The 115,343-nt window shown below is 50.9% G+C and carries 100 protein-coding genes, 1 tRNA gene and 1 riboswitch (2 of these 102 only partly in view); of the genes, 44 read left to right on the forward strand and 57 right to left on the reverse strand.

Features of this window, described 5'->3' with window-relative positions; all coding sequences use genetic code 11:
• A protein-coding gene (locus CRO74_RS24405; protein WP_097129767.1) for a sugar phosphate isomerase/epimerase family protein crosses the window boundary here: on the forward strand, window positions 1–318 show its 3' portion. Its footprint begins 627 nt before the window's first position; 318 of the gene's 945 nt are visible here — the last part of the coding sequence; the start codon falls outside the window, past its left edge; the stop codon is at window positions 316–318.
• Here the strand turns inward: CRO74_RS24405 and CRO74_RS24410 are convergent.
• Complete coding sequence (locus CRO74_RS24410) at window positions 315–1,088, reverse strand: SDR family oxidoreductase (protein WP_097129769.1); 774 nt, start codon at window positions 1,086–1,088, stop codon at window positions 315–317. The two genes, CRO74_RS24405 and CRO74_RS24410, sit on opposite strands and share 4 nt — an antisense overlap.
• A 49-nt stretch (window positions 1,089–1,137) precedes the next feature.
• Between CRO74_RS24410 and CRO74_RS24415 the strand changes: the two genes are divergently transcribed.
• The 8 genes from CRO74_RS24415 (at window position 1,138) to CRO74_RS24450 (ending at window position 11,598) form a co-directional block, all read left to right on the forward strand.
• The gene (locus tag CRO74_RS24415; RefSeq protein WP_097129770.1) at window positions 1,138–2,481 is read left to right on the forward strand and encodes a M16 family metallopeptidase; all 1,344 of its coding nucleotides are present in this window, start codon (window positions 1,138–1,140) and stop codon (window positions 2,479–2,481) included.
• Between the two features lie 217 nt (window positions 2,482–2,698).
• On the forward strand, window positions 2,699–4,075 hold the full coding sequence (locus tag CRO74_RS24420) for a M16 family metallopeptidase (protein ID WP_097129772.1): 1,377 nt from the start codon (window positions 2,699–2,701) through the stop codon (window positions 4,073–4,075).
• 91 nt (window positions 4,076–4,166) lie between these two features.
• Window positions 4,167–4,376: riboswitch (cobalamin riboswitch) on the forward strand.
• Window positions 4,377–4,439: 63 nt separating this feature from the next.
• On the forward strand, window positions 4,440–6,398 hold the full coding sequence (locus CRO74_RS24425) for a TonB-dependent receptor plug domain-containing protein (protein ID WP_179830292.1): 1,959 nt from the start codon (window positions 4,440–4,442) through the stop codon (window positions 6,396–6,398).
• Complete coding sequence (locus CRO74_RS24430) at window positions 6,395–7,450, forward strand: YncE family protein (protein WP_097129774.1); 1,056 nt, start codon at window positions 6,395–6,397, stop codon at window positions 7,448–7,450. Before CRO74_RS24425 ends, CRO74_RS24430 begins: the two co-directional genes overlap by 4 nt.
• Complete coding sequence (locus CRO74_RS24435; RefSeq protein WP_097129776.1) at window positions 7,447–8,181, forward strand: Dph6-related ATP pyrophosphatase; 735 nt, start codon at window positions 7,447–7,449, stop codon at window positions 8,179–8,181. Before CRO74_RS24430 ends, CRO74_RS24435 begins: the two co-directional genes overlap by 4 nt.
• 463 nt (window positions 8,182–8,644) lie before the next feature.
• Window positions 8,645–9,049, forward strand: a complete 405-nt coding sequence (locus CRO74_RS24440) for a hypothetical protein (protein ID WP_097129777.1) — start codon at window positions 8,645–8,647, stop codon at window positions 9,047–9,049.
• 29 nt (window positions 9,050–9,078) lie between these two features.
• Window positions 9,079–10,101 carry a nucleoside hydrolase gene (locus tag CRO74_RS24445; RefSeq protein WP_097129779.1) on the forward strand — a complete coding sequence of 341 codons (1,023 nt, stop codon included), beginning with the start codon at window positions 9,079–9,081 and terminating at the stop codon, window positions 10,099–10,101.
• Window positions 10,102–10,197: 96 nt separating this feature from the next.
• The gene (locus CRO74_RS24450) at window positions 10,198–11,598 is read left to right on the forward strand and encodes a chloride channel protein (RefSeq protein ID WP_097129781.1); all 1,401 of its coding nucleotides are present in this window, start codon (window positions 10,198–10,200) and stop codon (window positions 11,596–11,598) included.
• 21 nt (window positions 11,599–11,619) lie between these two features.
• On the opposite strand, the gene CRO74_RS24455 is transcribed toward CRO74_RS24450, so the two are convergent.
• On the reverse strand, window positions 11,620–11,772 hold the full coding sequence (locus CRO74_RS24455; RefSeq protein WP_179830293.1) for a hypothetical protein: 153 nt from the start codon (window positions 11,770–11,772) through the stop codon (window positions 11,620–11,622).
• A 252-nt stretch (window positions 11,773–12,024) separates the two neighbouring features.
• Here CRO74_RS24455 and CRO74_RS24460 point away from each other — a divergent pair, with 252 nt between their 5' ends.
• From CRO74_RS24460 to CRO74_RS24480, 5 genes are all read left to right on the forward strand, one after another.
• Window positions 12,025–12,555 carry a gluconate 2-dehydrogenase subunit 3 family protein gene (locus tag CRO74_RS24460; RefSeq protein WP_097129783.1) on the forward strand — a complete coding sequence of 177 codons (531 nt, stop codon included), beginning with the start codon at window positions 12,025–12,027 and terminating at the stop codon, window positions 12,553–12,555.
• A 233-nt stretch (window positions 12,556–12,788) separates the two neighbouring features.
• Window positions 12,789–14,501, forward strand: coding sequence for a GMC oxidoreductase (locus tag CRO74_RS24465; protein ID WP_097129786.1), 1,713 nt, complete (start codon window positions 12,789–12,791; stop codon window positions 14,499–14,501).
• A gap of 216 nt (window positions 14,502–14,717) precedes the next feature.
• Window positions 14,718–15,362 carry an outer membrane beta-barrel protein gene (locus CRO74_RS24470; protein ID WP_097129788.1) on the forward strand — a complete coding sequence of 215 codons (645 nt, stop codon included), beginning with the start codon at window positions 14,718–14,720 and terminating at the stop codon, window positions 15,360–15,362.
• Window positions 15,363–15,481: 119 nt separating this feature from the next.
• On the forward strand, window positions 15,482–18,604 hold the full coding sequence (locus tag CRO74_RS24475; protein ID WP_097129790.1) for a PVC-type heme-binding CxxCH protein: 3,123 nt from the start codon (window positions 15,482–15,484) through the stop codon (window positions 18,602–18,604).
• 117 nt (window positions 18,605–18,721) lie between these two features.
• A complete protein-coding gene (locus tag CRO74_RS24480) occupies window positions 18,722–19,690 on the forward strand; it encodes a hydroxypyruvate isomerase family protein (RefSeq protein ID WP_097129792.1) in 969 nt (322 codons plus the stop codon).
• A gap of 139 nt (window positions 19,691–19,829) precedes the next feature.
• On the opposite strand, the gene CRO74_RS24485 is transcribed toward CRO74_RS24480, so the two are convergent.
• The 3 genes from CRO74_RS24485 to pnuC form a co-directional block, all read right to left on the reverse strand.
• Window positions 19,830–20,132 (reverse strand): isoamylase early set domain-containing protein, encoded by a 303-nt coding sequence (locus CRO74_RS24485; protein WP_097129793.1) that lies wholly within the window; start codon window positions 20,130–20,132, stop codon window positions 19,830–19,832.
• A gap of 190 nt (window positions 20,133–20,322) precedes the next feature.
• Window positions 20,323–20,733 carry a lipocalin-like domain-containing protein gene (locus tag CRO74_RS24490; RefSeq protein ID WP_097129795.1) on the reverse strand — a complete coding sequence of 137 codons (411 nt, stop codon included), beginning with the start codon at window positions 20,731–20,733 and terminating at the stop codon, window positions 20,323–20,325.
• Between the two features lie 136 nt (window positions 20,734–20,869).
• Window positions 20,870–21,538, reverse strand: a complete 669-nt coding sequence (gene pnuC, locus CRO74_RS24495) for a nicotinamide riboside transporter PnuC (RefSeq protein ID WP_097129797.1) — start codon at window positions 21,536–21,538, stop codon at window positions 20,870–20,872.
• A gap of 78 nt (window positions 21,539–21,616) precedes the next feature.
• Between pnuC and CRO74_RS24500 the strand changes: the two genes are divergently transcribed.
• On the forward strand, window positions 21,617–22,810 hold the full coding sequence (locus CRO74_RS24500) for a Gfo/Idh/MocA family protein (RefSeq protein WP_097129799.1): 1,194 nt from the start codon (window positions 21,617–21,619) through the stop codon (window positions 22,808–22,810).
• Window positions 22,811–22,860: 50 nt separating this feature from the next.
• Here the strand turns inward: CRO74_RS24500 and CRO74_RS24505 are convergent, their stop codons facing one another.
• Window positions 22,861–23,328: a Uma2 family endonuclease gene (locus CRO74_RS24505; protein ID WP_097129801.1), complete on the reverse strand. Its 468-nt coding sequence runs from the start codon at window positions 23,326–23,328 to the stop codon at window positions 22,861–22,863.
• Between the two features lie 167 nt (window positions 23,329–23,495).
• On the opposite strand from CRO74_RS24505, the gene CRO74_RS24510 reads away from it, so the two are divergent.
• From CRO74_RS24510 to CRO74_RS24525, 4 genes are all read left to right on the forward strand, one after another.
• Entirely contained in the window at window positions 23,496–24,278 is a 783-nt protein-coding gene (locus CRO74_RS24510; RefSeq protein ID WP_097129802.1) for an SDR family NAD(P)-dependent oxidoreductase, read from the forward strand.
• A gap of 95 nt (window positions 24,279–24,373) precedes the next feature.
• A complete protein-coding gene (locus CRO74_RS24515) occupies window positions 24,374–24,769 on the forward strand; it encodes a GxxExxY protein (RefSeq protein ID WP_097129804.1) in 396 nt (131 codons plus the stop codon).
• A gap of 21 nt (window positions 24,770–24,790) precedes the next feature.
• Window positions 24,791–25,294: a GNAT family N-acetyltransferase gene (locus CRO74_RS24520; protein WP_097129806.1), complete on the forward strand. Its 504-nt coding sequence runs from the start codon at window positions 24,791–24,793 to the stop codon at window positions 25,292–25,294.
• 42 nt (window positions 25,295–25,336) lie between these two features.
• Entirely contained in the window at window positions 25,337–26,365 is a 1,029-nt protein-coding gene (locus CRO74_RS24525; RefSeq protein ID WP_097129811.1) for a methionine synthase, read from the forward strand.
• A gap of 121 nt (window positions 26,366–26,486) precedes the next feature.
• On the opposite strand, the gene CRO74_RS24530 is transcribed toward CRO74_RS24525, so the two are convergent.
• Both CRO74_RS24530 and CRO74_RS24535 read right to left on the reverse strand, forming a co-directional pair.
• Window positions 26,487–27,050 (reverse strand): acyl-CoA thioesterase, encoded by a 564-nt coding sequence (locus CRO74_RS24530; protein WP_097129813.1) that lies wholly within the window; start codon window positions 27,048–27,050, stop codon window positions 26,487–26,489.
• Between the two features lie 185 nt (window positions 27,051–27,235).
• Entirely contained in the window at window positions 27,236–27,562 is a 327-nt protein-coding gene (locus tag CRO74_RS24535; protein ID WP_097129814.1) for a HesB/IscA family protein, read from the reverse strand.
• A 148-nt stretch (window positions 27,563–27,710) separates the two neighbouring features.
• On the opposite strand from CRO74_RS24535, the gene mce reads away from it, so the two are divergent.
• The 4 genes from mce (at window position 27,711) to CRO74_RS24555 (ending at window position 31,541) form a co-directional block, all read left to right on the forward strand.
• Entirely contained in the window at window positions 27,711–28,118 is a 408-nt protein-coding gene (gene mce, locus CRO74_RS24540) for a methylmalonyl-CoA epimerase (protein WP_097129816.1), read from the forward strand.
• 13 nt (window positions 28,119–28,131) lie between these two features.
• Window positions 28,132–29,787, forward strand: coding sequence for a M1 family metallopeptidase (locus CRO74_RS24545; RefSeq protein WP_097129818.1), 1,656 nt, complete (start codon window positions 28,132–28,134; stop codon window positions 29,785–29,787).
• Between the two features lie 79 nt (window positions 29,788–29,866).
• Window positions 29,867–30,979, forward strand: coding sequence for an AAA family ATPase (locus CRO74_RS24550; RefSeq protein WP_097129819.1), 1,113 nt, complete (start codon window positions 29,867–29,869; stop codon window positions 30,977–30,979).
• A gap of 259 nt (window positions 30,980–31,238) precedes the next feature.
• Complete coding sequence (locus CRO74_RS24555; protein ID WP_097129823.1) at window positions 31,239–31,541, forward strand: hypothetical protein; 303 nt, start codon at window positions 31,239–31,241, stop codon at window positions 31,539–31,541.
• Between the two features lie 67 nt (window positions 31,542–31,608).
• Here the strand turns inward: CRO74_RS24555 and CRO74_RS24560 are convergent, their stop codons facing one another.
• Window positions 31,609–32,016, reverse strand: a complete 408-nt coding sequence (locus tag CRO74_RS24560) for a T9SS type A sorting domain-containing protein (RefSeq protein WP_097129824.1) — start codon at window positions 32,014–32,016, stop codon at window positions 31,609–31,611.
• Between the two features lie 244 nt (window positions 32,017–32,260).
• On the opposite strand from CRO74_RS24560, the gene CRO74_RS24565 reads away from it, so the two are divergent.
• The gene (locus CRO74_RS24565) at window positions 32,261–33,637 is read left to right on the forward strand and encodes a cystathionine beta-synthase (protein WP_097129826.1); all 1,377 of its coding nucleotides are present in this window, start codon (window positions 32,261–32,263) and stop codon (window positions 33,635–33,637) included.
• 98 nt (window positions 33,638–33,735) lie between these two features.
• On the opposite strand, the gene rsgA is transcribed toward CRO74_RS24565, so the two are convergent.
• Both rsgA and CRO74_RS24575 read right to left on the reverse strand, forming a co-directional pair.
• Window positions 33,736–34,665, reverse strand: coding sequence for a ribosome small subunit-dependent GTPase A (gene rsgA, locus CRO74_RS24570; RefSeq protein WP_097129827.1), 930 nt, complete (start codon window positions 34,663–34,665; stop codon window positions 33,736–33,738).
• 40 nt (window positions 34,666–34,705) lie between these two features.
• Window positions 34,706–35,953, reverse strand: coding sequence for a 3-deoxy-D-manno-octulosonic acid transferase (locus CRO74_RS24575; protein ID WP_097129829.1), 1,248 nt, complete (start codon window positions 35,951–35,953; stop codon window positions 34,706–34,708).
• Window positions 35,954–36,013: 60 nt separating this feature from the next.
• On the opposite strand from CRO74_RS24575, the gene CRO74_RS24580 reads away from it, so the two are divergent.
• Together CRO74_RS24580 and ytxJ are read left to right on the forward strand one after the other, a co-directional pair.
• Window positions 36,014–36,322 carry a phosphoribosylpyrophosphate synthetase gene (locus CRO74_RS24580; RefSeq protein ID WP_097129831.1) on the forward strand — a complete coding sequence of 103 codons (309 nt, stop codon included), beginning with the start codon at window positions 36,014–36,016 and terminating at the stop codon, window positions 36,320–36,322.
• A gap of 54 nt (window positions 36,323–36,376) precedes the next feature.
• Window positions 36,377–36,706, forward strand: coding sequence for a bacillithiol system redox-active protein YtxJ (gene ytxJ, locus CRO74_RS24585; protein ID WP_097129983.1), 330 nt, complete (start codon window positions 36,377–36,379; stop codon window positions 36,704–36,706).
• Window positions 36,707–36,823: 117 nt separating this feature from the next.
• Here the strand turns inward: ytxJ and folB are convergent, their stop codons facing one another.
• The 3 genes from folB to CRO74_RS24600 form a co-directional block, all read right to left on the reverse strand.
• Window positions 36,824–37,174 (reverse strand): dihydroneopterin aldolase, encoded by a 351-nt coding sequence (gene folB / locus CRO74_RS24590; protein WP_097129832.1) that lies wholly within the window; start codon window positions 37,172–37,174, stop codon window positions 36,824–36,826.
• An 83-nt stretch (window positions 37,175–37,257) separates the two neighbouring features.
• On the reverse strand, window positions 37,258–38,148 hold the full coding sequence (locus CRO74_RS24595) for a DivIVA domain-containing protein (RefSeq protein ID WP_097129834.1): 891 nt from the start codon (window positions 38,146–38,148) through the stop codon (window positions 37,258–37,260).
• A gap of 120 nt (window positions 38,149–38,268) precedes the next feature.
• Window positions 38,269–39,168: a WD40 repeat domain-containing protein gene (locus tag CRO74_RS24600; protein ID WP_097129836.1), complete on the reverse strand. Its 900-nt coding sequence runs from the start codon at window positions 39,166–39,168 to the stop codon at window positions 38,269–38,271.
• Window positions 39,169–39,239: 71 nt separating this feature from the next.
• Here CRO74_RS24600 and CRO74_RS24605 point away from each other — a divergent pair, with 71 nt between their 5' ends.
• Window positions 39,240–39,869: a 4'-phosphopantetheinyl transferase family protein gene (locus CRO74_RS24605; RefSeq protein WP_097129838.1), complete on the forward strand. Its 630-nt coding sequence runs from the start codon at window positions 39,240–39,242 to the stop codon at window positions 39,867–39,869.
• Window positions 39,870–39,951: 82 nt separating this feature from the next.
• Here the strand turns inward: CRO74_RS24605 and CRO74_RS24610 are convergent, their stop codons facing one another.
• Window positions 39,952–40,827: a transglutaminase-like domain-containing protein gene (locus tag CRO74_RS24610; RefSeq protein ID WP_097129839.1), complete on the reverse strand. Its 876-nt coding sequence runs from the start codon at window positions 40,825–40,827 to the stop codon at window positions 39,952–39,954.
• 130 nt (window positions 40,828–40,957) lie between these two features.
• On the opposite strand from CRO74_RS24610, the gene galE reads away from it, so the two are divergent.
• From galE to CRO74_RS24645, 7 genes are all read left to right on the forward strand, one after another.
• Window positions 40,958–41,992, forward strand: coding sequence for a UDP-glucose 4-epimerase GalE (gene galE, locus CRO74_RS24615; protein WP_097129841.1), 1,035 nt, complete (start codon window positions 40,958–40,960; stop codon window positions 41,990–41,992).
• 88 nt (window positions 41,993–42,080) lie between these two features.
• The gene (gene rfbB, locus CRO74_RS24620) at window positions 42,081–43,139 is read left to right on the forward strand and encodes a dTDP-glucose 4,6-dehydratase (protein WP_097129844.1); all 1,059 of its coding nucleotides are present in this window, start codon (window positions 42,081–42,083) and stop codon (window positions 43,137–43,139) included.
• Window positions 43,140–43,250: 111 nt separating this feature from the next.
• A complete protein-coding gene (gene rfbA, locus CRO74_RS24625) occupies window positions 43,251–44,111 on the forward strand; it encodes a glucose-1-phosphate thymidylyltransferase RfbA (protein WP_097129846.1) in 861 nt (286 codons plus the stop codon).
• Between the two features lie 406 nt (window positions 44,112–44,517).
• Window positions 44,518–44,922: a hypothetical protein gene (locus tag CRO74_RS24630; protein WP_097129848.1), complete on the forward strand. Its 405-nt coding sequence runs from the start codon at window positions 44,518–44,520 to the stop codon at window positions 44,920–44,922.
• Window positions 44,923–44,946: 24 nt separating this feature from the next.
• Window positions 44,947–45,624, forward strand: a complete 678-nt coding sequence (locus tag CRO74_RS24635; protein ID WP_097129850.1) for a hypothetical protein — start codon at window positions 44,947–44,949, stop codon at window positions 45,622–45,624.
• 154 nt (window positions 45,625–45,778) lie between these two features.
• Window positions 45,779–46,591, forward strand: coding sequence for a sensor histidine kinase (locus CRO74_RS24640; RefSeq protein WP_097129851.1), 813 nt, complete (start codon window positions 45,779–45,781; stop codon window positions 46,589–46,591).
• 64 nt (window positions 46,592–46,655) lie between these two features.
• Entirely contained in the window at window positions 46,656–47,315 is a 660-nt protein-coding gene (locus CRO74_RS24645) for a response regulator transcription factor (RefSeq protein WP_097129854.1), read from the forward strand.
• Window positions 47,316–47,432: 117 nt separating this feature from the next.
• Here the strand turns inward: CRO74_RS24645 and CRO74_RS24650 are convergent, their stop codons facing one another.
• Complete coding sequence (locus CRO74_RS24650) at window positions 47,433–48,221, reverse strand: SDR family oxidoreductase (protein WP_097129856.1); 789 nt, start codon at window positions 48,219–48,221, stop codon at window positions 47,433–47,435.
• A 144-nt stretch (window positions 48,222–48,365) separates the two neighbouring features.
• Here CRO74_RS24650 and CRO74_RS24655 point away from each other — a divergent pair, with 144 nt between their 5' ends.
• The 4 genes from CRO74_RS24655 (at window position 48,366) to CRO74_RS24670 (ending at window position 52,788) form a co-directional block, all read left to right on the forward strand.
• The gene (locus CRO74_RS24655) at window positions 48,366–48,947 is read left to right on the forward strand and encodes a LemA family protein (RefSeq protein ID WP_097129858.1); all 582 of its coding nucleotides are present in this window, start codon (window positions 48,366–48,368) and stop codon (window positions 48,945–48,947) included.
• Between the two features lie 76 nt (window positions 48,948–49,023).
• The gene (locus tag CRO74_RS24660; RefSeq protein ID WP_097129860.1) at window positions 49,024–49,458 is read left to right on the forward strand and encodes a TPM domain-containing protein; all 435 of its coding nucleotides are present in this window, start codon (window positions 49,024–49,026) and stop codon (window positions 49,456–49,458) included.
• A 7-nt stretch (window positions 49,459–49,465) separates the two neighbouring features.
• Complete coding sequence (locus CRO74_RS24665; protein WP_245877973.1) at window positions 49,466–50,314, forward strand: TPM domain-containing protein; 849 nt, start codon at window positions 49,466–49,468, stop codon at window positions 50,312–50,314.
• A 119-nt stretch (window positions 50,315–50,433) separates the two neighbouring features.
• Entirely contained in the window at window positions 50,434–52,788 is a 2,355-nt protein-coding gene (locus CRO74_RS24670) for a carbohydrate binding family 9 domain-containing protein (protein ID WP_097129864.1), read from the forward strand.
• A 128-nt stretch (window positions 52,789–52,916) separates the two neighbouring features.
• Here CRO74_RS24670 and lpcA read toward each other — a convergent pair whose 3' ends face one another.
• Window positions 52,917–53,489, reverse strand: a complete 573-nt coding sequence (lpcA, locus tag CRO74_RS24675) for a D-sedoheptulose 7-phosphate isomerase (protein ID WP_097129865.1) — start codon at window positions 53,487–53,489, stop codon at window positions 52,917–52,919.
• Between the two features lie 90 nt (window positions 53,490–53,579).
• The gene (locus CRO74_RS24680) at window positions 53,580–55,376 is read right to left on the reverse strand and encodes a hypothetical protein (RefSeq protein ID WP_097129866.1); all 1,797 of its coding nucleotides are present in this window, start codon (window positions 55,374–55,376) and stop codon (window positions 53,580–53,582) included.
• A 133-nt stretch (window positions 55,377–55,509) separates the two neighbouring features.
• Here CRO74_RS24680 and upp point away from each other — a divergent pair, with 133 nt between their 5' ends.
• Window positions 55,510–56,157, forward strand: a complete 648-nt coding sequence (gene upp / locus CRO74_RS24685; RefSeq protein WP_097129867.1) for a uracil phosphoribosyltransferase — start codon at window positions 55,510–55,512, stop codon at window positions 56,155–56,157.
• Between the two features lie 57 nt (window positions 56,158–56,214).
• Here the strand turns inward: upp and CRO74_RS24690 are convergent, their stop codons facing one another.
• From CRO74_RS24690 to cysM, 4 genes are all read right to left on the reverse strand, one after another.
• A complete protein-coding gene (locus CRO74_RS24690) occupies window positions 56,215–56,856 on the reverse strand; it encodes an outer membrane lipoprotein periplasmic chaperone LolA1 (RefSeq protein ID WP_097129868.1) in 642 nt (213 codons plus the stop codon).
• Window positions 56,857–56,982: 126 nt separating this feature from the next.
• Complete coding sequence (locus CRO74_RS24695; protein WP_097129870.1) at window positions 56,983–59,553, reverse strand: FtsK/SpoIIIE family DNA translocase; 2,571 nt, start codon at window positions 59,551–59,553, stop codon at window positions 56,983–56,985.
• 170 nt (window positions 59,554–59,723) lie between these two features.
• Window positions 59,724–60,791: a quinone-dependent dihydroorotate dehydrogenase gene (locus CRO74_RS24700; protein ID WP_097129872.1), complete on the reverse strand. Its 1,068-nt coding sequence runs from the start codon at window positions 60,789–60,791 to the stop codon at window positions 59,724–59,726.
• Between the two features lie 20 nt (window positions 60,792–60,811).
• Window positions 60,812–61,684, reverse strand: a complete 873-nt coding sequence (gene cysM / locus CRO74_RS24705) for a cysteine synthase CysM (RefSeq protein WP_097129874.1) — start codon at window positions 61,682–61,684, stop codon at window positions 60,812–60,814.
• A 275-nt stretch (window positions 61,685–61,959) separates the two neighbouring features.
• On the opposite strand from cysM, the gene CRO74_RS24710 reads away from it, so the two are divergent.
• A complete protein-coding gene (locus tag CRO74_RS24710) occupies window positions 61,960–62,397 on the forward strand; it encodes a LytR/AlgR family response regulator transcription factor (RefSeq protein WP_097129875.1) in 438 nt (145 codons plus the stop codon).
• Between the two features lie 130 nt (window positions 62,398–62,527).
• Here CRO74_RS24710 and CRO74_RS24715 read toward each other — a convergent pair whose 3' ends face one another.
• From CRO74_RS24715 to lipB, 13 genes are all read right to left on the reverse strand, one after another.
• Window positions 62,528–64,231 (reverse strand): AMP-binding protein, encoded by a 1,704-nt coding sequence (locus CRO74_RS24715; RefSeq protein ID WP_097129877.1) that lies wholly within the window; start codon window positions 64,229–64,231, stop codon window positions 62,528–62,530.
• Between the two features lie 485 nt (window positions 64,232–64,716).
• Entirely contained in the window at window positions 64,717–67,269 is a 2,553-nt protein-coding gene (locus CRO74_RS24720) for an FdhF/YdeP family oxidoreductase (protein WP_097129879.1), read from the reverse strand.
• 543 nt (window positions 67,270–67,812) lie between these two features.
• Window positions 67,813–67,947 (reverse strand): hypothetical protein, encoded by a 135-nt coding sequence (locus tag CRO74_RS32255; protein ID WP_262508248.1) that lies wholly within the window; start codon window positions 67,945–67,947, stop codon window positions 67,813–67,815.
• A gap of 904 nt (window positions 67,948–68,851) precedes the next feature.
• Window positions 68,852–70,348 (reverse strand): hypothetical protein, encoded by a 1,497-nt coding sequence (locus tag CRO74_RS24730; RefSeq protein ID WP_097129883.1) that lies wholly within the window; start codon window positions 70,346–70,348, stop codon window positions 68,852–68,854.
• A gap of 63 nt (window positions 70,349–70,411) precedes the next feature.
• The gene (locus tag CRO74_RS24735) at window positions 70,412–70,843 is read right to left on the reverse strand and encodes a hypothetical protein (protein WP_097129886.1); all 432 of its coding nucleotides are present in this window, start codon (window positions 70,841–70,843) and stop codon (window positions 70,412–70,414) included.
• A 222-nt stretch (window positions 70,844–71,065) separates the two neighbouring features.
• On the reverse strand, window positions 71,066–71,404 hold the full coding sequence (locus tag CRO74_RS24745; protein WP_097129889.1) for a helix-turn-helix domain-containing protein: 339 nt from the start codon (window positions 71,402–71,404) through the stop codon (window positions 71,066–71,068).
• An 83-nt stretch (window positions 71,405–71,487) separates the two neighbouring features.
• Window positions 71,488–72,372 (reverse strand): hypothetical protein, encoded by an 885-nt coding sequence (locus CRO74_RS24750; RefSeq protein ID WP_097129891.1) that lies wholly within the window; start codon window positions 72,370–72,372, stop codon window positions 71,488–71,490.
• A gap of 142 nt (window positions 72,373–72,514) precedes the next feature.
• On the reverse strand, window positions 72,515–73,816 hold the full coding sequence (locus tag CRO74_RS24755) for a site-specific integrase (protein ID WP_097129892.1): 1,302 nt from the start codon (window positions 73,814–73,816) through the stop codon (window positions 72,515–72,517).
• A gap of 183 nt (window positions 73,817–73,999) precedes the next feature.
• Window positions 74,000–74,071, reverse strand: a tRNA-Arg gene (locus tag CRO74_RS24760).
• A gap of 115 nt (window positions 74,072–74,186) precedes the next feature.
• Complete coding sequence (gene rnr, locus CRO74_RS24765; protein WP_097129895.1) at window positions 74,187–76,670, reverse strand: ribonuclease R; 2,484 nt, start codon at window positions 76,668–76,670, stop codon at window positions 74,187–74,189.
• A gap of 205 nt (window positions 76,671–76,875) precedes the next feature.
• Window positions 76,876–77,613: a 3'-5' exonuclease gene (locus CRO74_RS24770; RefSeq protein WP_097129897.1), complete on the reverse strand. Its 738-nt coding sequence runs from the start codon at window positions 77,611–77,613 to the stop codon at window positions 76,876–76,878.
• A 51-nt stretch (window positions 77,614–77,664) separates the two neighbouring features.
• Window positions 77,665–78,069, reverse strand: coding sequence for a hypothetical protein (locus tag CRO74_RS24775; RefSeq protein ID WP_097129899.1), 405 nt, complete (start codon window positions 78,067–78,069; stop codon window positions 77,665–77,667).
• Window positions 78,070–78,151: 82 nt separating this feature from the next.
• Entirely contained in the window at window positions 78,152–78,889 is a 738-nt protein-coding gene (gene lipB / locus CRO74_RS24780) for a lipoyl(octanoyl) transferase LipB (protein WP_097129986.1), read from the reverse strand.
• Between the two features lie 101 nt (window positions 78,890–78,990).
• Here lipB and CRO74_RS24785 point away from each other — a divergent pair, with 101 nt between their 5' ends.
• Complete coding sequence (locus tag CRO74_RS24785; protein ID WP_097129901.1) at window positions 78,991–79,344, forward strand: YraN family protein; 354 nt, start codon at window positions 78,991–78,993, stop codon at window positions 79,342–79,344.
• A gap of 79 nt (window positions 79,345–79,423) precedes the next feature.
• On the opposite strand, the gene CRO74_RS24790 is transcribed toward CRO74_RS24785, so the two are convergent.
• The 22 genes from CRO74_RS24790 to CRO74_RS24890 all read right to left on the reverse strand — a co-directional run bounded on the left by CRO74_RS24790 (window position 79,424) and on the right by CRO74_RS24890 (window position 111,209).
• The gene (locus tag CRO74_RS24790; RefSeq protein WP_097129903.1) at window positions 79,424–79,918 is read right to left on the reverse strand and encodes a hypothetical protein; all 495 of its coding nucleotides are present in this window, start codon (window positions 79,916–79,918) and stop codon (window positions 79,424–79,426) included.
• A gap of 42 nt (window positions 79,919–79,960) precedes the next feature.
• Window positions 79,961–81,112, reverse strand: a complete 1,152-nt coding sequence (locus tag CRO74_RS24795; RefSeq protein WP_097129905.1) for a hypothetical protein — start codon at window positions 81,110–81,112, stop codon at window positions 79,961–79,963.
• 23 nt (window positions 81,113–81,135) lie between these two features.
• On the reverse strand, window positions 81,136–81,282 hold the full coding sequence (locus CRO74_RS31710) for a hypothetical protein (protein WP_179830294.1): 147 nt from the start codon (window positions 81,280–81,282) through the stop codon (window positions 81,136–81,138).
• A 77-nt stretch (window positions 81,283–81,359) separates the two neighbouring features.
• Complete coding sequence (locus CRO74_RS24800) at window positions 81,360–82,922, reverse strand: SUMF1/EgtB/PvdO family nonheme iron enzyme (protein ID WP_097129907.1); 1,563 nt, start codon at window positions 82,920–82,922, stop codon at window positions 81,360–81,362.
• Between the two features lie 39 nt (window positions 82,923–82,961).
• Window positions 82,962–84,515, reverse strand: coding sequence for an SUMF1/EgtB/PvdO family nonheme iron enzyme (locus CRO74_RS24805; RefSeq protein WP_097129909.1), 1,554 nt, complete (start codon window positions 84,513–84,515; stop codon window positions 82,962–82,964).
• Window positions 84,516–84,520: 5 nt separating this feature from the next.
• A complete protein-coding gene (locus CRO74_RS24810; protein ID WP_097129911.1) occupies window positions 84,521–84,946 on the reverse strand; it encodes a hypothetical protein in 426 nt (141 codons plus the stop codon).
• Window positions 84,947–84,997: 51 nt separating this feature from the next.
• The gene (locus tag CRO74_RS24815) at window positions 84,998–85,459 is read right to left on the reverse strand and encodes a hypothetical protein (protein WP_097129913.1); all 462 of its coding nucleotides are present in this window, start codon (window positions 85,457–85,459) and stop codon (window positions 84,998–85,000) included.
• Window positions 85,443–90,755, reverse strand: coding sequence for a hypothetical protein (locus tag CRO74_RS24820; RefSeq protein ID WP_097129916.1), 5,313 nt, complete (start codon window positions 90,753–90,755; stop codon window positions 85,443–85,445). The genes CRO74_RS24815 and CRO74_RS24820 overlap by 17 nt, the downstream gene beginning before the upstream one ends.
• Window positions 90,756–90,767: 12 nt before the next feature.
• Window positions 90,768–91,772: a hypothetical protein gene (locus CRO74_RS24825; protein WP_097129918.1), complete on the reverse strand. Its 1,005-nt coding sequence runs from the start codon at window positions 91,770–91,772 to the stop codon at window positions 90,768–90,770.
• 2 nt (window positions 91,773–91,774) lie between these two features.
• Window positions 91,775–94,231, reverse strand: a complete 2,457-nt coding sequence (locus tag CRO74_RS24830) for an acetate and sugar kinases/Hsc70/actin family protein (protein WP_097129920.1) — start codon at window positions 94,229–94,231, stop codon at window positions 91,775–91,777.
• A gap of 10 nt (window positions 94,232–94,241) precedes the next feature.
• Window positions 94,242–95,744, reverse strand: a complete 1,503-nt coding sequence (locus CRO74_RS24835) for a hypothetical protein (RefSeq protein ID WP_097129922.1) — start codon at window positions 95,742–95,744, stop codon at window positions 94,242–94,244.
• 3 nt (window positions 95,745–95,747) lie between these two features.
• Window positions 95,748–96,692: a hypothetical protein gene (locus CRO74_RS24840; protein ID WP_097129925.1), complete on the reverse strand. Its 945-nt coding sequence runs from the start codon at window positions 96,690–96,692 to the stop codon at window positions 95,748–95,750.
• Window positions 96,689–97,255, reverse strand: coding sequence for an RNA polymerase sigma factor (locus CRO74_RS24845; protein ID WP_097129927.1), 567 nt, complete (start codon window positions 97,253–97,255; stop codon window positions 96,689–96,691). Before CRO74_RS24845 ends, CRO74_RS24840 begins: the two co-directional genes overlap by 4 nt.
• Before the next feature lie 5 nt (window positions 97,256–97,260).
• Window positions 97,261–99,372, reverse strand: coding sequence for a caspase family protein (locus tag CRO74_RS24850; RefSeq protein WP_097129928.1), 2,112 nt, complete (start codon window positions 99,370–99,372; stop codon window positions 97,261–97,263).
• Between the two features lie 29 nt (window positions 99,373–99,401).
• Window positions 99,402–101,198, reverse strand: coding sequence for a BamB-related PQQ repeat family beta-propellar protein (locus CRO74_RS24855; RefSeq protein WP_097129930.1), 1,797 nt, complete (start codon window positions 101,196–101,198; stop codon window positions 99,402–99,404).
• 28 nt (window positions 101,199–101,226) lie between these two features.
• The gene (locus CRO74_RS24860; RefSeq protein WP_097129932.1) at window positions 101,227–102,681 is read right to left on the reverse strand and encodes a C1 family peptidase; all 1,455 of its coding nucleotides are present in this window, start codon (window positions 102,679–102,681) and stop codon (window positions 101,227–101,229) included.
• A 104-nt stretch (window positions 102,682–102,785) separates the two neighbouring features.
• Window positions 102,786–104,330: an SUMF1/EgtB/PvdO family nonheme iron enzyme gene (locus CRO74_RS31375; RefSeq protein WP_144035974.1), complete on the reverse strand. Its 1,545-nt coding sequence runs from the start codon at window positions 104,328–104,330 to the stop codon at window positions 102,786–102,788.
• Between the two features lie 40 nt (window positions 104,331–104,370).
• Window positions 104,371–105,921 carry an SUMF1/EgtB/PvdO family nonheme iron enzyme gene (locus CRO74_RS24870; protein WP_097129934.1) on the reverse strand — a complete coding sequence of 517 codons (1,551 nt, stop codon included), beginning with the start codon at window positions 105,919–105,921 and terminating at the stop codon, window positions 104,371–104,373.
• Between the two features lie 13 nt (window positions 105,922–105,934).
• On the reverse strand, window positions 105,935–106,783 hold the full coding sequence (locus CRO74_RS24875) for a hypothetical protein (protein WP_097129936.1): 849 nt from the start codon (window positions 106,781–106,783) through the stop codon (window positions 105,935–105,937).
• A 2-nt stretch (window positions 106,784–106,785) separates the two neighbouring features.
• Window positions 106,786–107,400, reverse strand: a complete 615-nt coding sequence (locus CRO74_RS24880; RefSeq protein WP_097129938.1) for a M50 family metallopeptidase — start codon at window positions 107,398–107,400, stop codon at window positions 106,786–106,788.
• 161 nt (window positions 107,401–107,561) lie between these two features.
• Entirely contained in the window at window positions 107,562–108,254 is a 693-nt protein-coding gene (locus CRO74_RS24885) for a hypothetical protein (RefSeq protein WP_097129940.1), read from the reverse strand.
• Between the two features lie 120 nt (window positions 108,255–108,374).
• Window positions 108,375–111,209 (reverse strand): WD40 domain-containing protein, encoded by a 2,835-nt coding sequence (locus CRO74_RS24890; protein WP_179830295.1) that lies wholly within the window; start codon window positions 111,207–111,209, stop codon window positions 108,375–108,377.
• Window positions 111,210–111,922: 713 nt separating this feature from the next.
• On the opposite strand from CRO74_RS24890, the gene CRO74_RS24895 reads away from it, so the two are divergent.
• The 3 genes from CRO74_RS24895 to CRO74_RS24905 all read left to right on the forward strand — a co-directional run.
• Window positions 111,923–113,398 (forward strand): S41 family peptidase, encoded by a 1,476-nt coding sequence (locus CRO74_RS24895; protein ID WP_097129942.1) that lies wholly within the window; start codon window positions 111,923–111,925, stop codon window positions 113,396–113,398.
• A gap of 88 nt (window positions 113,399–113,486) precedes the next feature.
• A complete protein-coding gene (locus CRO74_RS24900; RefSeq protein WP_097129944.1) occupies window positions 113,487–114,977 on the forward strand; it encodes a nicotinate-nucleotide adenylyltransferase in 1,491 nt (496 codons plus the stop codon).
• Window positions 114,978–115,139: 162 nt separating this feature from the next.
• A protein-coding gene (locus CRO74_RS24905) for a hypothetical protein (RefSeq protein ID WP_097129946.1) crosses the window boundary here: on the forward strand, window positions 115,140–115,343 show its 5' portion. It continues 21 nt past the right edge of the window; 204 of the gene's 225 nt are visible here — the first part of the coding sequence; its start codon is at window positions 115,140–115,142; its stop codon lies beyond the right edge, outside the window.

A 115,343-nucleotide genomic window follows, 5' to 3' on the forward strand; every position in this document is an offset into this window, starting at 1 on the left:
CTGCTGGACATTTATCATCTGTACAAAGGCGGTTCAGGGAATACAATGCTCCCGCTGGTGGGGAAATCGGCCATTGAGGTATTTCACGTGAATGACTATACGGCCAACTTCACCCGTGAGAAGATCGTTGATGCTGACCGCGTTTTTCCAGGCGATGGCGTGGCACCGATTCGCGAGACGCTAAAACTCATCAAGCGAACCGACCAGCCTATTGTTCTCTCCCTGGAGGTTTTCAACAAAGAGTATTATGCGCAGGACGCCCTGACCGTTACCAAAACGGCCATGGCGAAAATGAAAGCAATGGTAGCCGGAGTTTAATACGCCCAGGCCATCAGACCACCATCCGCCGAGATCGTTTGCCCCGTCACGTAGCTTGATGCGGGCATACAGAGGAACGACACCACCGACGCCACTTCTACCGGTTCGCCGACGCGATTCATGGGCGTTCGTTTCAGAATACCCGCTAATTTCTCAGGATTGGTCAGTACGGGAGTTGCCAAAGGGGTATTGATGTACCAGGGCGCGACCGAATTGACCCGAATGCCATCCGCAGCCCATTCGACCGCCAGGTTCCGGGTAAGCTGGATCATGGCCGCTTTGGTCATGCCGTATAGCGAGCCGCTGCTGGTATGCGCCAACCCCGATACCGACGAAATCATGACAACTTTCCCACCCGAAGACGATTCTTTTAAGAGGGCATAAGCCGCCTGGGTAAGTTCATAGGCCGATCGCAGGTTCGTATTTAGCACATGGTCATACTCCGCCGGGCTGTACTCGGCGGTGGGTTTTCGAATGTTGGTGCCCGCATTATTGACCAGAATGTCCAGACTCCCCCAATTTGTCGTTACGGCTTCTATTACCTGAGCCGATGTGCCGGGTTGGCTCATGTCGACGGCCAGTCCATCCACAGTATGGCCCTGTTGCCGGTAATCGGTTAGTTGTTGCTGGAGAAGCGTATTGTCCCGCGCTACAATGAAAACAGAAGCGCCGAGGTCGAGGAATTGCCGCACGATGGCTTCGCCAATTCCTTTAGTTCCGCCCGTTACGAGGGCACGTTGGCCGTTAAGCGACCAGAGTGATTGGTTCATGAGCTAAAGGTCATTAATTTTAGCTTTTCACCAAACTAAAACTGCTCCCATGGACAAACGAATGAGGCTTCTGGCCGTACTGACGCTCGTTACAGGCGTTGTGCTGGCGCAGAATAAGCCTAAAGCCGAGGATGTACAAACGTTCACGCTGAAGAACGGCATGAAATTCATGGTTCTCGAAGATCACTCCATTCCCAACGCCAATTTTTACACGTTCTGGAAAGTTGGCTCCCGTAACGAAGTACATGGTATAACGGGCCTATCGCACTTTTTTGAACACATGATGTTCAACGGTGCCAAAAAGTACGGCCCTAAACAGTTCGACCGCGTGATGGAAGCCAATGGCGGATCGAACAATGCCTACACCACGCAAAATACGACGGTGTATACCGACTGGTTTCAAAGCGGTGCCCTTGAAACAATCTTCGATCTCGAAGCCGACCGGATTCGTGATTTGGCCATTGACCCCAAGATGGTCGACAGTGAGCGGGGCGTCGTTTTGTCGGAGCGGAGTACGGGGCTGGAAAACAGCAACTACCGGGTTATCAGCGAACTGGTACAGGCAACGGCCTTTGTCGAACATCCGTATATGTTTCCGGTGATTGGTTTCGAGTCGGACATTAAGAAATGGACGCAGGCCGATCTGGAACGGTATTTTAAAACGTATTACTCATCAAACAACGCCGTAGCCGTTGTGGTGGGTGATGTAACGGCCGCGCAGGTGAAGAAGCTGGCGGAGCAATACATCGAGCCTATTCCGGCCCAGAAACTCCCCGATAGTCTGCGAACCGTTGAGCCACCCCAGAACGGCGAACGACGTGTGACGACCTACAAGGACGTGGCCACACCGAATATTCTGATGGCTTACCATACCCCAGCCACAAGTCATCCGGATTACTACGCCCTCGATCTGCTAAGTGGTGTGTTAAGCTCGGGAAACTCATCACGACTGGTGAAATCGCTGGTGCTCGACTCAACCATCGCATCGCGGGCCTTTACCAGCTTTGGCGAATCATTCGACCCGAGTCTATTCTCAATCTACGCCATTGCCGCCAGTGGTATTTCGGCCGAAAAACTGGAACAGTCCGTGCTGCATCAGATTGACAAAGTAATCAACGAGGGCATTACGGATGCGGAACTGCAAAAGCTGAAGAATCAGAAACTGATGGAGTTTTACCGAACAATGGAGTCAATCAACGGGAAAGCTAATTCGCTGGGTACCTACGAACTGTTTTTCGGTGATTATAAAAAACTCTACGAGGCCCCGGCTCTCTACGAAAAGGTGACCAAAGAAGACGTTCAGCGGGTAGCTAAAACATATCTGACCAACCGAAATCGGACCGTTGGTTATCTCCTGCCGGAACCCAAAGCTAACCCGGTCAAGAACAATTAAACAACTCAATTTTCGGTCGCATAGCGACTAGATGTTTGTAGAAACCCGCTTGTCCTTCTTGGTTCCTGGTCGCGTAGCGATCGAATGATGCCATTGACAAGTAAAATAATAGGTTTCGTCGCTAAGCGACTAAGTACATCCCTAATCGAAATAACTACAAACATTTCGTCGCTAACGCGACCCGTATGTCGATTCAAAAATTAACTGACATCCCTCAATGAAATATATACTTACCTTATTCATTACCTTGATCATAACGGGAGCGTCATGGGCGCAGACGTTTAAAGTGCCACCCTATCAAAAAGTAAAGTTAAAGAATGGGCTGACGGTCTATTTGATGGAACAGCATGAGGTACCGCTCATCAATGTCTCGGCCGTGTTCGATGCGGGGGCGGTGCAGGATGGGAATCGGTACGGGTTGGCCAGCATGACGGCCGATGCGCTGCTGTTTGGCAGTTCAAAGTACACTAAGGCACAACTGGAAGAGAAAATCGAATACGTAGGAGCCAGTGTGGATACCTATGCCGGGAAAGAAGTGGCTAAACTAAGTGCCTCGTTTGCCGTAAAAGATCAGGATCTGCTCTTCGACATTATTCAGGACGTACTTACGAAGCCAACCTTCGATCAGGGTGAATTTGATAAGTACAAACAACGCCAGTTACTCCAGTTGACCCAGCAGAAAGAAAGCCCACGGGGCGTTGTGGGATCGTACTTCAATAAGTTTGTATTTGAGGGCCACCCCTATGCGAACCCACTGACCGGGACGCCTAACTCGGTATCGGCTATCTCGGCGAACGATGTCCGGCAGTTTTATCAGAAGAACTTCACGACCGACCGGGCGGCCATTGCCATCGTGGGCGACTTCAACACAGCGGCCATGAAGAAACGCATCACCGACCTGTTTGGTACCTGGAAAACAGCTCCCGCCACATCGCCCGCGCTAACGGACCCGGTCGTTTCGTTCGACAAAAGTCGCGTGTTGCTCGTCAATAAGGATGATGCTCGTGAAACAACGTTCTTGATTGGCGGAAAAGGCATCACCCAGAATAACCCCGATTTCATACCTGTTACCGTTGTCAACACCATTTTGGGCGGGCGGTTTACGTCCTGGCTGAACGATGCTCTGCGCGTAAATTCCGGCCTGACGTACGGGGCCAGTAGCCGGTTTGGCACATTCCGCAAGAGTGGTACCTTCGCTATCTCGACATTTACGAAGGTCAGCACGACCACGCAGGCGATCGACATGGCGATACAGGTACTCGACAGTCTGCACCGGACGGGCATCGATGAAAAAACGCTTTCGTCGGCTAAAAACTACGTTAAAGCCGACTTCCCGCCGAGGTACGAATCGGCCGCTGAACTGGCTAACCTGTTGACGGATATGTTCAGTCTGGGCTTCGATGAGTCGTTCATCAACAACTTTCAGAAGAACGTCGACGGGCTTACAGTGGCCAGAACCCGGCAGATTATTGATCAGTACTTCCCTAAAGACAAGCTTCAGTTCGTCCTGATCGGCAAAGCGGAAACCATTCGCGACAAGGTGAAGAAATACGGAACCATCACCGAAAAAGAAATTAAAGCCGAAGGGTTTTAAATAAGTAGCGCTACTAATAAAAAGCGGCACTGGGAACACAATGAATAGATTTCTTCGTGTTCCCAGTGCCGCTTTGTGTAAATAACCCTACCTTTGCTGTCGAGTTATCGGTGCCTGATGCTGTTTCGTAGCAGCTTTCAAGGCTTAAAAGGGAAGTTGGTGCAATACCAGCGCTGTCCCCGCAACTGTAAGTCTTACCTAAAATCGGTTCAATCTACATGACCACTGCGCTGACTATCAGCATGGGAAGGTCCGAACCGACAAGACGAGCCAGGAGACCTGCCGAAGACCATCCGTTGTTCTGGCGTTCGGAGGAAACGCCCCAACCGCGTGCTGTCGGTCACTTTGGTGCGCTGGCGTTTATATGCACATTTTGTTCAGGAAGATAGTGGGAAAGAAAGCCCTTTATTGGTGGCTGCTGATGCCGTTTGTCGGTCCGTTTATGGCGTATAACGGATATGGGCAAATGGATTCGTCGGTCGTGTCATTATCGGCGGTGACAGTGCGGGCCATCGCACCCGAACGGTTTCTGGCAGGGCAGAAGCTCCAGCGTATTGACTCGGCCACGCTGCTTCAATTCCGGTTCGGTTCGCTGACCGATCTGCTGGCGTTGAATACGCCGATAGCATTCAAGAATTACGGGCCGGGACAATTGGCTACGGTGGCCTTTCGGGGTACATCGGCCAGTCATACGGCGGTGCTCTGGAATGGCATCAACATCAACCAGCCGAATCTGGGTCTGACAGATTTTTCTACCCTGCCCATCGCGGGTTTCGACCGGCTGGCGGTTCAGTACGGCTCGTCGGCCAGCGTGGTTGGCTCCGATGCCGTGGGGGGCAGTATTCTGCTGGGCAGTAGCCCCGTTTGGAAGTCCGGCGTTCAGGTAACGATTGGGCAGCAACTGGCCAGCTTTCAGAATAATAATACGCAGGTGGGCGTTCGTTACAGCACCGGGCTGGGGCCGTCCTGGACGTTATCGGGCAAGACATTTGCTTACCGAAACCAGTTTAACAATGCCTATCCGTATACCGAGCGCCGAAACTATTTTCTTGAACGATCTACAACGGCGCAGCGAGGCCTTGTTCAGGATTTGTACTTCATGCACAAAAGCGGTCGGCAATTGTCCGTCAATGCCTGGATTACGGACAACGATCTGGTACTGGCACCACAGGACCCTATTGCGCGGGAACGCACCCGGACGCAGTCGGCACGGTTTCTGACCACCTACGAAACCAACCTCCTTACCCTGCGGCTGGGCTGGATTCACGATGTGCTGGACTACGGAAAAGGAGACTTCGTATCGCCCGACCATACCGAAACGGATCGGTTCATTAGCCGCGTTGAGCGGGAGTTTTCCTTAATTCCTCACAAAGAGAATCTGTCGCTGAACCTGCGCGTTGGGGGCGAGTGGTCGCACTACCGCACCCGGACGGATGGGTACGGCGATCAATTGATTCAGGAAGATCGGGGCGATTTGTATGCTTTACTCCGCTTACAAACCAGTCGCTGGCTGCTGTCGGCCAATATACGGCAGGCGTTTGTTACGCGCTTCAATCCGCCCGTCACGCCATCCCTCGGTGCTGAATACAAACTGGCACAGGGCAACCGGTTCGCGCTGACCGCCAAAGGGGCCGTTAGCCGTAGTTACCGCGTCCCGACCTTGAATGAACGCTACTGGATTGAGCTGGGCGACCCAAATTTATTGCCCGAAGACGGATTCAATCTGGAAGCCGGACTTGCCTCGACCGTTGTCCTGAACGAACACCTTACGCTAACATCGGACCTGACAGCCTACCGAAATCGGGTAGATAACTGGACGTACTGGAATCCAACGACCAATTACCACGTCGAAAACCTGCAACTGGTGGTGGCGCGTGGGGGCGAGTTGACCTTAAACCTCGCTTACGCGCGTGACAGCTGGCGGGCGGGGGTTCGGGCGGGTTATGCGCTGACGCGGTCGTCGCAGGAGCGGGCGTATGACGCCTACTCGCAGGATGTGATCGGCAAGCAACTGGTCTATGTGCCGCTTCATACCGAAACCATCAACGCTTATCTTCAACGGGGCAAAACCCGGCTGACGGTGCAAACGCAAGCCAACTCCCGCCGGTATATCACCTTCGACAACAGCCAGTTTTTCAAGGGGTCTACGCTAACCAATGTGTTACTGGAAACGACTACCAAACTAGGCCCGGTGCCAGTTCGGCTTCAGGGACAGATCAATAACGTATTCGACGCGCTGACGTTCAGTGTGAAGCGGAATGCTTTGCCGGGGCGCAACTGGGCACTCAATGTTCTTATCAATTTACCATCTAATACCCAATGAATTACCAACCAACGAAAGGAATCCTGATGGGCTTACTGGCCCTGACCCTCTGGAACTGTAAAACCACTGACCCAGAGCCAACGCCCTACGAGTCGGGCGTACTTATATTGAATCAGGGTAACTTCTCCCAGAATAACGGGACAATTTCGTTTCTGTCACGTACCGGCACTTCCGTGGCTACCAGTATCTTTCAAACCGCAAACCCGTCGATGTCGATTAGCGGTAGCTTACAGGGGTATACTGATGTAAACGGCAAAGGCCTGATTCTGGTCGATAACAGTACCGCCGGTCAGGATAAGGTTGAGATTGTGGAGTCTGCAACCTTTAAATCGCGGGCTACGCTGAAAACTCCAGATATCGAAAACCCACGTCAGGTTATTTCGGCAGGTCCGAACAAGGCGTATATCAGTTGCTGGGACGTTTCCGGCGATTTCAGTGCAGGCACGTTTTACAAAGATCCTGGCTACATTGCCGTTGTCGATTTAAATACCAACGCGGTGATCAAGAAAATACCCGCCGTGAAGGGTGTTGAAAAGATGGTCGTTGCCGGAACTGAAGTGTTTGTAGGCAGTGGCAGCTACACCGGTAGCAAAACACTCTTGATCATTGATTTGAACACAGACACGGAGAAACAACGGATCGACTTCGGTTCAACTCCCGAACCCATTGCGGTCGATGCAACTGGTAAACTGTGGATACAGGCAGGTAATGATCTGGTACAGATTGACCCGGCAAGCCGGATCGTTGCTAAACGAATAACGTTTGCAGCCGCGCCGAGTTCGGTAGTAATCAGCGCTGACAAAAGGGCCTTTTATTACACATTGAGTGGTAAAACCTACCGCCTGCCCATTGAGGCTACTGCGGCTCCGGGTAGCCAGATTGTAGCGCGCTCGTTTAGTGCGTTAGGGATCGACCCGCAAACCAAACGAATTTATGGCAGTGTCATTCCGTCCTACGCACAAGCGGGATACGTACTTCGCTATGAAGAAAGTGGCGCATTGGTCGACTCGGTTAGAGCTGAAATTGCCCCTTTCGGGTTTTATTTCCGGTGAGTCGCCAGCGAGCCATCATGAACTGGAGCGGGGGCAAAGATTCGGCCCTCGCTCTGTATCATAGCCTCCGTTCCGAGCGGTGGGATATACAAACATTACTAACCAGCGTCAACGAACAGTTTGGCCGGGTGAGTATGCACGGCGTTCGTACGGAGCTGCTGACTGCCCAGGCCGAGCGGCTCGGTATTCCGTTAACCTTATTAAAGCTCCCCGGCGATGTGTCGATGGAGGAGTATGACGACCGGATGCAAACGACGCTTCAGGCATTGACGCAACAGGGTAGTACCCATTCTATTTTTGGGGATATTTTTCTCGAAGACCTGCGTCAGTACCGGGAGGAGCAATTGAAGCGGGTAAACATCATCGGCGCGTTTCCTCTCTGGCAACGTAACACCACCGAACTGATCCATGAGTTTGTGGATTTGGGCTTCCGGGCGGTGCTTGTCTGCGTCAATGACAAGCAACTTGGTGCGGAGTTCGTCGGGCGTGAGCTGGATCTGGATTTATTAAGAGACCTCCCCAAAAACGTCGACCCTTGTGGCGAAAATGGCGAGTACCACTCGTTCGTGTACGACGGGCCTATCTTTTCAAGCCCCATTTCCTTCACAAAAGGCGACATCGTCCGCCGAACGTATGCGCCCTCTGGCGGCACCGACTGCCATTCCGATCAGGCCGATAGTCGTTGGGATACGGGCTTCTGGTATCAGGATTTAGTAGTGCCGGGCTTGTAGTACCGACCGTTCCGGTCGGGCGATTATGACTATTTTTTATATACACCCGACCGGGACGGTCGGTACTACAAGCCCGGCACCACAGGCTCGTATTCTCCAACAGCACTAGCGGCAGGTAGCTATTCCAGGTGGAGGTGAACTTCACTTCGTTCAATAAGCCCGTCAAGTGGGTGCCCAGCACAACTACCGCAGCCCAGCGCCAGACGGGTAACTGTTGCCAGACAACAGGCTGTACAAATGGAGCCAGTTCCTGAAAGGGGATACTGATAAAACGAATCAGCTGTGGCATCATTTACTTATGGAATATGAATAGTTGCAGGGAATGTTCGGTTGATAAGATACCGTGCAACAAAAAAGCAATTTCGGAGTAGAAGCGTTAACAGGAAAGTAAGAACAGGTTTGAGGGTTTCGATTAGGTATAGCACGGGTTAAAACCCGTAGGTACATTTAGGCAGTCAACGTTATGAAAAAGCAATTGGTAGCATTAGCATCGCTATGTCTGATGAGCTTGTCGGTTATAGCGCAAACAAAAACAGCACCGGCTGTTCCGTCATCCATTGTCGCGGCCATCGAGGGAATTACCAGCAAAAGGTTCGTGGCCGACACCACCTATGGTGCATTAACGACGCAGGACGATTCTCTGCTGGCCAAAGAACCAAGAGCCAACTGGAGTCTGCTTCAGGAATCGGGTAATATGAGCTACTCGAACCTGGTAATTGGCACCCGTTCGTATCAGTTGTTAATCACAAAGTCGCCGAAAGACGTACATGCAACGGCAACCCTGCTTCGGTACACAACGCCAAAATCCAAACCCGAACCCATTGCGCGGGGAACATTACAGCCAAAAGCGGAGGATAAGTCAAAGTAAAAACGGAGCTATAACTGGCTTTTCCTGCCATGTTAAAGAAAGGATACTTTATGTTTCTGCTGCTCCTGATGGCAGTTTCTGTAAGAGCGATTGGCCAAAATGCCTCTGGTCAAACCAGTATTATGCCCCGAATGCGGGTAATTGTCGATAACGACTTTAGTGGCGACCCGGACGGCCTGTTCCAGTTGGCTCATTTGTTGCTGTCGCCTTCGGTTGAGGTGAGGGCTATAATCGGTTCGCATCTACGCGTAGGAGACGGGTTCGATAATTCGACTACCCAGGCCGATAATGCCGCCCAAAAGGCAAGGGAGCTTGTCCAGATGATGGGCTTGAAGACCGCCTTTCCCATCATGGCGGGGTCGAACACCGCTATGCCAAACGACAGTACACCCGTAAAAAGCGAAGCGGTGGCGTTTATCATCCGGGAAGCCTTACGCACCGATACAAAATTGCCTTTGTATGTTCTCTGCGGGGCCGGGCTTACCGAAGTGGCTTCGGCATTGCTGACCAATCCGCAAATCGCCAATAAACTGACGCTGGTCTGGATCGGCGGCCCGGAATACACCGATCTGGCACTTCCGCCACCAAATTATTCTACGCCGGAGTATAACCTTAATATAGACATTGCCGCAGCGCGGGTTGTGTTTAACCGAACAACCCTGCCGATCTGGCAAATACCCAGAAATGCTTACCGGCAGGCCCTGCTGCCCTATTCGCAGCTTTTAGTAAAGGTGAAACCACACGGTAAAGTGGGGAAGTATCTGGTTGATGTTCTTGAGCAGCTAATGGCCCGGATGAAGCAGTATGGACTCAACATTGGGGAAACGTATGTGCTTGGCGATAGTCCGCTGGTGTTGCTCACGGCCTTGCAATCCTCCTTCGAGGCCGACCCATCTTCCAGCGAGTATGCGCTTAGACTGTCTCCGCGCATTACGCCACAAGGGACGTACGAATACAACCATGCCGGTCGGCTGATCCGGGTGTATAACCGGTTGGATATTCAATTGATGTTTACGGATTTCTTTGCCAAGCTGGAGTTGATGAACAGGTAAGGTGCAAATCTTAAAATTTGCTTAGAGTTTACTTTATCCTCAACCAGATAGATAGTTCGGTCGTTTAGTAGGCATTAAAGATTTATCTACTACCGAATGGCCGATAGACCTTCCCGATATGCGCAGGTGCTGGCCTGGCTCGATCAACACATTATTCGGCGGCTATATACCGAGCGCATTCGCCGGGTTATTCTGCAAAGTTTGCCGTTCTGGGTCGCTTCGCTGCTTACCGGCCTTGTGGCAGTCGGTTATGAAGAACTGTTCGTATTAGCGGAAGATATTAGTTTCACCTGGATTGAGGCAAATCCACTGCTGGTGTTTGTGCTGACGCCTTTGGGTTTTATTCTGGCCTGGCTGCTGGTACGAAAACTGGCTCCGGCGGCAAGGGGAAGCGGTATTCCGCAGGTAATGGCCGGTATCGAACTCTCCAATCCTACATCGCACGGACGTATTGGCTACCTGTTGAATTTGCGGGTGGTAGCGGTAAAAATTGTGAGCAGTCTGGTCTTGCTGGCGGGCGGTGGGGTCATTGGTCGGGAAGGGCCAACGATTCAGATTTCGGCGGCTATTTTTCGGGCTATTAATCGATTACAACCGGCGGGCTGGCCTCAATTGTCTCGCCAGATTGCCCTCGTTACGGGTGGAGCTGCCGGGCTGGCGGCTGCATTCAATACACCCCTTGGCGGAATCGTTTTTGTGGTCGAAGAACTTACGCAGACGCATATCACCCGCTTTCGGACCGCAGTGTTTACGGCCGTTATCATTGCCGGTATGACGGCGCAGGCCATTCAGGGGCCTTATCTCTACCTTGGTTTCCCCAAAGTCACGGCCTCCACCGGCTGGTTTCTGGGCATCGTGGTGCTGGTGGCTATGTTCTGCGGACTGGCGGGTGCCGTATTCGCCAAAACCCTGTTGTGGGTGAATGCCTATCGACGTCGGTTCACCACATTGTCCCAGCAGGCCGCCTGGGTAGCCGGTTGTGGGCTGATCATGGCAACTCTGGCGTATGTAATCGGTACCGATGCCGTTGGAACGGGTAAACCCATCATCAATCGGTTGCTGTTTCAAAATGATCACCTGACCCCTTGGTATCTCTTCCCGGTCCGATTTGCGGGTATGGCACTCAGCTACAGCAGTGGAGCCGCCGGGGGCGTTTTTGCGACTTCGCTCAGTGCGGGGGCTATTCTTGGTGATGCCCTCTCCCGGTTAGCCCGCGTAACCCCGAGCGATACAAATCTGGTTATTCTGGTCAGCATGGTCAGCTTCCTGACGGGCGTCGTTCGGTCGCCATTCACGGCGGCTATTCTTGTGCTGGAAATGACCGACCGGCATTCGGCCATTTTCCAGTTGCTCCTTGGTGGCCTTATGGCGCAGGGAGCCGCATCGCTGATCGACCCGGTTTCGTTCTATGAGCATTTAAAAGAAGGATTTATCAAGGAAACACTGGCGCAACCTGGCGCGTCGCCACCGGCCGTTGTGCGGAGAGAGACCGACTAATATTCTTTTCCGAAAGCGGCCCTAGGTCAACATAATGGGCGCTTTCGAGTCGAGTTCGAGACAGCAACGGGCCAGCGTAAACGGAATCAGAATAGCCAGATAGGGCGACAGCAGAACAATCAGGATAACCAGTACATAGATGGGCCAGTAGGAGATGTGAAAGTCGATCACCACAAGCTCAATACCGATCAGGAAACGTAGTCGACGGTAAGGTTGCCTTTAGTTGACGAATCAAAAAATACCTGGGTAGTTTGTTCTTGTTTTTTAATGCCATCCTGTGTAGATGCTTCATCGAAAAATAGAAAGAATCAAACATTTATCTGGTTTATTATGAGTTCACAATCAGGCTTTTTGGCATTAATTCCTTAGTATTGGAGAAAACTTTGTTTATCAAACCTTACTATACTAACAATACTCATCTCATATATGCAACGTAGAGAAGCCCTACAACAGGCAGCCTTAATGATGGGGGTTATGCTATCGGCTCCCACGCTGGCGGGTGCTATGGGGCGCGTGACCAATACGGGTCCAAGCCTAGCCGTCTCGCCCGATCAGGAAGCCTTGCTGGCCGAGGTAGCCGATGTGATCATCCCAACTACCAGCACACCAGGAGCCAAAGCGGCCGGTGCTGAAAAATTCATTGTTCGGGTTATGCGTGATTGCTACCCCAAAGCCGATCAGGAAAAATTTTACGCAGGTTTGGCCAAGCTGGATGCCGACAGTAAAACTAAATTTGGCAAAGGCTTTGCCGCACTGGAAGGAGCCCAGAAAATTGAGATGGTCAAACAAACCATGACTGCCGACAAACCCTTCTTCCTGCGTATGAAAGAGCTAACCACTACCGGGTACTTTACCTCCGAAATTGGTGCCACCAAAGCCCTAGAATATCTACCCGTTCCGGGCCAGTTTAACGGGTGTATGCCCATGAAACCCGGCCAGAAAGCGTGGGCATTGTAAATAGTATGTAGGAGCGAGTAGTGAGGAGCCATCCGGCGGCATTCATCATGCCTCAGCCCTCCTCACTCCTAGTACTCACTCCTAGTACTGACTCTTAACAAATGAGTAAGTAGTAAGCAGTGAACAGGGTGATCGCGCCATCAAACGGCATGCCGGTCCGCCGACCGGCTGAGGCTGCGGTGCGGTCAGCCCTCCTCACTCCTCGCTCCTCGCTCCTAACTCCTCAAAAAAACATGTATCTCAATATAGATTCCATTAAAGACCAGACTTACGATGCCATTGTCATTGGGTCGGGCATATCGGGTGGCTGGGCCGCTAAAGAATTGACCGAAAAGGGCCTCCGGGTACTAATGCTCGAAAAAGGGCATAAACTCGATCACGTAACGGACTACGAGTACGCCATGAAAGATCCCTGGCAGACCCAGTACAATGGTCGGCTGACGGAAGAGCAGAAGGAGTCGCACCCGAAGCTGGCGCGCGATTACCCGTACAACGAGATGACCCAGAATTACTGGATGAAGGATACCGACTCGAACTACAAAGAAGTAAAGCGGTTCGACTGGTACCGGCCAAATATTGTTGGTGGTAAATCCATTATGTGGGGTCGGCAGTCGTACCGGCTGAGTGATATTGATTTTGGTGCCAATGAGCGGGAAGGTATTGCCGTCGACTGGCCTATTCGGTATAAAGACGTAGCGCCCTGGTATTCCTACGTCGAGAAGTTTGCCGGTATTTCAGGGGAAAAACTAAACCTGCCCCAACTGCCCGACAGTGAGTTTCTGCCACCCATGGAAATGTATTGCGTGGAGAAGGAAGTTCGCAAGCGGATCGAGAAGAACTTCCCCGGCCGAACCATGACCATCGGACGGGTAGCTAACCTGTCGAAAGCCGCTCAGGCGCAGATGGGCGTTGGCCGGGCCTCGTGCCAGTACCGGAACAAATGTTCGCTGGGTTGCCCGTACGGTGCTTACTTCAGTACGCAGTCGTGTACGTTGCCACCAGCCGCCAAAACGGGCCGGTTAACCCTGCGTCCCGATTCGGTCGTGACCGAAGTGATGTACGACGAGAACAAAAAGCGGGCAACGGGCGTCCGCATCGTCGATGCCGTGACCTTACAGCCTAAAGAATATTACGCCAGCATCATCTTCGTGTGTGGCAGTACGCTGGGCTCAACAACGGTGTTGCTGAACTCAAAATCGAACCGCTTCCCAAATGGTCTGGGTAACGACTCGGAGCAATTGGGTCATAACCTCATGGATCACCACTTCCGCATCGGTGCATCGGGCGATTGGGAAGGCGATCTGGACAAATACTACATTGGTCGGCGGGCCAATGGTATTTACGTACCCCGCTACCGTAACATTGGTGCCGACAAGCGCGATTATGTGCGAGGCTTCGGTTATCAGGGTGGTGGCAGCCGTCAGGGCTGGCAGCGCAACGTGGCGGAATTAAGCTTCGGGGCCGATTATAAGGAAGAGCTGACCAAACCCGGTCCCTGGACAATGGGCTTGGCCGGTTTCGGTGAGACGCTTCCTTACCACGAAAACCGGATGTATCTCGATAAAAACGAGAAAGACAAATGGGGTATGCCGCTGGTGGTGTTCGATGCCGAACTTAAGGAAAACGAAAAGAAAATGCGGATCGACATGATGAACGATGCCAAAGAAATGCTGGAGGCATCGGGCGTTAAAAATGTCAAATCCTATGACCGGGGCTCGTATCTGGGCATGGCGATTCACGAAATGGGTACCGCCCGTATGGGTAGCGATCCCAAAACATCGGTACTAAACGGCAATAACCAGATGCACGCCGTCAAGAACGTTTTCGTAACGGACGGTGCCTGTATGACCTCGGCCTCCTGCGTGAACCCCTCGCTAACGTACATGGCCCTCACCGCCCGCGCGGCCGACTTCGCCGTTAAAGAGATGAAGCGGAAGGTTATTTAATGAGTTCTTAAGCTAAGTAGTAGCCCCCGTTGTGACAGAAACTGGTCACGGCGGGGGCTAGTTTTTGCTGTACATTGATAATTAGTTCAGACAAACTGGGGGCTATTGCAAAACTCTGGAGGTAGTTGAATAAGTTTACTTTGTTAGTAAAATAGCAAAGTAAACTTATATGAAATTACACTTATTCAATGGTTTTTGTTTTTAACCTATAACACTATGACAAAAATCTACTTCCGAATAGTTATCGTGAGTCTGTTTCTAAGCTGTGAAGTTTTCGGTCAGGAACCAACGAAACGTAGCTTCTTTGCTATTAGAACGGGTTATGTACACTCTGCCAGCAACCTGATTTATTCACCAGATGCGATGAATTATGGAACAAATGTAGTTGGCGTAGCTGATAAAAGCGGGTTTTATGGAGGAGCTTTCTATCAACATACTGTAGGAAAATCATTCGCCTATCGGGTAGACCTTACTTATCAGGAAAAAGGGTCAACCCAAAACGACCAGCTCGGCAACTATATGTATTCACTACCCTATAATTATGTTGGCGTGACGCCACTGGTTGGTATTACACCCGTAACTGGACTAGGGATTTTTGTTGGTCCTGAAGCCAATTTACGCGTCAATTCGATACCAACTGGATCAGGTACTCTTACCGTGTCGCCCACAGCAATTGAGCTGGGTATAAGCAGTCGGCTGTCCTATCGTTATAAAGCAATAGGCGTGGAGGTAAGCTATTTTAAAGGCCTGAACCAGTATTATACGTTCAATCTGGGAGGACCCGTAAAAGTCGACTTTAAGAATCAGAATTGGCAGGCAGGTATTTTCATCATACTGTTTCAATCCAAACAAAATAAGTGAGTTATACCGGCAGACTTTACCTAACTTAATGGGTATAAATAGCTGTAAATCTCACTTTAAGGAGCAGTACTCAGCTCTCTAAATCAAACAGCTACTTACAGCTTAAGTAGATCATCTATATGAATCGATCAGTATTAGCGAAACGCTCGGCATTTACGCGCCGGGTAATTGCTCTGTCGGCCGCCGGATTAGTGGTTGGTGGAGCCTTTATTGGGGCTTATCAGAACAAGAACCTTAACGGGGCGTCAAATCCGTACCTGACGAGCCTGTTCGCCCAGTTAAGCGATGATGACAAGCACGACCCCAAATACGCGGTTGGTAGCTTAAACGTAGCAGCGGGCCTCGAAGCAACTCTGTTTGCCGCCGAGCCTATGCTGACTAACCCAACCGACATTGATGTCGATGCACGCGGGCGGGTCTGGGTTTGCGAAGCGTACAACTACCGGCCGGCGATCAACGGAAATCCGACCCGTAAGGAAGGCGACCGTATCGTCATCCTGGAAGATACCAATGGCGATGGTAAAGCTGATGTAACAAAGGTGTTTTATCAGGACCCTAGCATTGAATCACCCCTCGGTATCTGGGTGCAGGGCAACAAAGTCATCGTGTCCGACAGCCCGAACGTGTGGGTGCTAACCGATGAAAACGGCGACGATAAAGCCGACAAAAAAGAGCTTCTCTTTACCGGCATCGGTGGCGAACAGCACGACCACGGCATGCACACCTTCGTATTCGGCCCTGATGGAAAATGGTACTTCAACTTCGGTAACGCGGGCGAGCAACTTCTCGATAAGGACGGCAAACCGGTCATCGACATTGCTACGGGCAAAGCGATTAATAAGCAGAACTTCAAACAAGGCATGGTTTTCCGTTGCGACCCCGACGGAAAGAATGTAGAACTCCTCGGTCAGAACTTCCGCAATAACTACGAAGTGGCGGTCGATTCGTACGGTACGCTTTGGCAGTCGGATAACGACGACGACGGCAACAAAGGCGTTCGTATCAACTACGTCATGGAGTATGGCAACTACGGCTATACCGACGAGCTGACCGGCGCAGGCTGGCAGGCGAATCGGGAAAACATCGAACCCGAAATTCCACGGCGTCACTGGCACCTCAACGACCCCGGTGCTATGCCTAACCTGCTTCAGACGGGAGCCGGTTCGCCAACGGGTATGATCGTATATGAGGGAAATCTGCTCCCAGAAGTGTTCCGGAACCAGATGATTCACTGCGATGCCGGTCCGAATGTGGTACGGTCGTATCCGGTTCAGAAAGATGGCGCGGGTTACAAAGCTGAAATCGTGAACGTGCTGGAAGGTGCCCGCGATCAGTGGTTCCGGCCCGCCGATGTTTGCGTGGCTCCCGATGGCTCACTCATTATTGCCGACTGGTACGATCCCGGCGTGGGTGGACACCAGGCCGGTGACCAGAATCGGGGACGCGTGTACCGGGTGGCTCCGCCAAATTCGCCCTATAAAATGCCAAAAGTTGACGTAACAACCGTCGACGGCGCTATTGAAGCACTTCAAAGCCCAAACATGTCGATTCGGTATGCGGGCTGGCAGTCGCTGCGAACCATGGATAAGAAGGCGGAAAAGGCACTGGCGAAACTCTACAAAACGTCAGCTAACCCACGGATGCAGGCTCGCGCGTTGTGGTTGTTAAGCAAGCTGGACAAAGGTCAGAAATACATCGAAACGGCCCTGAAAAGCGATAATTCCGACATGCGGATTACGGCACTTCGGGCCGCTCGTGAGCTGAAAGGCGATATCACGCCGTACATCAAGCAATTGGTGAACGACCCCGAACCACAAGTTCGGCGGGAGTGCGCCATTGCGTTGCGGAAGAACCTGTCTACCGGGCCGCAATCGCCCGAAGCACCTGCTTTGTGGGCGCAATTGGCGAGTCAGTACGATGGCAAAGACCGTTGGTACTTAGAAGCCCTCGGTATTGGTGCCGATGGCAGTTGGGATACGTATTACACCGCCTGGGTGAAGCAAATGAACAACGACCCCCTCGCCAACGCCGGTGGACGTGACATTGTGTGGCGAGCCCGCACCAAGGAGTCGATACCAATGCTGGCCAAACTGGCGGGTGATCAGTCGGTGAATGTGAGCCAGCGGCTGCGCTACTTCCGGGCGTTTGATTTCAACCCCGCTGCGCTTGAAAAGTCAAATGCCTTGCTCGGCATCTTACAGGCAAACAGTAACTCGACCGACGTAACCAAGCTGGCTCTGCGTCACCTTGATCCGGATTTTGTTAAAAACTCTCCTGTAGCAACAACGGCACTCACCAAAGTAATGAACGATGTATATGGCACTCCCGAATACATTGATCTGGTCAGTCGTTACGAACCCACTTCCGAAAACGCCCGGCTGAAGCAGTTAGCCGTTCAAAAGGCGAGTGACGGTATGGGGCGTGATGCGGCCCGGCAATTATTGAAGCAAAAAGGCGCTTCAATGGCCTGGGAGGTGATTAACGGAAATGACGCCGATGCTGCCGCTAATATGCTGGTAGCCTTACGTCGGGTAGGAAATAAAGAATCCATCGACATGCTGAAGACCGTGGCGCTCGATGAAAAGAAACCGGCAACTTTACGTCGGGAAGCAACTCGTTCGCTGGGCGGTAGCTCGGAAGGGGCCGATCTGGTGGTGGCGCTGCTTAAATCCGGCGATATCAAAGGCGACTTCAAAAAGGCGGCTGTTCAGGGCGTAAGCAACGACTGGCGTAAAAGCATCCGGCAGCAAGCCGCCAGCTTTCTTGACGGTGGACAAAGCGCCGAAGGGAAAAAACTGCCTAATATTCAGGAGTTGATAGCTATGAACGGCGATGCCGCCCGAGGTGTATCGGTGTTCAAGAACAACTGTAACATCTGTCACCAGGTCAACGGAGAGGGCATGGACTTCGGGCCTAAGCTGTCGGAGATTGGTGCCAAATTGCCCAAAGAAGGTCAGTATTTGGCCATTCTGCACCCCGATGCCGGTATCAGTTTCGGCTATGAAGGCTGGGAAGTGAAGTTTAAAGACGGTAGCTCCATGGCCGGCATCGTGTCCAGCAAAACCGAAACCGACCTGCAAATGAAGTTTCCGGGGGGCGTGGTCCAGAATTACAAAATGGCCGACGTCGTTTCGATGAAGCAGATGGAAAACTCTATGATGCCATCCGGTTTACAGGAAGCCATGAGTACCAAAGATTTAGTGGATTTAGTAGAATATTTAGCCAGTTTAAAAAAGAAGTAGAACCGGGATTTACCTGATTTTTTTGACCGACTATGATTAAATTAATGGCTTTTCTGGAAAGCAAAAATCATAGTCAGTCAGAGAAATCATAAAAATCCCGGTTCAGATACCCTCCTTATGCAACGACGCAACTTTGTAAAATCAACTTTTGGTGTGGCTGGCTTAGGTGCGGCTGGCCTGGGCCTGACTGGTGCCGCCGTAACCGCCAGCGAATCTGTAGCCGGTAACTGGCATTCGCAGCCTTCGTTTCTGGCCAAGAACAATTTCAAACTGAAATATGCCCCGCACTTTGGCATGTTTGAAAACAGTGCGGGTAAAGACCCTATCGACCAGCTTAAATTCATGGCCGACCTGGGCTTTACGGCCTTGGAAGACAACGGCATGATGGGCCGGGAGCCCGCTCTGCAAAGCAAGATAGGGGAGGAGATGGCCCGTTTGGGCATGACAATGGGTGTATTCGTCCTCGACAAAGGCGGCAACTCGCAGAACACATTAGCCGCTGGCAAACAGGAGTTTGTTGATATTTTCCTGAACGGATGTCGCAAAGCCGTTGAAACCGCCAAGCGCTGCAACACGAAATTCACAACGGTGGTGCCGGGCGATTTCGAGCGGAATCTGCCCATTGGTATTCAGACGGGACACGTAATCGACGCGCTACGTCGGGGTGCCGACATTCTGGCGCCTGCCGGACTAACCATGGTGCTCGAACCCCTCAGCGATTCGCCGAACCTGTTCCTGCGCACGTCGGACCAGACCTACGAAATCTGCCGGGCGGTGAATAGTCCAGCCTGTAAAATTCTGTTCGATATTTACCACATGCAGAAGAACGAGGGGCACGTTATCCCTCATATTAACTGGTGCTGGAGCGAAATCGGGTACTTCCAGATTGGTGATAACCCCGGCCGTAACGAGCCAACAACGGGTGAGATCAATTACAAGAATATCTTCAAGCACATCTACCAAAAGCAAAAAGCCGAGGGTAAGGAGTTTATCTTCGGCATGGAACACGGCAAGTCGCAGAAAGGGAAAGAAGGCGAAGTCGCCCTGGTCAAAGCCTACGTAGAATCGGATAGCTTTACGGTGTAATACCGAGCGTTGGCCCGGCGAGCGTCCCGCTCGGGCGTTTTGAGTAAGCAATTCGCCCGAGCGGGACGGTCGGTACTATGAAAAAAGGGGAATCTGACTGTTTAGCCGGATTCCCCTTTTTTGTAATCAAATGTCTTTGTTAAAGAACAACTACCGAGTTCTCGTCGTATGAAACACCGCTAGGAACGTATTTGTCAGCGGTCGAATCATTTGTCCATGTTGTACCATCCAAAACGTAACGGAATTGATATTCGCCACCAACGGGCAGTTCTACCGTCGTTTTGTAAGAACCATCTTTCTGTTTCTTCAGGGCCTGGGCATCCCAGCCATTGAATTCACCGGCCAGAGCGACCGTTTTAGCACCGTTGACGGCTTCGGCCGACAACTCAAATGTAACTTTCGCAAGAGGCTTGCTTTTGAGGAATTGTTTGGCAACTGCCATAGAGGTTCACTGTTTGGTTTTCAGTGTAAAGTTATAGTACAAAATTAGTAATATTATAATTATCAGTAGGTTAACTAGCTATATTCTTATTTTTATTATAATTTATACCTCTTGTCTTATACTTGTCTGTCTAAAAATCGTACTAATTTCATATACTTGCCCGGCTCATTGATGGACAGTGGACAAGTACCTACCGTTTACTAAAAACATACTCGCTTGTACCAGATGGGTTGAGAATTAACTGACTATTGGTTACAGATACCATCCTTATTAACTGCCCATTGATAGACGACATACAAACAGCCCTGATTCGTAAGCTATCTCCTTCGATGGTGAAACTGCCACCGCCACATCCCAGAAAACTGTATTCAATCGGCTTTGTATTCTGGTAAGATTCGTTGAACTGCCCCCTATTATCAAAACTGATGAATACGCCTTTGTCAGCAGGTACAGTTATTGGTGTACAGGTTGAACTACTCGTTGGTTTGCAGTAGCTGATCAACTGCCATGTACCTACCAGCCCATTCGGTAATAGCCCACTGTCAGACTGCGAACAGGATAACGTGGCAAAGGTGACGAGCAGAAGTATAAGGTGTTTCATTGGAGATATTCAGCCAGTTTATACACTAGACCCCTGTCGGTCAATATTGGTTGTAGTGTACTCATATGTAGCTGGACGGCCACGTCCGGGAGTAATAAGTAATCAGCTATGATTTACCCGGACGTAGCCATCCAGGCTACGTGGGCTGTACTGGGTAGCTTCGGTATTCGCGCCACCAAAACCAGGCACCCTGAAAGGCGATCAGGCAAAAAACGGCGTACTCGACTCCCACCAGCTTTACTCCTTTCGTGAAATACATGTAAGTACTGATGATGTCGACGAGCAGCCATACCCACCAGCATTCCAGCTTTTTATGAATCATCATAAACGTACCAATGATGCTCATGACCGTGGTGAACGAATCCAGATACGGAAACGCACTGGGCTGGTTGAACAGCACCGGAAACCAGATATGAAGGTTCTGCGCGAAGGTGCCCAGCATAGCGGTAGCCACCAGCCCGCCAAGGAGTGTCAGAACAAGTGGGCGACCAAGTAGTCGCGTAATGCGAAGTTCATTGCGGCTGTCGGCTTCCTGGGCTTTGGGGTGTGTCCAGCGCCACCAGCCGTGCAGGTTGGTGATGAAGAAAAACACCTGCAAAAACATATCGGGGTAAAGCTGAATCTGGTAGAACAGAAAGAAGAACAGCAGCACACTGGCTGCGCCGATGGGCCAGCTCCACACGTTCGCTTTAGCCGCCAGCCAGGTAGCCACCGCTCCCGATGCCGCCCCGAAGAATTCGAGGTAGCTCATGGGGTAGTCCCATAGCGTAAAGAAGATGGTATGGATGTCGAAAAAATCGGCCATGGGTAAAAATAAACGGTGGGGGTTCTTTACTTTAACGCCACGAAAGTACGGATTAACCCTTTACCTAAATCGTTACTTATGCAACGTATTGCCATGCTTGGGGGCGGCTTCATTGGCCGCTTCTACGCCGAATCCATCCACGGCCAGCGCAGCCGCGACAAAGTAGTCGCCATTTATGCCCGCCGGGAAGAAACTGCCCAAAAATTTGCGACCGATTACGGCTGCGATTTCGCTTCGACCAACATGGAAGAAGTCATTGCCCACCCCGACGTCGATATGGTGTGTATCGCTCTGCCGAATAACATCCATGAAACGGCGGTCAACCTGTGTGCGAAACACAAAAAATCGGTGGTGTGTACCAAGCCGCTCGGCCGCAATGCTGAGGAAGCCCTGCGGATGATGCAGACGGTTGAGGAAGCCGGAATTTTTGCGGGTTATCTGGAAGACTTATGCTACACGCCAAAGTTCTTAAAATCGCTGGAAAGCGTTAAAAGCGGGGCGTTGGGCCGTATTCTTTGGGCAAAGTCCCGCGAAACGCACCCCGGTCCGCACTCCGACTGGTTCTGGGACAAAGAACAGGCCGGGGGCGGCTGTATGCTCGATCTGGGTTGCCATTGCGTGGAGATTTCCCGGAATTTTATCGGTAAAGATGTACGGCCGGTTGAGGTGATGTGCTGGGCCGCCACGCAGGTGAAACCCATCGACGCCGAAGACCACGCCATTGCACTGGTGAAGTACGAGAACGGGGCCATCGGGCAGTTTGAAGTGAGCTGGACCTTCCGGGGCGGTATGGACCTCCGCGACGAAGTGATGGGCACTGAAGGCACAATCTGGATCAACAACTTCCTGAGAACAGGCTTCGAGATGTTTACCACGGGCAAAGGTGCCGACTACGTAGCCGAAAAAGCCGAATCCAACACGGGCTGGCTATTCCCCGTTGGCGACGAGGTGAACGACCTGGGTTACAATCACATGTTTACCGACATGTTCAAGTCGCAGGAAGAAGGCCGCGACCCCGCCGAAACGTTTTATGATGGCTATATCGTAAACGCGGTGCTGGATGCAGCTTATAAATCAGCCGAAACGAAGCAATGGGAACCGGTGAATCTGCCCGTCTGGCGCGGTCAGGAGGGGCTTAAACCCGAATCGACCCTGGTCGAGTACGACGCTGATCATTACCTCATCAAGCAGGAAATGACCCACGACGGCCGGAATAAGGTGATCTTGAAAGAGAAAGCCAGCGGTAAGATTATTGAGCGGGATATAGTGTAACAGGCCAACAAGGCGTGGGTCATGGACTCACGCTTCTTTTTGCTGGACACTTACTTAAATAAATACCCCAGATCTATCTCCATACCTGTAATCGGGTCTTTCATAATCCCATTCGACCAAGTTTGAATAGAGCCGTCAGGCAGTATTGCCTGTGTAATGCGTAGTGTAGGAATTATTAACCAGACAACCTGAACGCCCGCCGGGAAATATTGACTCATCGCTTTATCGGTTAAATCGGTAACGGCTTGCTTAGGCGAAAGTACTTCAACAGCAATTATTGGCGGCTGGGTATAATAGATAATGTCGTTGAACCAGTCGGATGGGAGATTTTTGTAAATAGCTACATCCGGCTTGCACTTACCTGTCGATAACTCAAGCTCTAATTCTGGAAAAACGTCGTATTCATCGTCATAGCGATCTAAGGCTACGCCAACACGATTGATAATACGGGAGTGATTCAATGACATAATGTCCTCTGAGTGGTATTCTTCTAAGAACTCTACCCGATTCGTCTCCATAGCGACTTGAGTTTTTACCAAAGATAAGCAAAAAGGGTAATTTTGAGCGGGATCAGAGGCTTCTATTAGACAGACGCTTATCCAAGGCATTGGTAACGAATATCTGAGGCTTTAGGGAAGTTCGTTTCTTACTATACAACTAATCAATCTGTATACTTATACGTTTTATGTGGTTGGAATCTAAAAAAATTGTGGTGGTGGGTGGCACTACCGGAATGGGCTTGTCGGCGGCACTGGCGTTTGTTCGGGAAGGGGCACAGGTCGTTGTAGTGGGGCGTAATCCGGAAAGCTGTACAACGGCGGAGAAACAACTGGATGGCAACGGGCTGGCCATGTCTGGCGATGCCTCCGACCCGCAAACGTCCCCCCAAGCCATTGCTCTCTGTCAGCAGATTTTCGGAGGGTTCGATGGTCTGTATCACGTAGCTGGTGGCAGCGGCCGACGCTTTGGCGATGGCCCCCTACACGACATTACGCTCGAAGGCTGGAATTATACCGTGAACCTTAACCTGACGTCGATGATGCTGTCGAATCAGGCAGCGGTGCGGGCGTTTCGAGCGCAGGGTGGGGGTGGCGTTATCCTCAACATGGGTTCGGTACTGGGGTCGCGGCCCTCACCGGCGTATTTTGGCACCCATGCCTATGCAGCCATGAAATCGGCGGTAATTGGCTTTAGTAAATCGGTGGCGGCTTACTATGCGAACGACAATATCCGTGTCAATGTGATTGCCCCGGCCCTGGTCGAAACCCCCATGGCCCAGCGTGCCACTAAAGACGATACGATCATGGCTTTCACGAAAACCAAACAGCCGCTCGATGGCGGGCGTATTGGTCAGCCGGACGACCTCGACGGGGCCGCCGTCTATTTCATGTCCGACTATTCGGCCTTCACCACCGGGCAGGTACTCACCGTCGATGGCGGCTGGAGTGTAAGCGAAGGGCAGATTTGAACGTTGCCGATTGGCCTGATAGGAACGCGGATTGAACAGATTGAACGGATAAAAACGGACAAAATCTTTATTATTGCCTGTAACTATTTGCCACCATGTACTTACTACAAAAAGACTTAACCGAGGTAATCATCAAATCTTATTATCAGGTTTATAACACGCTCGGATTTGGCTTCCTTGAGAAGGTTTATGAAAATGCCTTATTGATGGAGTTGCGAAACCGTGGGTATAAAGCCATTGGCCAGCAGCAAATAAAAGTATACTATCACGGAGTAGAAGTAGGTAACTACTTTGCTGACTTGATTGTAAACGATGCCGTAATTATAGAATTAAAGGCGGCTGAAACTATTATTGCAGAACATGAACAGCAGTTACTCAATTACCTTAAGGCAACTCAGATAGAAGTTGGCTTGCTTTTGAACTTCGGTAAAAAGCCTGAATTCAGACGTAGAGTATTTGAAAATCAGTTTAAATCAGTTCCATCCGTTTAATCCGCGTTCCCATCAAACGTCATGATTGAAACGCCCCGCCTGACGATCATTCCCCTAACGCTCGACCAGCTTCGGCTCCACTTGGCCAACAAGTACGAATTAGAGCAAACGATGGGCCTGAAAAAAGGCTACCGGGAAGTTGTTGACCCGGTTCGAAGTATCGTCGTTTATTTCACGATCCCTCGTTTGCAGGACCCCACGCTCGACCCACTTTATCATACGTTGTGGCTGGCCACCGACCGGGAGAAAAAGCTGTTTGTGGCCGAAGCCAAATTCAAAGGAGAGCCCGATGAAACGGGAACCATCGAAATTGGCTACGGCACGTATCCCGGCGTGCATCGCAAGGGATACATGACCGAAATGGTTGGCGGGATGGTGAACTGGGCACTTCAGCAACCCGGCGTTCTGCGGGTAGTGGCGGATACAACGGCAGAAAACGTAGCGTCGCAGAAAGTGCTCGAAAAAAATGGCTTTCATTTGTTCGACCAGATTGAAGACATGCTCTGGTGGGAGATTAGTAAATAAACCGGTACGCCGTCTTTTTTGAGCTAACAAACCCCTACCATTTTGCAACCCGTACCCATCAAAACCACGGTTGTCGGCTCGATGCCGTTTCCCGGCTGGCTCGAATTTTCCAGCCAGAACCTGTCCCAGTTCGGCCCGGCCGACATCAATGAAATGATTGAAGACGCGGTCGTTACTTCGGTCCATGATCAGGTTGCCGCCGGACTGGACGTCATCACCGATGGCGAACAAACCCGCTTCGACTTCAATCTGTCGTTCTACGGCTATATCAATGGCATTCAGAACAACGACACGGAACTCCGGCGTTACGGGCCACCGGCTCACGACCAGCGGGGAAAACACAATATTATTGAACCCCTCACTGCCCCGAAAGGCTTGGGCGTGGTGGAGGAATACCTTCGTTTGAAGCGCCTGGCTCCTGAAGGACAGGGCTTGAAGGTATCCATTCCGGGGCCGTATACACTCAGCGGTCGGTTGTTGCCCGGTAGCCTGTATAAAGATCGCTGGGAGGTCACGGAGGCTTTATTGCCCCTCGTGAATAAAGAAATCGCGGATCTGGTCGCGCTGGGCGTACCGGAAATCTGCGTCGATGAGCCATCCATGTCGTGTTATGCGTACCGCGAAGACACCAAACGGTTTGTCGATATCTTCAACCGGACGGTAGCGCCCGGTGTGGGCAAAACGCGCCTGTCGATGCACCTCTGCTTTGGGAATTACAAAGGCCGGTCGGTGGGTAAAAAGAGCATTGCGCCCATGCTCCCCGATTTTCTGGACATGACCGTCGATGAGTTGCATTCAGAAATGACCATTCTCAACTTCTCGGAAGTGAACCTGCTGGCCCGCTTCGCCGAGAAGTTCGACGTGGCGGTGGGGGTCATCGACGTGAAAAGTTATTACATCGAAACCCCCGAAGACGTAGCCGAACGCATTCGCAAATGCCTCCCCTACGTTCCCGCCGAAAAGCTAGCCGTCGCCCCAGACTGTGGCCTGAGCCAAACCGCTCGCTGGGCCGCCAAACAAAAACTGGCCAATATGGTGGCAGGGGCGAAGATTGTAAGGGGGGAGGTCTGAACCGCATGGGCGACCCCGCAGGATTTATTTGATTTTTTTGATTGATATGACTGGTGAAAAGGAAAGCAAGTAGACTATACGGGTGTATGGTAAGGCAAAAGTCAAGCTAATCAAACAAATCCTATAAATCCAGGTTCAGACCATCCGCCAGCTTACACCGCTCCTTCACTAATTGGCCGATGTTTTCGTGAAGCAGCATGCGCGTTCGGGCGTTGTCGAAGTGTTCGCTGTAGGATGCCCGAAGTTCTTTGCGTTTCATCGCTTCCAGAAAACGCCGAATATCATCGACGGTTTCGAGGAGGAGGGGCGGTACTTCGGTAGGGCGTTCGTTATCGTCTTTCGCGACCATGGTGAAGTAGGAAGTATTTGTGTGCTTTACGGTTCCGGATTTCACATTCTCGGCAATGACTTTAATGCCCACCACTAGCGACGTACGGCCCACATAATTCACGGAAGCCATCAGCGAAACCAATTCGCCGACTTCCACCGGCTGACGAAAATTAACGCCATCGACGGATACCGTTACGCAATACTGGCCCGCGTGTTTGGCCGCACAGGCGTAGGCAACTTTATCCATCAGCGACAGTAGGATGCCTCCATGCACGTGCCCTCCAAAATTGGCATAGGATGGAATCATCAACTCAGTAAGTGTTGTCTGGGAATAGCGAACGGGCTTGGCTGTCATCTGAATTGCACCGGCAACCCGGCGGGAGTTAGTTGATTTGTACGATTTTTGAGATTTTGCCAGAAGATGCTGAGTAAAGAAAAAATATTTTAATCTTGAAAGGTACAAAAATGAAGAAGCCACCCTTGTTTTGGAGTGGCTTCTTCAAAAATCAAGCTAATCAAATAAATCCTATAAATCCAGGTTCAGACGGCAAAGCTTTCCCCACAACCACAAGTCCGGGTTGCATTGGGGTTTTTGAACTGGAAGCCTTTCCCGTTCAGGCCGTCGGAGAAATCGAGTTCAGTACCGGCCAGATACAGTAAACTTTTGCGGTCTACCAAAATCTTGATGCCTTTATCTTCAACAAGATGGTCGGTTGGTTGCTGGGTCGCGTCGAATTGAAGGTCGTACATCAACCCTGAACAGCCCCCACCTTCAACTGCTACCCGGATGGCCGTATCTTCAGCAAGACCGTCTTTAAGACGGAGTTCAACAATCTTATTTTTGGCGATATCAGAAACCGTAACCATAGTTGTAATCGAATCAATGTTGAGGCATATCAATGCTTTCTCTATAACTTTCGGCCAAACGGAAAAGTTCTTGTTACGTACCCGACAGCTTCTAGCTGTCGGTTGGCTCTTAACACCGACAGCCAGAGGCTGTCGGGTACAAACAACTATGCTAACCAACGTCGAACACATCGGCATTGCCGTCCGCGATCTGGCGGCATCGAATGAGTTATTTGCCAAACTGCTGGACGTTCAGCCCTACAAAGCCGAAACGGTGGCATCGGAAGGGGTCTCTACATCGTTCTTCAAGGTAAACCAGACCAAGATCGAACTGCTTGAAGCGACAAATCCGGAGAGCCCGATTGCAAAATTTCTGGAGAAAAAAGGGGAAGGAGTTCACCACATCGCCTTTGAAGTAGATGATATATTGGCTGAGATTGACCGATTGAAAGCCGAAGGGTTTACCGTGTTGAACGAGGTGCCCAAACGGGGCGCCGATAATAAATTAGTATGTTTCCTGCATCCCAAAGGCACAAACGGCGTTTTGGTTGAATTGTGTCAGGAGATAAAGGAATAATGAGTACGACAGAATGAAAGAAGGGAAAAGAGGATTTTTAGCCGGGCTACTGCTACTGATAGCCACCACCGTCACGCACGCTCAGTTAGCCAGCGGCTACGCAGCCCGTTATACGCAACCCGGCGTCGATGTACAGAACTACGCTTTTTCGCTCATGCTGAGCGACTCAACGAACCAGATCAAAGGCGAAACCACCATCCGGTTCACCCGCGCCGACGACCGGCAAACGGTCTGGTTCGACCTCATAAGCCCGCGCGACTCATCGGAAACGGGCATGCGTGTACGTTCGGTGAGCTTATCGGATGGGAAACCGGCTCCGTTCAGCCAGCGTAATGACCGCGTCTTTATCAACCTGCCAGCCGCGCCCAACCAGGCAACGGAGGTGGCGATCAGATACGATGGGACACCCGCCCGTGGGCTCATTATCAGCCAGAATAAATTTGGTGAACGAACCTTCTTCGGCGACAACTGGCCCAACAACGCCCGAAACTACCTGCCCGTAGTCGATCACCCGTCCGACAAAGCAACCTGTTCGTTTACCGTCAACGCCCCTGCCACCTATCGCATCATCTCCAACGGCAAGCTTCAGAGTGAAAGCAGTTTGCCCGGTGGCCGCAAACTGACGCGCTGGCAGGAGAATACGCCCATTCCCACGAAGGTGATGGTGATTGGTGCGGCCCGGTTCGCGGTTGAAGAGGTTGGCTCGGCAGGTGGGGTGCCCGTGCAAAGCTGGCTCTACCCCAACGACAGCCAGAAGGGGTTTGTCGATTATCGGCCAGCCAAAGAGATTTTGCAGTATTTCGTAGATAAAGTTGGGCCGTATTCGTACGAGAAGCTCGCCAATGTGGAGTCGACCACGATTTTTGGCGGGATGGAAAATGCCAGTTGTATTTTCTACAATGAGAAAATCATTGTCGGCAAGAAAGACTCTGACGTGGAAGCTTTGCTGGCGCACGAAATCGCGCACCAATGGTTTGGCAACTCCGCTACCGAAGCCGACTGGTCGCAGTTGTGGCTGAGCGAGGGGTTTGCTACTTATTTCTCGGCCCTTTACCTCGAACATGCGTATGGGAAAGACACGCTCAACGCCGTCATGAACCAGAATAAAGGCCAGATTTTCCGATTCTCGGCCCTGAAACCTAAAGGCACGATTGTCGACTCAACGGCGAGCAATTTAATGGATTTACTCAACCCGAACTCGTACCAGAAAGGTGGCTGGGTGCTGCACATGCTGCGTCACGAACTTGGCGACGATCTGTTCTGGAAAGGCATTCGGGCGTATTACGAGAAGTACCGCAATGCCAACGCCCAGTCCAGCGATTTGCAGGCCGTGATGGAAAATGTTTCGGGCAAGAAACTCGGTCCCTTTTTCCAGCAATGGTTGTATCAGCCCGGCTACCCCGAGATTGTCTGGGGTTCACAATACGATGCGGCTAAGAAGGCGCTGGTGATCGACGTTCGGCAGGCGCAGCGGTCGGGCGCGGTTTTTGTGATACCGCTCACGTTCAGCATCCGGGGGGCCAACGGACGCGAAATCAGCCGCACCGCCCGCCTAACCATGACCGGGCAAAACCAAACATTCACCGTGCCGCTGGCCACCAAACCGGCCTCCGTAACCATCGATCCCGACAATACCGTCCTGATGCGGGCTGTCGAAATGGGTAAGTAAATTAGTACCTTGTGTACCAAACAGCCTCTGGCTATTTACGACAAACAGCCAGAGGCTGTTTGGTACAATCATACAAACCATGCTCAAGCGCGTATCTATCCAGAATTTCAAGAGCCTGAAAGACGTCACGCTCGATCTTCAGAAAGTGAATTTGCTTATCGGGCCTAATAACTCGGGCAAGACGAATTTTTTGAAGGCGCTGGAGTACTTCAACCAGAGAGTTTTGCAGAGAACTTATAATGACAGTCAGGAAAGAAACTTTAGATACAAGCGTTCTACAGACTACTTATCTATTGGATTAACTTTTCAGGGAAATGATGAAGAGTTGCAATTTCTTCATAAGATGAATTTTTTGGAGTCGCCTGATCGGAATGAAGTTCAATCATCTCAAATCAATAGTAGGAAAGGAATTATACTTAATAAAAATGAGGACGGCTATCCTAATGCCGAGTTTTTACGCCGAGAGCTTAATTCGTTAAGCATTTACCGGCCTGACCCTAATAAACTTACTCAACCTGGTCCTGTAGGTACCGGCGCAGAGATAGTTAATTCAGATTCATCAAATCTGATCGGGTTTTTAGACAGAATGCTGGGTAATAAATACAGAAAATCTGTTTTCAATCGCATCGAAACTGATTTACAGACCTGCGTTCCTGAATTTGATGAGATTAATATCGATGACGAATCCCCAACGGAAGAGATGAAGCGACTCTTTCCAAATAATTCGTTCAAGCGGCTTGGTCTAACCAACAGTGAGCAAGGAGTAACCTATTGGGCTGATGAACTCTCTGAAGGTACACTTTACTTTCTAGCCCTCCTCTGCATTATTAACCAGCCCAATCCCCCCAAACTTTTGCTTCTTGAAGAACCTGAAAAGGGAATTCATCCACGGCGGATTCGAGAGGTGATGAACTTCATCCGTCGGTTGGTTGCTGAAAAAGACATTCAGGTTATCATGACAACGCATAGTCCATTGTTGCTGGATGAGTTTGCCGAATCGCCTGAAAGCGTATTTGTCTTCGATAAGGATGCTGAAGGCGCAACAATCGTGAACAATCTACTGCGTGATGTAATTGAGCCCGCAAATCAGAAAAATGCTGAATTAGGCATACCGCCCGTCCATTACACAGATGCATTGGGTGAATACTGGACAATTGGATTTTTAGGTGGCGTACCGCATGAAACAGCTTAAATATGGTTTTTATGGCGAGGATGACGCCCATAAAATATTCCTTTAGAACTACCTTAGCCACTTTGTTGAAACTGTCTTTTTTGAGAAAGATGAAGCCTTTTGTGAGAAGTTTAGAGCTAACAACAGGAAACAAGTTGACACGAAATTTGCCATTGTAGCAAGAACTGGCCTAGGATGGTATCAGCATGAGGTATTTTTCGTTGTACGAGATGTTGATAGTTTACATCCATCAGAGTTTGATGAACGGTACAGCCATTTTGTGAAGGAAAAGATTGACAAACTTTTGATCGCGCTCCCTGTACAGTGCATTGAACATTGGCTCTGGTACTTGAAACACAAGAAAGACAATCCGGCTTTGACGAAAAATATTTCGCTTGAGTCTCAACCGCGCAAAAAGGTAAAGTTTATTTTATATGGGTATGAAGACCCGCCCAACGAGATATCAAACCCCATAGTTGATGGACTGTCGAAAAATTTCGACGCTTCCTGGCTAGAGCAACGTTCCGAAAGTTTCAAGCATTTTCATAGTCAGGTCAAAGCCTTTATCGATAAACAGGTTTAAGTTTCTCCCCAAACACACAAAACGCCACGACCTCACGACCGTGGCGCTTTGTATAAATACCCCTTGTTTAGTTCAACGCAATCGTGCGAGTTACTGATTTATACGACGGGGTCGCCAGGGTAACGGAATGCTCCGATACATCGCTGCCAGACATAATCTCAATCGTATAGGTGCCATCTTTCAAGTCCGATATGTCGAACAGGAAATGAAAATTGCCCTGCTTTTTACCGATTGACAGCTTCTCTAACACCGCGCCGTCTGTCGACTTAAATGACACACTCATGAGTTGACCCGGCGTCCGCTCAACGTATACGTTTAGTTTTGACGGGATTGTCGATGGGAAAATGGCGGCTTTATACGAGTTCGTCGTAACGATCGAACTACCCGTTGATATTGGGTTAGCGCTTTCGGCAGTAGCAAGGGTGGCAGTACTTAAAAGCAGCGCCGTGAGTAAAGATTGAGCTAATGTTTTCATGATGTTTATGTATTTGTTGTTGGTTATAAAAGAAGAACAGGTCAAAAGTAAAGTGCTTTAAACTCCTCATAGATAGGTCATTGACTGAACACGCGAAAACGTAGGCTGAACTGGTAGAAACAGGCAACGAATTGCGAAGAAGCAACCGCAACGTTAGGGAGTGGTCAAACGAACGGTGGGCTTCCGGCGTTTAATGATAAACCACAGAACGAACATAAGTCGGCCGGAATGGCCCTTCGCCAACATGAACTATTATAACTCCATCATCGACACCATTGGCAATACGCCCCTGGTGAAACTCAATAAAGTCACCAAGGGAATTCGGGGAACGATACTGGCGAAGGTCGAGTATTTTAATCCCGGCAACTCGGTAAAAGACCGGATTGCCGTGCGCATGATCGACGATGCCGAAGCACGGGGTGTTCTCAAGCCCGGCGGCACTATCATCGAAGGCACCAGCGGCAATACCGGTATGGGTCTGGCGCTGGCGGCTATCGGGAAAGGCTACAAATGCATTTTCACCATGGCCGACAAGCAGTCGCAGGAGAAGATTGACATTTTGCGGGCGGTGGGTGCCGAGGTCGTGGTATGCCCCACGAACGTAGCCCCCGATGATCCGCGCTCGTATTACTCCGTTGCGAAGAAGTTGAACCGCGATATTCCCAATTCGCTTTACCCGAATCAGTACGATAACCCCGCCAATACGGCCGCCCACTACGAAACCACCGGCCCCGAAATCTGGCGCGATACCGATGGCAAGATCACGCACTTTGCCGCTGGCGTCGGTACGGGTGGTACCATCTGCGGAACGTCGAAATTTCTGAAAGAGCAGAATCCCAATATCGTTTCGCTGGGGCTGGATACCTACGGCTCGGTCTTCAAAAAATATAAAGAAACCGGCCAGTTCGATGAGGGCGAGATCTATCCCTACCTCACCGAAGGCATTGGCGAAGATATTCTGCCGCAGAACGTAGACTTCAGCGTGATCGACTTTTTCGAGAAGGTGACCGATAAAGATGCGGCCATCATGACCCGGCGACTAGCGCGCGAAGAGGGCCTGTTTGTGGGCTGGTCGTGTGGTACTGCCGTGCATGGCGCGCTGGAATGGGCCAAGCAGCACCTTACTGACGACGATGTTATGGTGATTCTATTGCCCGATCACGGTACGCGCTACCTCGCCAAAATTTACAATGATACCTGGATGAAAGACCACGGTTTTCTGGAAGACCGCGCCTTCAAAACTGCCCGTGACATTGTTCATCACAAAACGGGTCAGTCCCAACTAACCACTATAGGTATGGGTGTATCGGTGAGTCAGGCGATACAGATATTGAACCGTTACGGTATTTCGCAGATTCCGGTTACGGACGAGAATGGCCACATCGTTGGTAGCCTCACCGATTCGACCGTGCTGAACCGCCTGATCGACGACCCTGCGGTGAAAGATCACCCCGTAAGTGAGGTGATGGACAAACCATTCAAGTTCGTCGGCCTAGATAATACCATCGACGCTCTGTCGTCCTTAATCGACCGCGACAACAAAGCCTTGCTGGTCCGCGACGAGCGCGAGCAGGTTCACATCATCACACAAGCGGATTTGCTGGCCGCAATGACGAATTGATGTAGAGACGCAATACCTTGCGTCTCCTGACCGGATGGCTTTAGGCCAGATGAATTTGCTAACGCCTAGGAGGAGACGCAAGGTATTGCGTCTCTACGTTACCGCCTGTTATCTCCGCCTTCTACCATGCTCAGGTAGCTCATGTAGCGGCTTTCGGCGATTTCGTCTTCGGCGACGGCTTCTTTGATGGCGCAGCCGGGTTCGTTGATGTGCAGACAGTTATTGAAGCGGCACTGGTTCATCCGGTCGCGCATTTCGGGGAAATAGTGGCCTATTTCGGTTTTCGACGTGTTCATTAAGCCTAATTCCTTGATGCCAGGCGTGTCGATAATGAACGTTTCGGGGGCCAGCTCGAACATTTCGGCGAATGTGGTCGTGTGAACGCCCTTGTTGGCAAAAGACGACACTTCGTTGGTGCGTAGATTCAACGTCGGGGCAATAGCGTTTACGAGCGACGATTTCCCAACGCCCGAGTGTCCGGCCAATAAAGTGACTTTCTGGTCGAGTAACGCCCGGAATTCTTCTACGCCTACACCTTCTGTGGCTGAGGTAGATAGGCAATTATAACCAATGCGTTCGTACAAGTCGATAATTTCCTGCTGAAACTCCAACCCTTCGTCGTTCAGAATGTCGATTTTATTAAAGACAATCGTTGTCGGAATACGGAACGATTCGGCAGAGACCAGAAATCGGTCAATGAACCCTGCCGACGTTCGGGGCATGGCCAGCGTGGCCAGCAGTACGGCCTGGTCGAGGTTAGCCGCCAAAATATGCCCGTGCGCCGTCTTATGGACGGACTGCCGGATAATGTAATTGTCGCGGGGCGAAATGTCGGTGATGATAGCTGTATTTTCGGCCTCATCTTCAACGTCAAACACCACCCGGTCGCCCACGGCAATCGGGTTGGTGACCTTGAGGTCTTTCAATTTGAACTTTCCTTTCAGCCGACCCTGAAAAATATGTCCGTCTGCGTTACGAATTTCGTACCAGGAGCCGGTTGACCGTATGACTAAGCCGTGTTGTGCCAATGAGTGATTGTGATAGTAAACCTATAAGGTCTCGAAGGCCTTATAGGTTTGTAAGCAATAGCGATTTCTGTACAATCTCCATAACCTTCGCCGTTGCGCCAATGTTCCGCTGCACATAATCCCGACTCACCCGAGTCGCTTTTGCGGGGTTATCGTACTGTTTCAGAAACGTTGTCGTTAATTCGTCTGTGTCGTGGATTGAGAAAGCAGCCTCTTCTCCGACGAGGTCGACGGCTTCCTGATACTTATCGTAATCTGGTCCGAAAAACAGGGGCATGCCAAAGGTAGCGGCTTCAAGAATATTATGCAGGCCCTGCTTGAAGGCCCCGCCAATGTAGGCAAACTCCCCATACTGATAGAGCGACGAAAGCATACCGATGTTGTCAATGAACAGCACATCAGCCGAACGAGCAGTGTCTATGTTGGCCTGCGAAAAACGTACCGATGACCTTATCAACTGCTTTCTCCAGCGTTCGATTTCTTCCTCCTTAATCTCGTGCGGGGCAATAACAACCTTAAGAGGTTTGTTGAATTGGTTAATGAACGGGATCAAAACAGCCATATCTTCGGGCCAGGCGCTGCCGACCACCAGCAGGGGCGTGTTGGCCTTGAAGGCTTCGGCCACGGGAATGGCCTTCTTGGTAACTACCACCTGCGACACCCGGTCGAAGCGCGTATCGCCCCCGAGGGTCACGTTTTTTAAGCCGATACCGGCCAATAAATTGACCGACTCCTTATTCTGAACCAGAATATGGCTGAAATAGCGAAGCATATTTTGGTAAAACTGTCCCCAAGGCTTAAAGAAAAGCTGATCGGGACGGAAAATGGCGGAGAACGAGATGATCGGAACCTGTGCTGCATCCAACTCACGCAGGTAGTTGTACCAGAACTCGTATTTAATAAAAAACGCGATTCGGGGCTTCACCAGCGTCACAAATTGGCAGGCATTGTTGGGCGTGTCGGCGGGTAGATAGACGATGTAATCCGCACCGTCGTAGTCCTTGCGAACCTCATAACCGGAGGGTGAAAAGAAGGTCAGCAGGATTTTATAGTCCGGATAGGCGGCCCGAAAAGCTTCGATAACCGGGCAGCCCTGCTCAAATTCACCCAGTGAAGCGGCATGAAACCAGGCAATGGGGCTTGTGTTGCCAGCAAGAAGTCGCCATAGTTTATCAGCCCAGTCGCGTCGGCCATCAACCCAGAGCCGTGCTTTGGGGTTAAAAGACGCCACCAATCGCAACAGCGATTGAAAAGCCATAATGCCGGTGTTATAGAGGCCCGAAAACAAGCGATGATAAGGTTGGTTATACGTAACAAAGCTACGAACTCATTTAATAAACTACCTCTCATGCACGCGTACGATACACTTACTGAAGCTTTGGAGGGCTTACGTGCCCGCGGATTCACGCAGGATTACAACCTTAAGTCCGATCACCTGCATTGCCAGCCGGATAATATTGAACTACGTCCGGCGGACTTTGACGTTGTTGACGTTTACCGTTTCGAGGGGCCAACCGATCCCGGCGATGAGATGGTTTTGTATGCTATTGAGGCTAAGAATGGTAATAAAGGGACATTAGTTGATGCGTACGGAACATACGCCGAAGCGGTCACGCCAGAAATGGCGGATAAACTACGTTATACACCGGAAAATTGACGAACTTTTCATACTTAAAAATGATTTTACGTCAACAGAATGGATGTTGGTACAATGAACTGGAACAAGCTAACGAGTGACACTCAACTAGATACGATCAAAGCAGAATCAGCAAGGCAGCCTGTTCTGATTTTTAAACACAGCACAACTTGCTCAATCAGTGCAATGGCGCTTAGCCGGATGGAACGTAACTGGAATGACCAGCTTGGTGTGAAGCCATATTACCTTGACTTACTAGCCAATCGGCCTATTTCCAATAAAATTGAACACGAATTTGGTGTCGAACATGAGTCGCCCCAAGTGTTGCTGATTCGGAACGGTGCCTGCATTTATGATGCGTCGCACATGGCCATTTCGTTTGCCGGTATTCAGCAGGCAGTTTAAGGAAGGAGTTAGGAGCTTAGTACAAGTAGTTAGGAGCGAGGAGTTAGAAGTGAGGAGGGCTGACGCGTCGTTAAAAACATGCGTCAGCCCTCCTCACTTCTAACTCCTCGCTCCTAACTACTCCTTTAAAGTTATCTTCGCCCGGTGGCAAACGCCCCCGATGGGTGGGTTGAATTTTGATACGCTCACTTCTACCGCTTCGAGTTCAGTGTATGTCGACCTGATTTCCTGAATAATCTGGTGAGCGATGTGTTCGAGCAAGCGGGCGGGTTGTTTCATGACACCGGCCGTAATTCGATATAAATCTTCATAGTTGACCGTAGCACTGAGCCGGTCGCGTCGGGCGGCTTCCGAAAAATCGGCCGTTACCACAATATCGACGGAGTATTTATTGCCAATTTTCTGCTCCTCGTCGTAGAAGCCGTGGTACGAAAAAAACTCTAATCCTTCTAAAGCAATTGTTCCCATAACGTGCGTAAAGATGAATCACCCCGATAAATCCCCAGCTAAATAGCCAAAGATTTATCGGGGTGATATTATTTTTGTTGTGCTTAAATCTGATCGAAAAAAGAACCGGTTTTTTTTATCGTTACCTCTTCGCTTGCCTCTACGGAATCACCTTCGGGATCAGTTGTATTTACTTCAGTGAGTAAAGGCTCTTGTGCTGAATTATCTTGGATCTCAGTAACAACCGGGCTTTCGGTATGGTGGTCAATGTGAAGGGCTTCATCGAGTTTTTCAATAACGGCCTCATCAACCGGAATCGCTTCCGGAACGGACTCTTCCCGGTCAATCAGCGGGGGTAATTCAGCCATTGTGTTGGTAGGTGTTGCTGCATCTGGCTGAACGTCAGTTTCGGGTTGTTTCAACTCCTCTGTTAGCTGCGCAGTCACATCATCCATTTTACCCTTCAGATTTTGCCGGGAAAATTTCTTTTCAAAACGATCTACGCTATCAACGGCATTGCTGGCAAGCGTGCGAATCTGAATGGCCAGATTTTCCTTGTAATTCTCCAGGGCTTTGAAATCGTGCTCTAATGATTTGATGTCATTGAGGATGTTGTCTTTCAGATACCGGGCTTGGTTTTCGGCATCCTGTACCATCAGTGCCGACCGTTTACGGGCATCGGCCAGTATTTCGTCGGCTTTCTGCCGAGCGTCATCAATGTATTTTTCCCCCGCTTTGTTCGCCTGTTCGGTGATTTGAGTGCTTGTGTCTTCGGCTGTTTTAAGCGTCCGGAACAAAGTCATTTCTACTTCCTTGAGCTTGCCTAATTCTTTTTCGGCCAGTTCAAGTTGCATTTTCAACATTTTATATTCGCCGGTCAAGCGTTCCCATTCTTGAGATAGCGAAGCCAGAAATGCGTCAACTTCTTCGGTTTTATAGCCGCGCAACCCTTTTTCAAATGTGTGCTGCCGGATTTCAATTGGCGTAATTTTCATTGGTGCGCTACAAGTTTAATGTGTTACTAAATACCTAGATAAAGGTGAATTAACTGCCTTAATATCTATTTTACAAAAAATAGTCGGAAAAATAGACGAAACCTACTTTACCTAAAGGTCTTAAATCAATTTCCATACCGAAATGGTACGGTCGTCGCTGGCTGAAAGTAATAATTGATGGTAATTTGTCCAAAGTACTTTATTGACGGATGTACCATGTCCGGCATGGCGGGCGCGGTCCACTACTTTCAGTAATTTGTAGGTTTCGGCATCCCAAATCTTAAGCGACTTATCCATGCTGGCTGTAGCAATCAGGCGTCCGTCCGGGCTAAAAGACAAGTGATTAATGGCAAACATATGCCCCACAATATCCTGCTGAAGGGTATATCCTTTCTCTACCGCCCAAACTTTCAAATGCGCATCGCGCCCTGCGGTGAGCAACTGCTGAAAATTAGGTGAGTACGCAATTGTAAAAATAGAATTGCCGTGGGCCGGAATAACCTGCTTGAGTTCGTAGGTAATTAAATCGAAAATACGGACAACATTATCGCTGTAGCCAACGGCCAGTTCACGCTCAACCGGATTCACGGCAATGCACCGTGCCGATTGATCGGACGCTTTAAGGTGCTTCCGAACCGCGAGCTGATCGGTAGAAACAATGGCGACAACCCCATCCGACAGAGCGAGAAAGGCGTCGTCTTTATAAAACTTGATGTCGAAGATAGCGGCCGACGTAAGTTTGAGCGAGGCCACTTCCTGTTTTCTGACCGGGTCGATCAGGTGAATGCCTTCGTAGTTCTGGCCAACCCACAGCAACCTGCTGGTTGGATGCAGGGCCAGTGCATACACCGAAGCGGGTACTTTGGCTACCAGTTCGCCCAAATCTGGCCGATCCAGGTGCCACCGGACAACCTGCCCGTCGCCACCGGCCGAAAAAAACTGTTCGGCCATCAAGCCGTGTTCCAGGGTGTAAACCGGGTCGCGGTGGCCACCAAATGTATCTAGTTTTTCTACAATCACTGGATGAAAAGACAAGTTGTTGCTCAAAGGTCGTTAATCCTTTCTTTTTCTCGAATGACTTCCGATTTTTGATGGTGACTTTTCAACTAGACATAAACGGTGACTGCATAGCCCGGCTAAAGGCTATTACGGAGGATGAACCTGCATTACGGGCTAAGGTGCTGTTAACCGTGTCTGAACAGGAGGATCTGGCGCGCATCAGCCATCCTGCCCAGCGCATTGAATGGCTGGCCTGTCGGGTAACGATTCGACAATTGGTTGAAGAACAGGGCGTGGATTACGGTGGTTTGTACAAAGATGAATACGGGAAGCCGCACCTTATCAACTCTCCCTGGCATATTTCCCTGTCTCATACGAATGGATGGGCCGCTGCGGTACTGCATCGGTCGCGCCCGGTGGGCATTGATATTGAACCCATCCGGGAGCAATTCAGGCGGGTGGTACCGCGTGTTTTATCGGAGAGTGAACTTGCACATGCGGCTGGCGACCCAAACCGGCTGGCGGTTTATTGGTGCGCTAAAGAAGCCTTGTATAAACTTTACGGAAAGCGTCAGCTTACTTTTCGGGAGCACTTACTGATCGAGCCCTTTGCTGATGGCCTTGAGCAGTTGGTGGGGCATGTTCGCTTACCCGATCACCAGGAGCAACTCATTATCCGTTGCTTTCAGGAAGGACCCGGCCTGCTGGCGGTGGCCTATTAACGTACCCACGGGATTCATCCCGTGATTTTAGTTGACGAACTTATAACCTAGAAATCACGGGATGAATCCCGTGGGTACGTATTTACCGTTGGGTATAATCCGATAGGGGAAGGCCATCGCCGTCGTCCCGGACGGTATTGAGAATTTGCTCTACTTCCCGGACGCGCTCGGCATCACCATTCTTTTCGAAAGCCAGCGTCAAGTTTCGGAGTACACGCCGGACAATATCGGCATTTGTGCAGGGTTGATAGAAAGTATCCAGCCGTTTGATATTCAACTGGTCAATGTACTGATCGATATCTTTGGTAGTGAAGACCAGCCCCCGGTTGAATACATTGATATAGAACTGAACACCGCTGCTATTCTTATAGGTAAGCACAAAGAGATTAGGCAGGTTTACGCCGTAAACGGGCAGATTTAGCCGTTTGGCAATGAGCATGTAGAGCACACAAAGCGTTATAGGATTGCCCCGGCGCGATTCGAGTACCTGGTTGATCATGGAGTTGGCCGGCGAGTGAAAATGCTTGGTGTTTGGCGCAAATTTCAGCTTGGAGAAGAAAGCACTGTTCATGGCTTTGATCTGCTCGTCGGGATGCATATCTGCTTTAAAATCAACCCAGACATCATAAAATAACTGTTCTACCTCCTGCTTCAGTTTATCGAGCGATAGGTCAGGGTACTGGTAGGTCGCGATGATCCAGAGACCTTCCAGTAAATCCATGGCTCCGCCATTTTTCCAGTCGCGCATACGATCCAAAACCGATTCATATTGAAGATCATGGATAATTTCTTCAATTCGCTTTTGAAGTTCAGGATTGAAACTGCCTTCCCATTCCGACTCCAGAAGCGGGATCATCTGCCCCCCCATCTGTCGAATTTGTTGTTCAACGTGTTCAACGACTTCCCGGTCTTCATCGTCCAGAAGCGAGATAAGGGCTTTCAATTCGTTGTCATTCATCCGTTTGTATTGCTTTATCAGGGTACCCCAGAATAAAAACTGTTTTCGGAAACCTACTGAATATGCTACTTTTGTCTGGTTATGAAACTAGCTATGCTAATATAGCAACAAAATTTTTATAAAAAACGGTTTGACTCTTTCAGGCAATTCTCCCAAAATTCTGGTAACCGGAGGTGCAGGGTTCATAGGATCGCACACGGTTGTTTCGTTGGTTAACGCCGGTTTTGAGCCGGTCATCATCGATGATTTTTCCAACTCCGAACGCTCTGCTCTCGATGGATTGCGGGCTATCCTGGGCCGCGATGTAACGTGTTATGCGGTAAACTGCAACGATGCCGACATCATGGCAGACATCTTCAGGAAAGAAGCACCAATTGGCGTTATTCATTTTGCCGCCAACAAAGCGGTAGGCGAATCGGTCGCTAAACCGCTGAAATACTACCGCAATAACCTTGATCCGTTGCTACTGCTATTGGAACTGATGCCTCAGTATTCGGTGCAGAACTTCGTATTCTCATCGTCCTGCACGGTGTATGGCCAACCGGAGCATCTGCCCGTAACGGAAGAGACGCCCCGTTTGCCAGCCCAGTCGCCTTATGGAAATACCAAAGCCATTGGCGAAGATATTATCCGTGATGCCGTAACGGCACAGATACCCGTTAAAGCATTGGCACTTCGCTACTTCAACCCGATTGGAGCTCACCCATCCGCTGAGATTGGGGAGTTGCCGCTGGGTGTTCCGGCCAATCTGGTACCGTTCATCACGCAAACGGCCGCTGGCATACGCCCCAGCCTGACCGTATACGGTGATGATTATAATACGCCGGACGGAACCTGTGTTCGCGATTATATCGATGTGGTTGACCTGGCCGATGCCCACGTTCAGGCCCTGAAAAAACTGATAGAAGCCCCGGAAGGAGCATCTTACGACGTTATCAATATTGGTACAGGCCGTGGCGAAACAGTGCTGAACGTGATCAAAACGTTTGAAGAGGCTACCGGGGTTAATGTAAACTATGTTATTGGGCCACGTCGGGCGGGTGATGTTGAGCAGGTTTATGCCGATGTTACCAAGGCAAACCGTGTGCTGGAGTGGTCTGCCCGTCGTTCGCTCGCTGAGTCGTTACGGGATGCGTGGAACTGGCAGAAAAAATTAATGAAGTAAATTTATTATTTATGGTTAGTGGATACTATATTACTTTAGTTTCCGCTAATCATAAATGATTAACCGTAGACTTAAAACCTAAAACAGAATGAAACTCCTCATCACAGGTGGAGCCGGGTTCATTGGCTCGCATGTCGTTCGGCTATTCGTTACGAAATACCCCGAATATCAGATTTATAACCTCGATGCCCTGACATATGCCGGTAACCTGGCAAACCTGAAAGACATCGAGAATGCACCTAACTATACATTTATCAAAGGTGATATTACCGATGCGAAATTTCTGGAAGATATGTTCGCTGAGTTATCACTGGATGGGGTTATTCACCTGGCAGCTGAGTCGCACGTCGACCGGTCCATTACCGATCCTATGTCGTTTGTAATGACCAACGTTGTTGGTACGGTCAATCTGCTTAATGCAGCTAAAAACAGCTGGGCTTCCACGGGTGGATTTGAGGGTAAACGCTTCTATCACGTATCGACGGATGAGGTGTATGGTTCCCTGCACAACCCCGAGGACTTTTTTACCGAAGAAACCCCCTACGATCCGCAATCGCCTTACTCGGCATCGAAAGCCGCTTCCGATCACTTCGTGCGGGCGTACGGCAATACCTACAAGTTACCTGTGGTCTTGTCGAACTGCTCAAATAATTACGGTCCCAATCACTTTCCTGAGAAGTTGATTCCGTTAATGATTCACAACATCCAGACCAACAAGCCATTGCCCGTTTACGGGAAAGGTGAAAACGTTCGGGACTGGCTGTTCGTGGTCGATCATGCCCGCGCCATAGACGCGGTATTCCACAAGGGCAAAGAAGGCGAAACGTATAATATTGGCGGCTTCAACGAGTGGAAAAATATTGACATTGTTCACCTGCTGTGCGGCATTATGGACCGTAAACTCGGTCGGCCGGAAGGGACTTCGGCACAACTGATCACTTACGTAACCGACCGCGCCGGACACGACCTGCGCTACGCCATCGACGCACACAAAATCATGAACGAACTCGGGTGGGAGCCCTCCCTTCAGTTCGCCGAAGGGCTCGAAAAAACCGTCGACTGGTTCCTGGCCAATCAGGAATGGATGGACAACGTAACGTCGGGGGCTTATCAAAGTTATTACCAGGGAATGTACGCGAATAGATAAATTTTGAATGAGTGAATGAACGAATGAGTGAATGGATTTTCGGTCTGTTCATTTATTCGCTGGTACGCCAGCCCGGTCATTCACTCATTTGCTCATTCACTCAGTAGGAAAATGAAAGGAATTATACTTGCCGGAGGCTCTGGCACTCGTCTTCATCCGCTTACGCTGGCCGTTTCAAAACAACTGATGCCGGTATACGACAAGCCGATGATCTATTACCCCCTGTCGATTCTGATGCTGGCCGGCATTCGGGAGATCCTGATCATCTCGACACCGCACGATCTGCCCCATTTTGAAAAACTGCTCGGCGATGGAGAGCGCCTAGGCTGTAAATTCACGTATGCCGTTCAGCCTAGTCCGGATGGTCTGGCGCAGGCGTTTATTATCGGTGAAGAATTTATTGGTGATGATAAAGTTGCGCTGGTGCTGGGCGATAACATCTTCTACGGCTCAGGCTTGTCAAAACTGTTACAGGCTAACAATGACCCGGATGGTGGCGTAGTATACGCGTATCAGGTACACGATCCGGAACGCTACGGCGTAGTGGAGTTCGATGACGACTTTAACGTATTATCCATTGAGGAAAAACCAGAGAAGCCTAAGTCAAATTATGCGGTTCCTGGTTTGTACTTCTACGATAACGATGTTGTCAATATTGCCAAGAATATAAAGCCTTCCGTGAGAGGTGAGCTGGAAATTACCGATATCAACCGGGTCTATCTGGAACAGGGTAAATTGAAGGTTGGCGTTTTGGATCGGGGAACTGCCTGGCTCGATACGGGTACCTTCGAATCACTGATGCAGGCAGGTCAGTTCGTTCACGTCATTGAAGAGCGGCAGGGTCTGAAAATCGGTTGTCCCGAAGAGATCGCCTATCGTATGAAATTCATCGACGCCACGCAATTGGCAACGATTGCCCAACCACTGGTAAAAAGCGGGTACGGCGCTTACCTGTTAAATCTACTGAAATAGGGACATACAAGACCTCTAACTCGCTTATACAAAAACGCCGGAGCAAGCTGCTCCGGCGTTTTTTGTAAACCTAACCTATGAGAAATTTTTAGTGCTACGCCAAATGTTCATCAGTAATGGAACAAAGGTAGAGGTAAGGATAAGCTCGGATAAGCGCATAAACACGGAATTTTATTGTCACGAACAAACTACGCAGAAGTCCGCACTTTGGTACGTATAACTACGTATTGATAAGTATTTTATAAGGTTTAAAGACTTGATTGTGAGATGATTGGTTATATGGTAGGTTGTTCGTTAGTGTTCGCCGGAAAACATCAATGTAGTAATTTAGATGTGCTTTCCGGTTTTATCCATTCTACCAGCATTCGACTAAAAACTTATCAACTTAATTTCAATCTGATTCATCATGAGTGTCTTTACAAAAGATGCGGGCCGCATTCTGGAACCGCACGAAACGCAGGCCATGACAGGTGCCTACCAAGAGCGCAAACTTCAAGCTGGTCTTTCAAAAGACGAATATATTCGTTCAGAGTTTTTCGGTATAAATCAAATCCAGCACCTGCTTAGTCAGCCTGGTTGTGTGGGATTGCGAATTCATCATGCCAAGCGCTGGGAAGATGCAAATGGTAAGCCTACGAGTCAGGATAAAGGGCAACTTGTACCGCGTGTTCTGTTGACCGGAGTAGACGCTAAAGGAAAAGATATGCCTATTCGTGTCGATAAAGCCGGTATGAAAGATATGCCTGCGGACGATGGCAGTAGAACGGCAGTGGGCGACGGTCATACCTGTCCGCAGCATTGTGAAAATTAATAACTAATCGCTAAAATCAATACTATGCTCGAGAGGCTACTACTGTTATGTGAGAAATATCCGCTGGACTTTGTTGCTCATATAAGTAGTAGCCTACCAGTTTTGGTAGGCTTACTTCATTATAAATACATCAATAATAAGTCGAAATATATAGTTCTTTTCTTTCTGTTCGCTTTTTTAAAAGAATCTTTAGCCCTTTGGCTATCTATTTTAAGAAGTAATAATTTGTTCCTGCAAAATATTGAAAGTATAGCTGAAACGGGTATTCTGCTACTCATTGCGTTAGCGTGCTTTAAAGAGGTCAAATGGAGACGATTATGGATTTTGATGGCGGTCATTTGCCTTATAATCAGCATACTTAATTATAGTAACGACCAAATTTCATCCGCTTCATTATCGGTGTTCAGATTATTTGCTATACTTTTTTGCCTATCTTACTTTAGTAAAATATTAATCGATGTTAGCGTAAAAAATATATTGCAACATACAATGTTTTGGTTTAGTGCTGGCCTACTTATTTATTCAACCGGTACTTTTTTCATTGTATTATTTAGTGAGTATTGGTATAAAGATATCAACAAAGTACCAGCCGAAGTTTTTGACAAATACTGGAATGCCAGCCAGGTCTTGTTCATAATCTTTTGTTGTTTGTCAGCTTATGGTCTCTGGACAAGCAAATTCGATAAAGACAATTTGCTTTGAGCACGTTACTACCATCAGTCGGGTTTATAATAGGTACTTTATGTCTGGGTTTCAGCTCATTGAGTTTGCCATTCACTCAAATGTTATACATCTTCGTTGACATTCAACCATAGATTCTTGAACTTTACTTACTACCGATTGCTGTAAAACGCTAATGTCAATAGATTCCGGTTTTTTGATTGCCGTTGGTACGGCTGTGTTGCTGGTGATGGCCGTCTTCATCATCATCTTCGTCGCCTTTTACCAGCAAAAGCAGGCAAAGCAACAACTGGCATTTAAAGAACTACAGGCTCAGCATCGGCGGGATTTGATGGAAGCGACTTTTCGGGGGCAGGAAGAAGAACGAAAACGCTTGGCCGAAGATATGCACGATGGCATCGGCACCATGCTGTCGGTCACTAAAATGAGTCTCAATCAGTTAGAACGCCAGGTTGCAGGGGATGGACAGATAAGTTTTCAGTTTCAGAAAACGCGCTCCATGATAGACGAGACCATGACCAATGTTCGGCGAATAAGCCGGAACCTAGTGCCCACCACACTGGATCGATTTGGGCTGCTGGCTGCACTGGAAGAACTGGCCGACCGCGCTACCGACTCAAACACGGAAGTACAGTTGACTTTTCCTGAATGTGAGACTCCATTTCCGCCGTCGCTCGACCTGATGCTGTACCGAATTGCACAGGAGCTGGTCAATAATGCCATTCGCCACGCCCGGGCTAGCCAGATTACTATTCAACTGTTTTGCATTGATCAGGAGGTGCGTATGTCGGTTATGGACAACGGGGTAGGCTTTGATTTCGATGCTGTCATGGAAAATAAACAGGGCGGGCTGGGCCTACGGAATATCGAAAGTCGCCTTAGCGTGGTGAACGGACACGTAACATTCGATGTAGCCCCCGGCCGAGGGTCGCAAATTCATATACAGGTTCAACTGCACGACGCGCAACCTGTTAATTTATTGAGTTAATTTGTTTGCCAAATGGCTGCTCTATGCGACTAATAGGGTATCAGCTCTTAACTTTTCTTTCTCTATGCGAAAAATTAAACTGGCCCTCTGCGATGATCACACCCTGTTTCGGGTTGGGATGTCCACCATACTTGGGCAGATCAATGATTTTGAGTTAGTCCTCGAAGCCGGCAACGGTCAGGAACTGATCGATAGGATTGCCCGCAAACTTCCCGACGTCGTTTTGCTCGACCTTCAGATGCCGGTCATGGATGGCACCGCCACCGCCGATTATCTGCGGGAGAATTACCCGCTTATCAAGATCGTTGTGCTCACCATGCACGATGAGGACCGCATGGTACTTCACCTGCTCGAAAAAGGCGTTAGCGGATACCTGCTGAAAGATGCCGAAGCGGGCGAAGTGGAAAAGGCTGTCCGGAAGGTAATGGACGAAGGCGTTTACCTAAACGAATTCGTATCGAAGGCTATGCTGCGAAAGATGACCAACAAGACAACTGTAACGAAGCCCGTCAATGCATTTTACAATAGCAAGATCCTGCTTTCCGAACGCGAAAAAGAAGTGCTGATGCTTATCTGCGAAGGCCTTTCTACGCTGGAAATTAGCGAAAAGATATTTCTTAGCCCTCGAACTGTTGAAGGCCATCGACTCCGTATTCTCGAAAAGACAGGCACCAAAAACACTGCTGGCATGGTCGCCTACGCGTTCAAGAACAGTCTTGTTTGAGGCTGGTTATTGGTTATTAAGTTATTGGTTAATGAGTAGGTAATCGCGAGGTTAGACTATTTTCCAATAACCAATAACCAATAACCAATAACCAATAACCAATAACCAATAACCAACTCACAAACTTCCCGTTCGTCCGCCATCTACCGGCAAGTTGATGCCGTTGATCGACGCGGCTGCTGGGGTGCATAGGAAAGCAATGGCAGCCGCCACTTCCTCCGCTTTCACAAACCGTCCGGTTGGAATCTCGCGCTCCATCTGTCTCGCTACTTCTTCTTCCGACTTTCCAGACGTTTTCGACCTCATGGCGAGTACTGCGGCCAAACGTGCCGTTTCGGTATAACCAGGCAGCACATTATTGACCGTAATGCCAAAGTGAGCAATCTCCAGCGAAAGCGTTTTGGCCCACTGCGCCACCGCTCCCCGAATAGTATTTGAGACGCCCAGCCCCACAATAGGTTGTTTCACAGATGTTGAGATGACGTTAATAATCCGTCCGAAACCGGCTTCCTTCATGGCTGGAAAAACCGCCTGAACCAGCGCCTGGTTGTTGAGCAAATGATTATGGAATGTCTGAGTAAACTCTTCCGGTTTGGCGTCAAGCAATGCGCCACCCGCTGGCCCGCCCGTATTATTTATCAATATGTGCATGGCTGGAAACTTGGCCAGATGTTGGCTGAGTACCGCCGGAGCTTCGCCCGGCTTATTAAAGTCGGCTACCAGATATCGGTGGGTTTGCCCCTGGTTGGTATCCAGTTCGGCTAGTGTTTCGCGAAGTGTTTGCTCGTTCCGTGCCATCAGCACAATGCTGGCGCCCAGCAGAGCTAGCTCAACAGCCGCAGCGCGGCCAATGCCTTGTGTACTACCGCAAACAAGGGCGGTCTTTCCGGTTAGTGTAAGGTTCATATAAGCTCGTTTGTACATAACCAGTCATCAATACAAACTGGTCTTAAAATGGGTAAAAAAACCACTGACGTAGTTTTGCGTTTACAAAGTAGTAGTTTTGACCAACTTTGAATCCAGTATCAACTATTTGCATTCCAACAGACCATGTCAAAGACATTAATTATTGTGGTGGTTCTTGCCCTTATCCTGGGTATGTACGGCTGTAGCTCTTATAACGGTTTAGTCCAGTCCGACACAAACGTACAGGAAAAATGGGCTCAGGTGCAGACCCAGTACCAACGCCGGGCCGATTTAATTCCTAACCTCGTTCGGACGGTACAGGGCGCTGCTAATTTCGAGAAAAGTACGCTGACGGCCGTTATTCAGGCGCGCGCCAGTGCTACACAGGTGAAATTTACAGCCGACCAGTTGACACCGGAGAACGTCCAGAAGTTTCAGGCCGCTCAGGATCAGTTGAGTGGTTCGCTGTCGCGCTTGCTGGCGGTAGCCGAGAGTTATCCCAACCTGAAAGCCAATCAGAACTTTTCGGAGTTACAGGCTCAGCTGGAAGGAACGGAGAATCGAATTGCCGTATCGAGAAATGACTTTAACGGTGCGGTAAAGACGTATAATCAGTCGGTGCGTTCGTTCCCAAACAACATTTTCGCCGGTATTTTTGGCTTTGCTGTCAAAGGCTTTTTCGAAGCGTCGCAAGCCGCTCAAAGCGCTCCAACGGTACAGTTTTAACGGTAGTGGGCAAAGGGGTTAGGGTATAGGGCTATCTGCTCTATCGCTAGCCCCTTTGCCCCATGCCCACCGCCTTATGCAAAACAACCCATTCACTCAAGACGAACAACAGCGCATTGTGGAAGCCATCCGACAGGCCGAAAAGGCTACGTCGGGTGAAATTCGGGTGCATGTAGAGCCACATTGCGCCCATGCCGACCCCGTACAGCGGGCCATTGAGGTGTTTGCTCAGTTGGGAATGCACCAGACTAAAGAACAGAATGGCGTACTCTTTTATCTGGCCCATACCGACCGGAAGTTTGCTATCCTGGGCGATAAAGGGATCAACGCCAAAGTACCCGACAATTTTTGGGAGAGTACAAAGGAACTGCTGCGAAGCCACTTTAAAGCAGGCCATTATGCCGAAGGGCTGAGCCTGGGCATCGAGCGGGCCGGGCAACAATTGAAACAGTACTTTCCCTACGCCAGCGACGACGTTAACGAACTCGCCGACGATATTTCGTTTGACTGACACTGCCGTGAACGTACTCTCATTTATTTCATTTATTGCCCGATGGCTACGGCTTGGGTTGCTATTCGTGCTGCTGGCGGTTGTCCCGGCTACGGTGCGGGCACAGGATACCGCGACGGATAACGGTGCATCGGCGAATGATGTCATTCCCAATAAGCCAAACCCGCCCCGTCTGGTTAATGACTTTGCCGGAATCCTGAATCCGACCGAGCGTAGCCAGCTGGAACAGAAACTCCGTGCTTACAACGACTCTACATCGACCCAGATCACCATTGTGATTGTAAAAACCACGGAGCCTTACCCCATTGGTGATTTTGCCTTTCAGGTAGGACGCAAGTGGGGAGTTGGGCAAGAAGGTAAAAACAATGGGCTGGTGCTGGCCTGGGCTACTCAGACCCGTAAGATTTTCATCGCGCCCGGTTATGGGCTGGAGGGAGCTATTCCCGATGCTATTGCCAAGCGCATCATTACCAATCTTATCGCTCCAGCTTTTAAACAGGAACAGTATTACCAAGGCTTGGACGCGGCTACGACCGAAATCATCAAACGTGCCCAGGGTGAATATAAAGCTGAGCCGGATTCAAGCACAGATGATGGCCCATGGGGATTCATTATCATGATTATTGTTTTCATGGTTATCATCTTCATCATTGCCCGACGCAACAAGGGTGGTGGTAATAGTGGTAATCGTGGTGGCGGTTGGGGAGGTCCCATCTTTTTGCCAACATCGACTTACTCCGGCTGGGGTGGTTCCAGCGGTGGTGGATGGAGTGGCGGGGGTGGTAGCAGTGGTGGTGGCTTCGGCGGATTTGGGGGTGGCAGCTTCGGTGGTGGTGGCGCTGGTGGCGATTATTAAGAAAGTATAAACGGTTTGTATACACTGCCGATGAATGGGTCTTATAGGCCGCTTATCGAAAAATAGGTACATGTACTTACCCATGTACCTATTTTTGTTGGTAAGCCATTCACCAGCGTATGTTTCTTTTTACCGTCCGTAACGTTTTTCTGTTCGTCTTTTTACCACTTCTATCACGAGCACAAACTACTCCCATTACCCCTAATACAACTCAGCCTAATATTGTGCAGTCGGACTCAACCGATGACTTTAGAGCCGAAGAGAATACGTATTCCACGAATACAAGCGTTGGGCAGTCGGTAATTTTTGCCCCCTCAGCCCGTCGCCGGGCCATTCAGGCGGTTGAAATAAAGAACAGACTAAAAATTGATGGGCGTCTGGACGAAGCTGACTGGAAGCAGAGTAAACTAGCCCGGCGTTTTGTACAGGTAGACCCGCAACAAGGACGTCCGGCTATGTTCAGGACCGATGTTCGCGTACTATACAATCGACAATTTCTTTATATAGCGGCTATAAATCACGATTCACTTGGCCGGAAAGCGCTGCGCGTGCCCAACTTCAAACGCGATTTCAGCAACCGGGCACACGATTTATTCGGGGTGTCAATTGATGGCTTTAACGACCGGCGTAATGCCATGACCTTCGTGACTAATCCGCACAGTACACAGCGCGATTTGCTTTCGTTCGATGATGTGCTGTACGACGAAGACTGGGACGGTTTCTGGAAAGTGCGTACCACGCGTACCGATTCGGGCTGGGTGGCTGAGATGCAGATTCCTTGGCAGACACTGCGTTACGCACATTCAGTCGATTCAACCCAGTCGTGGGGTATCAACTTCTTCCGTAACCGTCGGTACTCCAATGAACTGTCGGCCTGGTCGCCGTTTCCCCGTGCGTTCACATCCAGCCGGATGACCTATGCCGGGTTGTTAACGGGCCTGAAACCACCACCGCCTTCGCCCAATATCCGTATCCAGCCCTACGTATTGGTTAGTGATGATCGCTATAACGGAACGGAAGTTGGCTACGGCCAGAGTGCCAACGTAAAGCTCGGTGGTGACGCCAAATGGGCGATTAACCCCAATACGGTGCTTGACTTGACCCTAAACACCGACTTTGCACAGGCCGACGTTGATCGGCAGGTTAATAACCTCACGCGTTTTTCGGTATTATTTCCCGAACGACGGGCTTTCTTTCTGGAAAACGCGAGCCTGTTCGGAGCAGGCTTGCCGGGTAACAAAAACTCGGGCGAGGGCGGAAGTATGGTGATCAAGCCGTTCTTCAGCCGAACAATTGGTCTGGCGACGTTGGCCGATGGCACCAGCGGCCCTGTCCCGATTGATGCCGGTGCCCGGCTGGTCTATCGGTCGCTCAACCGTAATTATGGAGGTATGGTTATTCGGCAGCGTGGCGTTCCCGGTAGTCCCACAACCGACTTTGTCGTGGGTCGCTATGTCGAAAACATTGGTCAGCGAAACCGCATTGGGACGCTGTTTACCCTGAAAAATGTGCATGAGACAGATAGTACCGGCAGTCGGCAGAACGGAACACTGGCGCTGGACGGCTTTTTTCGCCTGAGCGAGAAATGGACTTATAGCGCAATGGTCGTTGGTTCCCTGAGTTCGGCGGGAGCGGATCAGGGACTATCAGCCTATAGCCAGGTGATGTACCGCACCAACCAGGTGGTTGGCTGGTGGACGCAATCACTCGTTACGAAGACTTTTAACCCGGAAATGGGCTTTGTATCGCGCAGCGATGTGATTGCTACTACGCCGGGTCTGTATCTGGTTAATCGGTCGAAGTGGTTACCCAAGTGGGTACGTAACTTTGAACCCGGCGCTTTCTTCGAGATCTATCACAAAGCATCGACCGGCTATTTGCAGGAAACGCAGGCCAACTTTAATCCAATCTGGCTGACGTTTCAGAACGGGGGTAGTATCGGGATATTTGCTAATTCAACGTTTCAGCGGCTGGACGATGGCGACTATCGGCCGCTGGGCTTGGCTATTCCTTCGGGCAAGTACCGTTACGTTCGCTATACGACCATGTTCAGTACAGACCCGTCTAAAAAAGTATCGTTTCAGTTCAACGGGGAGACGGGTGCCTATTACGATGGCCATCTGAATTTCGGACGGGCTACGCTGCTTGTTGCGCCGGTTCCGCACGCGGCTTTTACGCTCAGTGCCGAGGCAAACGATTTCAAGAAGGTAGGTGGTTATACCGGCACTATTTCCCTGTATAGCGTAGAGAGTCGGCTGGCGGTTAATCCACGATTGCAGTTAATCAGCTTCTTTCAGCGGAATACGTTTACCGAAAAGAACGCCTGGAATATTCGGCTAGCCTGGGAGTTTCAACCCCTGTCGTTTCTGTACATCGTCTACAACTCAGGAACCTACGCTGGCTCCATTCGCACCATCGACCGCCAGCGCGAGCAACACGTAATTGGCAAGCTGTCGTATTTAAAGCAGTTTTAACCGGGATTTATTTGATTTTTATGATTAGCTTGATTTATCCTTGATGGGGCTTATGAACTAGTTAATTTATTTGACTTATGTAGTTCTTCGGTTGAAGATAAAATCAGGCAATCAAATAAATCCCGGTTTCAGATGACCTGCTTCTCAATCAGCAGGATAAACAGGTGAATCACCTTGATGTGTATTTCCTGAATGCGGTCGGCGTAACCAAAATGGGGCACCCGTATCTCAACGTCGGCTTTACCGGCTAGCTTACCGCCGTCTTTACCGGTTAAAAGGACCACTTTCATGCCTTTTTCGCGGGCGGCTTCAACGGCCCGGATAACATTGGCTGAGTTACCACTCGTACTCAGGCCCAGCAGCACATCGCCTTCGCTTCCCAGGCCTTCGATAAAACGGGAGAAGACGAAGTCATAGCCGAAATCATTACTTACACAGGAAAGATGACTAACGTCGGAGATGGCAATAGCCGCCAGCGACCGGCGATTGTCCCGATACCGCCCGGAAAGTTCTTCGGCAAAATGCATGGCGTCGCAATGCGAACCGCCGTTGCCGCAGGATATAATCTTACGTCCGCTTTTAAGCGCGTCGGCCATCAGGACGGCGGCCTGTTCAATGGCTATTAGATGAGCAGGGTTGTTAAGGAAGGTATCTAAAACAGTCTGAGCTTCGGTTAGCTCCTGACGAATAATATCAAGCATTTTTCTAATCGTAAATGATAAAGTCGTAAGCCAGCAGGAAACGGTGACGTAAACTTAGTTACGACTAGTGGTTTTTCGGCTGTTGACTGACTAAAACACCCAGTTTCGGTAGGGCAGGTTCCAGCGAAGCGCGAAGCTGGCTGTCTGGTCGGTGTAGCTGTTTGGCCGATACTGGCTATCCTGATACCGGTACATATAGCGACCTTCCAGAAATATGTTGTGACGAATCATGTAAGAAACCCGTAAATCGGCATACGTGACCACGGTTTTGCGGCCCTGACCAATAAAGTTTCCCTCATCCCGAAACCGGAAAGTGTAGTCCTTCAAGATGTTGCCGCCATAGTTAATATCAACGGCGGGGTCGGCACCAAACATCATCACCCCAAAGATGCCATTGGCCGATAACTTTTGTCGTTGAAACCGGACAATGCCCAGCCCTTCCATGAAGTTACTGCCCAGCGGGTGCGCCAGTGGTTGACTATAATGTGCATAATTGGTTTGACCAGACGTAACCGTAGGGGAGGACTCGTGCGAATACGTATAGGGGCGTGCCAGGTTGAACTCCGTTTGCAGGTCGAGGTTTGGCACCCCGAAGGCGTCAATGTATTTGGCCCCGAGCTGTACCGCAAATTTGTTTGTCCAGTCACCTTTCCCCGCCAGCAATGGTCTTAGCCGAAATTCATCCAGCATAAACTGGCTGTAGACCAGAAAGTGTGACAGAAAATTAGCTTTAAAATCGATACCAATAAAGGCGTTGTCTCTACTACCCAAACTTGATTCAACGTAGCGGTACAGAATAATAGGGTTCAGGTAACTCAGATCCAGACGGTCACGACTAAAAACCTCCGCTTCAAAAACGCCCACGTTGATGTGATCGCTCAGGTTGATGCTCACATGGTGCATGGCCGCAAATTTGGGCGGAATGAGCTTGTCGTCCAGCACACGGGGCGTTTGCGTGTTTTGCAGCGACGTGAACAGGTTCGTGTACTGAATATTGCGTCCTAAGCGGGTCGATAATTTCAGGAAGAGGTAAGCCGGGCTATTGTCCGATAAGAGTAGCGACCGGAAGCCGTTCCCGAAGAAATTCCGGTCGTGACCAAACTGGACGTTGATGACTTTTAGCGTGTTGAATGTAATGTACCCTCTGGCCGTCAGGAAATCGGCACCGTTGGTGCGGAAAGGCTTCACAAACCCTTCGCCCGGTGCTGTCGTCTGCAGAACACCCTCGGCGTTGTACGTTTGTCCGTAGGTCTGCCCGTAACGCTGAATATACTCCGGATAGATGGCTTGATTATCAGCGAAAAAAGTATAAAAACCTAGCTTTTTGCCAATGGTTCCGCGCACTTCCAGCCCACGGGTATTGACAAACAGCGGGTCAGGTTTGCTGGTCGTTGCCGTTGCCAGACCCGAAAGCGTTTCGGCACCGAAGCCGATATTGAAAACCGGGTTTACGTGTAAATCGACATCCGGTGTTTGCAGGCTGTAGAAGTCAGCCTTCTTTTTGTAAAAATGAGTTAGAACAGGCTTTTTACTGTCACCTGCGGCCGCTGAAGATGCCGGTTCTACCCTTGTGAAGAGATTCGGGTTAAGCGAATCGGCTGGCGATACCCACTCCCAGCTGTCATTCAACAGGTAATTAAAATTGAAATAGTCTGTATCTGAAAAATCACGCCTGGGGTGTGCCGCAACACTGTCGGCTAACTGAACTATACTCTGCCGATTATAAGGCTTTACCGAACTGTGAAACCCGTCGGCCCAACTGTTTTTACGTATTTCGAGCCGGTCAATGATGTGATAATAATCTGCATTGAGCGGAACAAACGGACTTTGTGCCAGAGCTGACAACGAAAGTAGGAGGAAAGAAATTAAGTAAACGTTGATGCGCATGTAACTACTGACCGGAGGTCTTATTGTGCTTATCTTGTGGCTGATTAGGTCATAAAAGCCGCTTAAATTAGCCATTAAGTTTGGATATACGCCAACCTTGCGGCTAATTTACAGGCAAAGACGTCTCCAGACTATGTTTGTGTTTACCCACCAGCCTTCATTGGCCAATCAATACATTGCCGAGCTTCGGGATGTATCTATACAGCAGGATAGACTTCGGTTTCGTCGAAATCTGGAAAGATTAGGGGAATTGATGGCCTACGAAATCTCCAAAAGTTTGTCTTATCAGGCAGTAGCCGTGCAAACGCCCCTGGGTATTGCCAACACACAAGTACTTCGTAAGCAACCCGTTCTGGCAACCATTATGCGGGCTGGGCTACCCTTCCATCAGGGGTTTGCTAACTACTTCGACCAGGCTGAGAATGCCTTTGCGGGTGCCTACCGTGGATACACACCCGGTGGTGAGGATGAATTCGAAATTGCCATGGATTACATCGTAAGCCCTGACCTGAGCGGAAAAACGCTTATCCTCTGCGACCCCATGCTGGCCACGGGCCGTTCGCTCGAAAAAGTCTATCACGCGCTTTTGCGTTATGGCATTCCCGCCCAAACGCACATTGCGGCTGTTATTGCCAGTCCGGAAGGCGTACGGCATGTGCAACAGCAATTGCCGCAATGTCATTTGTGGTTAGGGGCTATCGACGATCACCTCAATGAGCATTCCTACATAGTACCCGGCCTCGGCGACTCCGGCGACCTGTCCTTCGGCCCAAAAGTGTAAAAAGATGTAAGATGTATGATATAGGATGGATTTTTCACAAATCATACATCGTACACCCTATCTCAGATCGACTACCTCTACGCCGGGGTATTTTGATTTGTCGAAGGCGAAATAGGAATCTGGAGCGTTCACGTTGGGCGTGAATTTGGTGATTGTGTACGACGTTTGTTTGCCGTCTTTATTGATGATGAGCCAGTTGCGTACGGACTTGTCTAGTTTATCGACTGCGATCTGTACCGTTTTAATGGCGCTCTTCGGACGGCTGGACGTCAGCTCAATGACTTCGAGGGTTCTACCTGCCTGTTTCTGTTCTTTCAGAAATCGGTAGTCAAAACCACGTTTGTAGATGGTGTATATCTGCGTTGGGTTCAGCTCACTGTTGCTACCGGCATCGTAGTCCTGTACGTTTACCTCGTTTGACTCTTTGATGTAAGTAGACATCGTTTTGCCGTCGGTAAACACTTCCTGACCACCGAGCAGTAACCGGAATTTCTCATTTTTTACGGTCAAATCGCCTTTATACGACTCTTTTGCTCCGCCACCGGCACTGGCAAAGGTAAAGCTGGCCTGATACGATTTCAGTGATTTGTATTTTTTACTCATCGCATCCAGGATACCCTGCGCCCGTTTATCTTTCTGAGCAAAAGCAGGTAGCGTCATGACAAACGCTAAACTAAGCAGTACTGCAAATTTTTTCATTGTTAGTGGAATTTCCCGTCAAGTTAATCCTTGTATTCGTTCGGGAAACGAATCTCTAATTGCTTAGACGAGAAAGTAAGGGGAAAAGTTTAATAATGATTAAAGCCAACTAATATGCGGAGCTGGTTACTCACCTTTTAAGCGCTTGAGTATCTCTTCCAGCGTTTGTAAATCCTGCACGAGCACATCACGAGCTTTACTTCCCTCAAACGGCCCAACAATTCGGGCGGCTTCCAGCTGGTCGACCAGGCGACCGGCGCGGTTGTAGCCGAGTTTGAGTTTACGCTGAATGAGGGAGGTACTTCCCTGCTGATGGATAACGATGAGTCGGGCGGCTTCGTCGAACATCGGGTCGCGGTTAGCCATGTCTACGTCCTTGTCGTCGCCCTGTCCGCCATCGTCGCCAACAAATTCGGGTAGCGCATACGCTTCATCGTAGCCGCGCTGATTGCCGACGAACTCGCAGATGTCTTCGATCTCGTTGGTATCGACAAATGGGCACTGCAACCGAATGATGTCGGAGTTCGAAGACAAGAGCATGTCGCCCATACCCACCAGCTGTTCAGCACCACCCGTATCCAAAATGGTGCGGGAGTCGATTTTTGAGGTAACCTTGAAGGAAAGACGCGCCGGGAAGTTGGCCTTGATCAAGCCGGTAATAACATTTACAGACGGCCGTTGCGTAGCCACAACCAGGTGAATGCCAATGGCCCGCGCCAACTGTGCCAATCGGGCAATGGGTTGCTCAACTTCTTTGCCCGCTGTCATCATGAGGTCGGCCAGCTCGTCAATAATCAGGACAATGTAGGGCAGGAATCGATGGCCTTTGTCGGGGTTGAGTCGTCGCTTAATGAACTTTGCGTTGTATTCTTTCAAATTCCGGCAACCGGCATCTTTGAGCAGGTTATACCGGTTATCCATCTCGATACACAACGAGTTCAGGGTGTTAACCACCTTCTTGGTATCGGTAATGATCGGCTCTTCCGAATCCGGAAGTTTGGCCAGGAAGTGCCGTTCCAGCTTGTTGAACAGGGTTAACTCCACCTTTTTGGGGTCGACCAGCACCAGCTTGAGTTGCGAGGGGTGCTTCTTGTAGATGAGCGATGTGAGCAGTACGTTCAAACCTACGGACTTACCCTGTCCGGTAGCTCCGGCCATGAGCAAGTGCGGCATCTTGGCCAGGTCGGCTACGTAGATTTCATTCGAAATAGTTTTGCCCAGTACGATGGGAAGGTCGAATTTGCTGCTACTAAAGATGTCGCTAGTAATAACCGACCGCATCGAAACCATTTCCCGGTTTTTGTTCGGTACCTCAATACCAATCGTTCCCATACCGGGCATGGGGGCAATAATCCGGATGCCCAGTGCCGACAAACTCAATGCGATGTCATCTTCCAGACTTTTGATCTTGGAAATACGAACACCTTTGGCCGGAATAATTTCATACAGCGTAACCGTTGGCCCGATTGATGCCTGAATCGAGTCAATTTCAATACCAAAGTTGCGGAGCGTATTCTCGATCTTCTCTTTGTTAACGGTCAGTTCATCGTCCGAAACCTGCGCTTTGCGGCTGTTGGGATAGTCCGTTAGCAACTCATTGACCGGGTACTGGTACTGCGGTAGATCAATGGTTGGGTCATACAGCCCATGCAGCGCTACCAGATCGTCCTCTTCAAACGGGTCCGGCTCAAAAGTAGGAGCAGGGGTGGCGCTCAGCTCTTCTGCCGGATCGGAGGTGTCGGCTATGGCTTCCCGGTTTTTGATCGTAAGCGTAACGCCCGTTGATTGGGCGATAACCTCCGGCAAAGGCGTCTCCGGTTCTCGGGCAGGGGGAGTTACCGGAGCAGTGGCAAACGTATTGGCCAGTGGTGTACGAACCGGTTCGGGCGCTGTTTCTGCGGAGTCTTCGAGCTCCTGTTCGTCTTCATCGTCGGGTTCCTGCTCACTTTCTTCATAAGTCTGTAATGAATCAGACGACCGCCGGTTAGGTTTAGTGAATGCTGGCTGGGAAAAGGTGGGCAGCTTGATCGACCGTACATCGAAGAAATAAATGACGAAGCTAAAGAGTGCAAAGGCAATGAAGGCCAGATTTCCCCAGCCGAACAGACTGTAGAGCCCTACGTTGAACTCGTAGCCAATACCTCCGCACCAGACGCTGGCCGTTTCGGCCGAATCGGTAACGAGAACAATGTAACCCAGCATGAGACTGCTCCAGACGGCGGCAAATAAAAGGCCCGTTGTTGTCCGGCTTAGGGGCAGCAGTTCACTCCCAAAGGTCATTTTGTAGCCAGCCAGAAAAACGATGATCGGTATGGCCAGCGCGCCCACGCCGAACCAGCGGAAAACAAACACATGTGCCACATAAGCCCCTACTAAACCGACCCAGTTGCGGGTTTCGGTTCCCGATTCGGCCAGTGGTTCGGAAAAGGCAGCGCCTACTACACTCTGATCGGCCGGGCCGTTGAGCAGGTAGGAAATAAACGCCACCAGTAAACCGAGCGCCAAACCCATTAGCAACACGCCTAATGTTAGGGTCGAACGCTGATCGGTAAGCCATCGGTCAAGTGCTGCCCCCCAGTTGAACGACGTACTCTGCGAACGCCCGGGCGATGGATTGCCATCGCGGCTTGGTCGCGGACGTGGTTCAGCAGGTCGTCGGAGTGTATTTTGGCGGGGCGAAGTAGTTGGTTGTGCCATGCGTTGATTTTAGGCGGTAGCTACTGGTAAATTTCTCATTTTTTTACCGAGAAACTATGATGAGAACGGTGTATACACACAAAAATTTGACTACCTGATTATACGGCGAGGGGTATGGGGGGTGGGGCATAGGGCAAAGGGTAGGGGCGTAGGTAATGAGAACCTTACCCCTATGCCCTTACCCCCATGCCCTCTGCCATCAGCAGTCCCTTGTTGATGCGTTTGGCCAAAGCCGGGCCTTCGTAAATAAAACTCGTGTAAACCTGCACCAGACTGGCACCGGCGCGGAGTTTCTCCTGAGCGTCCTCGGCCGAGAAGATGCCACCAACGCCGATGATGGGAAAGGCACCGCCCGATTGCTGATGGAGGTAGCGGATAACTTCGGTAGCCCGTTCGCGCAGGGGGCGGCCACTTACGCCACCGGCCCCCAGTTGGGTAACCGTGGCCGCGTCGGTTGCGAGTCCATCGCGACTAATGGTCGTGTTGGTTGCAATAACTCCCGCAATGCCGGTTTCGGCTACAATACCAATAATGTCGTCTAACTGACCATTGGTTAAGTCGGGAGCAATTTTTAACAGGATTGGTTTAGGAGCCGGACGCTGGCGATTTTCCTGCTGAAGGGCCGTCAGGAGTTGGGTGAGGGGTGCCCGTTCCTGCAAATCACGTAAACCCGGCGTATTGGGCGAACTGACGTTGACCACAAAATAATCGACCGCATCGAACAGCTCCCGAAAACTGATCAGGTAATCGTTCAGGGCCTGTTCATTCGGGGTATCTTTATTCTTGCCGATGTTTCCGCCAACGATCACCTGCCGTCCACCCCGGTTCTTCGCAAAATGCCGAAGCCGTTCTGCCGCCGGACCTGCTCCTTTGTTGTTAAAACCCATCCGGTTGATCAGACCGCCATCGGCTTTCAACCGAAAAAGGCGGGGACGTGGATTGCCGGGTTGCGGCCGGGGAGTTACCGTACCGATCTCAACGAATCCAAACCCCAAGTCGCTCAGCTCACTGATTAGCTCCGCATTTTTGTCGAATCCAGCGGCCATGCCTACTGGATTTGGGAATGTCAGCCCAAACACCGTGCGGGCCAGGCGCGGATCGTTAACGACGTAGAGCGAACGAAAAAGCGCCGAAACGCCGGGAATCGACAGGGCTATTTTCAGAAAGCGCGTTACGGTATGGTGAATGGTTTCCGCATCGAAACGGAAGAGTAGGGGCAGAATAATATGCTTGTACATGAGTACAAAGATAACTGTAACTAGCCAAACAGGTCGGAGGAAAGATAACGATCGCCACGGTCGCAGATGATGCAGACGATAACGCCTGATTCGAGCTCCTGCGCCAGTTGAACTGCCGCGTGGACAGACCCGCCACTACTCATGCCCGCAAAGACACCTTCTATGTTGGCCAGTTTACGGGTCATGTGGGTGGCTTCGTCGGCCGAAACCTCTATGATACGGTCTACGCGCTGTGGTTCGAAGATTTTAGGCAGGTATTCGACGGGCCATTTTCGAATGCCCGGTATTGAGGAGCCATCGGTAGGTTGGCAACCCACAATCTGAACATCGGGATTTTGTTCTTTCAAAAAGCGGGAGGTGCCCATAATGGTCCCCGTGGTGCCCATCGACGAAACAAAATGGGTGATTTCTCCGGCGGTATCGCGCCAGATTTCGGGGCCTGTTGTCCGGTAGTGAGCCAGGTAATTATCAGGGTTGGCAAATTGGTTGAGCATCAGAAAGCCGCCTTTCTGCACCTGTGCATCGGCGTAATCGCGCGCACTCTCAATGGTTTCGGTCAGGGTCACTTTAGCCCCGAAGGCTTCCATGGTCAGCACACGTTCGCGCGTTGAGTTTTCAGGCATGACCAGCTCAATGGGAATGTCGTAGAGTCGGGCAATCATAGCCAGTGCAATACCAGTATTCCCGCTGGTGGCTTCAACGAGTGTCATGCCGGGTTTAAAGTCACCACGAGCTAATGCACCCTGAATCATACTGACGGCGGCCCGGTCTTTTACACTACCGCCTGGATTATTGCCTTCGAGTTTGCCGTATAGCGTAACGTTGGGATTTGGATTCAATCGATTGAGCTCAACCAGAGGAGTGTTACCGACCAAATCAAGCAGGGTTGCCATGCTGATGTATCAAAAAAATGTCCTGTAGTTTTCAAGGAGAAAGAGGCTTAATAAGTTCGCCCGATGGACTGTTTCCCCAAAAAAGGGCACCTGTTTCCCTGAATTCAACTACCCTGATCATGGTATTTTTAGCATTAAGAGCTCATTTTTAGGAGGTAATGCATTGGCTAGCAGGTAATAATTTGTAAACTTGGTAACGTATTCATCCCGCCAGATGAGCACATTACCAGTCTACTTGATAACAAAAGTATTCACACCCTTTTTGCCCCAATACCATGAAATCAACCCTAGTGCCCCATCCTCTGACCAAAAGAGAAGTTGAACAATTAGCAGGCGAGTTTGCCATGTCAGATTTGACTCTACCGTTTTGGGGGTATCGTAAAAAGATGCCCATGCACCGCATTGTCCGGCTGGAAGGTGAAGGTAACTATACCTTGTTTCACTTCGCCGACGGAAGCCAGTTAATGGTATCGCTGACGCTCAAGAAAATGGAGAGCCGACTTTCGTCGAAAGTGTTTGTTCGGCCGCACAAAAAAAACATTATTAACTTGCTGTATTTGGAAGGTATTTATCCCGGAGAGCAACTTTGCGCGGGTCTTATTAATGGCGATCGGGTAGAAGTGTCCCGCCGGAAAGCAAGTCGCTTTATTAAGCAGGTAAAGGGTTTCCAGCAGGAATTAAAAACGATGGATAGCTTCTCACCAATAGCGTAAAAGCTAATGTAGTTCGTAGCCTGGTTGAAATGCAGGTTAACGTGAAATTCAGGACAGCTGAATATCTATGAACGGCAAAAAAGGGGCTTCCTTACTCAGGAAGCCCCTTTTTTGGGAAAACTAAACGCGACTACTTCGCTAATTTGGCTAACTCTTCATCCCGTAGAGGTTTGCGAAGAATCTTACCCACATTCGACTTCGGCAACTCCGTCCGGAACTCGATAACACGGGGTACTTTATAGGCGGTCAGGTTCTCACGGCAGAATGCCTTGATGGTGTCGGCCGTCAGGTCTGGGTCTTTTTTCACCACAAAGATCTTAACCACCTCCGTCGACTTCTCGTCGGGGACACCAATGCAGGCTACTTCGAGCACACCCGGACACTGAGCAACGACATCTTCGATCTCGTTGGGGTAGACGTTAAAGCCGGAAACCAGAATCATATCCTTTTTCCGGTCGACAATCTTAAAGAAGCCTTCCTCATTCATGACACCTACATCACCGGTTTTAAACCAGTCACCCAGCATGGATTTGGCCGTTTCTTCGGGCCGGTTATAGTATCCGCTGAACACCTGCGGGCCACGGGCAACTATTTCGCCGGCTTCGCCAATGGCCGCATCGCTACCATCGTCCCGGATGATTTTCATTTCAGTACTTGGCCAGGGTATGCCAATCGTACCCACCCGAACGGAGCCGTCGATCGGATTGGAGCACAGTACCGGCGATGTCTCCGTTAGACCATATCCTTCGCAGGGGGTGTTACCGGTCAGTTTCGTCCAGCGTTCGGCAACGGATGTTTGCAGCGCCATACCACCCGCCGAAGTTACCTTAAGGTGACTAAAATCGACTTCACCAATGCGGGGGTTATTAAGCAAACCATTATAAAGCGTATTGACGCCCGTAAACGCGGTGATCTTGTACTTTTTCAGATCGTTGATAAACGCGTTCATATCGCGCGGATTGGTAATCAGCAGGTTCATAGACCCGCTTTTCAGTGCTGCCAGCGCGTTGGTCGTTAGGGCATAGACATGATAGAGCGGTAAAGCTGCTACGATGATGCCTTCGCCATCGGGAATGCCACCGGGTTTCATCCAGTAATCCTGTCCTTCAACGTTAGCCAGGATATTCCGGTGAGTTAGCACAGCACCTTTCGAAACGCCCGTGGTCCCGCCGGTGTACTGAACAAATGCCATGTCCGTATTTTTGATCGCTACCGGCTTAAAAGGCTGGCTGCTACCCCGGCTCAGGGCATCATTGAATGAAATAGCGTCGGGCAGGTTGTAAGCGGGCACCAGTTTCTTTACATACTTGACAACCGCGTTGACGATCTGCTTCTTGGGAAAGCCCAGCAAGTCGCCAAGGGAGGTGACAACGATGTGCTGAATGTCTGTTCGGTCCAGAATTTTTTCCAGATTGCTGGCGAAGTTGCTCAGGATGACAATGGCTTTCGCCCCGGAATCCTTAAACTGATGCTGCATTTCGCGGGGGGTGTAGAGCGGGTTCGTGTTGACAACCGCCAGACCCGCCCGGAGTGCCCCAAACATGGCTACCGGATATTGCAGCGTGTTGGGCATCTGAATGGCAATCCGATCCCCTTTCTGAAGCTTCAGTTCGTTTTGCAGGAATGAGGCAAACTGGGCCGATAGCCTGTCGACCTCACCAAAGGTGATTTCTTTTCCCATGCAGGAGTAAGCTGGCCGGTCGGTAAACCGGCGGAAGCCATCTTCCATCAAAGCTGCCAATGATGGGAAAGCATCTGGATTTATCTCATGCGGCACCTCTTTAGGGTAAAAACGGCGCCAGGGATACGGATTTAGTGTTGACTCAGTGTTCATGTAGTGTACAGGTTTTAGAGCGAAAATGAATTCGTCTGTCTTAAATAGGTATAGTAGGTATGAGTTATGGTACCTGGATCAGGTATCCGCAAATCATTGATACGTGCAACAAAACTAAGGAAATTGTTCAATCTGTGCCTATGTCAAACACCTTTATACTAACGAAATACAAACGCCGGACTTGTTGAAGCCCGGCGTTTATATGTTGTCCATTTGTACAGGAATTATACCGTTCGTACAAAATGAACGTCTTGATGCAACGCTAAGGTTGAAATTTTCGTCATATACCCAGCGCGTAACAGCGTTTAAGTTAAGAAAATAGTGCAGAAACGCCGGGCCACTGATGTGTTCGGCGTTTTTAGTTCGTGCAGTGAATGCAAGGTACGCACTATTTTAACGACTTTCTCTATGCCCGGTAAATTTTGTAACCAGTTGTAACTATAACTCCATAACCTCCTTGCTTTACGCAGGTTATGAGCCATAGATTAGCTGGCTTCTACGGCTATTGGAACCGCCGACGTGCTTCCTTCGGGTAGACGTTCGGCAACGGCCTCTACCGTGACAATAATAAATTTCGACGTTGGCGTATTGCTGATGTAAGCCACGCTGGCAACGGGAACCAGCGGGTTCACTTCCGGGTAATAAGCGGCTGTGTCGCCCTTCGGAATGTTATACGGAATAGCAATGAACCGTTCCAGTTTCCGCTGTTGTCCTTCAAAATGGCTCGTGATATTGACTAACTGCCGTTCCTGGATACCCCGTTCTTTCATGTCCTGCGGGTTCATGAAAATGACCCGGCGCTCACCGTACACGCCCCGATACCGGTCATTGTAATCATAAATCGTGGTGTTGAACTGGTCATGACTGCGAATGGACATCATCACCAATTGATCGGGTTCAATCTCGTGCCTCACCATGTCGGTGACGGTAAAGTTAGCTTTGCCATTTTCGGTCGTGAAGTTCCGCTCGCGGGGGCCGTTGGGCAGGTAGAAGCCGCCGGGTATACGAATTTTCTCGTTGAACTTGTCAAAGCCCGGAATCACGCGGGCAATAGAATCCCGGATGGTATCGTAGTTTTCGGTATACGCTACCCAATCGACCTTTGTACGCTCCCCCAGCGTAGTCAGGGCAATGCCGGATATAATGGCCACTTCACTCAACATTTCACCTTCCAGCGGTTGCAGTATGCCCTTATTCATACTCACTACCCCCATCGAGTTTTCGCAAGAGGTGAACTGATGCCCCGACTTCTGCATGTCGATATCCAGGTGTGTGAAGCAGGGCAGCATGAGAGACGTTTTGCCCGTAACGAGGTGGCCGCGGTTGAGCTTAGTACTGATAAAAACAGTCAGACTCTGTTTGCGGATAGCTTCTGCCACCAGTTCTGTATCGGGAGCGGCCGAAAGGAAATTGCCGCCCAAACTTATAAAGACATTCGTTTTGCCTTCATGCATCACCTTGATCGACTCTACGGTGTCGTGGCCGTGTTCGCGGGGTGGCTCAAAGCCGTATTCTTTTTTCAACGCATCCAGAAAGTCGTCATGAGGTCGCTCCCAGATGCCCATGGTACGGTCGCCCTGCACGTTGGAGTGGCCGCGAACGGGACAGGTACCGGCACCGGGTTTGCCAACGGCCCCTTTCATCAGGTGCAGGTTGACAATTTCCTGAATGCTCATTACCCCATTTTTCTGCTGGGTAAGACCCATTGCCCAACAGGTGATAATCTTCTGTTTGGGCGCAATGATGTTGGCCGCTTCGAGCAACTGCTCCCGCGATAGGCCGCTCATTTCTTCGATATCCTCCCAACTGGTGTTCCGAATCGTTTCCAGAAACTCGTCGTAACCGGCGGTATACTCCTCGATGAATTTGTGGTCGATCACTTCGCCAGGGTTCAACTCCTCGGCTCGCAGCAGGTGTTTCATGATGCCCCGCAACACGGCCATGTCGCCATTGATCTTCACCTGTAGATGCAGATCAGAAATGGGTGTGCCTTTACCGAGCAATGTGCCTACGGCTTTGATGGGATTCATATAATCCTGCGGATTTTTGAAGTGGCTCAGCCCGGCCTCGTGCAACGGATTGATGGCAATTATCTTGGCCCCCTTACGTTTAGCGATTTCCAGCGCCGAGAGCATACGCGGGTGATTGGTGCCGGGATTCTGGCCCATGATCAGGATAACCTCCGCGTCGTGAACATCATTGAGCGTTACCGAACCTTTACCTAAGCCAAGGGTAGGACTCAGCGCCGAGCCGCTGCTTTCGTGGCACATGTTGGAGCAGTCGGGCAGGTTGTTGGTGCCAAACTCTCGTACAAAAAGCTGGTACAGGTAAGCCGGTTCATTAGGCACCTTCCCCGATGTATAAAAAATGGCTTCATCGGGCGATTTCAGCGCGTTCAGTTCATCGGCCACTATCTGAAAGGCTTCCCGCCAGGCTATGGGCCGATAGTGCGTATCGCCGGGTCTGAGCACCAGCGGGTGCGTTAACCGACCGGCATTGTTCAAATCCCGGTCGGTCATGTGCGACAGATCGACCAGGCTGTGTTTGGTGAAAAACTCGGGATCGGCCCGTCGTGAGTCGGCATCAGAAGCCGTTGCTTTGGCCCCGTTCTCGCAGAACTCCGCCACCGACCGATGATCGTCGGGGTCGGGCCAGGCGCAGGACGAGCAGTCGAAGCCGTCTTTCTGGTTGAGTTTCAGAAGGGCATGGGTACCCCGGCCAACGCCCGCTTCGCTCCACGAAAACTCCATGGATTTAAGTACGGCGGTAACGCCAGCGGCCACCGTAGCGGGTTTGCCGAGTTTTAGGCCGGTGAATTCTTCGGGCGGCTGCGCCAGCACCGGGTTTTTATGTTTTGCGCCCACGTTATCAGGAGTTGGGAAAATACGTTTGTCGGCATCCGGTTTCCCCTGAGGGTCGTAGTGGTCGTTGGTACGCTCGGTACCCTGACCGGGGCGATCGCCACTCTGGGGAACGTTGTTAACATCCTGTTCGGCCGGATTGCTGGGCCTGCTCTCGTTATTGGGCGACTTTTCCATAGTATAGGGCGACCTGCAGGCCGAAAGTAAAGCGTTGACAAAGTACGTAACTACCTAACGAAATCAGGGGGGCAATGGCCTGACAGGCTATCTGTTTTTGCCGTATTTTAATGGTAATTACCCGTTAATGAATTGTTGAGTCAGGTTGTTTTGAGAAAAAGACAAAGTAAGAGTGTGATTACTAACGGAATGGTGAGTGTATATTGCCCGGCCGCTTGCACACGGCAACCTTGCATGAAAGGTGAGTATGTTACGTGTGCGGTTTAAGCTAGTACGTAGGGATGTCTGCTTAGAAAACAGTTCTGAAAACAGAAAAAGCCTTCACACTGTATGTATGAAGGCTTTTTCTTGTGTTGTGCTCCCGAAGGGACTTGAACTATTGTTGATATTCAGATAGTTACAAGGCATTTTTTTAGTGGTTGACGGAATAGTTGACGGTTTGCCCAATATGCGAAACTATTTATGCATCAGTTGACGGTCGGGTTGACGGAGGTTGTAACTTTAGACCTTAATCGAGCGGCCTTTACTGGCTACTTGGTTTGGTCAGAGTCGGGCGGGTGGTTCCCCCGGCTCATTGGGTCGGGTGGGTGGTTCCCCCGGCCCGTTTTTTTTGCGCGTATCGTTCCCGCCTTCGTGCATTGTGGCTGTCACGTCGTACTTTCTCAATTGCCTGTTCATGTTCCCTTAACCAGATCATAACAGCCTTAAAAATTGTAGCCCGGTTTGGTTGTCCCTTTTTGCGTCCCCGGTTTTGTGGCTGGTTGTCGCGGCTGAACTGGGTTTTAACTCCGTTCTGCCAAATGTCATATCTAGGCATCGTCCTAATTCTTTCGTAGTAAATAACCGTTAAATAGCCGTTAGTCATGCATTCCGTGCCCGCGTATGACTGACTGAAATAAACTTCACAAGTACGCGCCCGCGTTATGACCGTGATAAAATCTTACTTGAGGTTTCCGCCTTTACCTGACTCCGAAAAACTTACACGTGTGTGTATTGACTGTGGAAAAACCTTTATCCCTTTTTTATGGACTCCGGAAACTCTTTAAGTCCTTCTTAATACTGACTAAAAAAAACTTTAAACTGTCCTCCCTCTCGTGCGCGTTAGGGACTCCAATAAACTCAAATTATCTCCAAACACTGAAATGGTATGTTGAGAAGATGTTGAGAAGAACGTGTTAGGAACTCCAATAAACTTAATCTATCTCTAAACAGCCTTTATATACGAATCTCCCAACGTATCCCCTTTCAATACTCCAGCGCGGTCAGTAGTCGGTCAGTTGGGGACGGTAGCGTTTGCTCCTCTTTTGGTCTACACTTCTGTGAGTTTATATTGAGACAATATAGAGAAGTACTCCCATTGAGGTATATAGCCGTACAACGGATAGCCATTTAATTACAGACACAAATTGACACATATGGGTATAAAGACTAAGTTTTACTAAGGTGTATCTTTCCCTTATACAGGTTCTTCAATGTTAGCATTTGTTATCATTTTACCGATAAATCGAACGACCCTAAATGTTAGGTTTTGTTAGGTTGTTCATTCGCAGGAGCCGCCCGTCAATGTTGACATTTGTTGACGTTATCCTAGTCTTACCTCCCATGGTGTCCCCTGCCAATGATCGAGCAAGGCCCGTTTGTCAGCAGGTAGTCGTAATGTGCTGGAGACATCAAACAAGGTAGGTTCACGGTAAATCTTGAGTACCGCCCGTTTTAGGTTGTTACGCGGGTTACTGTGGGTGTTACGGACGTTATGAGCTGCCCGGTTATAATCGTCCTCTTTTGAGCCTTTGGCGTATTGATCGAACCGACTGTTTAACCTCATCAGCAGGTCATCGTTATTGCGTAACATTTTGGCGGATACGAACCGACGAACGCCCCGCCCTACCTTGGGAGTTGAGGGAATTGATACGCCCGTTATTGGGCAAATAACCGCCCCCGGTTGTGTGTTGGTCGGGATAAACGGTATGTCCTGTTTTAACTCTAAATACAAGGGGTTAAAACGGGACATTTCCGGTTTTTGAGGGTCGGTTAAAACGGGACATTTTTCTAGTTCTGTCACTGGTTTATCGCTCTGGGTAGGCGATTCAGCAAGGGGTGAAATGTTAAGTTTTGTTAAGGTGTACCAAACCGCCCGGCGTTCGTTAATTCGTGTCAGCAGGTCATCGTTAACGGTAGTTAGTTGCTCCCATTTCTGACGGATTAACCCGGCTGTTAATGTCTGCCAGTTTTCGCCTTTTTGGTGTTTCTCAATTAACGCTCTGTATTTGCGCTCTGTGCGTTGCAATCGGTGCCTATAGGTGTTTGCCTGTCTGGGTGTAAGATCGTCGGGTATATGCCAGAATTTAGGGTTACGCCCGTTTTGGTAAACGTCACGTTCTTTCGCCGTTAATGTTGCCGGGTTGATTGTTGGGTCATCGAATAGTATTTCGATAAAGGTGTCAACCAGTAACGTACCCAATATACTGTAATTGGCAACAGTCAGCAGGTCGGTTAATGTGTCGAGCCGAACGCCTGTTTTTTTGAAATACTCCATCCTCAAAACCTTCACCTCAACCCGTAACAAGTTTTCTCCCAAATTGAATTGATGACCTTTGTCGTACAACTTTACAACATACCGTTGTGTCACACATTGGTAATAGGGGGTAGAACTGTAGGTGTCGAGGGTAAACGGTTTGTTCTTATAGCTAACAAGGTTGTTGAGGACTCGGGTAACCGGAAACGGCAAACGAATATTAACGCCAAATTCTACATTGTTAAGTTTCGAACTGAACGGGTTAACGCCGTAGGTTGTCACAAATTGATCGAGCGCGGTTATCAGGTCATTAGCGGTAAAGTCATTAGCATTGTGTAAACCGTTGTTGTGGAACTTATGTAGGCTCCCTTTAATCTCAACCCGATATCCGCCCGTTAATCGAGGTATGAGCATAAATTTTATTCCTCTGTCCTGAGCGGTGCGGTTACGGTCGAGAATAGCCCCGGTTTGTTCATCTATGGGTAAGGCAAATAGTAGGCGGTCGTGTGTCAGCAGGAGGTCGGCACTTACCGAAAGATCCTGTATTTTGATTCCGTCGTACATGGGATAGTGAACCGCCCCCGGCTGTGATCGTTGGGGGCGGTTGTTGGTCTGGTGTGAAGTTGATTAGAGTAAACCCCGTACTATTACCTCCGTTACGAACTTATCCCGTTGGTTGGGATAGGGACCGCCAAAACCGGGAAAGTATAGAATAGTCAGTGTATTTGCATCGGGCGTAAATCGAGCCAGTAGGTAACTATGGCTCATCTTGCCTCCCTTGCCTTTTGAGCGAATACTACCCGTATATACATCAGCGTACCGGGTTGGTTGTAACCCTGTGAAGAAATTAGCCTTTCTTTTTCCGCTATCCTGGTCTTTTGTTTTTGGACCTGATAAAAGTAGATCGGCGTTAATATCCCGGTTAAATCGTCTATCCTCAACGGTTAAATCTTGAGGAACGGCCGTAAATCCCGGTGGGCAAATACGAAGCTGGTAACGTCTCTTTTCGTGGTTGAGGTCGTGTACTGTCCGTCTGGTAATGGTTGGTAGAACAATCATACGCCCTCCTCCTTTTTGGTCCCTACCGTCAGACCTTCTACAAGTGTGATTAATTCCAATGTCACTTTATGCTGTAATGAGTCGAGGGCGTATAATTCGGCTGACTCATTATTGAATAGCGCAACATTGCATTTGTAATGGTCGAGGGCGTTTAATAATGCCCTACATTCACTCATTCGGTCGTTGCTGGAGTTGTCGACCGGATTGCAGACTATTGGAATGTTAATTACCATGGGTCCGGCCCTCCACTGCCTTACTGTGTTTAAAACGGCGCGGCTGTTTCAGCGCGGCCATTACGTCAGTTTTACGGTATCGAACGCGCCCGTTTATCTTGAGGGGAATTAAAACAGCATTACGGTCGTCGGTGTCTGTTGCCCAATCGTGTAATGTCGTGAGGGACACTTGCAACGTTTCAGCCGTTTGTCGACGTGTCAGCAGGTCCGGGAGGTCAAAGCCTGCGGGGGTGGGTGGTGTGTAGTTCGCTAACTCTGAGCGAACTATTGCGCGGAAGCTCTCTATCAGTTCCGGCGTAGGCTGTAGGTGTAATGTAATATTTTGCATAGTCGTAGCGGGTTTGTGTCTGAGCTACGATGCAAAATTGATTCAACCGTATAGGTGTAGTGGGTATGTAGTAACTACGAACTTTATTGTTTCTTTCGACCGATGACCAACGGAATTCCCAAATCTTTTTCTGTTATGAGGTTATTAGTCTTTTCAACAATAGAGGGTAAGTTTTTAGGATTTCTGTCTGTGTTTGCGTTACCATAAAGAGCCGTTAACGCGTTTTTTACGTTACCCTTAGTCTTTCCAAAAAGTAACGATAGAACGCTGTATTGTTTCTCTGGCGGTAGTGTATGGAACGTTCCGTTAAGAATACCACTCTGATACGCCAACAAAATTTTTACATTTAGGTCTATCATGCCCGGCTCCGTTGTTTTTGGCTCCTGATCGGTCGAAGTAGGCAAAGATTTAGGTTCCTCTTCTGGTTCACCCAAATAACCGCTCAACTTTTCGCCGTTCTCTTTATAGAGTTCTGGGGCAAACTCAGTGAGCCTTTTTACTATAATTTTAATGCATCCTCTCAAGGTTGCAGAGATTAAATAAACCTTATCGTAAAGGGTTTTTATGTGTAACGCCTGTTCATCCGGTAACACCTTTTCAGTAACACTATTCAGGTTCCCAGATTCATCAAAATGATAATCTATTCCTCTTGCATTGTGAACCCCTATTTTAGCCTTTTCACTCAATTCAAAGGAAGGTATCAAGTTTTCTAAAAGTAAATTCACAAGGCGTTTTGAGTACCTATCTTGTAGTTTCGACTCATTACCAAACCTGTGCCAGCAATCCATTAACTCTTTGTCTAATTTTCCATAGAATTCATGTTGTCGAAAGTTATTCAACCAACCTACTTTATCGTTATCAAGAGCAGACGGTTGTATTCCAAAGGGACTGGCCGAACAAACGAAAAGGGCAGTTTGTAGATACTCTTTTGTTAGTTCTAATGCTGATATAGGTTCATTGGTTGGCATTGCTGGCCTTGGTTTGGTCGGTGGGTAACTATGCTGAGGTAGACAAAAAAGGTTACAGTAAAATTGTCCTTACCCCTGAGAGAAGTGAGAAATAACCTATACATATGTTTGGGTTATTTCTCCTTACTCCATGGTATTCTCTTTACTGAAAGTGTGCATGGTCGAGTAACATTACCGCGTTTTCCTGCGACGATATTTTGATGTAGCGTAACAGCATCTTTTCCGAACGGTGTCCTGTAATCTTCATAATGGCAACAGGTGGCACTTTCGCGAGGTAGGCGTTTGTAGCAAATGAACGTCGGGCTGTATGAGTCCCTACCAATTCCCACTTTGCAGGATATCGGGTTTCATTGGCTCCGCCCTTTGTCCGGCTCACTTCAATCCGTTCTGTAAGTCCCGCCCGTTTGCATAATTCCTTTAGATGGTCATTAAGCCGTTGATTACTGATAGGGCGGGGTGGCACTCCGTTGTATTTAGCGACGATAGCGAGGACTTTGGAGTTTAGCGGTATAGAAACTCGTTCGGAGGTTTTGAGCGTGTTACGCGTCAAAATACGGTCTTTGATATTCTCCGCCCGAAGGTGCATGAAGTCTGAGAACCTCAACCCCGTATAACAACCAATCAAAAACAAATCTCTTGCCTTATCCAGACCTGGCGTACTGGTCAGGTTGAGGTTATAAAGTTTCGTCAGTTCGGTTTCTGTCAGATATACGCTATCAACGTCCTCCGAGAACTTTTTAAAGTCCTTATGCTCAAATATGGTGTTTGTATGTAGCCCGTCGCCGTGTGCCTGTTTCAGCATCACTTTTAAATCTTTCATCAGCGACCCTACATAATTGAGCGTTAACCCGCGCCCGGTTAGCCAACCTTTGAAATTATTATAAAACTCAAGGCTATACGCGGGGTAGTCAATTTTCTGCCCTGTAGCATTGCTGTAGTCCTGTAACAACCTTTTTAGTTTGAGGTATCCCGCGAGGGTGTAGGGGGAGTAGTGAGTACTTTTTGCATTGAGCCGACGACCGGCGCGGCCCTCATCAACAAATCGTTCAATAAACTGCATGAACGTTTCCTGAGCCGTTACAACAACCGGTGCGGGTTTAATTTTCTGAACGTGTCCTAGTTCTGCGTTGAGGTGCTGTTTTAAAATGGTATTGTCCAGAGAGACAGTAGCCAGTTGTAGCCGGGTTAATATCTTCTTTAACGCGGCTCTATGTCGGTCGAGTCCTGCGTTGATCGTCTGGTAAGTTTCCCGGTCTGCGCGGCCCTTTTGATTTGTGTAGGCGCGTTGATCCTCTGTGTTCCACTGATAGGGGTCTATGGTTAGTCCCGTTGAATACACGAAGCGCGTGTTATTGTAGCGGTAAACTAGGGAAATGAGGGTAGGGCGGTCAGCGCGAGGGTCTTTGAGCAAGAACTTTATGTTCTCATCTGTAATCGTTTTCATTGGTCTAACTTGGTTTGGTCAGTACCAAGTTACAAACAATATCAATCCAGTTGACGGATTGGTTGACGGATTTAGTTGACGAAACTGTATTTCTTTTAATAAAGTACCGAAAAGGAAAAAGGCTAATCAGTTGATTTTGAGCTACATTAACTCTAATCCTGATTAGCCTTTTTCCTTAATTTGTGCTCCCGAAGGGATTCGAACCCCTATCGTCGGTACCGGAAACCGAAATTCTATCCATTGAACTACGGAAGCAGGCAATGTCCCTGTTTGGGAGTGCAAATATAGCAGATTACACCACTAAAACGCAAGTTGTTTTCGAAACAACTGGCAGGGATTACGCCATTATTTAGCGTAATCCCCGCAAACACTAGCGCCGTCCGCGTCCTCCGCGCCGGTTTTCACCTTTCGCAGCTACGCTTTCTTTGCCTCGTCCACCGCCCGAGCGGGACGACGATGCCCCACGCGAACTACCTGACCGGCTGCTGTCGCTGCGGACCGACCGACGACCGGAGCCCGCATCGGTAGCCCGACCGGCACTGTCGCTGACGAGCGCGAAGTCCATGCTTCGGCGGGCGAGGTTGGTTTCTTTCACCCGTACCACCACGGCATCGCCAAAGGTGTACATCTTTTTGGTACGGCTGCCAATGATGCGGTAGTTGTCCCGGTCGAATTCGTAGAAGTCGTCGCTCAGGTCCTGCATACGCACGAGACCCTCGCAACTGTTCTCGGTGATTTCTACGAAGATACCGAACTCCGTAACGCCTGAGATGACACCCTCAAACACCTGATCGGGAGCCATCCGGCTCATGAACTCAACCTGTTTGTACTTGATGCTGGCCCGTTCCGCATCGGAAGCCATTTTCTCCCGTTCCGACGAATGCCGACATTTCTCTTCGTATTCGTCGCGATCGGCGGGTTTGCCTTTGTCCAGGTAATGCTGCAACAGGCGGTGCGCCATCATGTCGGGATAACGACGGATGGGAGAGGTGAAGTGCGAATACCGTTTAAAGGCCAACCCGAAGTGTCCCAGGTCTTCGGTGCTGTACCGCGCCTTCGACATGGTTCGTACGGCCAGTTGCTGTAGCATATTGGCTTCCGGCTTGCCCTCGATGCTCGCCATAAACCGGTTCATGGAGTTTGACAGATGCTCATCGTCGACGTTGAGTTTGTACCCCAACTTCCGGGCGAAATCCGAGAAACTGCGCAATTTATCCTCGGCCGGGGATTCGTGTACCCGGTAAACCATCGTGTTCTCTTCACCGCCTTTGTTGCGTTTCGAGAGTGAGTGCACAAACTCGGCCACCCGTTTGTTCGCCAGCAGCATAAACTCTTCGATGAGCTTGTTCGTGTCCTGCCGAATCTTCGGGTAAACGGCCAGCGGAACGCCATTCTCGTCGAGCCGGAAACGCACCTCAACCGTTTCAAAGTTGATCGCTCCGTTTTTAAAACGCTCGTCGCGGAGTTTGTAGGCCAGCTCGTTCAGCAGGCGCAGCTCTTCTATGTAGTCGCCACTGTTGCTGTTGAGAATATCCTGTGCTTCTTCGTAGGCGAATCGGCGGTTGGAGTGGATGGCTGTTCGACCAAACCATTCATTCGCGATTTTGGCGTCGGGCGTCATCTCGAAAACGGCCGAGAAAGTCAGTTTGTCTTCGTTGGGACGCAGCGAGCACAGTCCGTTCGACAGTTTTTCTGGAAGCATGGGCACCACCCGATCAACGAGATAAACGGACGTTGCCCGTTTGAAGGCTTCTTCTTCCAGCTTCGAACCGGGTAGCACATAGTGGGTTACATCGGCGATGTGAATGCCAATTTCAAAGTTGCCATTATCAAGTATTTGTACCGACAGGGCATCATCGAAATCTTTAGCGTCAATGGGGTCGATGGTGAAGGTCGTCACATCCCGCATGTCGCGCCGTTTAGCCAGATCCTTTTTCAGAATTTTGGTCGGGATGGCTTCGGCTTCTTTCTCCACCTCGGCGGGGAAGTGAATGGGCAGGCCGAATTCTGCCAGAATCGCGTGCATTTCAGTGTTGTTCTGACCAGCCACGCCCAGTACCGTGATCACCTCGCCTTCAAACCGCTGTTTGCTGCTATTGGGGTCGGGGAATTTCGTCAGGCGAACAATGACCTTCTCGTTATCATTGGCACCACCGAGTTTTTCTTTCGGGATGAAAATGTCATCGTAGATTTTCTTGCTGTCGGGCACTACGAATCCGTAGGTTGGCCAGACTTCAATGCGGCCCACCAGTTCTGTACGGCCCCGCTCCACGATGCTGGCCACTTTGCCTTCAATCCGGCGTCGGGTGGCATTACGGCCTCCATTGCGGGAGTCTTGAAGGCGCACCACGCGTACGCGGTCACCATCGACAGCCCCGGCGAGGTCGTCCGACGATACCCAAATATCATCATCGCGGTCGCGGACTGTGCCAGCGGCTGTATCGGGAATAACGAAGGCAAAGCGCGAGTTCACGTGGTCGACAACGCCTTCAATAATGTTGGCGTCGGCATCTGCGCGGTAGCTACCGTCGGGCTGGCGCACAATTGTGCCTTCGTCGGTAAGTTCACCAATGAGGCCGTGCATGATAAGTTTCATGCGCCGGTCGCTGGTGTCGAAATGCTCGAGAACCTGCTCCTGCGTAAACGATTGTTGGTCGTTAATCTGGAAAAACGCCATAATGTCGTTTTTCATCTCGTCCAGAAACGAGTCGGCCTGCTGAATAGGACGACCGTGGCTTTTGCCTGATTTTTCTACCCCTTTTTCGCGTGGGCGTGCGGTGTTGGACTGCCGACCGGTCGGTTGGCTGGCGGCATCCTTTGTATAGTTAGTTTGTTTCGGTTTTCCGTTTCTCATGTTACTTGCCGGACGTTATTGGCCCGACTAAAAATTATGGACTGCTGTTGCAGTTATTCGTTATAAAGTTGTTGGTCATTGAGTTCCTGTCGTTTGGGTTAGGGCTATCAATGTCGAGAGGAGTAAGGCTAAAACTCAAACGGCACTTTATTGTTGAGTGGATTCACTATCAACTAATAACGGATAACCAATCCCTAAAGGCAACTTAGTCACTCATAACAATGTGCTCGTCGGCCACGAGCGGGGCACCCACCATCTTCAGGTAAACCTGCACCAGCATCACCATCGAGTCGCGGGCGTACTTTTCAATACGGGGCCAGTCGTGTTCGCGGTAATACACCTCGCTGGTGCGGTCGCCGGTCCATTCGAGGGGGCGGGTGGGTACATTGAGAACGGCAGCCAGCAAATCGAGGGGCACAAAATGCCGTTTATCGCCAAACTGCCAGTACTCAAGCGTGTCGCGGTGGGGAATATCCCAGGGTTTCTTGCCGGAAATCTGCAGGGCCGGTGGTAGTGGAAGTCCATTGGCCATCAGCCGCCGACACAGATATGGGAAGTCAAATTCCTTGCCATTGTGTGCGCAAAGGGTCAGTTCGCCGGGTGGGTACCGGTTCACGATGGCCAGAAACTCCGTTAGCAGCGGAACTTCGTCGTCATTGCTCAGCAACTTGACCTTCAGGTGGGGTTTGTCGTCGTCATCGAAAAACAGCCCACCTACCCCAATGCAGATGATCTTGCCAAATTCGGCAAAGAACGAGGCCCTCCGGTCGTACCAGCCTGCGGCCGAAAGTTCATCATCATTTTTAAAATACCGGCTTTTCTCTTCCCACTGCCGCTGCAAACGGGGATCGACCGATAGGAGCGATGGCTCTCCCGCCACCGTTTTAAGGTCGATAAACAAGAAGTTTTTAAGACGACGTTTCCAGGAGACGGGTTGAGGCATAGGGTATTTTGAGTAGCGCGGGTAGTGGGTAACGCAGCCTGTCCGCGTTACTTAAGCGTGCAGAATTCCCTCCAGACCCAGCGCGGGGATAGTTACAAGATTTTCTTCGACAATGCTGTCGGGCACGAAGATGAATTTCTTGTCGAAAATCTGCTCGTCAATGAAATAGCTGACCCAGTATTCATTGTTCAGGTGAAATACGTCGGGCATGATCGTTTCGACAACCTCATGGGCACCGGGCATCACTTCGACGAAAAAATGCCGTAAGGTCGACGTTTTCTGCTCTTCATCATTCTTAAGCCCGTATCCTTTCGAGGTAACGAAGACTGTTTTAATCGGCACGTCGTTTTGATTAATCAGAAACACCTGCCAGTCATACCCTCCAAGGACATTCTCTTTACGGGCAATTACTATCTGTACGCCCTCAACGGGCAAAAAATTAATGTCTTTTTTCATTGTCAAGGTTTAGATAAAAGCAAGGCTGTAAAGATGATTCCGGGTCATGTCCGGGCATCGGGCCACGTCTTGTATCGCGATCTCACTGAGTAACCGGTTCCATGTCAAACAGCGTAAACAGATGCTGTTGTACTTTGTCTGACACCTCGTCCAGCGGCACCTCATGACCCAACTCAAGCGCGAGTGAGGTAACGGCTTTGTCGGTGATGCCACAGGGGACAATATGGTTAAAATAACTCAAATCTGTATTAACGTTCAGGGCGAAACCGTGCATCGTTACCCAACGGCTTGCCTTAACGCCCAATGCGCAGATTTTTCGGGGGTTGATTCCGCCCACATCGAGCCAGACGCCCGTGAGCCGTTCGGCCCCAGCGCCTTCGATTCTGCCTGCCTGCAAACCATAATCTGCCAGCGTCAGAATGATGCTTTCTTCCAGCAGCCGCATGTAACGATGAATGTCCGTGAAGAAATTATCCAGATCCAGAATTGGGTAACCCACCAACTGGCCGGGACCATGGTAGGTGATATCGCCCCCGCGCCGAATCTTGAAAAGCGATGCGCCAAACTCCGAAGCCAGCCGGGTTTCATCGACCAGAAGGTTTTCCTCATGCCCACTCGTGCCAATGGTATATACGTGTGGGTGTTCGCAGAAGAGCAGGTAATTGGCAGTCGGTTGCTGTTCATCCGGGGAAACGGCACGGTTCGCCAATTTCTGATCGACGATGGTGGCGAACAGACGTTCCTGTTCATCCCAGGCTTCCTGATACGCGATGGAGCCTAATTTACGAACGTCAACTTGTTTATTAATAACCCTATTCATTGCTTTACGTAGGAACCAGCCTTTCATAAGGCAACTTCCTTATATTAACAATCAGACGGGCCTGTTTCGTTCGATTTTGTCTCCGTAACCTACTTAAACTGATGGCACAGCACAATGAAACCGGCAAACAGGGTGAAGCGGAAGCCGCCCGTTACCTGCGCGAAAAAGGCTATGAAATTATGGCCCAAAACTACCGCTACCAACATGCGGAGATTGACCTGATCGCCAAAAAAGGGAAAATAATGGTCTTTGCCGAAGTCAAAACCCGAACGAATGTCAGTTACGGGAATCCGGAGGAGTTTGTGTCCTATACGAAGGCTAAACTGATTATGAAAGCGGCTGAACACTACATATTCGCTCACGGCTGGTTTCATGATGTTCGGTTCGACATCATTGCTATTACCCTTGTGAATAACGAGCCTCAGGTGAAACACATTGAAGATGCATTCGCCTGAACCTGACTACGTGTATACACATCCAGCATTATGGCTTGGAAGGCGAGAAGCCGGGTTATGTGCTTACCTGCCCGTTTCACTACCGCCTTTTAAGTCGATACGATACCCCCTCTTCCGATTCGAGCATTAGTTCACCTTTCTGGAGCGTCGCCTTTACAATACTATTTACAGGGATTGTCTGTTCCACAAACTGTCGGCTACTTTTCAGTAAGGGCGGTGTATCGATACTATACGTGCCATGTCGGGTAACATCGGTGTTAAGTTTGCCCTGCATGGTGGCGATCACTTTACCGGTATTGTCCTTTAAACGTAGTTGGCTGCCTGCAATTTCCAGGTAAACCGGTGAAGCCTGTTCCTGATGGTACTGAATCCAGTCGCATAGGTTATGTATCCGGGTAGGCTGAAAGTGCGCACCCTCGTCATCCAGATGGTTCCAGTCGTAGGTGTCGCCCGTTGATGTGTTGGTAATGCGCCATTGCCCATCCATAGGGTTTTCGCTTCGGCACTGGCCAAACAAGCCAATGACACCTGAAAAGAATAACAGGCTCGTAGTCCTGAGTATCGTTTTTTGCATCGGTGCGTTTGGGCGTATGGTTGTCGAATCCATCGAGACTAGTTAGAATTTAGGGGGCGTTGTTAGTTTTTGGCGCTTTTGTTCGCAGCTGTCGATCTGTTTCTGAACCGCATTCTTGTTTTCCGGCTTCAGTTGGCTGTATTGCCTGAAACGATCTAAGGCTGCCTGGTACTGAACAATTGCTTCTTGGACCTTCCCATTATCTTCAAGTTTTTTGGCTTTATGGAAAGCCGTCATCCCCGTCTCCCGATACCATTCGGCGGGCTGACCTGCCTTTGTTTTTGAATTTGGTGTCCTGTTATTGTTATCCACTTGTGGCGGTCCCGAATCGGCTGATGGCGGCAAGGGCTCGCGCGACGTTGAGTCTGCTTCGACGGTTTCGGGCGTGGTTTGTATTGAATCTACCAAAGCAGGAAGTGGCCTTTCGGCAACAGGAGTAGAATCGACTGGGAGCACCCGGAGCGTGTCGGGCATAGCCTGGGTGGTATCCTGAGCAACCGGCTCATCGGTCGGAAACGGGAGCCAACCCTGATAAACGGCCCATACCAAGCCCGCCATCAGGCCCGTTATCAGGGCAATGCCTAGTCTGGCCCATAACGGATTCGGGATTGGCGGAATTGGCGGGGGCGGTGTTTCACGTACGCCCTGGGTCCATACCAGGCCAACCGGGTGCAAAAACGATTGGGTTATCAAAACATCCCACTGCTCGTTATTATCCCGGTACGCTTTAATCACCGATTCGGCTACACTGGAGCGGGTAGGGTCGGCCAGAATAAGCGCACCGACGGGGAGTTGCAGAGTTTGGTCATTTGGGGCAATAGGTTGCAGTTGGTTGTTGTGTAGATAACAAAACTGAAAATTCCCCAGACTTATCAGCACGGCCTTTCCGTCGGTACTGGCCCAGAACAGCCCCACACCCTCAGTAATCTCATCGTCTGAAAAAGGGCAGGGCGAGCCTTTTGTTTGCTCGTAGCCTTGCCGAAACCAGCTCAGAAAACCGTCGAGGGCTTGTTGAAACTGTTCCATTGTGGGCGCTTCGGGGGTGCTGAGCAACGGAGCCAGGCGGGTGAGTAAATCGGTTGCTTTTCGACCCGTTGCCCCCGCCAAAGCGGTATGTGTCTGGGTGGGGGCTGCCTGTTGAAACGCTGTGTTGGGCCCCGATTGTGTATGTAGATGGTAGGTATAGGTAATCATTTTAATGGCTGTACAATCGGTGGCTACTTTGCTCGCTTCGGTTTTTTTGTGGGTTGACGAGCCCTTGTTGGCAACGTGCTAGGTTGGAGGGCTTCGGCAACTTTCTGCATCACGTCCAGAATCTCCGGCGGGGTGTGCCCATTCTTGTTGGGGTAAACGGTCATTTTCATTTATTTGGGGATTTTTTCTAAAGCGAGACACGGGCCGACAATCTCATCAGGCTGACACAAAAAACGCGTAGTACCATTTACTGAGCCCGGGAGACGACCCGGAAGCCAACGTGGTAGTTTTGGTACGAGGGAGTGATGCTAAGGCGATCCTGAACCCGAACGGACTGAGGGAAAATGGCCCAACTGCCCCCTCGAAACACACGGGTCAACCCGGTAGTGGGGCCGACCGGACTACTTTGGCTACTGCTGCTGTAAGTGCCATACCAGTCGGCACACCACTCCCATACATTTCCACTCATGTCATACAGGCCAAGGGCGTTTGCCCGGAAAGTGCCCACTGGTATAGTTTCACCTCGGTAATTGCCCGCTTTCGAGTAGGGTTTTTTATAGGTCTCACGCCCATCAAAGTTCGCTTCGGCGGGGTCAAGTACATCACGTCCGTTACCAAAGCGGGTACGGGTGCCTGCCCCGCCCCCTGCTGCATACTCCCACTCGGCTTCGGTGGGTAGGCGATAGTTGCCACCCGTGCGGGCGTTGAGCTTTTCAAGAAACTCCTGCACATCATTCCACGATACCTGCTCCACCGGGCAATCAGGGCAGTCTTTGAAATGCGAGGGGTTGTTGCTCATGATAGCTTCCCACTGCCGTTGGGTTACTTCGTACTTGCCCATCAGAAAGCCACTGACCGTTACGGTATGCACGGGTTTTTCGTCCTTATCCCCCTCGTTCCGCGTATCGCCCATCTGGAAGGTGCCTTCGGGGATGTAGACCATCTGGGCAAAGGGCAGGTCGAGGTATTGGCGGTTTTTCGGGGCGGGGGGCGGGGGCATATCGGGAGTAGTTGACTGGCTTTGGATCAGAACAAACTCATGGTCCAGTTCGTCGACACAGCCGGGTACCTGCGGCTCTTTAAACTTCGCTGTGGCTGTTTGCAGGCTCTGCCGGGTGGCTTTGAAAATCTGGTTCAGCGTCAGGTTCGGCGTTTCTATGTACTTCAGCAGTTCCTGCGTAAAATAACTATTGCGCCCCTGTAGGTTTTCGCGGGCGGGTTTGCCTGAGCGCGTCGCAAACATGGTGAAGGTGCCGGCCGGGTTGTTGGCGGGCAAAACCATGCCACTGGTAAGCCCCCCTTTGCCAATGGCCAGATTGCGGCAGGCATCCGACACCACAATGCTCGTTTTAACCCCGGCGGCCTCCATAGCCTTGTACACACTAGAAAGGGAAATGCCGTAGGTTTGTACATCGGCATTATCTTCAACAATGGGCACGTCGACCGGAATCATGTAGTTCTGCTCATCGTAAATGCCGCCATGCCCGGAGTAATAGACAAAAGCCACTTCGTACCCCTTTAGCCGGGTGGCGAGGGCTTTGATCTGAGTGTCAAGATTCCGGCGGTCGAGGTCTTTCTGGAATACCACAGCCGTGAAGCCGAGCCGTTCCAGGGCGGCTTTCATATCGTCGGCATCGTTGTAGGTTTTGCGCAGGTCATATTGGTCGACTGCATAGTTTTGGTTGGCAAAAATGACGGCCGCTCGTTTGTGGGGCCCTGTGGGTAGTGGTTGTACGATCAGCGTTTTGTCCTGGGCTAGCACGGGCTGCCAGAGCATCATGAGCAGCAAACAGTATAGAATGGATTTCATGTATGAGGTGAGTTAAAAAGAATGGAACCATACACTGCTTTATTGAGCCTCGGAGACGACCCGGAAGCCGCTGTAGGAGTTTCGAGTCGAGGGAGTGCCGAAATTGCGCACTGGGCCCCGAAACTGTGGGTTGCTGAGCCAACAGCCCCCGCGTAATACGCGACCACGCTTGGTGGCCGCTGGGCCGGTTGGGTTGTGTTGGCTTCTGTGGCTGTAATCAGCATACCAGTCTGCGCACCACTCATATACGTTGCCGGTCATATCGTGCAAGCCCAGTGCATTCGCCCGGAAGCTGCCCACTGGTACGACTTTTCTTCGCCACTCACCCACCACCGAGTAGGTTTCTTTATAAGCCTCCCTCGCGTCGAAATTTGCTTCGGCTGGGTCGAGCACATCGCGTCCATTGCCAAAGCGGGTGCGGGTGCCCGAGCCACCCCCGGCGGCATACTCCCACTCGGCTTCGGTGGGCAGGCGGTAGGTGCCCCCGGTGCGGGCATTGAGCTGTTGCAGGAACGCCTGCACGTCGTCCCAGGATACCTGCTCCACCGGGCAATCGGGGCAATCTTTGAAATACGAGGGGTTGTTGCCCATGACGGCTTCCCACTGCCGTTGGGTGACTTCATACTTGCCCATCAGAAAGCTACTGACTGTTACGGTGTGTACGGGTTTTTCGTCCTTGTCACCCTCACGTCGTGTGTCGCCCATCTGGAAGGTGCCTCCGGGGATGTAGACCATCTGGGCAAAGGGCAGGTCGAGGTATTGGCGGGTTTTCGGGCCGGGGGGCGGTGGTGTGTCGTCTATTTTCTGGATTAACACAAACTCATCATCGAGTTCGTTGGCAATGCCGGGCTCCTGCGGGCGGGGGAAGTGGGCCGTAGCGGCTTTAACGCCCTGCCGGGTGCGGTAATAAATCTGGTTCAGCGTTAGGTTGGGCGTTTCGAGGTGTTTGAGCAACTCCTGCGTAAAGTAGCTATTGCGGCCCTGTAGGTTTTCTTTGGCAATGTCGCCCTGTCGGGTGGCAAAGAGGGTGAACGTACCGGCGGGGTTGTTCGCCGGAATCACCATGCCCGGTGCCAGCGTGCTTTTACCCATGCCAAAGCCCCGGCAGGCATCCGACACCACAATGCCCGTTTTTACCTGTGCTTTGGTGAAGGCTTCATACACCCGGTTGAGCGAAATACCGAAGGTCTGCACATCGCGTGCGTCGCTCAGGGGTTCAATATCGGTGGGCAGCAGGAAGTTCTCCTGGCCATAGCTGCCGCCATGACCGGAGTAGTAGAAGAAGGCCACATCGTAGCCCCGCAGGGTCGTTTCGAGCTGAAGCAGTTCGCGGTTCAGAGCCGAGCGGCTCAGGTCGCGGCTGAATACCAGCACCTTGAAGCCGAGCCGCTCCAGGGCAGCTTTCATGTCGTCGGCATCGTTGTAGGTTTTACTGAGGTCCAGCGGGTTGAACCGGTAGTTCTGGTTGGCGATGATGACAGCGGCCCGGCGTTCGGTACCGCTGGGCAGGGTGGTTACTTTCAGGGTTTTGTCCTGTGCTTGTATTGGCATGACCATTGTCAGCCAAAGCAGCAGGGAGAGTACAAGTTTCATGGTGGTTAGGTGGGCCAGTGAGTTAGTCGCTTGGTTTTCAATCGGATATATTTATGTGGGTCGGGGTTTCGGTAACAGGTTAGTATCTGTCCGGAGTCTCCATTTACCACCACGACGATGTTTCGGGCGTTAATTTTTCGGCAAAGCGCAGCGGGCAGCTTCTTTTCGCCGAGTACATAGAAAATAAGCCCCTGTTTATGATACGTTTCACCGTAGGCCAGGGCCAACGCCAATTGCTCTTTACCAATACTTCGTTGTGAAGCCCTCTCCAACGAGTGATGCGTGTGCCTAAACTGGTATTGTTGTGTTTGGCGGGTGGTCAGGTCTTGTATGTCAACGATTATATTAAACAGGTTATCCATGGCGTCAATTGGTTTTAGCGTGTCTCTTTCGTTAATCGACAGAAACCACCAGAATCCAATCAGCGCCATGGAGTCAATTTGTTAAAAACGTACGGTTGCCCTTATCCGGCCATTCGTTTGCTACTGGTTGTGCTCATACAACTGCATACTCTGCACCATATGGGCCGGTAACCGCACAAGCCGTACCCCCTTTTGTTCGGTTACCGGCAGCGAAAACCCTTGCCCGTTGGCTGCGGCCTTTATGGGATTGTGCTGCAGTTTGGTAAAATCGGGTAGGGCATATCCCATCAGGAATAATTGTTCAAATTGTTTTATATCGCCCTGATTATCAATCTGTAGTTTGTTGCCCTCGTCGGCCCAGGCAAACACGCCCGAGCGCTGTAGGGTATTGAGGAGGGTAGCCAGCGAATCGACCCGGAGCAGCAGGGTTTGCCGCTCGGTATCGAGCTTATTTTCTGCCAGGCTGCGGGCCGGGGGCAACGAGCCCGGCAACGGTCGGCTGAACCAGAGGATCAGGCCTATAACAAATACCAGCAGAATGCCATAATGCAGCACCCGGCTAAGGTCAGTGGTTGGTTTCATTGTGCATCAGGGTTTGAAAACTATCAGACTCAATTACAGCGCGTACCATGTTTCGGAGGGTTTCGCCAGCATCGCCCCATTCTGCCTCTTCCGACGACTCTTTGTAGAACGAAAAATACAACACCATAAACCGGTTGTTGCGGAGGGCTTCGGGGGTTAGGTTGCGCTCGTGAACAGGCTCGCGGCTGATAATGAGCATCAGGTGCTTGTCGCGTTTGCCACCGTTTTTGCGGTCGCCACTGATAGTTCCGGTTTTGGCGTAGAAATGGTATTGCCCGAACTCGGCCCGAATGGGCCGCAACAAGTCCGCGCTTGTACCCGTTTCGGTAGCGTGCTGCATGGCCCGGAAGAGCGTATTGCTGTAAAACTGGCTCAGGTTTGAAGCTCTCTCCCAGCTACTATGTGCGTTCAATGGCTGGTACAGGTTCTGATGGCTTGCCAGCACACTTCCCCGAAACTCCTTGTTGAACGAGAAGAGCGAGGCCGCCATCTCGGCCATTTTGTAGGGCGTAACGTTGATCGGATCGGCACCGGTGGCACACTGCACAATGGCATTGTGCGTATTGTTGCGGTCAATCAGGTACAGATGCGAGGGCTCCGGGAAACTCCAGACCTTGTTAGAACTCATTGAGTTGTCGAACACGGTGCTGTCTAAGCCGCGCGCCAGGTTCTGCCGGGGAATGGCCCGCTGTTGGTTCGCCTTCCGAATGGGCAAATCGTAGTTGAACCATAAGCCCTGCCCCAGCAACGACTGTTGATTACTCCAGTCGATTTGCATGGAGCCGATGTGGTAATCGGTGCCGTTGATGCGAAGCAAGGGGAAATTGCGTTCGGGTTGAGCGGCACGGCCGCGCACCAGAAACACCTCCCGCTCGTGCTGTAGTTGGTCTGGAGTCAGCGAACCCAGATATACCATCATGGAGTTGTAGGTGTTGGTCGATTGTCCGATGTAATAATCCAGATCGTGCGGAGGCAGATTATTATTCCCGATGGTAAACCGGACCGGATCGCCCCCAAACCGGCGCACTTGATAATCGCGGCCGTTTTGTTCCAGAAAACCAGGTTGTACGGTCGGGTTGAGCCCGCCAAATTCCAGGCCTTCCCAATCGAAGCGGTATTGCGACGTAACGGCGCTGTACAGTATGGGCTTAAAGGTTGAAGCGGGTCCGTTGTCCATCCGCATTAGGCATCGGTTACCAAACAGGAGCCGTTCTTCGTTGGTTTGCGCGTTCAGGTAGAGGTCGGTAAGCAGGTCGTTATACCGATTCAGGCGGTTGGGGTCAATGCGCACCGATGCCCCTTTCTGGAAACTGGTGAGCGCCCGCAACTTGCCGTCGCTGCCCAGCACGACCAGGTTCAGCGCTCTGGCCCGTTCGGTTTTGGCATCCCACTTAGCTGCCCTAAAGTAGCGGTCGGCTTCGTCGTACAGTTGTTCGTTCAGGCGGGGGTCGAGGCTGAGGGTTACGCTTTGCTGGCTGGCGGCTTTTTCGTGCTCAAACTTACTTTTGGCGAGGTTGGCAAAATGATAACTCCACAGCAGTTTGTGACCCATCGGGTAAAAGAACTGTTGATGGCCGTTAAGCCAAACGTTTTTAGCCAGATACTGCCGGGGCTGATACTGGAATTGCAATGTGGCCGTTCGGCGTTCGTCGCGGGGCTGAAACTGCACCACATCGTTAGGCCGCAGCACAACGGCATACGCCGATCCACGGGAGTCGTAGAGATCGGGGCCACTTTTGACCACAAAACTGGCCTGATTGGTTTGCCGTTTGCCTTCGTCGCGGCTGGCTAGTACAATAGGAAGCGAGTCGGCACTCCACCCGGCGGGTAGGCTCGTGAGCCGAATGTTGTTGTTGGCAGTTTGGTTAAACAGTCCGGCCATGGCGTTATCCAGGTCAGCATCGGCCTGATGGGTATCGAGGGTATAGCGGTTCTGATTTTGTCGATTGACAAACAAAGCGTCCTGACTTCGTTGCTCCGCGAGCAGATGACCGCGCCAGGCGTTGAGCGTTACGTCAGGACTCGTAACGTTGTAATACAGGCGATTGACGGCAAACTCATACCGATTGTCGTTGCGTCGGCGCAGGTGAACCAAATTTTCCGGTGAATTTTGCCCGGTTGCCAGCCGGACGATATAGGCATCGTAAGCACTTCGGGCAAACCGGTTTGAATCCAGCAGAGCTTTGTTTTGCCGGGGCGATAGGCTACTGGCATCAAACCGTTGAATGAGTTGGTTCGGGCCCCATTGCCGGGCCTGGGGAGTATCGTCCTGAAAGGCCAGAAATTCCCTGTTCAGTTCGTCGAAAGCGTTGGTCAGGCGGGAGATAGTGGCTTCGAGATTAAACTGTTCTTCCGAGAAGCGATGCTCGCGTACCAGCGGAAGCACGAAAATGGCCCCCAGCATAAGGGTACGAATAATGGAGTTGGCGCGTTCCTTGCCGGGTTCTATAAACTCAACCGAACTGGAGGTGAGGCTGGCTCGGTCGCCCCAGATAATGACCCACAGTAAAATCGTGAACGTAAAGAGCCAGGTGAGCCGACTGTTCAGGCTAAGCATCGGGAAATCCTGCCCCAGAAAAACCATGCGGTTCGTGGCGGCCATCCAGACAAAAAAACCGGATGCAAACAACAGGCAAAGCATTCGGACCCGCAACACGCTGAACCGATTAAACGGGGTGTCGGCATCGGTAGTAGCCAGGATGAGTATAATCATCAGGCCGAGCAGAAACGTAATCACAAACTGACTGTGTTCGGCAATCACGTACCGAACCGTTACGAGGTCGCAGATTTGGGTCAGGTACGACGAGCCTTTTTTGAAGCTGGGCAGAATCCGGAAGTAGTGTTGGGGGTTAATGCTCCCTTTTTGGTAAAAATGATTGATCAGCCACTGATTCTGAGCCGCCCGAAGTAGTTCGGAATCTCGGCCAGTACTGAACCGAAACTCCTCATTTTGCATAATTTCGTCGGGTGTTCGGATGAGCACTTCGGCCCGGTAACGGGTGTATACTTTTTTCTGTACCACCTTATTTAGGGCGCCATTACCAATTGCCAGCCCAATTGCCACGACCAGGCAAACCAGCGGCACAGTCCAGCGCGACGGTTTATGCCCAAAAAAAACCGGAACACGGCCCCGCCAGGCCGCCCAGCCTGCATAGACCAACACCCCTCCCGCCAGTAGGTACAAAAAAAGTGGTGTGTACAGAAACAGACAGGAAACCAGATAGGGTGAAAGCCACAGAAACAGGCCCAGTACCACCGCCCATAAAAAGGCCCACACGGTTCGGTTGATCACCTCCTGCTCTGCTGTTACGGTCTTTGGCCGCGGAAAGGTCAGTTCCAGAATGATTTGATAAATCAGCGTGGCCACCAGAAAAATTATACTGAAGCCGGCATCGGACAAACCCAGAAAAGCCAGACACAATAGCCAGTTCAACACCGAAAGCCGGCGATAATCGGGGTCTTTGATGGTGTCGCGGCCCGCATTGACCAACACCCGCAGGTACCAGAATTCCAGCCCGAAATAAACCAGTAACGGGAAGTAAATGGAGCCAATGCGCTCTGCCGACCCTCCGATAAGCTTTAAGCCAATGGCTGGCACGTACAGCCCGAGCCCCACGAGCAGCCAGGGCGACAATGCCTCTCCCGACGGACGGGGCGACAACCGGTTCATCAGATGGCTTCCCCAGGCGGTTATCCGGATGGTTCCAAGTTTCCAGAGAGCCACTAACCCAAAGAAGGCCAGACACGCCCCCGCTCCCTCCCTAAAGGAAGCTAACCCTAGTTTGCTCAGGAAGTTGAACTCGTCGGGGGTGGCGTCTTCGAGGGGCAAAAAAGTAGATGCTCGCCAGAGCAGAATAGAGCGAACCGTCATCAGGGCCAGCACCAACATGTACAGAATGTATTCAGCTTTCGTTTGCCGTTCGTAGGGGGTGAGGAGTAAACAACTCCAAATACTCCCCACAATGAGCAGGGTTAGCAAGAGCATATGCCAGAATTGCAGTGGGTTGGTGGCTTTAAGGTCGCGGATACGAAACAGCCACTGTGTCTGATTCAGGCCGTGGCTCATTCCCCGTGATGGCAAAAGCAGGGTATCGCCAGCCTGGTAGTGCCGAATACCCTGATTCGAGAGGTCGTCCTGATCGTAATTGATCACCCGAAACTGCATGGCCTCCCGGGTGGACCCTGTATGGTAAAATAAATTGGCCGACAGGTGGTTGCGGTTGGCTTCGTTACCAAATAGCGGGAAATAAAACCCCGCCATTTGTTCGCTGCGGGTTACTTCAGTGGCTGAGGAGGTTAAAAAGAGCGACTCCCCGTCATTGTCTAACCGTTTCAGGTATTCCCGATGTGGGCTCCGCGTTACCCATGCCGAGCCGAATGGCCCCCGGTTAGCACTGTAAACCGGCTTCTGACTGCTCCACAAGCCGAAAAAGACCCCTTGCCTGGGCGTCAGTGTTACATCACACGTTACTTGGTTTTGTATGTTAAATTCCTGGTTGTCAATTAATATACGGGCATTGCTCTGCATTAATCGTGTAGAAGGAAAGAGCAGCACCGTATCGCGTTGGGGCATGTCGTCTTCATTAAGGAAAATCCGTTGCCGTAACAAATAGACGCTATCGAGGACCGCCACTAAGTCGCCAATACCGGGCGCATCGGCGCGGGTGCGGGCCAGCATCTTTCCAAGCGAGTACCCCTTTTTCAACGGCATGGGCAACGGCACCTGAAACGGCCCGTAAGTTCGCCCACCCTGAATAACCCGGAATGACGAAGCCGTGTCTACATCGAACTGAAGGCTAAAGTCTAACGCTACCGAATCCAACTCCACCCGTAGTTGGTGCCTAATCGGTTGCGGCAAAAGTGGGTTTTGCAGGCGATAGACCTTTGGCGCAATTTCGGTGTAAATGGGTTCGGCAAACCCACGTCCATGCAACCTGAAATGCCCCGAATCGATCTGATAATCCAGCTGTAATTGCCCCGGCTTATCGTCCCAGAGTGCCGTTTGTGGTCGGTTCTGGTCAATGAGTGTCAGGCGTTGGTCGAAGGCAAAGCCCAACTGCTCAAGAACGTGGTGATCGCTGTTGGTAAAGATGCGTGGGGGTGCATACACATAGCACCACTGCGTCAGAATGGCCGCCACACCTGCCCACAAATAATAACGAAGAAAGCGCGGCTTGTTATAAACACCTGTCTTTCCGAGCTTGATGTCGAACAAAATGTACGTCATCAAAAACAGAATTAACCCCAGAAAAGGCAAGAGGTGAAAGACGTATGATAAAAAGTGAGTTACGGTCATGGCTCAGAACGGTTAAAGATGGGCTGGCGGCAGATAAATGGTTTGCATAAGCGCCCCATTCAGATGCCCCAGGTTCATTTCCTGCAGAATTTCCTGCAAAAACTGGTGCTTTTTGCTGAATGCGTAAGCGCCCTGTTCAAACGGTTTATAGCGGTCGGGCGGCAAATCGCCAACCTGTTTATCGTACCAGATAAGCTGTAGATTAGGCTCGTCGGTGATACGGCTGAGCGAAGGGTCGTGCTTGTAGGCCCGCGCCAGGCTATGCGCGTGCAGGGCCATCTCAACCAATCGCCGACGGATGGTCTGTTTCTGACGCTCATCGGGCTCAATAGGGATTTCGTGCAGGTACTGGTACAAATCGCCATACCGCTCGTAGAACTGCCGCAGATACTGATCCAGCAGCGGGTGCTCCTGGGCTTGATGGTCGGGTATTTCCCGCCCATCGGCAGCCGAGTCCGGCGATTCAGTTGCCAATTCGGACGAGGATTCAGTTGATGGGCTATCAGCCGCAGCGGGCGTTGGGAAATCGTCGGTCAAATCAGTGACCAGGCTCGTTCGTTGGTATTTATACGTCAGCCATAAGCCAGCCAGAACCGTCAGCAGCCCTAGCCCCAGCAGTACCAGCCGGAGTTTCCGATGGTCGGGCTGTGGGGTGGTTGCCTGCAACACGAGTGCGTCGGAGCGTTTCAGGGGTACCGACCTGGCACCCGCCAGATTGTAGAGGTTGCTATCGAGCCGATAAGCCGCCGAATCGGGTAGCCGAAGCCGACCCGACAGCCGGGTGGTGTCGATTCGTAATCGGGCAGAAGGCTGGGCCTCGCGGGTCACGGGCAGCATCGAAACTAACCAGACTTTGCCGGTGCTATCCGTCAGGAAACAAGACCCATTCTGACGCAGCGGCCATTGTGGGGGCGTTGGCGGGGGGGGTGACGCCAACCACCCCAGTAATCCGAAGCAGCAGCCAACAAACAACCATAGCAGATAGCTGAGCCAACCCGGAAATGTTTGTGTCGCCATGCTTAAAAATCGTCGTCGGTTAAGGGCGTTACACTGACATCGGCGGGGTCCAGTATGTCGACAAATGGGTAAAGTGTCTGAAAAACACGCTGCGTGTTGCGAAAGAAATCGGGCTCAACCTGTAAGGGACTGTAGGTGTGGCCATCGCGGATAATAAAGTCTTCGCCCGTAAAAAATACATTTACCGTGTGGCTATTGATGGTGTGCCGCTTGTAATCTAGCCCGCAGATGGTAACGACTTTGGCGTTTCGATTAAAATTATCAAACTCTCGCCCCTCATTCAGGAAATTTTCCTCCTGGCTTAGGTCGTAAGATACATCGACGAGGTTGGTTTTGGGGAGGGTACTCGCCTGAATTACGTGCCCATCGCCATATTCCATTACTTGCCTAACCTGTTCCTGCAAAGCCGCTCCGGTGTGCTGTACCCAGTTTTTCAGCCGGTTATAAGCCGGAATGTTCAGAACCTGACCGTCGCCGGTATCAATTTGTTTCGACTGTCGTTCGTGTTGCCCAAACAGTTCGTACACTTCCGGAAAACCAACCAGATTAGATTCAAAGTTGATGGGCTCGCTGCTAAACGCGCCCGCCAGACATACTTTCTTGAGGTCGTCGGTACTCTCAACGGGTACATCAAATGTTTTGCTGATAGCCGACCGAAGGGGGATGAACTTGAATCCACGCCCGGTCAGGATAATTTTGTCGACCAGCACCCGGCCGGTTTCGGGGTCGGCATATCGTCCCGACTGCACCACCTCCCGGTGAATCCGGTTGGCTACTTCGTTGACGGCCCGGTTGATAATGCCCCACTCGTCGCGGATAGAGCCCTGATGCTGCCAGATTTTCTCCAGCCATTGCGTTAACGTTGCCAGTACGGCCTCGTTTTTGTCGAAAAGCTGACTACGGATGGTCGACAGGTCAAAGCCATCGCCGTATAGTTTGGTCAGGACTTCGGTAAAAGACGTGTAATTTCGTTGGGCATCGTAGTTGTGTTTCAGCTTTTCAATTGCTTCTGTAAACTGTAGTTTTTCGACTACATCGGCCCGCTGCGTAACGGCCTGAATGGCCCGCTTGCGGTCGTCGCTGTTGAGCCCGCATATGGCCGCAAAGATGGTGTCGATGAAGGCATACGACAGCACATTGCCCGCCCCGATAAACCCCGACCGGTAGAGCGATACCAACTGCGTACTCCGGGCGTTCATTTTCAGAATAGAGTAATCAGTGGTGCCCTTGCCGACATCGATAATCAGGTAGCGCCCTCCTTTTTTCAGTCCATTGGCCCGCCCCTGCCGCGCTTTTTCTTCCTGTTCGCGTTTAAAGCCCAGAAAAGCCGCATCGCTCTCCGAAAGGGTAGATACCTCGAATCCCTGGAGTTGACAAGTTGCTTGCTGCCGGGTCATTTCAGCTAAACCATTGGCTGTCCCTTTGACCAGACGGCTCACCTTGCTTTGCTCAAATACATTGGGAACCAGTAACTTGGTGACCAGGTAAATGGGTTGGCCTTCGGGCGTGCTTCGTTTTATCTCTTCCAGCACTACCTGCAGGAAATAGTTGACGACTGCTTGCTGCAACTGCACGATGGTATCAATGAAGTTACGTTCCTTTACCCGGAAGGCATTGGTCTCACGCGAGGCAAACCGAACCATAAAATTATAGGCACCCAAATGCGCCAATTTGAGGTTCGAGACCAGCACCCGTTCTTCGGCCAACAGGTTTTTCTGGCCTTTGTCGGTGAGCAGATTCAGTAACTCCTTATCGCGGTTGGTGCCGGGGCTGGCATTGGGGTCGAAAACCGCTCCTTCTTTTTTAATGAAATAAGCCGAGCGGTACAAATCGGATTCAGTATCCTGCTGATGCAGTTCTTTACCTTTTAAATCCGGGTAATAATAGTCGAGCAAATTACCCACCAGTTGCATCCGCCGATTTACGGCACCACGCCCCCGCCGGTAGGTCACGATCTGACTGGCTTCTGACCCAAAGTCCATCACCACATCATGAACGTAACGCTGCGGCACCAGATGAAACAGCAACTCGCCCCGATGCGCCACGTCATCGACGGTGATGGTTAGTGTGAGTCGAAGTGCCGACTCGCTAAAGTGGCGGGTGACGCCCAGCATAAAATGGGCTTTGTTCAGGCTGAACTCAACCGTTGGGGGGGGCTCCGGCAACGGCGGAAGAGCGTCCTGTTCGGGCCTGGTGGAGGTAGCCTGTAGGTGCAGGTGCAGGCCATCGCCCGTGGTCTCGGCGGTTAGGCTGCCCCAGTCGATCCAGCGATCCCGGTCGAAGCCGCCCCGGCAAACTACCCGCGCTTCCCGCAGCAAGCTAAGTACCAGACGGGCCTGTCCAGGCTGATGCTCCAGTATAAACGAAGGGACAAACGATTCGGCAGGGGCTACATCAGCGGGCCGAAGCTGTACCGTATGGTATTTTCGATTTTCGATTTTAAGGGCTACGTAGTACATACAGGTAGGTTTACTGACCGATGATTTTCAGGACTAAAGGCACCACACTACCGGGGCTATTGGCCGGTACGGCGAAGCGCATGGTTTGGGTATCGAACCGTACGGCCCGCCAGGGCACCATCTGTTTGCCCAGTGCTCGCTCCAGTGTTGGAAGTACGGGAGCATTGGACTCACTCAGTTGCGCCCTCCACTTATCCATCTGAACGAGTTCGAGCGGTTGCCTGCTGTAGAGGACAATGAGCCACTCGTCGCCAGCTACCTGTTTGGAGAAGCCCTGTTCTATAGCCGTAAACGTGCCATTGGGGCTATACTCGATACGGGGCGTTGGAAAAGAGAGCCGGGCTTCGTCGTCGGCTACATAAGCCGACTCTCCCGGCTGTGGAAAATGGAGTTTTACCTCCCGGTTGGGGTCTACGCCCAGGATATACACGTAGCCGTAACGGGGTAGTTGGTTCGATACAAACCGCACCATGTCGCTGGTTTGTAAAGGGTTTATTGTTTCGTAGTACGTACCCCGATGCCGCACCGCCACGGCCGATGCCTGAATGGTGTTATCGGCGGTGGCATGTAGTTGTTGCAAACCGCCACTGCCCCGGAGCAGCACCAACGGTTTGGGCCGAACCACCACGGCTGGCCCCGGCGCGGGGGGTGTGGGCGCGTCGGGATGGTCGACAAGTCGGGTGCCACTATCCACCCGCCCGATAAAATCGTCGTAGCCAATCCAGGCAAACCCCTTGTTGCCCCAGGTGTCGCCCATGCTATTCATAAATTCAAATGCCCTCCTACGATCATCGTAGCCGATAATGACCACCGGCTGCCAGATGTTCTGTTGCAGCCGCATGGCGTTGTTAGGCTGCCAGGTTTCGCCCCGGAATGGTGTAAAACTCCGGTCGATTTGCAGCAGCACCACCACCGGGTACCCCGCCTGTAAGGATTTGCGGGTGGCGGCCAGTTTTTCATCAGGTGACGTTTGGAGGTCAAACACGCGTTCGAGCCGGTCGATCCGGTAGCGTTGCGCCAGCCGACGGTCGGCGGGGGCGGGGCTGCGTTGGCACGAGGTCGGTTGGGTATCATAGGCAGCCGTTTTCAGGTTACCCGCTTTGGTCAGCACCTCCCGCACGGCCGGTAAAAAATCGCCGGCAATGCTACACCCGCCCGGTTCTTTCTCCAGCATCTCGAACGGGAACCAGGCCGAGAACGCTTCCCGCTGAATCTGAGCACCTGCCCATTTGTTTTGTCTGGCTTTCAGAATGGTCATAGCGCCGTAGCCGTAGGCCAGCCCTAAGCGAGCCCCGCCCGGCAAACCGGCCTGGTTGCGCGGTTTGGGGCAGTAGGGCCGCAAACTTACCGCCTGTTGGGTCACGCTTTTGCTGGCGTCGCCAAACTCAAACGGCGATAGTTCCAGTTGCTCAATACCCGATTCGGCAGGGTTCAGCTCATCGGTTGACGTTTCCTGAGCAAGAGCGCTGCCAGCCAGCAGGAGGCCGTATAACAGTAATAAGGTTAGTTTCATCGGTTACGGTTGGTTTTGGGCAGCAAGTGCGTTGGCTACTAGGTTTGCTTCGGTTTGGTAGGGGTGGTTTGGCTGGTTCTGGATTTGGTCGAGCAGTGGCCGGGCGGCTTCGGGCTGGCGGAGTTGGAGGTAAGCCAACACCCGGTACCACTGTGCCGTTTGGGCCAGCGGAGGGCGATTTACCCGTTCGAGTTCGGTCAGTGCCTGTTTGGGCTGGCCGTTCTGGAAGTAGCTCAGGCCGAGATAAAACCGGCGGTAGACCGTTGTTTGCGCGGATTCGGTTGCGGCCGACGGGCTTTCTCCAGCCGTATCGTCGCGAACGGCCCCAAACTCAGGGGCGGGCGCGTTGGTGCGACCAATGGGTTGACGCAGTTGGGCAATGGCTTCTTTAAACCGCCCCTGCCCATAGTCGGCTATGGGGCCGGCCAGATCAGACGGCACCTCGCCTATGCCTTTGGGCGATTGTTGACCGTAGGTTTTCGCTAAGGCCAGCAGCGACGGGGCTGCGTCCTGAATGCCGGGCTGCGCTGGTCTGGGTTGTGGTGGGGCCGCGTCGGGCTTAGGAACCACTACGGGGGGCATTTTCGTCGCTACCGACGGGCTGTCAGGCTGTTGGCGCTGTTGCCAATACCAAACGCCACCCACCACCACAGCTGCCACCGAGGCCGCTACGGCTACCCAACGCCCTATTTCGCCCCAAAGTGGCCGAACGGGCACCTCTCGCTCCAGGGCTCCCTGTTCAGTCAATGATTGATGAATAGCGCGCACGGTGTCTTGCAGCCGCAGGTGTTCGTAGTTGGCGTATAGTTTGTTCAGCCACGCTACTTCGTCGGCGAGTTCGGGTTCGGTCAGCAACCGTTTTTCAAAGGCCTGTCGTTCGCTGTCCGGCAGTTGCCCCAGGATGTATTGATCCATTTGTTTGTAATCAGTTTCGGAGAAGTTTTTCATGATTGAGTAGGTGTAAGAAGTCTGCGGAGATACTTGATACAGCGGGTCTTTTGGTTGTACACCGAATCGACGGAGACGCCCATTTCGGCGGCCACCTCTTCGGGGGTGTAGTGCTGATAGGTGAGCAAGTCCATCAGTTGCTGGCTGCGCGGGTCAAGTTGGGCAATGGCCTTCCGAAGCCGTTGCTGCATTTCGGAGTCGAGCAGGTGCGCCAGCGGATTGTCGGCACTTGGTAAAGAGTCCTGCTCGTTGAGGTCGTCGTACGATTGATGTTTACGGGTAATATCAATCCAGCGGTTTTTGGCCACCTGATAAAACTGAGTGTCGAGTTTGGCACGAAGGTCTCGCTGACCGATTCCGGCCATAAATTCAATCATGGCGTTCTGTATGGCATCTTCAATATCTTGCCGGGAACCGCCTTTCCAGCCCAGACTTGATATGATTTTTTTGAAATTTCGTTGATAAAAACAAGCAATAGCTTCGCGGACGCGCCGTTGCAGGGCGGGCAACAGCCGTTCGTCGGTGGGGAAGTTGGCACACGGATTGGTATCGTTTTGGGGCATATTGATCAGTACGTTACAAGCGGGAAATCCTGGCTTTCGGTGAGCGTTTCGGGGTATATTTTAGGGTGCTGGTCTTCAGCCTTTTTGGCTTTCACCAGGGCGGGTACCGTTTTTTGGAGGTAGGAAAACAGCTCGCTCACCAGCACAAAACGGTCGCCGTTGGTGTCGGCTTTGCCTTGTAATCCATCTAACAGGGCTTTGGTAAAGGCCCCGTGTTGCCAGGCGGGGTCTTCCCATGAGAGTTCGTTTTCACTGCTACTGGCGAGGGTAATCAACCCGGCAGGGGTTTGTTTGATAATGGCCTGTGCCTGCTGCAAGTCCTCCAGAAACTTGGCTTTGCCGCCCTGTTTCCGCACAGCTTCGCCCGAATGGCAGGCGTCGAATAGAATGAGTTTCTTGCACTTCAGGCCGGTAATGTTGTCCAGAATGTCGTGTTTGTAGAGCAGGGTGGTGGTTTCTTCGGTGATGAGGGTTCGCCCATCATAATCTTCCGACAGGATGGCAAAATCACTTTGCCCATTTCTCAGATTCAGCTTTTTGCCGTGTGCCGACACAAACAGTAGCAGCACATCGTTGGGCGTGATGTCGAATGTGGGGAGCAGACCCATCTCAATCCGTAGCTGCGTGGCGTTGGCCTGCCCCTTGCGGTTCAGATAGGTAGTCTGCACTCGATTAAAAAGCTTTCCCTGTTGTTGTTTGAGCAATTGTCCTACCTGCTCGGCATCGGCGGAGGCATAGGTAAGCCCGTTTCCGGGCACACCAATCGCCAATACATATAGGTTGGGTTTAGCCGGGGGCAGATACGTAATCCGCAACGGTTCGGAGCGCACTTCGGGCTGACCGGGCAAGGTGAGTCCCAGTACAATCTCGTTCTCGCCTTCGCGCAGGGGCAGGGTTTGCTGCCAGTTGTAGCGGCCGGGCTGGGGTTGCCGCAGGGATTGGATGATGAGGTCTTTCTGCCCGGCCGGTTGCGGCTTTCCGTTTATATAGAGTTGGAGTTGCTGAGGAGTTACCGGAGTGGGCGCATTGCTAACCACCACCGCTTTGGCGGTGAAAGTGGGTTCATGAACGGTGGCAGGCTGGGAGAGCCAGATGAATTGGGAGAAGACCGGGGCCGTTTGCTGACGGACAGGCTCCTGTGGTTTGGGTGCTACCCCCGGCAGCAGAAAGCTGACAAAGTAAACGTCTGTTCCTACCAAGGCCGACGCACCATCGGGCGAAAAAGCGACCTCTTTTGCTTGATAATTTAACTCCCATTTGCTGAGTTCTTGGGCTGTAGTAACCTCCCACAGCTTGATGGTCTTGTCATAACTGCCGCTGAGGGCGTATCGACCATCGGGGCTGAAACAAACGGAATTGACAGAACTAGCATGCCCTTTGAATGTACGAACTTCCTGCCCGGTGGCCACACCCCACAGCTTGAGAGTCTCGTCATAACTGCCACTGAGGGCGTATCGGCCATCGGGGCTGAAACAAACAGACCAGACAGAACTAGCATGCCCTTTGAATGTACGAACTTCCTGCCCGGTGGCCACATCCCACAGCTTGATGGTCTTGTCATAACTGCCACTGAGGATGTATCGGCCATCGGGGCTGAAACAAACGGACCAGACAGAACTAGCATGCCCTTTGAATGTACGAACTTCCTGCCCGGTGGCCACATCCCACAGCTTGAGAGTCTCGTCATAACTGCCGCTGAGGGCGTATCGACCATCGGGGCTGAAACAAACGGAACTGACAGAACTACTATGCCCCTTGAAGGTGCGTAGTTTCTTTCCTGTAGCAACCTCCCACAGCTTGATGGTCTTGTCATAACTACCGCTGAGGGCGTATCGGCCATCGGGGCTGAAACACCCAGAACTGACAGAAATGCCATGCCCTTTGAATGTACGAACTTCCTGCCTGGTGGCCACATCCCACAGCTTGATGGTCTTGTCATAACTGCCACTGAGGGCGTATCGGCCATCGGGGCTGAAACACACCGAATTTATGCTAACACCATCCACCAGCTGACTTGTAAACCGCTTTGCTCCCGGTGGGTCCTTGGCAAAGAGGGCAGAGGTGGTTAGCAATGCGGCAAAACCAAGAATAAGCCGGAGGAGATAAACGCGTTTCATAAGGGTCGGTTAGTTACGGGCAGTACGTCTTATTTTTCCAGCAATACGGCATCGTCTTTCTGCCGGATGAGCCAGGTGGGTTGTTGTTCTTTCTGTTTTTGAGTTTGCACTAGGGCAGGTACAGCTTCGCTCAGGTAGCTACCGAGTTCGCTCAGGCGCAGTTGGCCGTCGCGGTTGGTGTCGGCGGGGCCGGTCAGGCCGTCGAGCAGAGCGCGGGTAAAGGCCCCATGTTGCCAGGCGGGGTCTTCGTAGGCAGGTTGGTCAGGTTGGCTCGCCATCAGCACGTAGGTATTCGGGAAGTCGCGGGGCAAAAAGCTGAACGTTCGGTCATTGGCCGGTGGGCCGACCTGTTCGGGTTGCCCCATATCAAGCAGCACGAGCTTGCGGCAAGGCAGAGCGTTGAGGTCGCGGAGGAGCTGCCGCAGGCTCAGGCTCGTGTTGCGTGGAGCCGCCTGGTCGTAGTCGGCTCCAATGAGCCGGAGGTCGTGCTGTAGGTCGATGGCCAGCCCCGACACAAATACCAGTACCCAATCGTCGGGGTTTGGTTTCAGTGTCAGGCTCCAGCGTTCGATGGCCGCGCCAATCTGCGTGGTTGTCGCCTGTTGAGGAGCGTTGAGCAGTTGCACGGCTACTTTCGTAAAGGACTGTCCCTGCTGGCGTTGCAGGGTTTCAGCTATGGCACGGGCATCGGCCTCGGCAAATCGGATAGGCGGGTACGACACCCCTACCGACAGGCCGTAGAGGGCGGGGCGTTTGGCATTAGGGCGGGGGGAGGGTGTTGGACGGCCCATTTCCTGCCATATAGTTTGATGGGCCGTAGCCGCAACAAGTCCATATCGGTCGGCCGAACACTGCACAAGGGCTATATAGTTAACCACTTGTTGGGCTGGCGATTTAATTCGGCTAACAACCCGAAGCTCATGCCGGGCATTGAGGTGTAATAAACTGGCCCCGGTAGGCTCCTGCATCAACACGAACAGGGTTTGATCCGGTTTTTCGACTAGATCTATCCCCGCTTCGCGCATGTCGGAAAACGTAAGTACTTTAGACCAAATCTGATGGCCTGTTTGCGGGTTTAGCACGATCAGCCGCCCGTCGAGGTTATCCGGGCTAAACGCAATAGCTGTACCTTGCCCCACTAGAGCAACCTGACCATTTCGTAACAGCCGCATCCGGTTCCACTGGATTTTGTCGCGCCCAAAATCAAACGACCAGCGTTTGCTACCTTCGTTGTTCAGCCCAATCACGGTGCTCCCAACGGTCAGTACCAGCCCATTATCGGGTAATGATAACAGCCCCAGTTGCCCCCCCGGCTCAGGATCTGTCAGAGCGATAGGCGTTTCTCTGTCCGATTGACCGGAAGGTTCCAGGCTGTAGAGCATCAGCCCGGTGGGCGTTCGGGTCACAACGGCCACGCTTTGGTCGGGCCGAATAGCGGTCTCGGCCTCGGTACCGGGGCCAACGTCAGCCCGCCAGATGAGCTTACCTTCATCGTTCAGATTCAGAACCGACAGGCTCATTTGCCCGTTGGTTGTTTGCTGCACCAATGCCAGTTGGTTTTTGACCATCGAAACCGCCCGCAGATTACTCACGACCCGGCTCCATTGTTCGGCCCCTGTTTGGTCGACCCGGCTCACTACGGCGTTCTTTTCGGAGCGACCCACCAGCAAAAATCCGTTTGGGAGCGGCATGGCCAATGATGAGGGTCCATTACGAAGAACATGCTTACGCACAACCGTGAGCGTATCCGCAGGTTGGGCCATCACCCAACTGGTGGTCCATAGCACCAGGGCAAACCAAACCGAGCAAACCGTTTGATGTTTCATCTGTGTAGTCGTGGGAGGTTATGGGTTTTCAGCGAACAGATTGAACCTTCAGGATGAGCGGGAAAATATCGCCCTGTCCGGTAGTGGCCGAGGCTCCCATTCGGCTACTCTGATAGTTAATGTTGCGGGCTGGTATCAGTCGGCTGCCTACACCTTCCTGTAGCCGCCCGTACAGTGTTGACGCATTGCTGTTCTGAATGCGGGTGAGCATGTACGGAATGTCGTTCAGGAGCGGTTTATTACTGTAGAGGACGCAGAGGTAATCAGTACCAGGTTCCTGAATCACCAACACTTTATCGACTGCCGGAATAACGAGGTCGAATTTTTCAGCAGGCAACAAATCGGTTATGCCCAATCCGAACGAGTTTTCCTGCACGGCGGCCAGTTGCGTGTTGAGTGGGTAATGCGCTTTAACCTCGTTTTTTGGGTTAATGCTAAACACACAAATGTATTGCCCGGCCCGGTCGTTGCTGGTCAGTAGTTGAAACCGGTCGCCCACCTGCCAGTCTTTACGGCTCATTTCGTAGATGCCATTGCCTGTGTGGCTAGGTGTTACCTGATTAAAACTGCCCGTGTTGCTGTCGAGATACTGAAAGGCAAAGGTTCCGCCGATTTGGGTTTTCGTAGGTGCTGGGTTAGGGCCGGGATTGTAGTCGTCGGGGATAGTAAGCGCCATGCCCGCGACAGCAATTTTCTTAAAATCTTCGAAGCGAACCGAGAAGAGGCCGTTACGCCCCCAGGATGGACCCCATGAATTCAGAATTTTAAAACTAACGGCGTCGTACCCTACAACCGTTACCGCATGGAGTTCGCCCTCTCTTCCCCCCGGCCGATAATAGTCGTCGGAAGCGGTGAGTTTATTCAGGTTTTCGGTTGTTTGAATACCCACAATCACCGGTGTTTTGAATATGGCTAACTGGCGTTGCGTGGCGTAGAACTTTTGCTGTTCGGTGTCTGCAGGCTTAAACACCGAAACCACGCCCTGAACCGGGCGGTTTTGGCGGGCCCGGCTGACCATGTCGCTCGATGGCGCTGGCATACACGTATTAATACCAAACTCAGAATAGGGCAAATTTCCATTTCGCACCAATTGCATGGCGATGTCGGAGATATTTAGCCCCGCATCGCATCCGGGCCGAAGTTGTTTGTAAGGCAACATCGCCGAGAGGGCCAGACGTTGTATCTGGTTGGGGTCGGTAATGCCTTTTTTGGCAGCATACTGTGTGGCAAAGGCACTGTAAGCGGTTGACCAGGCTACGCAGCTTGGCACACTGCCCTGATTGCCTGCTGGTGGGCAATATTTCGATAAATCGAACGCGATAGGCAGATTATCGCCAAACGATTTGGCTCCCTGATCGGGGGTGGGCAGGGTTGGAATAGCATTAAAGGCTGCTTCGTCAAAAATAAGCCCCTTGCCGCGTTGCTGGGCGAAGGTCGCAACGGTGAAGGTCAGGAGCAGAAAGGTAATTAGTGAAGTTTTCATGGAATTTGTGTAGGTTATGTTTGTGTAGCGTACGAGTGGTGTAAATTCTAATCAGGGACGGTGAAAAAAAGTATATCTCTTCAATCAGGACTGAATGTACCCCCTTACTGAGCCTGGGAGACGACGCGGAAGCCAATGTAGTTGTCCCGATTCGAGGGGCTGTTGCTGCCCCGATTGGCAACGCGCGCGTCCTGCGGGAAGTAGTTCCAACTGCCCCCGCGTAACACGCGGCTAATGCCGGTAGCGGGGCCAGTTGGGTTGGTTTGGCTACTACTGCCGTAAGGTCCATACCAGTCGGCGCACCACTCCCATACGTTGCCGCTCATATCATGCAAGCCCAGTGTATTAGCCGTAAAGCTCCCTACCTGAAGGGTTTTAGCGCGGTATTTATTAGATAATGGTATTTTTGGATGAGTAGCCCATCTACGAGTATCATAGTTTGCATTTGTTGAATCGAGCTCGTTGCGTCCGTTGCCAAAGCGCGTGCGAGTGCTTGCTCCACCCCCGGCGGCATACTCCCATTCGGCTTCGGTGGGCAGGCGGTAGTTACCCCCGGTGCGGGCGTTTAACTTTTTGAGGAACTCCTGCACGTCGTCCCAGGATACATTTTCTACCGGGCAGTCGGGACAGTCTTTGAAATGAGAGGGGTTACTGCCCATGACAGTTTCCCACTGGCGTTGGGTTACTTCGTATTTGCCTATCAGGAAGGGGCTGACTGTAACGGTATGCACAGGTACTTCGTACTTGTCGCCCATCTGGAAGGTGCCGCCGGGGATGTAGACCATCTCGGCAAAGGGCAGGTCGAGGTATTGGCGGGTTTGGGGACGGGGGGGCGAGGGTGTGTTGGGGGTAATTAGTTTCAGGAAGTAGTAATCATCATAAATCATTGGGATGTAATGTGGATGCTGGGTGGACAGTTTCAGCCTTTGGGTTTCGGCATAGGTGCGGTTGTTGGCCCGTTTGAATATCTCCTGCACCTCCAGCGGTTGCCGCAGGTACATCAGCAGCGATTCGGTGTAAAGGCTGTTTTTATTGTTGCGGCTTTTATAGGTGGCCGTTTGACCGTAGTCGGTGGCAAAGGCGATGAGCGTGCCGGGCGGGTTGTTTTCAGGTGGCACCAGCTCGTAAGCCCGGTCGGTTGCTTTGTCCGCCATTTCGCTACGGCAGGCGTCGACCACCATAAACAGGTTGCGTACACTCCGGCCCACGATGCGGCTACGCAGGTTGGCGAAGCTGATGGCGCGGTTTTTTAGGCCATCCATCTCGCTGATGGCGAACTCGACGGGCAACAGGTAGTTGTCGTGCTGATAGCCCAGACCGTGCCCACTATAGTACACGAACGCGACATCCGCCGGTTGGAGCGATTGCTCAAAGCGGTCGATAGCGTCTTGTGTATCGGCCAGGGTTTTATCTTTGACCACCGTTACCTGAAAGCCCAGGTAGCGCAGGGCCACGGCCATACTGTCGGCATCGCGCAGGGTATTATTGAGCGACTTCTGAAACTGGTAGGTCTGGTTGGCAATTATCAGGGCTTTGCGCTGCCCCTCGCGGGTATTCTTGTGGAGCTGTACGATGCCCAGCGTTTTGTCCTGTGCCAGCAAGGGTTGCCAGAGCAGCAGGAGCAACAAACAGTAAAGGATTGGTTTCATGTGTTCGGTGAGTTACAGAAAATGGATATTACAGATTGTATTACTGAGCCTGGGAAACGACGCGGAAGCCAATGTCTTTGTACCGATTCGAGGGGATGCTGAGGTCCCGATTGGCAACGCGCGTGATCTGCGAGTAGTCGACCCAACAGCCCCCGCGCAACACGCGGATAGTGCCGGTAGCGGGGCCAGTTGGGTTAGTTTCGCTGTTGGCGCTGTAAGGCCCATACCAGTCCGCACACCACTCCCACACGTTGCCACTCATATTATATAAACCCAGTGTGTTAGCCCGGAAGCTGCCCACCGGTACGGTTTTTTGGCGGTACTCCCCCGCCACCGAGTACGGTTTTTTATAGGTCACACTCCCATCGAAATTGGCTTCGGCGGGGTCGAGAATATCCCGGCCGTTGCCAAAGCGGGTACGGCTGCCTGCCCCGCCCCCGGCGGCATACTCCCATTCCGCTTCGGTGGGCAGGCGGTAGTTGCCCCCGGTGCGGGCGTTTAACTTTTTGAGAAACTCCTGCACGTCGTCCCAGGATACATTCTCCACCGGGCAATCGGGGCAATCTTTGAAATAAGACGGGTTGTTACCCATCACGGCTTCCCATTGCCGTTGGGTTACTTCGTACTTGCCCATCAGAAAGGAACTCACCGTTACACTGCGTACGGGTTTCTCGTCGCTACTACCCTCGCTCCGCGTATCGCCCATTTGGAAGGTGCTGCCGGGGATGTACACCATCTCGGAAAAGGGCAGGTCTAAGTATTGGGGCGTTTGGGGGCGGCTGGGTGGGGGCGCAGGGGTTTGTATAAACACAAAATCACCCCGGATTTTGTCGTACAGGGCGGGCGATTGCTTAAAGTTACTTTTGGCTTCTACATCGGCGGCTGCACGGTCACAGATCTGTTTCAGGGTTAAGTTGGGCCGGGTCAGGTAGCGCAACAGAGCCTCCGTAAACAACCCGTTGCGGCCTGTCTGGTTGTCGTCGGCGGCTGTCCCTTGCTCCGTCGAGAATACCACTGCACTGCCGGGCGGATTTCGGGGTGTTACCAGACCCGCCTGGGCGTTAGGGCTTCGGTCGGGGGTGGGGCAACGGTCGAGATTCGGAATTTTGCGGCAGGCATCCAGAAACACAATACCGTTTCGACATACCCGCGTGTGGCTCAGAATCAGGTCGAGCTTTACCCCCCAAACACCCACATCTTCCTGACAAGTGATGTTGGCATCTACCGGAATGAGGTAGTTGGTGTTATCGTAGCTCATGCCATGCCCGGAGAAGTACACCACGGCCACCGTTGTTGGCCCCAGTTTGGAGCGGAAGATCTCCAGCCCTTTGAGCAGTTGATGGTTGGTGGTGTTGGTGAGAGTAGTGACCTCAAACTGCAACGCCTTGAGGGCGCGGGCCATATCCTCGGCATCGTTGAGCGGGTTCCTCAGGGGATTCATGCTTTGGTAATCGCGGTTACCAATCACGAGGGCCACGCGCTTTTCGGTACCGGTGGGCAGGGTAGCTGTAACGATGGTTTTGTCGTGCGATACGGCTTTTTGCAGTAGCATGAGTAACAACAGGAACGGCAGGTATCGGTGGGGTTTCATGATGGCAATAGGTTTATTGTTGCACAGGTAAGGCCCAATCTGTAAATCCGACTAAGTCCTGCGATGGCCCGCTTATGAAAAAACCGAGTCGCAGATACCGCCTGTTTTTGTACACCACGGGCAGCATCGATGCTTTTTTGAGAACCTCATCAAACGAGGCATTATACCGGTTTAGCTTATCTCCTTCGTACAGAGCGCGTTTTTCGGCCAAATGCTTCACTTTCTGAAACGAAGGGTACTGACCTTCTATCTCACCCACATACAGGTTAGACCACCGGGCGCGCATGGCTTTCTCAAATTGCTGATCGCTAACGCCCAGCCGCGCCAACAGGCCGCAGTTCGACAGGCGTTTGTGGGCTTTCAGATCGTAATTCAGCGAGGTACTATAATAGTGGCAATGGTTACTGCATGTCCTGCCTGTCAGATGAATAGACAGAAACGATTCGTTTTGTACCACTACTTCGTACCAGAATTGTTCCAGCCCATGGGGGCTGTCACTAAAATCCGTTTGATTGCACTCCTCTTCAAAACAAGTCCTAATGAGTGCATTAATTTGCTTTTCAAACGGTTTGTGCTGCTGGCTGATGGCCTTAAAAACAGGGTAGTTAACCCTTGTTTTCCCCCGCTTCACCGCCTTAGGCGCAATCCGGTATGAGTTGACGGGTTGGCGATCAAACATATCCGCGAATTGTTGCGGAGAAGGTTTTCGCACCACCGTTTGCTGACACCGAAAGTGCCGGGCGAATGCGGAGCGGGGCTTTTTGGCAGGGCTGTTCTGAGCGACCAGCAAGTGGCTGTCCGGGTAAAGCAGAAGAAACAGGAAAAAAGCAAAAAACGGGCGATGGTGGTGTTTTGGGGGCATACTCAGAAAAGCTTGAAGTAGGATAGTATGGGTAAGCCGCCAATGACCCAGGCATATAGCCCGTAGGTAATCAGGTGCATTGTCGGGATAAATACGGTCGAGTAGGCCAGACCCATTTTTTGAAGGTCGGTTTGGTAATACCGGGTTTGGGTCAGAAACGCGTAGGTATGGAATGCCAGCAGAAAGCCAATCAGCCCATCGACGTAAACCCGTCCTTCGGAGAGCATAAGCCACCGCAGCGCCAGCAGGCCCAGACTGGTGTAGGAGAAGAAATACGGGGCCAGCGTAATCAGGGGCGACGCTCCGGTGTTTTCGTAGATGATATAGCCCGTTCCATCCTGCTGAATGTTGTAGCCAAACAGCCGCCGACCCGACAGAAAGGCCATTTTTTCGTGTGCTCCTTCGTGTACTTTGGTGCCAAAATAGGTGAGCCAGTTTTGCACCAGCGACCACCGGTTGCGCATGGCCCAAAGGGCCGCAAATGCGCACGCGCCAACCAACAAGCCGCTATACCGACTTGCGTGCGAAACCACATACTGGCTGTGTGCCCAAAGCTGAAGCGCGCAGCGCCAGGCCAGAAAAACGGCGGGTAACAGAAAAACCATTTTGCGAAACATATCCAGAAAAGTTGCTTTTGGTGTTTAGCGGAGCTGCGTGCCCGAATCTCATCAGTTCATTAAAAAAATTTTAGGACTGTTTTGGTCAGGATTGAATCAATAAACCAACAGTTCTTTTTGCTGCCATCAGACTACCTGCTGACGGTTTGCTGCCGATAGCGTCAGGGGTGGCCAACCACTAAATCTGTATAGCCCACAGCGGTCCGGTTGAATACCGAGAGGTTAAACCCCAGCCGCAGGTAGAACTGATTTTGATAGACGACGGGTAACAAGGAGGCTTCTTGTAAAATCAGGTCAAAAGGCCCGCTACGATAGCGGTTTTGTTCATCCGTTTCTTCGTCATCATCATCGGCGATTCTATACGCTCTGACCTCCTTGAAAGACGGATATTTTTTGTCGTATTCCAGAATCGCCAGCTTTTTCCATCGTTGGCGAACGGCCTTTTCAAACTGTTGGTCGGTTATTCCCAGCCGGGCCAACAGTTCGCAGTTCGACACTTGCTTGCCCGTTTGCAGATCGTAGTTGAACGAAACCGTGGCGTAGTGGCAGCGATTGCCGCAGGTTGTCAGCGAGAGATGAATCGAAAAAAAAGATTCGTTCATTACGACGACTTCATATTTTATGCCCTGAGAGGGTTGATCTTCGGGTTCTGACAGATTCAATCCTTTGTTCTGTAAGCACTGACGAATTTGCCGGTTGATGGTGGGAGCTAAGGCCTTGTGTTTGGGTGTTAGCGGGGTGAAAACGGGGTACGTTGCCATCCGTTTGGGATTTATGCCCACCGATTGTTCCGTAAAGCGATAGGTTTGGGGACGGGTGCTTTCAAACAGTATATCGGGGCGGCTTTTGGCCATTATCCTTTGGTTGCATCGGAAGTGGCGATAAAATTCGGCGGACGGGTTTATGGTTTGTGCCCCACAATTCAAGGGCAATGCAATCAGCAAAAAAGCGAAGTGGTGACTCATGAAACCGTGTTAGTGTTTAGCGGGTTGGTTAGGATAGGTTTTGGTTGTTGAGCCATGCCAGAAGAGCGGTATCTTATCGAGTTGGGAATTAGCATCTGAGGCTTTTAGGAGCGGGGTTTGTGGCTTATTTTTAAGACTTTGCACCATGGTTGGAACTGTTTGCTCCAGGTATTTATACAGCTCCCGAACCGTTGTTGTCTGATCGTCATTTTTATTGGCTCTTCCTTCAATAGCTTCCAGCAACGCTTTTGTGAAAGCCCCATGTCCCCAGCTTTTGTCTTCCCAGGACGATTCGTCGCCTTTGCTGCTGGTAATTAGTACAGATTGTGGGGGCAGGTTTGCCAGTATACGCTGGGTATCTTCCACAGACGGGGTGGTACGGCTGCCAAATTTGGCATCTCCGCTATGACAGGCATCCAGCAGGATTAATTTTTTGCATTCAAGTTCGGCCAACTGAGCAAACACTTCACGATGTAAATCAACGCTGGTTGTACTGGCTTTTCGGTTCGAGTAATCGCTTCCGGCGATACGAAACGCTCCACGAACGGTTTGACCGTGGCCAGAAATAAAAACGATCAACAAATCTTTAGGCAGAATTTTGTCGCCCATCTGGCCTATCTCTTCAAACGTCTCCCGTATTTTCTGACAGGAGGTTTCGGCTGATGTCGTGTATGTCTGTACGTCAACCTCATCAAATAGTTTACCCCGTTGCTGTTTCAGGGCCTCTGCTAACTCGATGGCATCCGGCACGGTATAAAGAAGCGGAGTAAGGTCTGAGGACTGGTTAACAATCCCAAAGGCAAAAACAAACAGGTTTGGTTTGGAAGGGGGTGTGTACCGAATCGTGTATGTCGAACTCACTACATCGGGCAATCCTGTACGCGTCATACGCCATTGAAGTGTGTTGGTTCCTTCGCTCAACTGCACGGATTTTTCGAGGTCGAAACCTCCATCTGGCCGATTGATACTTCTGGTTTCTAGTGTTTTGCCTCCTGTTACAGGCTGTGCATTAAGATATAGTTTAACACTATCTTTCAGAGCAGGGTCGGCTCCTATCAGTAGGGCATGTGCGGTATACGTGGGCGCACTAATCTGTGCCGGTGGCTGGCCCACCCAACTCACATAAACAGAGCCTTCTTCGGTGTCCATGACAACGGGTGGTAAACCACTCCACCACACGGATACGCGCCCCCCTGGCTCGTTGCTTCCGCTAAAAATATACTGGCGGTCGGGACTAAACCGGACAGCGGTTATTGGCTTGCAGGTGGCAGCAATGGTTCGGGGTGGTTCGGGACTTTGCGGTGCCCAGCGTAGAATAGTTCCGTTCTGATCGCTACTGACCACGTATTGCCCATCGGTACTAAAACACACACTCCGTACCCACGACTGGTGTATCACCGTATCGATACACCGTTTCTGTTCCCAGTTCCAAACCCGGGCCGAGTTATCGGTGCCACCACTGACCATTAACTGCTTATCGGGGCTAAAGGCCAGTGTGTATACCGAGCCTGTATGGCCAATCAGCCTGTTTTTTATGCTTCGCAAGCGCCAGTCCCAGACTATGATTGCCTGACTGTTACCACTGGAAACGAGAAATTTATTATCGTAAAATCGTACACATTCTACCGATCCTACTGGCATTTTCAGGCTATCTGTTGAGGTTCGTGCTGCCGTCCAGTCCCATAGTGAAATTATACCATCTGAACGGCCTAAAGCCAGCCATTGTCCATCGGGGCTGAAGTCTAACGAAATGGTTTGAACCGGTAACCGGAGTTTATATACAGGTTGGTCGGGCCGGTTGGTTTCATAGACGTATACTGAGCTGTCTGTACTACTAATGGCCAAAAACTGGCCGTTAGGGCTAAACTCCATACTTTTTACCACCCGCCGGAACCCTTTATAGGTATGAATTTGCCGTCCGTCTTTAGCCTGCCAGCTTCTGAGGTTGTTTGTTCCTCGTCCGCCCGCTAGTACCAGTCGACTATCCGGGCTGATGGCCAGGCATTCGACTCCCTGCCTTGGGTCGATGTTTGCCGCCTGAAGCCTTTTTTGTTCAACGCCGGAGGCCCATTCCCAGATGTACACGGCTTTTTCCGTGCCTACACTCAGTAGGTACCACCCGTCGCGGCTCAGGGTTAATCCGCGCAAACGACGGTGGCCGGTGTCAAAGGTTTTTATCGTGTCTTTGGTGACCTCGTTGTGTACCCGTATCAGGCCGTTGCGTTGCCCCAGCAACACATATCCTGGCTGATAGGCTACAGCCGATACGTCATCTTCAGCCGGAAAGGTTCGTACATAATCAGGGTTTGATAGTGACCATATTCGTACCGTTTTATCGTCACTTGCACTCATGACAGACTCACCATCAGGCAGAAATAGCACCTGATTGATATCTCCACTGTGTCCTTCAAATGCCGTTGCCGATGAATTTTCCAGCCAGGGCCAAACCCATACGATCTCATCGGTGCCGCCACAAACCACTTGCCGGCCATCGGGGCTAAAGCCAACGGATCGGATGTGGTTATTCTGAAACCAGCCCTTGACTCCCTTAATTGACAGATTCTGCTGCCTGATTTCACTGCGCTTACGCCACTCCCATACGCGGACTGTTTCATCATCACTACCAGAGGCAATGTAATTGCCATCAGGACTAAAGGCAATGCTGTTCACATCCTTGCGGTGCCCAGGCAAAGACGCCACTAATTGTATCTCAGTAGGCCAATTCCAGACCCAAATACTACCTGCGTTGCCTGCTGCTGCCAGATAGGTGCCATCGGGGCTAAATGCAAGCGTGCGAATCTCCTTGCGGGGAATGGTTATCTCCCGGACAAGTTTCCCGGACAAACGATTAAAAACTTGGATAGTTTTGTGATGGGCTAATGCAAAAAAATGACCATCAGGCGTAAATGCCGTCGCATCTTCACCATCCATAGGAGGAGTGCGTAATGAGTCGGAAGCTACTTTACAGGGTGTGGATCGAATTGGATTATCCCAATTAGGTGTAGATGATCGATTAATGTTTGTTATGGGTACCACTAGAGTTGCCCATACTATTACGATCGCTGTAATCGACAATACTGGTACAGATTTATCCATAAGGCGGCATCTATAAGTTTACCTTTTTATATATAAAAAACCCAATCATGTATATATATGCAATAATAACCTTTTGGTAAGTATAGTCAAATTTTAGTAGCCTTTCCTTTAAGGCTATCGTGTCAGATTAGCTGTTTTCAGGAGGAATAGAAGCGTTTTTGCCCTAAACTGGACAAGCTTATTTAAGAGCGTTAACGAGTATCGTGGCCAAGGTGATTGGCGACATCGTTTGGCAGATATATAATTTCAGGCGGGCTGTCAGCCGATTGAAGCCTGCTGGGTATAAGTCTATTAAAAAAGTAGTATCTACGTCCGATTGGGCTAGCTCACTATAGTCAGAACCATCACGTTACTCATATGTAAGCACATGACCTAAACTATTATTAAGTAGTTACAACTAAATTTTTTTGCTCTCGATTACGTTATTAGTGGGCATCGAAATTGCACATCAACAACTTACTATGAAGGTATTTCACGTTTGGCGTCCGGCATTGCTTCTGGCGGTTTCGGCTACTGTCCTGCTTACAGGATGTAAGAAAAATGAAGACGTTTCACCCGGCAACCTGTCGTCGACAACGGTTGCAACGGGCGTTGTAACGGATACGGAGGTAAACGAATGGATCCTGCAAAACATGCAGAGCTACTATTTCTGGAATGATAAACTCCCGGCCAGCCCTAATAAATCGCTAAGTCCGGATAAGTTTTTTGCTTCTCTGCTGAATACCTACAATGCTACGAGTAATACCGATGGCGACCGTTTTTCGTGGATTCAGCCGAGTGCCGAAACACTGAAGGCTTCCCTGAGCGGCCAATCGAAAACAACCGGCCTGCAATACAAACTGTATTATCGGGACAATACCAGAACTACCGTCATTGCGTCGGTGCTGTATGTTTTGCCCGGTTCGCCAGCCGCCAAAGCTGGTATTAAACGAGGTGACATCATCTCAAAAGTGAATGGCCAAACCCTGACTGGTACGAATTATTCTGAGCTGTTATCGGGTAGCTCAGATACCTACACATACGGGTTTGCCACGGTAGCTGCGAACGGCTCAACAGTCGATACCGACCAGACAAAACAGGTAACGGCTATTGTCTTTCAGGAAGATCCTGTTTTGCTGGATTCGATCTATACCATCAATGGAAAAACGATCGGGTATGTTGTTTACAACCAGTTTATTCCCGGCACTTATACGTCAGATGGCACAACGGATAAAACGTACGATCTGAAGCTGGATAACATTTTTGGGAAGTTCAAGCAGAAAGGCGTCAACGAACTGGTGCTGGATTTGCGCTACAATCGCGGGGGATATGTAAGTTCTGCCGTTAACCTAGCCAGTTCGATCGGTAAAAATGTAGATGCCTCAAAGGTATTCTACTCTCAGAAGTGGAATCCCGCGGCATCGGCTGCCTATGCTGCCAAATACGGCTCTAACTGGAATATTCAGAACTTTGTAAACAAATCTACCAGCATTGGTTCTAATCTAAGCCGTGTTTTTGTTCTGACAACCAGTAGTACTGCATCCGCCAGCGAGTTGATTATAAATGGATTACGGCCGTTTATGACCGTAACCACCATTGGTACCACCACCGTTGGCAAAAACGTTGGTTCTATTACAATTTCGGACGCTACGGGTCGCATTAAATGGGGTATGCAGCCCATTACCTTTAAATCGGCCAATGCGCAGGGCTTTACCGAATATGGCAACGGGTTTGTGCCCTCCGTTGAAGTGAAAGAGCCAACCGTAGCCATGAAGCCCTTCGGCGATTTGAGCGAATCGATGTTAAGCGAAGCCGTTTTTCAAATTGCGGGTGTGCGAAATGCCCGTCGGGTGGCCACTCTAGAAATTGATCGACCATTTATTGGCTCATCCCTCGATGAAAAAGCCGGAGGAGGGAACATGTATATTAGTGATAAACAGCTGATGCCGGCGCATTAATATTGTATTATTTTGCGTTTGAAGCAGCCCCACAGGCTGCTTTTGGCGTTTTATCCTGTAACTTTAACATCAGCAACCTAACAAGACTATGTACGAAAAGAATATAGGTACTAAGCAAAAAGCATTACGTATAAATCTTGACCGTCGTATTTATGGTTCCTTTGCCGAGATCGGAGCGGGTCAGGAAACAGCCGCTATGTTCTTTAAAGCGGGCGGCTCATCGGGCACTATTGCCAAGACCATGTCGGCCTACGACATGACTTTTAGTGACTCCATCTACGGGGTTGAAGAAAGCGGACGCTATGTGGTCGAGTCGCGACTGGTAAAGATGCTCAACAAAGAGTATAGCTTACTCGAAAAACGGTTGGCTGAAAAGCGCGGCTCCGATACGACCTTTTTTGCCTTTGCCAATACGGTTGTTGCCCTAAACTATCAGAAAACCAACGAAGCGCATGGCTGGCTCGGCTGTCGGTTTCAGCTAAATCCGGAATCCGGCTACAACGATGTCATTATCCACGTCCGGATGATCGACAATGAGAATATTTTGCAGCAACAGGCCCTGGGTATTATCGGCGTCAACCTGATTTATGGGTGCTATTACTACTCGAAGTCGCCCGAAACGCTGGTCCTCTCGCTCATGGACGATCTGGCTCCGGAACGGATTCAGATTGATATGATCCGGTTCAGCGGCCCGGACTTTGCCGATGTCGATAACCGCCTGATGAGTTTACACCTTGTTAAAAACGGCTTTACGGATGCCGCACTTTTCGGCCCCGACGGACAGGTGCTCCAGCCATCCGAAGCCCTGTATAAAAAGCATATTCTGGTCATGCGCGGCCGACTGCGCCCCGTAACCAATGTCCAGATGGATATGATCGAGAACGGGCTGAAGCAGTTTAAGGATGAGCCGGATGTTGATCCCAACCGGGTTGTATCGATGGCGGAGTTAACTCTGCACAACCTGAAAGCCAATGAACAGGGTATCGACGAAAAAGACTTTCTGGACCGGGTCGACATCCTGTGCTCGATGGGCCAGACGGTAATGATCTCCAACTACCTCGAATACTATAAACTTGTTGCGTACCTGGCCCGGTTGACGCGGCTTAAAATAGGCCTGATTGTGGGTATTCCGAACCTGGAGTACATTTTCGAAGAAGGACACTACGAGTTCTTGCCGGGTGGTATTCTGGAATCCTTCGCTACGTTGTTCAGCCGGAAGGTCAAGTTATTCGTCTATCCAACCCTGAAACACGGTGCCATTTATACCTGCAACGAATTCAAACTACCCCCAACCCTGGAGCCTCTGTTCCAATACCTGGTACGAAACGATAAAATCGAGGATATCACCGACTATAATGAACAGAACCTGCACATTTCGACCGATCATGTGCTGGAAATGATTCAGCAGGGAGAAGACGGCTGGGAAAACATGGTACCCGCCCGAGTAGCTGATCAAATAAAAACCAACTGCCTGTTCGGCTATCCGTGCGAGGTAGAATATGTGCCCATTGGGCAGCAGGTGCGCCAGCAGCAGGTGGAGGAACAAATGCCAACCCCGTTACCAACTCCTGTGAGTTAGCGTTCAGAGCGAGCCGGGGCCAGGTGGCAAACGTGATGTAATTAGGGTAACTGGAAAAGGTTGATGTTTTGCCACTAGATAGTTTTTTAGAGTTGGTAAGGGTATAGTAGGCTGCAATTGAGTTGATGAGCAGAATAAAGTTCATCTAATGAGATGGCAGTAATGAAAGAACACATAACATTAACCGTTTGGACGGGGGCGGCATATGGTGCTGTGAAACGAATTGTTGTTCCGTACGAATACGGTTTGATCATGTCGGAAATGATGAGCCAGTACGCCGACGAAAACGGCTTTGTACTGGCTCTATTAGGAGAAAATAATACAGCAGGAATTTTCTGGAACAGAGAAGGGCAATTGGTCCGTCTG

Source organism: Spirosoma fluviale (genome assembly GCF_900230225.1).
GTDB classification, from domain to species: Bacteria; Bacteroidota; Bacteroidia; order Cytophagales; family Spirosomataceae; genus Spirosoma; species Spirosoma fluviale.

Coding starts and splice junctions, on each gene's coding strand:
- CRO74_RS24410 (WP_097129769.1), bottom strand. CDS start 1,088: ATGAACCAATCACTCTGGTCGCTTAACGGCCAACGTGCCCTCGTAACG.
- CRO74_RS24415 (WP_097129770.1), top strand. CDS start 1,138: ATGGACAAACGAATGAGGCTTCTGGCCGTACTGACGCTCGTTACAGGC.
- CRO74_RS24420 (WP_097129772.1), top strand. CDS start 2,699: ATGAAATATATACTTACCTTATTCATTACCTTGATCATAACGGGAGCG.
- CRO74_RS24425 (WP_179830292.1), top strand. CDS start 4,440: ATGCACATTTTGTTCAGGAAGATAGTGGGAAAGAAAGCCCTTTATTGG.
- CRO74_RS24430 (WP_097129774.1), top strand. CDS start 6,395: ATGAATTACCAACCAACGAAAGGAATCCTGATGGGCTTACTGGCCCTG.
- CRO74_RS24440 (WP_097129777.1), top strand. CDS start 8,645: ATGAAAAAGCAATTGGTAGCATTAGCATCGCTATGTCTGATGAGCTTG.
- CRO74_RS24445 (WP_097129779.1), top strand. CDS start 9,079: ATGTTAAAGAAAGGATACTTTATGTTTCTGCTGCTCCTGATGGCAGTT.
- CRO74_RS24450 (WP_097129781.1), top strand. CDS start 10,198: ATGGCCGATAGACCTTCCCGATATGCGCAGGTGCTGGCCTGGCTCGAT.
- CRO74_RS24460 (WP_097129783.1), top strand. CDS start 12,025: ATGCAACGTAGAGAAGCCCTACAACAGGCAGCCTTAATGATGGGGGTT.
- CRO74_RS24465 (WP_097129786.1), top strand. CDS start 12,789: ATGTATCTCAATATAGATTCCATTAAAGACCAGACTTACGATGCCATT.
- CRO74_RS24470 (WP_097129788.1), top strand. CDS start 14,718: ATGACAAAAATCTACTTCCGAATAGTTATCGTGAGTCTGTTTCTAAGC.
- CRO74_RS24475 (WP_097129790.1), top strand. CDS start 15,482: ATGAATCGATCAGTATTAGCGAAACGCTCGGCATTTACGCGCCGGGTA.
- CRO74_RS24480 (WP_097129792.1), top strand. CDS start 18,722: ATGCAACGACGCAACTTTGTAAAATCAACTTTTGGTGTGGCTGGCTTA.
- CRO74_RS24485 (WP_097129793.1), bottom strand. CDS start 20,132: ATGGCAGTTGCCAAACAATTCCTCAAAAGCAAGCCTCTTGCGAAAGTT.
- CRO74_RS24490 (WP_097129795.1), bottom strand. CDS start 20,733: ATGAAACACCTTATACTTCTGCTCGTCACCTTTGCCACGTTATCCTGT.
- pnuC (WP_097129797.1), bottom strand. CDS start 21,538: ATGGCCGATTTTTTCGACATCCATACCATCTTCTTTACGCTATGGGAC.
- CRO74_RS24500 (WP_097129799.1), top strand. CDS start 21,617: ATGCAACGTATTGCCATGCTTGGGGGCGGCTTCATTGGCCGCTTCTAC.
- CRO74_RS24505 (WP_097129801.1), bottom strand. CDS start 23,328: ATGGAGACGAATCGGGTAGAGTTCTTAGAAGAATACCACTCAGAGGAC.
- CRO74_RS24510 (WP_097129802.1), top strand. CDS start 23,496: ATGTGGTTGGAATCTAAAAAAATTGTGGTGGTGGGTGGCACTACCGGA.
- CRO74_RS24515 (WP_097129804.1), top strand. CDS start 24,374: ATGTACTTACTACAAAAAGACTTAACCGAGGTAATCATCAAATCTTAT.
- CRO74_RS24520 (WP_097129806.1), top strand. CDS start 24,791: ATGATTGAAACGCCCCGCCTGACGATCATTCCCCTAACGCTCGACCAG.
- CRO74_RS24530 (WP_097129813.1), bottom strand. CDS start 27,050: ATGACAGCCAAGCCCGTTCGCTATTCCCAGACAACACTTACTGAGTTG.
- CRO74_RS24535 (WP_097129814.1), bottom strand. CDS start 27,562: ATGGTTACGGTTTCTGATATCGCCAAAAATAAGATTGTTGAACTCCGT.
- mce (WP_097129816.1), top strand. CDS start 27,711: ATGCTAACCAACGTCGAACACATCGGCATTGCCGTCCGCGATCTGGCG.
- CRO74_RS24545 (WP_097129818.1), top strand. CDS start 28,132: ATGAAAGAAGGGAAAAGAGGATTTTTAGCCGGGCTACTGCTACTGATA.
- CRO74_RS24550 (WP_097129819.1), top strand. CDS start 29,867: ATGCTCAAGCGCGTATCTATCCAGAATTTCAAGAGCCTGAAAGACGTC.
- CRO74_RS24560 (WP_097129824.1), bottom strand. CDS start 32,016: ATGAAAACATTAGCTCAATCTTTACTCACGGCGCTGCTTTTAAGTACT.
- CRO74_RS24565 (WP_097129826.1), top strand. CDS start 32,261: ATGAACTATTATAACTCCATCATCGACACCATTGGCAATACGCCCCTG.
- CRO74_RS24580 (WP_097129831.1), top strand. CDS start 36,014: ATGCACGCGTACGATACACTTACTGAAGCTTTGGAGGGCTTACGTGCC.
- ytxJ (WP_097129983.1), top strand. CDS start 36,377: ATGAACTGGAACAAGCTAACGAGTGACACTCAACTAGATACGATCAAA.
- folB (WP_097129832.1), bottom strand. CDS start 37,174: ATGGGAACAATTGCTTTAGAAGGATTAGAGTTTTTTTCGTACCACGGC.
- CRO74_RS24595 (WP_097129834.1), bottom strand. CDS start 38,148: ATGAAAATTACGCCAATTGAAATCCGGCAGCACACATTTGAAAAAGGG.
- CRO74_RS24605 (WP_097129838.1), top strand. CDS start 39,240: ATGGTGACTTTTCAACTAGACATAAACGGTGACTGCATAGCCCGGCTA.
- CRO74_RS24610 (WP_097129839.1), bottom strand. CDS start 40,827: ATGAATGACAACGAATTGAAAGCCCTTATCTCGCTTCTGGACGATGAA.
- rfbB (WP_097129844.1), top strand. CDS start 42,081: ATGAAACTCCTCATCACAGGTGGAGCCGGGTTCATTGGCTCGCATGTC.
- rfbA (WP_097129846.1), top strand. CDS start 43,251: ATGAAAGGAATTATACTTGCCGGAGGCTCTGGCACTCGTCTTCATCCG.
- CRO74_RS24630 (WP_097129848.1), top strand. CDS start 44,518: ATGAGTGTCTTTACAAAAGATGCGGGCCGCATTCTGGAACCGCACGAA.
- CRO74_RS24635 (WP_097129850.1), top strand. CDS start 44,947: ATGCTCGAGAGGCTACTACTGTTATGTGAGAAATATCCGCTGGACTTT.
- CRO74_RS24640 (WP_097129851.1), top strand. CDS start 45,779: ATGTCAATAGATTCCGGTTTTTTGATTGCCGTTGGTACGGCTGTGTTG.
- CRO74_RS24645 (WP_097129854.1), top strand. CDS start 46,656: ATGCGAAAAATTAAACTGGCCCTCTGCGATGATCACACCCTGTTTCGG.
- CRO74_RS24650 (WP_097129856.1), bottom strand. CDS start 48,221: ATGAACCTTACACTAACCGGAAAGACCGCCCTTGTTTGCGGTAGTACA.
- CRO74_RS24655 (WP_097129858.1), top strand. CDS start 48,366: ATGTCAAAGACATTAATTATTGTGGTGGTTCTTGCCCTTATCCTGGGT.
- CRO74_RS24660 (WP_097129860.1), top strand. CDS start 49,024: ATGCAAAACAACCCATTCACTCAAGACGAACAACAGCGCATTGTGGAA.
- CRO74_RS24670 (WP_097129864.1), top strand. CDS start 50,434: ATGTTTCTTTTTACCGTCCGTAACGTTTTTCTGTTCGTCTTTTTACCA.
- lpcA (WP_097129865.1), bottom strand. CDS start 53,489: ATGCTTGATATTATTCGTCAGGAGCTAACCGAAGCTCAGACTGTTTTA.
- CRO74_RS24680 (WP_097129866.1), bottom strand. CDS start 55,376: ATGCGCATCAACGTTTACTTAATTTCTTTCCTCCTACTTTCGTTGTCA.
- upp (WP_097129867.1), top strand. CDS start 55,510: ATGTTTGTGTTTACCCACCAGCCTTCATTGGCCAATCAATACATTGCC.
- CRO74_RS24690 (WP_097129868.1), bottom strand. CDS start 56,856: ATGAAAAAATTTGCAGTACTGCTTAGTTTAGCGTTTGTCATGACGCTA.
- CRO74_RS24695 (WP_097129870.1), bottom strand. CDS start 59,553: ATGGCACAACCAACTACTTCGCCCCGCCAAAATACACTCCGACGACCT.
- CRO74_RS24700 (WP_097129872.1), bottom strand. CDS start 60,791: ATGTACAAGCATATTATTCTGCCCCTACTCTTCCGTTTCGATGCGGAA.
- cysM (WP_097129874.1), bottom strand. CDS start 61,684: ATGGCAACCCTGCTTGATTTGGTCGGTAACACTCCTCTGGTTGAGCTC.
- CRO74_RS24710 (WP_097129875.1), top strand. CDS start 61,960: ATGAAATCAACCCTAGTGCCCCATCCTCTGACCAAAAGAGAAGTTGAA.
- CRO74_RS24715 (WP_097129877.1), bottom strand. CDS start 64,231: ATGAACACTGAGTCAACACTAAATCCGTATCCCTGGCGCCGTTTTTAC.
- CRO74_RS24720 (WP_097129879.1), bottom strand. CDS start 67,269: ATGGAAAAGTCGCCCAATAACGAGAGCAGGCCCAGCAATCCGGCCGAA.
- CRO74_RS32255 (WP_262508248.1), bottom strand. CDS start 67,947: ATGAACAGGCAATTGAGAAAGTACGACGTGACAGCCACAATGCACGAA.
- CRO74_RS24730 (WP_097129883.1), bottom strand. CDS start 70,348: ATGTACGACGGAATCAAAATACAGGATCTTTCGGTAAGTGCCGACCTC.
- CRO74_RS24735 (WP_097129886.1), bottom strand. CDS start 70,843: ATGATTGTTCTACCAACCATTACCAGACGGACAGTACACGACCTCAAC.
- CRO74_RS24745 (WP_097129889.1), bottom strand. CDS start 71,404: ATGCAAAATATTACATTACACCTACAGCCTACGCCGGAACTGATAGAG.
- CRO74_RS24750 (WP_097129891.1), bottom strand. CDS start 72,372: ATGCCAACCAATGAACCTATATCAGCATTAGAACTAACAAAAGAGTAT.
- CRO74_RS24755 (WP_097129892.1), bottom strand. CDS start 73,816: ATGAAAACGATTACAGATGAGAACATAAAGTTCTTGCTCAAAGACCCT.
- rnr (WP_097129895.1), bottom strand. CDS start 76,670: ATGAGAAACGGAAAACCGAAACAAACTAACTATACAAAGGATGCCGCC.
- CRO74_RS24770 (WP_097129897.1), bottom strand. CDS start 77,613: ATGCCTCAACCCGTCTCCTGGAAACGTCGTCTTAAAAACTTCTTGTTT.
- CRO74_RS24775 (WP_097129899.1), bottom strand. CDS start 78,069: ATGAAAAAAGACATTAATTTTTTGCCCGTTGAGGGCGTACAGATAGTA.
- lipB (WP_097129986.1), bottom strand. CDS start 78,889: ATGAATAGGGTTATTAATAAACAAGTTGACGTTCGTAAATTAGGCTCC.
- CRO74_RS24785 (WP_097129901.1), top strand. CDS start 78,991: ATGGCACAGCACAATGAAACCGGCAAACAGGGTGAAGCGGAAGCCGCC.
- CRO74_RS24790 (WP_097129903.1), bottom strand. CDS start 79,918: ATGCAAAAAACGATACTCAGGACTACGAGCCTGTTATTCTTTTCAGGT.
- CRO74_RS24795 (WP_097129905.1), bottom strand. CDS start 81,112: ATGATTACCTATACCTACCATCTACATACACAATCGGGGCCCAACACA.
- CRO74_RS31710 (WP_179830294.1), bottom strand. CDS start 81,282: ATGAAAATGACCGTTTACCCCAACAAGAATGGGCACACCCCGCCGGAG.
- CRO74_RS24800 (WP_097129907.1), bottom strand. CDS start 82,922: ATGAAATCCATTCTATACTGTTTGCTGCTCATGATGCTCTGGCAGCCC.
- CRO74_RS24805 (WP_097129909.1), bottom strand. CDS start 84,515: ATGAAACTTGTACTCTCCCTGCTGCTTTGGCTGACAATGGTCATGCCA.
- CRO74_RS24810 (WP_097129911.1), bottom strand. CDS start 84,946: ATGGCGCTGATTGGATTCTGGTGGTTTCTGTCGATTAACGAAAGAGAC.
- CRO74_RS24815 (WP_097129913.1), bottom strand. CDS start 85,459: ATGAAACCAACCACTGACCTTAGCCGGGTGCTGCATTATGGCATTCTG.
- CRO74_RS24820 (WP_097129916.1), bottom strand. CDS start 90,755: ATGACCGTAACTCACTTTTTATCATACGTCTTTCACCTCTTGCCTTTT.
- CRO74_RS24825 (WP_097129918.1), bottom strand. CDS start 91,772: ATGGCGACACAAACATTTCCGGGTTGGCTCAGCTATCTGCTATGGTTG.
- CRO74_RS24830 (WP_097129920.1), bottom strand. CDS start 94,231: ATGTACTACGTAGCCCTTAAAATCGAAAATCGAAAATACCATACGGTA.
- CRO74_RS24835 (WP_097129922.1), bottom strand. CDS start 95,744: ATGAAACTAACCTTATTACTGTTATACGGCCTCCTGCTGGCTGGCAGC.
- CRO74_RS24840 (WP_097129925.1), bottom strand. CDS start 96,692: ATGAAAAACTTCTCCGAAACTGATTACAAACAAATGGATCAATACATC.
- CRO74_RS24845 (WP_097129927.1), bottom strand. CDS start 97,255: ATGCCCCAAAACGATACCAATCCGTGTGCCAACTTCCCCACCGACGAA.
- CRO74_RS24850 (WP_097129928.1), bottom strand. CDS start 99,372: ATGAAACGCGTTTATCTCCTCCGGCTTATTCTTGGTTTTGCCGCATTG.
- CRO74_RS24855 (WP_097129930.1), bottom strand. CDS start 101,198: ATGAAACATCAAACGGTTTGCTCGGTTTGGTTTGCCCTGGTGCTATGG.
- CRO74_RS24860 (WP_097129932.1), bottom strand. CDS start 102,681: ATGAAAACTTCACTAATTACCTTTCTGCTCCTGACCTTCACCGTTGCG.
- CRO74_RS31375 (WP_144035974.1), bottom strand. CDS start 104,330: ATGAAACCAATCCTTTACTGTTTGTTGCTCCTGCTGCTCTGGCAACCC.
- CRO74_RS24870 (WP_097129934.1), bottom strand. CDS start 105,921: ATGAAACCCCACCGATACCTGCCGTTCCTGTTGTTACTCATGCTACTG.
- CRO74_RS24875 (WP_097129936.1), bottom strand. CDS start 106,783: ATGCCCCCAAAACACCACCATCGCCCGTTTTTTGCTTTTTTCCTGTTT.
- CRO74_RS24880 (WP_097129938.1), bottom strand. CDS start 107,400: ATGTTTCGCAAAATGGTTTTTCTGTTACCCGCCGTTTTTCTGGCCTGG.
- CRO74_RS24885 (WP_097129940.1), bottom strand. CDS start 108,254: ATGGCCAAAAGCCGCCCCGATATACTGTTTGAAAGCACCCGTCCCCAA.
- CRO74_RS24895 (WP_097129942.1), top strand. CDS start 111,923: ATGAAGGTATTTCACGTTTGGCGTCCGGCATTGCTTCTGGCGGTTTCG.
- CRO74_RS24900 (WP_097129944.1), top strand. CDS start 113,487: ATGTACGAAAAGAATATAGGTACTAAGCAAAAAGCATTACGTATAAAT.